This window comes from Chitinophaga skermanii, assembly GCF_003259335.1.
Taxonomy (GTDB): Bacteria; Bacteroidota; Bacteroidia; order Chitinophagales; family Chitinophagaceae; genus Chitinophaga; species Chitinophaga skermanii.
The window spans coordinates 361,718-477,060 of the sequence record NZ_QLLL01000004.1 but is presented as its reverse complement, the minus strand read 5'-3'; the positions used below and the strand labels follow the sequence as shown (position 1 = coordinate 477,060).

The window sequence follows — 115,343 nt, the reverse complement described above, 5'->3', positions numbered from 1 at the left end:
CCACGAGCGAAGGCGAAGGCTTTTTGTACGTCCTTCATTTTACCCATCACGGCGAATTCGTCGAGCATATAGGTAACACGCTTATTGGGCTTGGCATTACAAGCACTGAGGCATAAACCAATTACCATGCGCAACCAAGTGGAATGGGTTTCCAAGTATCGTTCTGGAATAACTATATACACCGTGGTTTTCCCATCCGTTAAATCAAAGGGGTTAAAATCCGATGTTTCTAACGATCGGCGCAATTGCGGGCTTTCAAATATAGAAGTAGCGGTTTGTGCCGTAGATCGAATGCTAGCCATCGTAGAGCCGCCCGCTTCTTCTAAACCTAAGAATTCTTGGGATGCAATGCTAATAATACCATCATCGGCAGGATTATCGCCCATCTCAAGCAGCAAAGCCGTCCAATCTTTAGCTGAATAACGGAGCATCTTGTACAATGTCCAGAAATTATGTTCATCGGGTGGTAACCATGTAATAATGTGCATCATCAATGTTTTAATCAATGTGCGGCTTCTATCATTCCAATATGGGTCTTTATCACCCGGGCGATCAGGCACGAGTAGGTTGGCCACTTGCTCGCAATTATCACGCAGTTCTTCCACATTCATTTTGATAAAATCAAAAGGATTAAAACCGGCGGCCTCAATACCATGACGCGCACCAATGCGTTGTTGTTCTCCCCAAGGATCGAGGATGTACACATTTTGCCCATATTGTACTTGTGAACGAGCGGTAATGCAAGCATTCTCTCCCTTCGGATCGGTTACTACAAACGAACCGGTGGGTTCATTCAATAAAGTAGGTATAATTAGGCAGGCACCTTTACCAGAACCTGTACCGGCCACTGTAATTAGATGCCCTTGTTTTGGTCGCACCAAACCTGCTACACCGAGTACTAACCCGGCTGAAGCCTTATTGGGGTTATTGGCTAAATAAAAATCGTCAAAACTGGCCCAATGTGCTGATCCATGATCGGTGTTTCTGCGGGTAGGTCCTTGTGTAGTTGTTCCTTTGAAAAGTTTACGCCCGAATCGAACGAGTAAAAATAAAAATACGCCCCAACCAATTAATCGATAAATGAGGCCACCTGAACCATTGTAATCATAACGTGTTAACCAACTTACGATTGTACTATAGAGATAAAAAGCAAGCACTAAAATGCCTATCCGTACGAGGTACTTCTTGTTCTGCATCATGAGGTATAAAGGATTTTATATAAGGGGATAATTTTGGCGTTACACAGTTAAGCTAATGTAAAAAACAATTTATTTCCATGCTATACCCATTTATCGTAATCAACTCATTTAAAGTTAGTTACAACTAATTCTCTCGTATAAATACAGTGGACAAAATGTATACATCATTCATCAGCACCACATGGTTAAATATTTCTTTCAATTGAATATTATGACAAACTATGATGTATAAATTTTTTATGCTAACCTTCCTTCATGCTGAATAGTTGATTACGTAATTACCCTTAACTTTGATATATCAATAAGCGGTACAAATAAAGCGTCACTCAAACGCTTGTATCATCATAAGAACGTCAACACTTATTCACTGTAAATAACGCCCCTATCTCCTTTAAATACCAACCCGGTATTTTGCCAGTGGTTTTACTGTAATTTCAAGCTACCTTCCTTGTGCCTTCCATGTAACTTCCATGTAGTTTTCAAGTAATTTCCATGTAATTCCATGTAGTTTCCAAGTAATGACCCTATCTCCACCCTATCCTTAGCCTATCTAAAGCCTATCCTAAGCCTATCTCGAGCCTATCTCCACCCTATCCCCCTATCATATAATTACTTATAAATCATACTGATACGTCTAAAAGTGCTACAACCAGTACTTACAACTTGTTATATCTTAAGCATTTAGGAGATATTGAGGCATTCATGAAGTAGTAATTACACGTGGAATGCCTAGTATTTACACGACTCTTTAAACGTACGCAATACGCTATACACGGATGGAATTACATGCTTACACTAGTACGCAAACCATGTACGAAGATATTATGAATTAAAAAGCCCCGCCATTACATAGAGTAATGTGCGGGGCGGAAATAACCTGGTTAGCTAATTATTTCTTTTGCCCGTATACAACGATAGAAGCTTGTTCAATTGTTGCAAAATGGAGATTATAACCTACAAAGGCCGGTGTTGCATTTTTATCCAAATCCAAACGCTTATTCAGTGCAAATACCGTAATTAAATACCTATGAGGCGCGCCTGCGGGAGGAGCAGCTCCTCCATAACCAGCAACACCGTAGTCAGTTACCGATTGAACAGTACCCGCCGGCATTAATTGCTTGGTTATATCGCCTGCGCCGGGTTTTAATTCACGGGTATCGGCCGGTAAGTTAAATACTACCCAATGCCAGAAGCCACTGCCTGTTGGGGCATCTAAATCGTACATGGTAACTGCGAAGCTTTGGGTATTTTTGGGGGCATTTTCCCAGTATAATTGCGGGGATTGGTTTTCGCCTTGGTAGCCGAAACTATTGTAATACTGTTTGTTGGTGAATTGCCCGCCTACTTCGTTGCTTTTTAAGGTAAATGTTTGCGCTTGTGCCGATGCTACGCTAGCCATGATGGCTACAAAGAAAAGAATGGATCTAAACATGATGATCGTTTTTTGTACTACAAAGCTACCTGTGTTATGGTCGAATGAGCTGTAGCTAGGTAGTCAAAAAATGTAGGTAATCGATCAATGATTGATTTGATATTGTTTGGGAGTAGTGCCGTAAAATTGTTTGAAGGTTTGTATGAAGCTAGAAAGATTTTCATACCCCAATTCATCGTAAATCTCGCTTGCTTTTCTACCACTATTCAACAACAAACCCGCAGCGCGTTCCATGCGTTGTTGTAAAAACCATTGTCGTGGTGCCACTCCATATAGCTTTATAAATTTCCTTTTGAAAGTCGACAAGCTCATGTTGCACAAAAAGGCTAACTCCTGCACGGAAATGGCCGTATCGATATTGGCCAATACAGCACGACGGATTTCATTGTCTTCTTCCCACTCCATAGAAAGGTGCTTAAAGTACGTCACAAGGGGCGGGTATTGCGTACACAAGTACAGCAATATCTCTTGTACCTTCAATGCTAACATATCAGCAGAACGCTTACCAGGCAAATGTTGCAGCGAAGTAACAAATGATTGTACATAGGTATCGTACATGATCGCCCTAGGAAAACGATCGACCATATCTGTTTCACGAACTTTCACCGTTGTAAAGTATTCGCTAAAGAAATTTGATAAAAGGGTATGATGAAAAAACAACAAGCAGCTATTATACCGGCCATCGTGTGCTACCTTCTCACTCATCAAACAATTCCCCGCAGGCATAAACAAAAACGCCGATGGTTCAATTTTCAATATACCTCCCGGGTGATGCACAATTTTCTCTCCTGCTTGTAGAAAACTAAATAAGTGCCCTTCTACAACAATGCGCGTTTTATGACTCGCTTTATCAGAAGCGTAGTTCAAACAACCAATCGTCTTATTTTCATACATCGTTCCCCGTGTTAAATCCCCGGGCAGCATAAACTCCATCATAATCAACCTTTTTCAAAGCTACCAATACGTACATCCCTGCTAACAGGGTAGTATAAGCGATAAATGTACAAGTAAATGTAGGCAATAATACCCGGTTAACCGTTCAAAAAGTGTGGCTAATCGTTCATAAAAGAACAAGGGCAGCCCACTCTTAGCTGCCCTGTTCATTTTTACAATCCTACCTACTCAAATCTATTTATCAAAATGTTCTTCGAACTCCATCGATTTACCAGCCTGGTCTACTACTTTAATAAATACGTGGTAATGACCGGCAGGTGCCTCGCCTACATGAATATGCTTGTGCAATTTGTAGCTTGTTTGTCCCACCATGGCTTCATCTTTGTATTCAGTAGCCTTCGTCCATGCTCCTTTCACTGTTACCGTAATGCTTGCAATTTTCTTTGGTGCTGCCACCTGCGCATCTACATGCAAATCATCTTTTGCATCATTTAAGCTCACGTGTATACCTGTTACATTCGGTAGATCTACATTCGCTTGGATATCTAGCTCACCATCAAACGTAGTTTGCTGCCCTTTTTGATCTTTTACAACCAGTTGGATGTGATATTTCCCTACAGCCGCCGTTGCTGGAATATCGATATGCTTGTGAAAATCTGCATTCTTTGTACCGGCAAAACCTTGTGTATACGTAGAATCATACTTCCAACCGGTATTGCTGCTTGCTTGGAAAATTCTTACTTGGATGCTCGCGATATTGTTGGCCGCTTCAATTTCTGCATCTAGGTGAAGGTCGGCTCCTACATAAGCGATTTTGCTGTTACTGTGCCCAATTTCAGTTACATTCAACGTGGGTTTACTTGGCACAGGATCATCGTCTTTGCTACATGCAAACAAGAAAACGGACATACCAATTGCCATGACGATTTTGCCAATGTTAAACTTCATACTTTTAAATTTTAATGATAAACTGGTGAAACAATATTGTTACTTGATTTTGATACTAATACCCCGCATCGTTTGCCAACCTTCTTGGTCGGTTAACCGAATCATAAAATGATAATCACCTGCATCTACATGTGCCGGTATATCAATTTCAGTAGTGGCTACAAATTCCCGCCTACCCGCCGGGATAGCATAATCCTTGATGTACAACATCGGCGTAACAGGCACTTTCACTGCATCTTCCTCGCAAGCCTTAACCTCCGTACTATGCGTGTGATGATCGAAATTGTGATGAATGTCTAGGCTGTATGAACCCAGCGCTTTGTTATCCGAAAACTTTGCTTTAAACACAAATGGTTTTCCCCTTTCCACCACGGCACATTGTACCGGGGAAGCCCCCGCAATACCGAGATCGATGGTTGGATAAGTTGTATCCGTTTCTACTTTGTCTTTGTTACAGGCAAATAGCATCCCTGTCGCAAATACCAGTACGCAGTACGACAGGTTTTTACGTGTCATTTTCATGTATAGCATTATTTTAATTACGAACCTTTTGCCTCTTCGCTTCTCTTGCGCCAAGTAAATGGCACTTGCAGTGACAGCACAATATTTCTTCCCATTTCCGGCAGCTCTATTAGTCGATAGAAACTTGTATGATCTAAGTAACGGGTGTTGAATAGGTTTTTTATTTGAAGATGAATATTGATAGTTTGTTCTTGGCAGCGAATAGCAGTACCGGCATTGAAGCCGAACAATTGGTAGGATGGTGTTTTCCTTTCTGGCGGTACAACCCGGTTTTGTGCAGCTACTGCCCGGTATTCTACACCAACATAAGTATCCTTCATGCCTTGTTTAAAAGGTATATTGTATTGTAATGACAATAGTGCAGAAGGTGGTGGTGTAAATGGAATAGTATAACCTTTCTTCGCACCTGATAATTGCTCGTTGTATAAATACTCTGCCGCAAGCGTTGCTTCAAACTGTTGACTGAATGAATACTGAGCTTGCATTTCTGCGCCGTAGCGTACTACTTCACTTTGTGCATAGTAGAAAACCTGGTTACCGGCGCCATACCTATAATCGTGTGCCGATGTTGGGTTTAGGTAGATGTAATTAGGAAAATAATTGAAAAAGGGGCTGACAGTTATATGCATTTTTTCATCTTTCCAACCCAAACTAATATCTGCTTGGTAAGAGCGTTCGGGTGATAAGGTAGCATCACCTTTCTCATACCGGAAGTAATGATAGTTCACCCCGTTAGCACCCAACTCCTTCGCTATTGGCATCCTGAAACTAGATCCTAGGTTAGCCTTCATGAAAACGCGCCCCGGTTCATAGCTTATACCTACCGACCAATTAAGGCTCGCGAAACGACGGGAGATAGCTGTTGAGCGGACTAAATACTGTTGCGATGTATCGCCGTTTTCTATTATTGCAGAAGGAAACCAATCGGCATATTCTTCAATCTTAATGCGCCCCAAGTCGTAACGCAAAGCACCATGCAGTATTACTTGGTTATTCACCCGCCACTTATCGTATACATATAAGCCCCCTTGCCATTGTGTGAAAGCCGGGATCAAGAAACTCCAACCATCAATTTGATTATGTTGCCATTCGGCATTCGCACCAATCGTGAATTGGTGTTGTCCAACCTTCCATTCGTCTTTAAGCGCAGTTGTGAATACACTCTTCTTATACGACCTTTCTAATGTGGCGGGCGTAGCGCGATTGGTAGGGTAAACAGGCGGCATATAACCATGATTAACATAGTGGTTAAACTCTTCCCGGAAATTATGCTGAAATCCATTTTGCCATTCTATATGATGTTGTTGTAGGTTGAAGGTGGTTTTGTTAATGATTTTGTGGTGGGTAACTTCTTGTGCAGGCATTTGAATATCCCGCGAAGAACGATCATGTAAATTGTGATTTACCCTACGGGGCTCTAAACCATGCGCATTGGCAAAAAAGCCGCTCTTATTGTACACCCGGCTGATGTAGAAAATGGATGCCAGTTTCTTGCCTAACCAACCTGTGCTGAGATGTATGTTCCGCTCTTTACCCGCCGTATTGCGCACATGCTGTTTATATAATGGAACGGCGTAACTGTATACATGTACAGTATCGGCAGGCACCCTAAAATCACCATACTCCGACAAGCTAAACCTACCTGTTAAGAACCAGCGGTTCGTTCTTACATAGAAGTAACCAGAAGCAGCCCACTGCCCGTTGTTACTTTTACCGGCCAAATCGATTGTGCCACCCATTGTATGTGCCAATGGCAGGGAAATAGGCTTAATATCAATCGCTCCACCAATGGCATCAGGTCCATACATGAAAGAAGCGGGCCCTTTAATAATTTCAACCTGTCCCGCAGCGAATTGATCAATCTCTAATCCATGGTCGGCTCCCCATTGTTGTCCTTCATGTTTCACACCATTTTCTACGACCATTACTTGGTTAAACCCTAACCCACGAATTAAGGGTTTCGAATTACCGGCACCAATCCCAATCGATTTAACACCGGGTAGTTTATCCAATGATTGCATTAAGCTACCGCCTAGGTTTTTACGTATAAAATCGCTTTGCACAATGGTAAGGTTCATGGCACTTTCTTGCACCTTTTTGGTACTTACACTTTCGTGTACAGCAATGCCATGTAATGTTGTTAATTGCCAAGCGAGCGTAATATCTTGCTCATAATGAATAGCCTTACATAGCTGCAATCGTTTTGAGAATAGCTGCAAGCCGGTATGGCGCACATACAATACATATTGGCCGTATGGGATCGCCTGGAATGTAAACACTCCATGCTGATCCGTAGTTGTATAAAAAGTACTATCTACGTGCACCATCGCATTCGGCACAGGCACACCTTGTAACAATACACGGCCACTCAATTGGCTCGATTGCGCATGCAGTATGGATGAAAAACCTATAAACAATAAGCAACAAACAAATAATCTTGACATAGTATTACCAGGCCATTCAATTATACTATCATCTACCTGGTAGATTATAGTAAAAGAATAGCTAATAGCAAGTCATACTATAGCATTACATTTCTTTCGAAAAGTATGCATACGGTACTTGCCGGTTAATGAAATAAAAAAGTAATAGAAAACGAGTGCACAATAGGCGATATCACCAATACAATGCACCAAGCAGAATTGACATGTAGCACTAAGCCTGTGGTGGGCCTTGAATAGAAAAGAAATACCGGGGAGAACTATGTTCTGCTACGCTTATATACGTATGAACGATAGTAGAAAAAACTGTTTCGTAATGATGTGCTGTATACGATTGCTGTACAATAAAAGGCGAATGATGTTGGTTTACCACGTGATGACAATGGCATTTCACTGTATCCTTGGTAATTTTAATTCCCTCTTGTAAATCGTGTGCAACGTAGGTATGGTCGTGATTCCCACACATCGCATGCAGCAATTGGTTCGGTACCTGGCTAACTGTAAACAGTAGCAAGATTAAGCCGGCTAATAGGCTACGATAGTAATGTGTATGTTTCACTAATTGCAACATCGATGCAAATTTAAGCATCTTGTTATATTATCCAAATGTTTTCATGAATTTGATGATTATTTTTTCCATACAGCTTATCGACTCAGAACAACAAAATAAAATGGACCATCACCTCCAACAGTAATGGCCTATTTTCTTAGGACACGATGATGGTTATTTTTCGGCACTTCCACAACCATCGCCTTTCAGTTGACCTTGACAATGAATTGAGAGATACACTTATCTTCCGTCCCTTCACATTCACTGTTCCAATTACACAACCATCACCTGTCAACATCGTTAGCACCCATTGTTCTCGGTTGGCTATTGGCTATTACTTTAAAGTAAGAGCGGTTAGCAGCTTAAGGCACCTCTTACTACTCCATCACATTCACAACTTTCTTCATCATCCAAACAATGGTTACCACAGCAGCTAAACTGTTAAGCATTCGGCACTGCCTCACCAAAGGGTGTTTTACATAGTACCACAAAGCGCTGACAGTAAGGACTGTTACCTAGCATTCCATCTATTGACAAGCAAGTTGCATTCCTATTCGCTACTCCTCCATCACATTCACTACTTTCTTCATCATCCATACAACCGCAGCTACAGCAGCTAGGCTAATAAGAATGGTGCCAAATACCACGGGCGGTAAATAGCTCCAGCCTAATTGACATAACACCACGATATTCAACCCCATCAATACCCATAGGGTGATCTTTCCCAATTTCCAATTCACAGGGGGGCCTGTACGCAATTGAGCTTCACGGGAGGCTATGATATTAGCAGAAAGTCTTTCTGCAAAGCCATTGGATGGCACTTCAGCGCCATGTGCTTGTAATATCTTTTTAAGATCATCATTATTCTTGCTCATAATAGATCTTTTGTTTCGTTCGGTAATATTAATTGAAAAGTAGTGGCTAATTGTTGCCGGCTTCTTAAGAGCCGCATTTTTACAGCCGATTTTTTAAACCCAGTAATCGTACATATTTCAGGAATAGTTTTATCCGCCATGTAAAACAACTGTACAACAAGCCGATCTTCTGCGCCTAGCCTACTTAATGCCTGCTGAACATATGCCTTTCGTTCGGTTGCCCGAATGGTATCCCAACTTTCCAGCTCACCGGGTATTTCATAAGCACCCGGGTCTAGCACATCACTTTGTATTCTCTTCTTTCCTTCCAAGGCATTCAAGGCCGTTCGGTATACAATACTGTACAACCAAGTGGAAAACTTCGACGATTGCTTGAAATCTTGTAAGGCCCCAAAGGCTTTTAGAAAAGCATCTTGTACAATCTCCTCCGCATCTTCCCGGCTACTTACAACATTCATCGCTAGCGTTAAGGCTAGTTCGCTGTAAGTAGTTACCAATGCTTTTATAGCCACCTGGTTCCCCATTTTGGCTTGGGCTAACAACTCGTCCTCATTCGTATGAAACTTTCGGTGCTGCATGTCTAAATTAGACAGGCAAATTGGTGAAATGGTCACATGAAATCAAAAAAAATAATAGTCAAAAGAAATTTAGTCAAAATTGTGACCATTCTCTATTATTCTTTGTCTAATGTATACATACTCTAAATTACATTATCATGCAAATCACTTCCGCTGCTGTTTTAATTGCTATGGCGCTTACCATTTTCAGCCTTTGCTACTACTATTTTACAACCCGTCACAAAGAACGCCTCACCTTGCTAGAAAAAGGTTTACCCGGCGATTTCTTTAGTAAATACTTCAATTTCCGTCCCTTTCTATTAGTATCCGGGATTGTATTAATCAGTATTGCCCTAGGCACTGTAGTGGGCCTCGTATTACAAGCATTACTACCTACGGTTAATTACCTAGCCTTGTCGTTCGCGTCTATCTTAGTGTTTACAGGCTTAGGATTAATCGTATCCTACTTTGTGCTACCTAAAAAACGATAACTATGCAGCACCTTTTTCGAACCCTGGGTTTTGCTTCCCTTGGCATCTATTGCTCAAATAACATAAGCTATAGATGACCTCATGCAATCGCTGTTTCCTGCAACAGCGCCTGGTTGTGTATTATTTTGATTGGGAAAGGGAGCAATATCTTATTTAAAGATTAATGACGCTATAAAGAAACGTGTCTAACAAATAGCGGTGTTTCTTCGTTGATTGGTTTTGATTTATTGTTTTTTTACCAGCCAAGTTATCTAACCCTATTTTTTCTTAGCAAACATGCAACATATTTTATATTTTAATAGCATGTCTACTCTTGTAAAAAATAGGGTGCTGTGGGTCGATCATCTTCGCTCTTTCATCACCATTTTAGTGATTGCCCACCATGCCTCTTTAGCGTATACCACGTTTGCGCATTTTGAACCGGCGGCTTATATTTCATCAACAGCGCCTATTGTAGATGCCCAACGCAGCAAAGTGCTCGATATTTTCGAAGATTTCAATGACGTGTTTTTTATGTCGTTGATGTTTTTAATTAGCGGGATATTTGTCACTCCTTCCTTGCTAAAGAAATCACAACGCAAATTCTTACACGACCGATGGAAAAGATTAATGATTCCATTTATCGTAGGTGTAACCCTCTTAATGCCCATTGCCTATATCCCATCTTACATAGTTGCTTATGGTAAATTTGATCCTATCCATTTTATCAAAGATTATGTTACTGTTGAAGGCTGGCCGGTTGGGCCACCATGGTTTATTTGGGTATTATTTGCATTCAACCTCGTGTTTGCTTGCATCTTCCCTTTTATTCGAACGACTTGGGAAAAGTTAGGAAATCGAATCGTCGCTTTACAAGGAAATACATTACTGTTTCTGCTGGTTTGGTTTGTTTTCACGTGGCTATTATACGTTCCAATGGTTATGCAAATAGATGCCGGGAAATGGGTAGGTATTGGACCATTGATGTTCCAGTATAGCCGAATTTTACTGTATGCAGGCTACTTTTTACTTGGCACCATAATAGGCACCAAACCTTTGCAAGAAGGCATTTTAGGTAACCACGCTACTTGGTTAAACAAACCCATTTTCTACGTTATACTAGGCATCGGTGCGTATGCATTCCTCAAATACAGCGAAGGACCATTAACACGAATGATGAAAGATGGCACAATCACTGAAACCGCTGCTTATTGGATATACCGTTCTTCCTGGACACTCTCATGTGTAGCCAGTTGTTGGATGTTCATTGTACTATTTAAATTTTTCAGTGCCCGTGAAAGTCTGTTTTGGCAAAAGATGTCGCCCAATGCTTTCGGTATGTACCTTGTACATTACATTTTTAATTGTTGGTTGCAGTTCAGCTTAATGAATATTGCACTTCATGCCATCATAAAATGGTTAATCGTGTTTGTGGGAGCTACTGTTTTAAGTTATGGTTTGATGGTGCTAGCGAGAAAGAATAAAGTGATTGAAAATATTATGTAGTTTTGAAACATGGAACCCAAGCTGCAAACAATACAACAAAAATTACTCGTCGGGAAAAGCATGGAAATGTCTTTAGCTACGAATCATACACGTACCTTATGGCAAAGCTTTATGCCTCTCCGTAACAGTATTCCCAATACCGCGGGTACTACACTATTCTCTCTACAAGAATACGATCCCGCTTACTTCACTCAATTCCATCCCAACCGCCTGTTCAAAAAATGGGCACTCATCGAAGTAACCGATTTCACAGCAGTACCTGGCGGTATGGAAGCGTATACTTTACCGGCAGGAGACTACGCTGTTTTCAGTTACAAAGGGAACGCTACAGCGGCAGCTGGTATTTTCAATTACATCTTCACGGAATGGTTGCCTGCATCGGGATATTTACTCGATAACCGCCCCCATTTCGAAATGCTCACCGAAAAATATAAGAACGACGATCCCAGCTCTGAAGAAGAAATTTGGATACCCATTCAACGACCATAAAAAACATCGGCTGCCTACAACAAAGGCAGCCAATGCATTGTTTTACATTATCAGCCTAGGCTATTCTACCAGCATTCATCATCAATTCAAACACCACAAGGTGACATTTACCCATCCAGTAAACGTAAATTGTTTTGATCATGAATCAATTACTGCAAAAGCCCCTACTCGCCTTATCATGCTTGGCTTTTTCTTCTACTGTTTTGATCTCTTGCCAAAATAACGGCACCACATCAAAACCTTCTTCCAACAATAACTCCGATACGGGCTACGCCTTCAATGGCGGCTACCCTTCGGAAGAAACCATTCAAAAAGTATACGACGATATCGACTTAGTACGTGCTATTAATGCGTATAAGTTCTTTTATCCAAGCGTATCGGGGTATGCCATCTTAAAAGGAAACTTGGACATTGGGGTTACACCCAACAAAGTATTTGGCAAAATGGACACCAAACCCAAACATGTTGGTTTCACATTGAATTCAGATACACCCTACGGCCCCATTCTCCTCGATTTGTCGATCGGCCCCATTGTTATCGAATTGCCCCCTGCGCCATTAATTGTTGCGGCCATGGATCTTAACCAACGCTGGGTGGCAGATATGGGTATCCCAGGTCCAGACGAAGGCAAAGGAGGCAAACACCTTATTCTTCCACCAGGTTACAAAGGTGATATTCCTACTGGTTATCACGTTTGGCATTCCTCTTCCAACAACCTCACAGTAGGGGCGCGTTCCTTGCCTATTAATGGAGATGTGGCAGGCGCTATGAATAGGCTAACGGAAATCAAGGTATACCCACTCGATCCTAAAACGCCATGGACAACGCCTACTTGGCCTGACTTAACCCCCAAACCTAATAATACAACCCCGCTTGCATGGGAAAACAATATTCAATACTGGGAAAAACTGGCTGAGCTCGTGAGAATGGAACCTGCTTATCCCGGCTACGCTAATAATTACGGCGATTTAGCGGCTTTGGGTATCACGAAAGATCAACCATTTAAACCTGGCGATCGTATGAAGCGCATTCTTGAGAAAGCAGCTAAAATTGCAAATGGTCAAATGCGCGTTACCTCCTTTGCCGATCGTCGCCCCGATGCTGTTGTATGGAAAGATCGTCAATGGCAATGGGTAGGTTTACGCCCAGAAAATGGCGACTTTGCCACACCTAATTATACCGACATTGAAGCCCGTGAAGTATGGTTCTACCAAGCAATTGGTGCATCTCCTGCTATGTTTCGACGCAAAGCCGGAACAGGCTCGCTTTACTGGCTAGGAATGAAAGATAATAAAGGCCAATATGTTGATGGTGCTAATACCTATAAACTGGTCATTCCTCAACCCGTTCCAGCCGGTTTATTCTGGTCGATTACGATCTATGATGCAGAAACTCGTAGCCAAATAGATACCGATCAAGGTTACGCCGCGTTAAGGTCATTATTCGAACTGAAAGACTTCTCGAAAGACAAAGAGGTAGACCTGTACTTCGGACCGAAAGCCCCTGCTGGGAAAGAGAAACAATGGATTAAAACCATTCCTGGCAAAGGCTGGTTTGCTTATATAAGAATTTATGGTCCTGGCGAAGCCGCCTTCAATGGTGCTTGGAAACCAGGCGATTTCGAACAAGTGACCAATTAAATACTTGCATTATTTCATCATCTGAAAAGGGAGCTGCTGTAATGGGAGCTCCCTTTTGTATTTTGGAGCAAGTTTTGTAGATGAATGGTAGATCAATCCCCAACGCTTTATGTCAAATTCCACCAGCCTATTAAAGCCTCGTTTAGTGGCAGGCATGATCGATTACGCCATCATTGTTATGTATATCATTGCTATCGCTATTATTTCTAACATATACCATTCCATCACCCAACAAACACCGCAACCGCTGCCACCTTTACAAGGTGAGTTAATGGGATTATTCTTACTCATCATTCCCGTATTTTGTTATTTCTTTTTCACAGAAAGCAGTAGCCGTAAAGCCAGTATCGGCAAACGCTTGCGGGGTTTACAAGTAATCTCTAAAACGGGCAAGAAAGGCATATTTTGGCGCAATGTATTGAAAGTACTTCCATGGGAAATAGCGCATAGCGGGGTACATTGGCTCTTTTATTACGATACACAAAGTAAAATCACACCTTTCTTTGTGTATATTCTGCTAATATTACCTATGGTGATTGTAATATTTTACGCCGTTAGTATTATTTTATCGAAAGGACATAGTAGTGTATACGATCAATTAACGAAAGTGCATTTGGAAGCACGCATATAAATATAGAAGCCCGGCTAACAGTTGTTAACCGGGCTTCTTTTTATCTAATCCTGTATTACCTGATCAATTGTATATAGCCTTTATAAATCTTAATTTCTCCCGTTTGTAATCGAAGTTTCAGCACATAATAATATGTACTTTCTAATAAGCCATCACCCGTCCAGCTGTTATCATAACTCTTATTCTCATACACTTGGTTACCCCAACGGTTATAAATAGATACATGCGAATTCGGGTATCTTTCAAGGCCTACAATTACCCAACGATCATTCTTACCATCGCCATTCGGTGAAATCACATTCGGAATGTATATATCGTCGTTGCCTAATACACGCACTTGCAATGAATCTGTTGTAACACAACCGCTCGGCATTTCCATCGTAATACGGTATAGCTGTGTTTGTGTAAGCGTAGCGGTAGGATTTTGAATCGCCGGGTTACTTAAGCCGGTAGTCGGTGTCCATGCCCAACTGGTATTGCCAATATTACGTGCATTTAGCAATGTTGGAACATTCGGTGTTGTATTCACGGTTGGTAATATCATACCGGCAACCGGTACATCAATTACTATATTCTTCGCTACAGAATCGGCTAATAATGGACAGCTCATAGGTGTTACTTTCAACTGTACCATGTACGAACCGCCATTGTTATACGTGAATGTTGGAGATTTTAATGTACTTGCATGTCCTGCATTATCTACCCAACTGTACAATACATCCATCGTATCTTGTACTTGCGATGTATTTGTAAAGGTTACCGGGATGCCTTCGCAATACCGATCGAATGTAAAGCTAGCCACAGGCTTCGCAACACTCGAAATTTTCACGTTGCCTACTTTATCTGCACTACATCCTGCCAAGGTGAAAATAGACACGCTGTAAGTTCCGCTATCAGTGGCTTCATATACCGCATTGGTGGCGCCGTTAATCAGTACATCATTTTTATACCATTGGTAAGCATTACCTCCAGAGGTAATTAATGGAAGACTAAAGCCTTCACAGATATAAGTACCCTTCGGTGTTAGTATCGTACCTGCAGGTGTTGGATTCACAGTAACATTATACCCCGCTGGTTCCAACAACCTACAACCTTCCGGTGTAGTCGCTGAAATGGATACCCTGCCATTCACAGCACGATCAAACCCTGTACTTGCCATAAAGCTTGGCACATCGCCGCTACCACTCGCGCCTAAACCTGTATTTTCATTACTGTTCGTCCATGTAAACATCGTACCTGGCACCGCTCCTCGCAATGGTACAGCTGGCGCCGTTGCTCCACCGCAAAGTACCTGGTCGGCCAATGTGCTTACTAAGCTAGCAGCCGGGTTTACCGTAATGCGTACTTGCTGCGTATCGGTACAATTTATGAAACTAACACTATATGTATATACAATTTCCACCGGTGCATTCGTAGTATTCATCAACGTTTCCATAATATTACCAGTACCACTTGATGCCGGGTTACTAATACCAGGTATCGCTTCTCTTCTCCATGTTAAGGTAGCACCTGGCGTCGCAGTTTTGCCTTCGTATGTTAAGCTTGTACCAGAACAGATAGGTGCCAGTTGTGTTTCACTGCTTAATCGTAAGCTTGGTGCAACAACTACTACCACATTCTGCGAACTAACACAACCATCAGCATTTACAGTGAAAGAATAAATAGCACGGGCAATATCCGTTGTTACATTCTCTAATATTTCATTTGGATTACCAGTACCGCTAGCTGCTGGATTCGCCAAAGATGAGAAGGCATTTCGTTGCCATGTAATTTGTGCGCCTGGAACATTTGCTGTTGGTGCATAATCAAATACCGTGTTATTACAAATACTTGGCGGTGTTGTGGTGCTACTTAATGTAGGTTGTGGTTTAACTACAACACTAACAGTGGCCGTAGTGGCACTACAACCAGTGGCACGTACTGTATAAATATAGTTCACCGTAACAGGTTGTGCAGTAGTATTGATTAAGGTTTCCGCGATATTGCCAGTTCCAGTTGCTGCTGGGTTACTTATACCGGGTACCGCTGCACGTGTCCAAGTAAACGTAGCACTTGGTTCGTTGCTTGTTGGAATATAATTCAACGGCGTAGCACTACAAATAGCACTTGGTGTTAAGGTGCTTGTTAAGCCTGGTGCTGGGTCAATCGTATATTGGAAAGAAATCGGCGCTCCTGTACAACCATTTGCAGTAGGTGTTACCGTTATGGTCGCAACTAGTAACGACTTGTTAAGTGGTGGTGTAGCGAAGGCCGGGATATTACCCGTACCCGATCCCGGCAAACCAATAGTTGGATTAGAATTAGTCCAACTGTAAGTAGTACCCGCTACTGGTCCACTAAAGTTAACAGCCGTTGTAGTAGCGCCTGCGCAAAGTGTTTGACTAGCTACAGGGTTTACCGCAGGAACAGGATTTACAGTAATCGTAAATGTACTTGGTGCACTACTACAATTATTTTCAGTTGCAATAACTGTTATAGTAGCAGTAATAGGAACATTACTTGTATTGGTGGCCGTGAAGATGGGAATATTACCTGTACCACCGGCACTTAAACCTATGGCTGGATTATCATTCGTCCACGTATATGTAGCCGCTGTAATAGTTCCTGCAAAGCTTGGGATGGTTACACTTTCATTTGCACACACCACCGTGTTGCTCGGCACTGTAATAGTAGGTACCGCAAAAACTTGCACGGTACGAGTTGCCTCGGAAATAAACCCGGTCGACGTTTCTACTGATAAAGTAACCGTATATACACCTGCCGCGGCGTACGTATGCGTTGGATTAGCATCTGTACTCGTAGTACCATCACCAAAATCCCATGTAGCACCAATTACCGTTACTCCTCCCGTAATAGTGGAGGTATTGGTGAACGCAAATAAATTACCTGGTAAACAAGCTGTAATTGGATTAATATCAAACTTCGCTACCACGTTCGGGTTCTTAGTTACAGTAATTGTATTACGTGCCACGCTTGTACAACCATTATCGGCCGTTACCATTAACGTAACGATATATAAGCCACTATTTTGGTAGGTATGCATTGGATTCTGTTCAAAGCTTTCTGTACCATCACCAAACATCCAATGATAGGTAGTTAATGTACCTTTCCGTATACGCGTAACTGTTGATATAAACTGGTATTCATCATTCGAGTTCGGTGCTATAATGCGGTAAGTAAATCCAGCTACCGGCGATGGCAATACCGTTATAGTTTCACGGTAGGCTTCACTCGCACAACCATCACTGCTGGTAGCAGTTAACACCACATTATACTGGCCATCGGCTTGGTAAGCATGCGTTGCATTCTGCGTAGTTAAAATAGTACCATCTCCCAAATCCCAAGTATACGTTAAGGTACCACTGCCAATGTTAGAAGTATTGGTAAACTCGTAGTTATTACCCGTAATACATTGCGGATCATTATTAATAGTAAATCCTACCGTTGGTAATGGAAGAACCGTTACCGTTACTTGCTGTGTATTTGTACAACCATTCGCTGCTAAAGTATATTGATACACAACATTAACCGGCAAACTAGTTGTATTGGTTAATATTTCATTCGGGTTACCCGTTCCGCTGGCTGCTCCATTACTAATGCCCGCTACTGCTGCACGCGACCAGCTAAATGTAACGCCACTTATCGCTGAAGTTGGTGAATAATTCAACATCGTACCAGAACAAATCGCCGTTGGGGTTACACTACTGCTTAATACTGGTGATGGCAATACACGCACCTTAACATTATAAGGTACTGTATTAGCACATCCATTTGCGGAAGCCGTATAGGCATAAACCACGTCGATTGGTGCCGTAGTTGTATTTACCAACACCTCGCTTACATTGCCCGTTCCTGTAGCAGCCGGGTTAGATATGCCTGGTATGGAAGCCCTCGTCCAATTAAAGGAGGCAACAGCAACAAGGCTACTTGGTGTATAAGTAAAGGTTTCTCCACTACAAATTACTCCTGCATCATTATTACTATTCATGATAGGTGTTGGATGAATTGTGATGGTGAATGTTGATGCTGTACCTACACAACCATTAATAACCGGGGTTATGGTAATATTAGCCACTTCCGTAGTATTACCTGTATTAATACCGGTAAATGATGCAATATTACCGGTACCGCTCGCATTCAGTCCAATTCTAGTATTATCATTCACCCAAGTATATGTTGTGCCAGCAACAGGACTTGTAAAATTAATGGCGGCTACTGTTTCACCGTTACATTTAACTTGGTTTGATACGGTATTCACTGTTGTTGTCGGATTCACCGTAATAAGGAATGATCGCGCTTCTCCTGGACATCCTTGTAAGGTAGGCGTAACATTAATAAATGAAGCAAGTGGCGCTTGCGTGGTATTTGTAGCAACAAATGACGGTATAAAGTCGGTTCCAGAAGTAGGCAACCCTATCGCCGCAAATGTATTACTCCATGTGAAAATTGTATTGGGTGTTCCTGAGAAATTAATTTGATTTACAGTACTGCCATTACAAACCGTTATATTTCGTAATCCTGTTACAACTGGTGTTGCATTTACAATTAATGACACAGTTGCTATATTCACATTACCCATATCGTCTATCACCGCTAACTCTACAGTATAATTACCCGCAGCTGCGTAGGTGTGTGTTGGATTCATACCAAGCGCAGTTGTTCCATCTCCAAAATCCCAGTTATAAACAACTATCGGGTTTGTAGCAGTAGAAGCAAATCCGCTGAAAACAAATATATTGTCTTTCAAACACTGTGATGTTGTATTGACATCTATCCTAGCAACCACGTTAGGATCATCTATAATTACCAATGTCTTCTGTATATATGCAGCACAAGATGTACCGTTCGATGTTTCAGTAACGGTTAAGCGCACATTGTAATTACCCTGTGCAGCATATGTATGTGTTGGATTTTCATCAGTGCTAGTTGTTCCATCACCAAAATTCCAAACATACGATAAGGTACCATTACTAATCGTTGAATTATTGGTAAATTCAAACGTTTTGGTTGAACCAAATGGATCAGACATAAATGTAAAGTTCGGTGATGGTACTGGGTCCACTCTCACTTGATTAACAACTGTTGAAGTTGCACATCCTTCATTCCCAGTCACTTTTAAGGTAACATCATAAGTACCCTCCGCAGTATAAGTATGGGTGGCATTTGCAGTAGTGGCTGTTTTACCATCACCAAAATCCCATGCATACGTTAATGTACCACTACCAGTAGTTGTGTTTGTAAAGACGAAACTATTGCCCTGTAAACACTGTACCGCGTTATTGATGGTAAATGCAGTGCCTGGTATTGGACTTACCACAACACTCACTTGCTGCACATTACTACAACCATTTGCAGTAATAGTATACTGATACACCACTGTAATAGGCGCATTCGTAGTATTGATCAATACCTCGTTCGGATTATTTACACCAGATGCTGCTGGATTACTGATACCAGCTATGGCAGCACGGCTCCAACTAAATGTAGCCCCATTCGTTACACTACTTGGGGAATAGTTAAATTCTGCTCCTGAACAAATACCTGCCGGTATTAAACTACTACTTAACACAGGCGTTGGATCTACATTCACTACCACATTATAAGTTGTAGGATTCACACAACCATTCGATGATAAAGTATATACATACGTCACGGCTATTCGTGCATTCGTTGTATTCACCAATGTTTCACTAATATTCCCTACTCCACTTCCACTAGCATTACTGATGCCACTTACAGCAGCTCTTGTCCAATTATATATAACACCGGTCGTATTACTACTTGGTGTATAATTAAAGGTTGCATTGCTACAAATAGTACCACCTTGCAAGCTACTTGTTAAAATAGGTGTAGGTTGAACGGTAATGGTGTATTGTTGTTCCGCTCCTGCACATGTACCGCCTCTTGGTGTTACTTTAATGGTAGCTATTTCTGGTGAAGCACTCGTATTCACTCCTGTAAAGGCTGTTATACTACCGCTACCAGATGCAGCTAAACCAATACGTGTATTATCATTCGTCCAACTAAATGTTATACCTGTCACGGTACTTGTAAAGTTAGTAGCTGGCACTTGCGCGCCGTTACAAACTGTTTGATCTGCAAAACCACTTACGGTTGGTGTTGGTAATACAGTAATAGTAAATGTTTCTGCTGTACCTGTACAACTAAAGAGGCGTGGTGTTAAAGTAATTGTAGCGATTACAGGTGTAGTACCTGTATTCACCACAGTAAAGGGCGAGATGTTATCATTACCTGAAGCCGGCAAACCGATACTTGGCGTATTATTTGTCCATGTAAAGGTAGCGGCGGTAGGACTAGCATTGAAGTTGATGTTGTTTGAAGTAGCCCCGTTACACAATGTTTGATTAGTTACCGGTGCAATAACAGGTGTTGGTAAAACAGTAACCGATTTCGAAACCGCATCCACAAATCCATTACTACCTGTTACCGTTAATATCACGGTGTAAGTTCCACTACTGGTATACGTGTGTGTTGGATTTGCTAAAGTACTAGATGTACCATCGCCAAATTCCCATAAGTAACTAGCCACAGACGCTCCACCGGCTGCTGTTGTGGTATTATTGAATACAAAATTATTGCCTGTTAAACATTGCGCATCTGGAGTTACGTCAAATCCTGCTACTACATTTTGGTATTTCGTTACGCGTATTTGACTAGTAACAGTAGCGGTACAACCTTGCTGGTTTGTTACCGTTAAACGCACTACATAAATGCCGCTATCTGCATACAAATGCGTAGGATCTTTCAAAGTGCTAGTAGCGCCATCTCCAAAATCCCAAGCATACGTTAATGTACCGGCACTACTACTAGAAGTATTGGTGAATTGGAATTCATCATTCGAATTAGGAGAAATTATATTGTATACAAATCCCGCTACCGGTGAATTATACACTACTACGGTACGACTTACCACTGCTGTACATCCAGCGGCTGTTATACCGCGCAAAGTAACCGTGTAAGTACCGGCCAATTTATAAGCATGCGTGGCATTCGCCGTGGTGGCTGTTTCACCATCGCCAAAATTCCATGTATACGTTGCGCCACTCACAGCACTAGTGTTCGTAAACACAAAATTATTGCCTTGCAAACATTGCGTGGTGTCGTTAATGGTTAATTGTAAAGCAGGTAATGGCTGTACCTGTGCAAATACAGTATCCGTATTACTACATGCATTAGCCGTTAAGGTGTATACATATGGTACTTGGTGACTAGCCTGGTCTGTAATTTGCAACGTTTCATTTATACCATTCACACCGCTCGCTGCGGGGTTACTAACACCTGCTATAGCTGCCCTGCTCCAAGCAAACGTAGTGCCTGGCAAACTCGCTGTAGGCGAATAAACAAATGGAGTTCCTGCACATACAGCAGCTGGCGTAGTTGTTGAAGTTAATACAGGCAATGGTTTCACGGTAACTGTCACATTTCCTGTTCCACCACAACCGTTTGCGTTCAATAAATAAGTATAAAACACATTTATAGGTCCATCGGTCGTATTCACTAATCGTTCATCAATTATACCTACTCCACTCGATGCAGGGTTTGCAATACCAGGCACAGCGTTACGCGTCCATGTGAAGGTAGTATTAGGCGTTCCAGAACCAGGTTCATAGTAGAATGGATTACCAGAACAAATAGCGGCTGGTGTTAAATTAGTACTGAGGGTTGGTGTAGGTCGTACCCCAAGTCGTACTAACTGCACGTTGCTACAGCCATTCGCAGTAATTGTAAATCTATAAGTTACGGTTACTACGGAATCCGTTGTATTATCTAGTAACTCACGTGGGTTACCTGTTCCACTTGCCGTTGCATTTGAAATACCCGGCACAGCATCGCGCTGCCATGTGAAAGTGGCACCAGGTGTACCGCTGGTAGGTTCATAACTAAATACAGAATTATCACAAATAGGGGTTGGTGTTAACGAGTTGTTTAATACAGGAATAGGATATACCGTAATATTAAAAGTATCACGCGTACCTGTACAACCCGCAGCTGCTGCTTGTACAATAACCGAAGATGTAATACTAGTGGCACCTGTATTAATAGCTGTAAATGCCGCGATATTACCGGTTCCTGAAGTCTGTAAACCAGTTGTCGTATTGCTATTCGTCCAGCTAAAGGTGGTATTTTGTACGGCACTAGTGAAGGCCACCGCTTGCGTAGTACCCCCGGCACAAAGCGCTTGGTCGGCTGTTGGATTTACACGAGGACTAGGTTTTACTGTGATGGTAAATGTTTGCGCAGCGCCAATACAACCATCAAAACTTGGTGTAACAGTAAAGGTTGCTACACTGTTGCTTTGTGTTGAATTGGTGGTAGTGAAGGAAGGAATGTTTCCACTTCCACTAGCAGCCACACCAATTGCAGGATTCGAATTCACCCAGTTGTACATGGTACCAGGAACACTACCCGTGAAATTAATCGCCGTTGTTGGTTGCCCTACACACAATATTTGATCCGCAGGTTTCACCACTGTTGGTACCGGTTTTACGACTACTGTTTGGGTAACAGTTTGCCTATAACCAGTTGTAGTAATCACCGTTAAAGTAACCACGTAAGTACCTGCTGTTGCGTATACATGAGAAGGACTAGTAACCGTAGAAATAGCCGTATTGTCACCAAAGTTCCATTCATACCCGGCAATTGTTGTGCCCGGTGTAACCGTGGTAGTATTGGTGAATACGAAGTTATTACCTGTTAGGCATTGCTCACTTTGGTTAATTGTAAACTTCCCATTTACATTCGGATCAATAGTCACTACAATGGTTTCCGAAGCACTAGCCGAACAGCCAGAGCGCGTTGTAACGGTTAAACGAACGGTATATGTACCATTGGTAGTATAAGTATGACTAGGATTTTCTAGCGTACTGCTTATACCATCACCAAAGTCCCAGAAGTATACTACACCCGTATCTTCTGGTGGAGTAATGACGGTTTTATTGGTGAACTGGAATACATTATTACTATTAGGAGAAATGATAGCGTACACAAAACTCACTTGCGGCGTAATATTTACCGTCACTGTTCTTGCGATAGAATCTTTACAACCATTGCCGTTCGTGCTAACTAACTTAACAATGAAATCGCCTGTAGTGGTGTAACTATGTGTAGGTGATGTAGCTGTTGAAGTTGTTCCATCGCCAAAATCCCAAACATAGGTAGCATTCGTACCAGCGGTTGTATTGGTAAATACAAACGAATTACCTGTTAAACATTGCGAAGCTTGGTTAACAGCAAAACTGGATTTCGGTAATGGATTAACAGTAATGGTTAATGTATCGGTTGTATTACATCCCGCGGCAGAAGTAGTAACAGCTATTTTCGCTATAACCGGGGCATTGCCATTATTAATGGCCACAAACCCAGGCACAGTAGCACCTGAACCACTGCCCGGTAAGCCAATGCTTGTATTATTATTAGTCCACGAGAAGGTAGTACCGGCAATAGGACTTGTAAATGTTCTAGGTGGAATAGAATCGCCCGAACATACTGTTACACCCGGTAAAGCCATTGGCTGATTTTGCGGTTGTACCGTATAAGTTACCCTTACCGGCTCACCATTCACCACCACGGAAGAACCATCATCCGGGGAAGTATAAGTATAAGAAGGCGTAAAAGTATACACCACGGTTCCTACAGTGGTGCCCGTATTCGTTAAAGTAGGTGCAAATGTATAGGTGCCTGTACTAGATGCTACTGCGCTACCATTTGCCACACCTCCTACCGTTCCGGCGGTAACACTGGCTGTCCAGCTAATCGTAGCATTATGTAACGTTTGTAAATTGATGGGGGTAGGCGTACCACTACATATATTTACAGTTGTACTAGGTACTTGTAAAACCGGTTTACGGTAAGCGTAAGTAACCGAAGTATCGTTGCTGGCATCGGGATCACTGAAGCCTGTAGGCGATTTACTATAGGCAAGGTTTTTAATAATACGAGGAATACTATCAGTAAACACCATTCTGCCTGCAAACCGGAACGTACCTCTACTATAGGCTTGCAAATTCACCGTTCCTCCTCTAAAAACATTTCCCACAATGGAGCCATTACCATCGTAGGTGTTACTTATATAACCGTTGTTGTTGAAGCTTACATTTTGTGCAGTAAACCAAGTAGGCAAAGTATCGGTTACCGGGATATTAGGAATAGGACTAGGGCTATCATTAAATACCCCTACATTATATACAACCGAATCCCGGTTAGTAATTACCACCGGGCCACTCTTTTCTGTATGAATAGCACCAGGCGTGGTAACATATAAATTCTTAATCTCGTGGTTGTTAGTATATAACCCCGTGGATGCAGCAAACCCCACTTTCAAATTCGCCGGTGGAGGATCACTTAATAGAATGGGGCCAAATACTTTATTCATACTACCCGATTGCGAGAATTGCATGCTAACGGTGAGCTGGTAATTAGCACCTACCTTCTCAATTAGTACTTGCACCTTCCGGTAAAAGTTATCGGAACTGGGTCGCGTAGCGATAGGCGTACCATAACTAATCTTCTGACCAGCATACACAGTTCCTCCTAAATTTGCACCTGTTCCCGCTAAATAAGGTGTATGATTAGCTGTTGTACCCCTTACAGCAATTGTATGGGGTAAAAAACCTTTAGAAAGATTATCATTCACGGTTTGTTTAACAGAGTAGTTACCAAATTCATCTAACCCTACACCAATATAACCACCCGTAAGCCCCGGGCCTAATGACCAGCCTGTAGGATGTGTTGCTTTATCTACCTCACCATACCCTAAAGCGCCTCCATCCTGTCCAATCTGAAACGTTCCCGGGCCATATGCGGCATCAAATAAGTAAACGGCAAAACCATCTGCCTCTGGCCGCGTAGAAGGTGCCCATGCAGTATATTCAAACTCCACGAACAAACCTAGGTTCGATGGGAAGCTTTCATTTACATAACAATAGCCTACTTGGTTGGTGGAATCCCCTGTTAGTCGTAGCCATCCTGCCCCCAAAGGGTCAATACCAGCAGCAGCCGTTAATTGCGCACTACCACCTAGTATAATCCTTGGAGAGGTTAAGGTATTATCACCAAAACTCTCCCGTAACGTGAACTGGGCACGTACTGCTTGTTGGGTGAATAATAAAATAAATAAACAGAGTAAAGTTTTACGCCATAGTGATAAGGTGCTTTTGCACATAGCCATATTTTTAGTCAACAGAAAATCATACATGCACACCATTTGCCTGGTGCGAAAAAAGGGTCTTACCATGCCTGCTTGTAACTTTCAAATAGGTACAAAAACACTTTCCAGGTCGTCGATTTTGGTAAGTAGGTGTAATTTTATTGCTGGATTGTATGCTTAGGGTTGGGTACAATTGTATTAGATAACACGATTTAAGGTGGAGGGTTCACAAGACGAAAAGAATTTTTTCTTTTGAAACAGCTTGATAATCATTGTAAATAATAAGTGTATAAAAATAATGAGCCTGTTTTTTGCCTATTTTTAGTCAACCGCAAGGCAACGCATGTATCGATTATTACGTATTACTAACATTCACCAACTTCAGTACCATGATCAAAAAATGGCTTATCTCCAGCGCATTTCTTACAGCATTTCTATGCACTGCTTGTAGCAAAAGCGACGACAATAGCACGCCACCCGTAAACACGGCGGCCCCAACTAGCGGCACATGGCGTGTAACACTCTTCTCCGAAAGAGGCGAAAACAACACGAGCAAATTCAATGGCTACACCTTTACTTTCAATAGAGGCGGTACAGCCACCGCCATGAAAGACGCTATCACTAAAAACGGCACTTGGAGCTTCGGCAATAGCAATCGCCGTTACAACATCGATTTTGGTGTAAAAACCGACAGTAACAAACCACTGGGTGAATTAACCGACGATTGGGTAATTGTAGAAGTATCCACCACGAAGATTACGCTAAAGGACGATAATGAAAGCAGTAACGAACAACTCGTTTTCACGAAGAACTAATAAAACAACAACCGCCAGAAAGAAATTTCCGGCGGTGTTTTTTATGCATGTTTGAAAAAATGGATACACTAATTATTGACACATCAACAGTATCATTATAAGGTGGTCGACGTTCTACCTTCTATATATCATCATTGCAACTTACCCATCTTCTGCATCGTACTAGCAGCCTTTAGAAGTAACTTGTACCCCTAGTTCCCAATGCTGCCAGTAACACCGGTTGAAGAAGTTCACCTACAACAATGCTAGATAGTAGAAACATCGACCACCTTCACAAATTCCATCCTTCACAACTGGTTGACATGTTAGTTTTGCTTCTGCAGTATTTCCTACTATCTATTACATGATGCAATATTTTCCAGCTTTGCATAATACAACGCACAATATTTTGATAATTTTTCTAACCATACACAACTGCAATAAATAGCCTAGTAAGTTGATGGTAGATTATATCTCCATGCTTATCCCATGTTTTCCCAATAAGTACCTTATACTAATAGTATATTCAACCTTACCTTCCCTATAACTTGTTCGTAAGTAGTACAATCCTTCTAAGTAATTTCTAAGGTGCCGCCAAGCTCCTTCCATGTACCAACCATGTAGCTACCATGTAATTTCTAAGCTAATTCCATGTAGTTTTCATGTAACTACCATGTAATTCCATGTAGTTTGATCGTATTTAGATCGTATGTACATCGTATTTACATCGTATTTACATCGGCTTTCCCCTAGTAATCACTTGATGATCACTTATATAACTGTATTATCATGCTTGGCTATTAGCTAACTTGTCGCAATCATAATACTCAATAGGCCAAATGCGCAATTCACTGGAAATAAGAAAGGCTGCCTCTACCTGGTAGAAACAGCCTTTCCTGTTATATTCACTACGTTAATATTACATCAATTTCAACTGTAAAGCCCGCTTTTTCTCTTGTTCCCGGTGATGACGGAATACGCTCTTTGTTACGAAGTGACCCAACGACATTCCAATTAACACATCACTACTCCAATGGCGATTGTCGTACAACCGGGAAATCCCCGTTAAGCCGGCAATACCATAACATACCCAAGGTACCCATTTATGATCCTTCCCATACGATTCCGCGATAGCGGTAGCTACCGTCATAATGGTATTACTATGACCCGATGGGAACGAGGTAAAGCGTTTATCATTGCTACCCGGCGCATTGAAGTTAAACGGTGAATCGAAGTAACTGGGGCGCCCTCTGCGTACCACGCTCTTAATCGTAGCGTAAATGGCCGTAGAAATGACCAAGGATTTAGCTGCCATTAAGCCCGCGCTTTCTAAACGACGATCTTTTGCAATAACCCCAGCAAGGTACATACCCCCCACTAAATAGGGGCCATAAGCATTGCCGAAAGGCTCTACTTGCCTTACTACACTCGTATAAGCATTGGCGCGGTGCGTAATAAAAAATTGCTTGATTTCGTAATCGCTGGCCGCTAAGGCGGTGGTTAAGCCAAGAATAACGGTAAATTTCGTTACATCCTTTTTATCCCAGTGCAGCGGGCGGGTAACCGTGTATTTCGCATCATCCCAAATACTCACAAAAAACTTCTTATTCAGGCGGTAATAGATCGCCGAATCTTGGGGATGGGAAATAGCTTGTTGCACCGGCACAATGGAATCTTGTGCAGGAACAATTGTAGAAGTAACTACGCTCGTGTCTTGCCCTGGTAATGTATCTACCACGGGTTGTTGTGCATAGGCCTTACTGCCGAATAGTATAAAACTAGCGATCGCCACCATGGTAATGGGAGATCGTAGCGTGCTAAAAATGTGATTCATCATGACATACTCCCGTAAACCTACGACGGCACAGGTGCTTACGGATTTTAAACTAGAGCTGCAAAATTAGGCAAAAATAGGTTTCATATGGAATACGTGCTAAGTATGACAGTTTTTGTACACTATCGTACATCATGAGAGCACAAAAAAGCCCCAGCTAAGCATACAGCTTGCTGGGGCCTAGTGAATATTGTATATAAATAATTACTTATTTACTGCCGGTGTTAATACAATCTTGCGGAACTCGATCGGACCGTGATCGCCTTGGATATAGATTGGGCCTGGTTCACCTTCGTTAGCATCCAATGCACCACCTGTAATACCCGGTATTTCTTGGTTACTAATCACGGTTTTACCATTCACCACCACGGTTACCATTCTACCCACCAAGGTAATATCGTATGATTGCCATTGGTCGGGTCCCAGTGAATTGATTTCGCTCGGTGTTAAGAAACCGTAAATACCACTATACAAAACATTCGAAGGATGCGCATCTTTCGGGCTATCTTCGATTTGTACTTCGTAACGACCTCTTAAGTAAACACCACTATTGCTACCTTTTTTATAACGGAACTCTACATGCAGTTTAAAATCGGTGAACTTCTCTTCAGAAACAAGGTTCACACCAGATTTAGCACTGGTAAGAATACCATCCTTTACCTCCCATTGGTTCTTAGGGGCAATTTTCCAACCGGTTAAATCTTTCCCATTGAATAAGTTGATGGCTTTACCCCATTTCGGAGCAACAACGCGTTTCAAATAAGGTGCTTTTACCCCTTTCCAAGTGTAGGTTTTGCCTTCGCTGGTAACAAGGGTACCTTGGATGCCAGTACTGGTTAATTCACCTTCTACAACCACATCATTCTTCCCGTTTTCCCATTGTGGCGGGATGCTGAACTTGAACTTCCCGTTATCGAATTCAACCTTCGATACAGGGCGCGCACTGCCTGAAGAACCTACGAAATATCCCACCAACGTACGGTAGCCAGATAATTTTACTTCTAACCAAGAAGGCGCTTCTTTGCCATCTTCGTTCACTGTAATATCCCATCTACCAATTAAATCTTTCGCTTCTTTCACACCGGTTACGGCAAATGCGGTATTTGTGTTTGCAGCAACTGCCGGTGTAACACCACCCATCGCTAGCATGCAACCCAAACCTAAAACGAGGAATTTTTTCTGCATATCAATCTGTTTTAAAATATAGTTGTGTACAACAACTACGAATGAACAAGATAAATCTAATTTCATAAAAACGCAACCCCCGCTTTGATGGACGGCATTTTTTACATTATCTTGCAAGGCTAACATTTAACCTAATCCCATGATACAAGAAAGTATACAACAACACCTGGATCAACTCGTACACGACCATCACATTACGCTCTTATATGTTTGCGAATCGGGTAGCCGCGCTTGGGGCTTCGCATCGGAAGATAGTGATTATGATGTACGGTTCATTTACAAACAACCGTATGAAACATACGTAAGCATTCTCGATAGAAAAGATGTACTAGAACTCCCCGTTAACGAAGTACTCGATATCAGCGGTTGGGACCTTCGCAAAGCATTGCAACTCTTTTTAAAATCGAATGCTCCTTTGTATGAATGGTTACAGTCGCCCATTATATATCGCCAATCAACCAGCCTCGTAGAAGATTTACGCAGCTTGATGTCCAAGTACTTTTCCGAACGGGCAGGGCTACATCATTATATTTCCATGGCCAACAATACTTTTGAACAACACCTGCAAGGCGAACAGGTGCGTATTAAGAAGTACTATTACGCATTACGTCCTTTGCTGGCCGCCCTATGGATAGCCGACAAGGGGGGTGTACCACCGATGGAATTCGGGGAGTTGATCACCCAAATCAGCGATCAAACTTGGTTACATGAAGCCGCTTCGCTCACCGCGCAAAAAGTAGCGGCCAACGAAAAAAGCACCATTGCCCCCATCGCCTTTTGGCAAAATTGGATCAGAGAAACCATCCACTATTGCAACGAAAAATCCAAATCTATTCCTCCTAAGTACAATACAGCGGAAGAATTGGATGCATTATTCAGACAATACATTACAGCATGACCTACGAATCGCTTCAAGCTTCCCCCCAATACCTTTTGCTAAAGTGTATCAGCGGAAGCAATGCATATAACTTACAAGTACCTAACTCCGACACAGATTACAAAGGTATTTACATACTACCGCAACCCGAATTTTTCGGTTTGCATTACACGCCGCAAGTATCTAATAGCACGAACGACGAAACCTACTTCGAAATAGGCCGCTTTATGGAACTATTAGTAACCAACAATCCTAATATTTTAGAATTGCTGGCCACACCTGCACATACTACGATATTCAAACATCCTTTGATGCACCGTATACAAGCGAGCGATTTTCTATCGATGCGCTGCTTAGATACTTTTGCCGGCTATGCGAAAATGCAAATCAAGAAAGCTTATGGTTTGAATAAACAAATTCATAACCCGCAACCCGTTGATAGGAAAACACCTTTGCAATTTTGTTTCGTTGTAGAAGGGCACCGTAGCATGCCTGTAGAAGAATGGTTGCAAGTAAGAAATTTGAAGCAAGAAGATTGTGGCCTGTCGACCCTTCCCAACTTCCGCGAAACGTACAACCTATTTCATAAAAGTCAATTCGAAGAACCGGTACACTTCTCCGGCATAATCGCGAAAGACAATTCCAACGCGGTGAGCCTCAGCTCTATTCCAAAAGGAGCAACACCCCTCACCTATTTACAATTTAATAAAGACGCTTATACGATACATTGTAAGCAATATTTACAATATTGGGAATGGGTAGATAAACGCAACGAAGCGCGCTTCGAAAATACTTTGCAACACGGGAAAAACTACGATAGTAAAAACATGATGCACACCTTCCGCTTGTTGCAGATGGCGGAAGAAATTGCACTAGAAAAGAAGATACAGGTATATAGGCACGATCGTGACTTCTTTCTAAGCATTCGCAGTGGTGCATTTGAATATGATACGCTGTTGCAGATGGCAGAAGAAAAACTAGCGCGTTTACCGGCACTGTACGAACAATCTGGGTTGCCCGATGCGCCGAATGAGGCTGTGGCAGAAGCTTTGCTACAAGAGATTAGAACTTCTTTCTATCAAACATTATCTCAATAATAAACGAATGATATAGCCCTCTTTGTTTTCAAACTGCAACGGGGTTGCTATATTCCTTTTATAAATTTGTATTCGTTTACATACATTTGCAATAATGAAATTTGTCGCTTACATATTCGCTTGCCTCATTCTCCTGCTCAGCATATTGCCGTGCATGGATAATGCTGTTGCAAAAACGAATGTAGCGGCTACCAACATTGTGAAAGTAACCGATACAACTGATCATGCGCATGAAGATGCTTGCTCGCCGTTTTGTATTTGTACTTGTTGCACGAACTCGCCTACTTGCTTGTTGTACACGAAGTGTATGATGCAAGCAGTAGCGCCGAAAGAACGTGAACATAATTATACTGCCTACTACATTGGCGATATCACCGAAATCGCTCTTCCCATTTGGCAACCGCCCCAGTTAGCCGCTTAATGTCACATTTACTTATTTACTGCTTGGAATAGCCCATTTGGCTACTTTCCGAAGGAATTACACGCATACTTGTATGGCTTCGCTTACGCGTTGTTGTGCGTGCATGCTGTGAATGCTATGCTCCTATTACAGATTTAATTATGCTGAATAAAATTATTCAATTCTCGATACGATATAAACTCGTTATCGCGCTTATGACCGTTGCTCTTATTATTTGGGGCCTATGGAGCGCGAGCCGTTTACCTGTAGATGCCGTACCCGACATCACTAATAACCAAGTACAAATTATTACCGTTACACCTACGCTTGCCGCGCAAGAAACGGAACAATTGGTCACGTATCCTATTGAACAAAGTCTTGCCAACCTGCCCGACCTCGAAGAAATGCGCTCGATTAGTAGATTCGGCTTATCGGTGATTACTGTTGTATTCGATGATAAAGTAGATATCTATTTCGCTAGGCAACTTATCAACGAAAAGTTGAAAGAAGCCGAAGAGAAAATACCGGCAGGTATTGGTAAACCCGAGCTGGCACCTGTAAGTACGGGCTTAGGCGAGGTATACCAATACGTGATTCACCCGAAGAAAGGTGCCGAAAATAAATACTCCGCGATGGACCTACGTACCATGCAAGATTGGATCGTAGCGCGGCAATTATACGGTACGAAAGGAGTAGCGGAAGTAAACAGCTTCGGCGGCCTTTTAAAACAATATGAAGTAGCCTTAAACCCGGCCCGTTTGAATGCCTTGAACGTAACCATCCCCGAGATATTTACCGCCTTGGAGAAGAACAATAGCAACACAGGCGGCGCTTACATCGATAAAAAACCGAATGCCTATTTCATTAGGGGTATTGGTTTAGTGGGCAACATGAACGACATCAATAAAATCGTGATCAAAAACATCAATGGTATTCCAGTACTAATAAGAGATGTTGCTGAAGTTCGATTAGGCAATGCCGTACGCTACGGTGCTGTTACGTACAACGGCGAAAAAGAAGTAGTGGGAGGTATTGTAATGATGTTGAAAGGATCGAATAGCGCGGCGGTGGTGAAACGTGTAAAGGAAAAAATGGAAACCATTAAGCGCTCGCTCCCGGAAGATGTTATAATTGAACCCTTCTTAGATCGTACCAGCCTCGTAGATCGTGCTGTAAATACCGTTAAAACAAACTTGGTGGAAGGTGCGTTGATTGTCATTTTCGTACTGGTGGTTTTCTTGGGTAATTTGCGCGCAGGCTTAATTGTAGCCTCCGCCATTCCCTTGGCCATGTTATTTGCACTAGGCATGATGCACACCTTTGGTGTAAGTGCAAATTTGATGAGTTTAGGCGCAATTGATTTCGGGTTGATTGTAGACGGAGCTGTGATTATTGTTGAAGCTACCTTGCATCACTTGGGATTACGTAAATCGACCCACCGGTTAACCCAAGCGGAAATGGATGAAGAAGTGTTCTTATCGGCTTCTAAAATTAGGAATAGTGCAGCCTTTGGTGAAATCATTATCCTCATCGTGTACATTCCAATCCTTACCTTGGTGGGTATTGAAGGCAAGATGTTCCGCCCGATGGCGCAAACAGTAGGCTTTGCTATTTTGGGAGCATTGATATTATCGCTAACATACATCCCCATGATGTCGGCCCTGTTCTTACCCAAACAACTCAAACAAACCCCTACTTTCTCCGACCGCATGATGCACTTCCTTCACAGGAAATATGCACCGGTATTAAACTGGGCTATCCGCACCCGTAAAGCAATAATAATTGCAACGGTGGCCGTGTTTGGTGTAACCATTATCCTATTCAAAAACATGGGTGGTGAATTCATTCCCCAGTTAGAAGAAGGCGATTTTGCCTTTCACTGTATATTACCACAAGGTACTTCCCTCAGTCAAAGTATCGAAACCTCTATGCAAGCGAGCCGGCTCATACGCGAGTTCCCAGAGGTAAAAATGGTAGTGGGTAAAACCGGTAGCGCCGAAGTGCCCACCGATCCCATGCCGCCGGAAGCTTCCGACTTAATCATTGTACTGAAACCGAAAAAAGAATGGACCACCACTAAAAGCTACGATGAACTTGCCAATAAAATTTTAGATAGGCTGTCTACAATACCCGGTGTTTTCTTCGAAGCCAACCAACCCATTCAAATGCGTTTTAATGAGCTTATGACAGGTGTTCGCCAAGACGTAGCCATTAAAGTATTCGGCGAAAACATTGATACACTAGCCGCTATTGCACCAAAGATTTCTACCATTATTCAATCTGTAAAAGGCGCCACAGCACCGCAAATAGAACGTACAACAGGCTTACCGCAAATTACCATTACGTACGATCGTGATCGTATTGCAGGGTATGGTATGAACATCGATGATATTAACCGTACCATTAGCACGGCCTTCGCCGGTGAGGCTGCGGGTGTAGTGTTTGAGAACGAGAGGAAATTTGATTTAGTGGTTCGCCTAGATAGTGCACACCGTGCCTCTATCGACGATGTAAATAACCTATTCGTTACCACTCCCAGCGGCTTACAAGTACCTTTATCGCAAGTAGCTACCGTTAGCTTCAAAGAAGGTCCTTCGCAAATTTCCCGCGAAGAGGGAAAACGAAGAATTGTGGTAGGCTTCAATGTAAAAGATCGCGATGTACAAAGCGTAGTGAAAGACATTCAAGAGAAATTAAGTACAGCTAACATATTACCCGGTGGGTATTATTACACCGTAGGCGGTACGTTCGAGAACCTGCAAGAAGCCAGTACACGGTTACAAATTGCTGTGCCGGTGGCCTTGGGGTTGATTTTCGTACTGCTTTATTTCACCTTCAATTCCTTAAAAGAATCACTCCTTATTTTCACCGCCATACCCATGAGTGCCATTGGTGGTGTGCTGGCTTTATTGCTGCGCGGTATGCCTTTTAGTATATCGGCAGGTGTAGGTTTTATTGCTTTGTTTGGCGTAGCGGTATTGAATGGTATTGTGTTAATTAGTACGTTTAACCAATTACAAAAAGAAGGCATCCAAGATGTAATTGAAAGGGTGAAAGAAGGTACACGTATTCGTTTGCGCCCCGTGTTAATGACGGCCACCGTTGCTTCCTTCGGGTTTATACCCATGGCCTTATCTACAGGTGCCGGTGCCGAGGTGCAAAAGCCTTTAGCAACGGTCGTAATCGGGGGACTATTCACGGCTACCTTCCTTACTTTAATTGTATTGCCATTACTCTATATCATGTTCCAAAAAAAATCATCTGCGCCATTAAAACCCATTACAGCGATTATTACATTATTGATCTTGGTGGGCAGTGCTGGTACAAGCCAAGCACAAAGCAAGCGGTTACCGCTGGATGAAGTACTACAAATGGCGAAACAGAATTTGCAATACGGTATTAACCAACAAGCACAAGCGCAAAACAAGGCGCAAACCCGGGCTGCCGGCATGCTTCCTAAAACGGGCATATTCGCAGAGAACGAGGATTATCGCCCTACAGATTCACGCGGTATTTTGAAGATCGGGTTATCGCAAAGCGTAGCTTGGCCAGGTTTGTATAAAGCACAGAAGAACGTGTTCAAAGCACAAGCTACGTACTTACAAATGAACCAATCGTTGATCGATGCCGATGTGAAACGCGATGTGCGGGCGGCTTATTACGAGCTGTGGTATTTGCAAGATAAACAACTACTATTCAGCAAGCTCGATAGTATTTATAAATCTATGAGTAACGCCGCTAGGTTAAAAGTTAAAACCGGCGATAGCCCCGGGTTAGATAGTATTTCCGCCATTGCACGCATGCGGGAAATGGAAGCGTTTATCGAGCAAACAAAAAACGATATCCAAGTTCAACAACAAAGCTTAGCGCAATTGCTGAATACACAAGAGGCTATTCTACCCTTGCAACAACCATTGGAAAAAATGTTATTCAATCTTTCTTCTGCCGATAGCCTCCACCCCGCCCTTGCTATGCAACAGCAAACGGTGAATGTAGCACAAGCAGGTATCGTGGTAGCGAAGAATGAGAACTTACCAGAGTTTTCGGGGAGGTTTTTTAGTCAACGTTTATACGGCATGAAAGATCCATTCAGTGGATTCTCGGTAACAACGTCCATTCCATTGGCCAGCATGGGTGCCTCGAAACACAAGGTGAAAGCTGCGGAATTGGAAATGGCGGTAGAGCAGAAAAAGTTTGATTATGGTATGCAGCAGTTTAATACGGCAAAATTGCAAGCTGTACAAAACGTGATGAAGAACGAGCAGTTGCTACGTTTCTACGAATCTACGGGCTTAGAACAAGCGGCAGCGATTATTAAAGCGTCTAGCTTGGCGTATAGGTCGGGGGAAATTAGCTTCGCGGAGTTATCGCAATTCCTTTCACAAGCTATTACCATGCAACGCAACCATCTCGATCAACTCAATGCTTATAACCAAGCCATTATTCAATACAATTATTTCATCAATCAATAATGACTAATCTACTTACGATGAAACGTAACGCTATTATATACTTCGTACTCCCGGCTTTCTTGTTATTCGGTGCTTGTCAATCTACTCCTTCAAAGGAAATGAAAGAAGAAGAAGCACAACACGAAGAACATGAAAACCCTAATACTACTACGCTTACTGCCGAGCAAATTAAAAGTATTGGGATTGAAACAGGGCATATCGAAGAAAAACAATTAACAGCCTCCTTAAAGGCTACCGGTGTGCTGCAAGTACCCAACCAGAATAAAGCCCATATTAATTCATTGTATAGCGGCGTTGTACAAACCTTGCTCATACAACCGGGGAATATCGTTAAAAAAGGACAAGTAATTGCCACTTTGGCGAACCCCAGTTTCCTCCAAACACAGGAAGAATATATCAGCCTTGCTTCAAGAATAAACCTAGCGGAATTGGAATTCAACCGCCAAAAGGAACTGAATGAAGGCAATGCCGGGGCATTGAAGAACTTACAAGCCGCGGAAACTGAGTTAAAGAACTTGCGTACGAGGAGGAATGCCCTTACACAATCGTTACAATTAATGGGTATTAACCCAGCCCAGCTCACCAACGGCAAATTACAAACTGTATTGGCCGTACGCAGTCCTATTGGTGGCGTAGTAAGTAGTGTTACGGTGAAGTTGGGAACCTATGTAGATGTAACTACACCCATTGCAGAAGTGGTAGATAATAGTCAACTTCATCTCGACTTATTTGTATATGAAAAGGATTTGCCGAAGTTGAAGAATAACCAAATCATTCACTTCACCTTAACCAATAACCCGGGCAAGGAATACGATGCAGAAATCTATTCACTGGGCTCGTCGTTTGAAGGCGAAAGCAAGGCGATTAACGTACACTCGCGCGTAAAAGGTGATAAAACAGGCTTAATAGATGGTATGAACGTAACAGCCGTTGTAAGCTTGAACCAAGTAACCGTGCCTGCTGTACCTTCCGATGCAATTGTTACCTTCCAAGGACAAGATTACATTTTCGTGGTAACCGATCCACATAAAGAAGACGAGCACCACGATGCGAAAAAGGAAGATCATGATCATAGTGCCGAACCACACGATCACGATCATGCACCAACTGCACCTGCCGCCGGTACTTCTGTTACATTTGAAAAGATTCCCGTAGCGAAAGGAACGAGCGATGTAGGCTATACGGAAATCACTTTGTTGAAGAACATCCCTGCAGATGCAAAAATCGTAGTCAAAGGCGCCTTCTTCGTGCTGGCAAAAATGAATAATACCGGCGAAGAAGGACATCCTCACTAATGCTCATTTTTATACAAACCGTATGGAAAAGCTTACAATTAATATCGACCTCGTTTTACCCGGGGTGCCCAGCGAAAAGGATGCTTGCGTAGAAAGAATTATTCATGCGCTTACGGGCAGGCAAGGTATTGAGAAAGTACATATTGTACCCGGTTCCGGGGAGAATAAAGCGCAATTGTGTTTCCACTACAACCCGGCTATTATTACCGTAGATCGTGTAGAGAAAATGGCCCAACAAGCGGGTGCCGAAATACTCGACCGTTACCATCATTTACTCATCCCCGTGAAAGGAATCCGTCATCAACGCCAAACGCGTTTATTGGAAGCGGCTATTCGTAAACTGCGCGGTGTATTGTCGGTATCTGTTTCGGCGGCCGGGATGGTATTTGTTGAAACCGACGCTACGGAATTACACGATGAAACGGTATACGATCTCTTACGCAAAGAAGGTTTAACCATCACTGCTGTACCTACAAAAGCACACGATCATGCACATGATCACGACCACGAACATGGGGAAGAACATCACCATGAAGGGCACGATCACAATCACCAGCATGGAGGCATTTTTGGGGAACGAACAGAATTAATTTTCAGCTTACTGTGTGGTGCCATGCTGGGCATAGGATTTGGGTTATCTTTCCTGCCAGGCATACCTACAATTGTTCCATTCATTCTATATATCGCCGCTTATTTCTTTGGTGGTTTCTTTACAGCTACCGAAGCAGTACAAACCATACGCAAAGGCGGGTTTGAAATTGATTTCTTAATGCTCGTTGCGGCTATTGGTGCTGCCATTTTGGGGAATTGGGTGGAAGGTGCGTTGCTCTTGTTCTTATTTAGCTTAGGGCATGCGTTGGAACATTTCGCCATGGAGAAAGCGAGAAAATCTATCGCCGCGCTAACCGCATTAGCGCCTAAAACAGCGTTCTTGAAAACGGGCGATGGTATGAAAGAAGTCGATATTACCTCGCTGAATAAAGGAGATGTAATTATCATCAAACCCAATACTAAAATTGCTGCCGATGGCATTATCATCAAAGGTAGCAGCAGCATAAACCAAGCACCTATTACAGGCGAAAGCATCCCGGTAGATAAACATGCTTACGAGCAAGTTGATTTCAATATAGAAACGGCCGCACAACTCGACGATCAGTATAAAGTGTATGCAGGTACTATTAATGGGAATGATTCCATTGAAGTACGCGTAATAAAAGAGGCAAAGGATTCTACCTTATCGCGCTTAGTACAAATGGTGAATGAAGCGCAAACACAGAAGTCGCCCACGCAACAGTTTACGGATAAGTTTGAGCGCATTTTTGTGCCGTTTGTATTAGTATTAGTCACGTTGTTGTGCTTTGTATTCTTGGTACGCGATGAAACGTTTAACGAAAGCTTTTACCGAGCCATGTCGGTATTGGTGGCTGCGAGTCCTTGTGCTTTGGCCATCTCTACACCTAGTGCCGTATTAAGTGGTGTTGCGCGTGCCGCGAGGATGGGTGTATTGATTAAAGGTGGGCGCCCGTTGGAAGACCTCGGTAGCTTAAAAGCCTTGGCTTTCGACAAAACCGGTACCCTTACAGAAGGCAAACCTAAGTTAACACAGATCGTTCCCTTGATAAATTTAACGGAAGAAGAATTATTGAAAATTGTTGTTGCCGTAGAAGCCTTGAGTGATCACCCTATTGCGAAAGCCATTGTGCGCGATGGTCGTACCCGTTTAGCAGGCACTAACATTCCCGTTGCACACAACATGGAAGCCGTATTGGGCAAAGGTATCAAAGCCACGCTTAACAACGATACGATCATGATTGGCAACCTTGCCTTGTTCAATCAAACAGCGCCTGGCGATGTACAAACACAAGTAAAAGCATTGGAAAAAAGTGGCAACACCACGATGGTGGTTTTGCGAAATGAAGAATATATTGGTATCATTGCAGTGATGGACACCCCGCGAAAAGAAGCGAAAGCTGCTATAGCGGCCCTGCAACAAGTAGGTATACAAAAGATGGTGATGCTTACGGGCGACAATCAACAAGTAGCCGAAGCCGTTGCAGCAGAAACAGGAATCCAAGTAGCCATGGGCGGTTTATTACCGGCAGACAAGGTAAGCGCCATTCAACAACTCATGAAAGAAGAGCAGAAAGTGGCTATGGTAGGTGATGGAGTGAATGATGCGCCCGCGATGGCGAATAGTACTGTAGGCATAGCCATGGGAGCAGCCGGTAGTGATGTAGCACTAGAAACTGCCGACATAGCACTAATGGGAGATAATCTCTCGTTGTTACCATTTGCCATCGGGTTAAGTCGACAAGCAAAAAAGATTATCAAGCAAAACTTAGTGATCAGCCTAGGTGTTGTGGCCTTGCTGATACCATGTACCATTTTTGGTATCGCTACAATCGGCCCCGCGGTAATTGCACATGAAGGATCTACCCTTATTGTTGTATTTAACGCACTAAGATTGTTAGCATATAAACGTTAGCATGTATTCTATACTGCCTAAGTATCTACTTGGGCAGTTTTACTTTTCGTTCTTTGCTATTTCATCAATAATTTCATAATCGCCATTATCGGGTGTTAGCGTTAACTGCATACCGAAGATATCGCGTTCGATCGTTAGTTCGAAAGTAGGACTTAGTTCGCCTTGCATTTCGATGAGTAAGGCGTGTTGCGGCGGTAATTCGTAGAGCAAGGAGGTAGGTGCCAGCACAATGGGTAACTCTTGCTTTAATTCGTTGTGGATGGTGAACTGTGGATTTTTCATACTGGTTATTTTAAAATTCATCTTCGTCATCATCATCTTCATCGATGATCTTTTCTAATTCGTACTCTCCTTTTTCCGGGTAAATATGAATTACATAGTGGCTGTCTTTTTCGGTGACTTTAAAGTTGACGGTAGGATTGTCTTCACCATACAATGTAACGAGAATGGTTTCATGTTCTTGGAGATAATACACTTCGCCTTCTGGTTCCATAGCAATGGTAACAACCTCTCCGAAATGGTTCGTGAGCTTGAATTGCAGTTTTCTGACCTTTCCCATTAAATGATGTTCACTTTCTATAAATATAACAATAAAATATATCCCATGCAGCCGTTACGTGTAAAGAAATCGTGCATTTCGGCACATCAAGATTTGTTCCCTTGCTACAATTACCGGGCCTGTTCTCATAAACCCTAAAAAAAGAGCACCCCGGGAGGTGCTCAGTATCTTTTTTACTCTAGGCCGGCCAGTAAATGATCCCATATGAGATTTATTTCTTCCTGCATGTTCTGTACGTTTGCTGTAGTTACAATCACCGCGTCTTTCTCCGGGATGATAATAATAAATTGACCATCCTTTCCATCGGCGCGGAATGCATTATGCCTACAACGCCACATTTGGTAGCCATAACCTTGCGACCAATCACTTACCGTAATATCGGCATTCGGTTGTACCCATTGTGGTGATTGTACAATGTGTGCACGGGTAGCCTCATCGAACCATTTAGCAGCTAGCAATTGCTTGCCGTTCCACGTACCTTTTTGCAAAATAAACTGGCCCATTTTGGCCATATCTTCCGTTTTAATGTGCAACCCCCAGCCGCCATAACTTACTCCTGCAGGATTGCTATCCCATACTGCACCTTCAATGCCCAATGGTTGAAACAACCTAGGCGTAAGGTACTCCAACACAGTTTTGCCGGTTACCTTTTGTAAGATTGACGAGAGCATATACGTTGCGTAACTGTTGTAATAGAACTTTGTACCAGGTTCATTTACAATCGATAGCGCGAAGAATGTTTTCTCCCAGCTTTGATTGGGAAAGTCGGCAGGACGGGGTTCGGTGGGCTGGCCATTCGTCATGGTAAGTAAATGGCGAATCTCTAATTGTTGCAAGTTTTTAGATACTTCCGGCGGTAAATCGTTAGGGAAATACTTAATAACCTTGTCGTTCACTGTCAACAATTTCTCCTGCACCGCAAAGCCAATAGCGGTAGCCGTAAATGTTTTACTTACCGACCACATTACGTGGGGCTTCGTAGCACTGTTATCGCCGAAATACTGTTCTGCTACTACTTTCCCATGGCGCAACACCATAAAGCTATGGATGTCTTCCCCTTTTTGTTTGAAAGCAGCAACATAATCTTCAATGCCTTTTTCGGATACTTTTTCAGCAGCGGGTGTACTTCTTGGCAGCGATTGTGCTTGTGCAAATTGGCACAAACCCGCGAAGGCGAGTACGGATAATAATTTTTTCATAAAGCGAATAGTTTGGAGTAAGATGGCTTCACGTGGATAATACGTGTCCGTCGCTGATCAAAATACAAAATATTTAATAGGATTGCTGCTGGATTCAATTTTTAGACCAATAAAAAGCCCCGCCACTTTCGTAGCGGGGCGAATATATTAGGATAATACGATGATTAATCTTCTTGATCTACAACAGTATACTTGTAAATCGCGGCATATGGACGAGGTTTAATGATTTCGTTATTATTGAAGGCCCAAGCCTTCGTAAAAGCAGCGCCATAATAGAATATCATGGCCGTGTAGAATACAAACAACAGCAATAATACCGACGATGCCGATGCCCCATAGATGTTACTGATATTACTGTAATTCAACGCAACACGGAGTACTAATTTACCGATATTGAATAGAATGCTGGTTACAAATGCACCCATAAAAAGTACACGCCTGGTTGGTCTTCCATCGGGTAAAAAATAAAACACCATAGCAAACCATAAGGTAACCGACAATACCGACACAACGTAGTTTAAGGCACCATTGAAATAACCCGATAATGTAGGTACGTACAAATCAACATACTTAATTACAAACGCTTGTGCAGCACCAATCATTAAATCCAATACAAATACTACCCCGAGGAAGCACATCACTAACACCCCTTTTAAGCGTGAGATCATAATGCTCCAAAAGCCTTCTTTACGGATAACGCGGAGATCCCAGAGTTGATTGACGGAGCTGCGGATCACTTTAAATAAAGTAGTAGCAACGAACAATAGGAATACGAAGCCTAAGAAGGTAATAATCTCGTTTTGAGCGAGTCCGCGAATACCTTGCAAGGTTTCGAATACCATATCGGTGGTTTCTTTGCCAATTACGCCTTCCAATTGTTGCAAGAGGCGGCGGCCGCTTTGGGGAATGCGAAAGATGAGGCGAAGCAATTGAATGAGGATCACTAAGATAGCCGGGAGGGCAAAGGTGGTAAAAAACGCAGTGGCCCCGGCCAGTCGTAACGGGTCGTTCGCGGTTAATGTCCTAAAGGCATCTCTAAAACTCAATATAAAAGGCTTCCAACGCATGCGCGAAGTTACAAAACCAATGCATTCGCCGTACGGCGAATCGCAACAAAGTCTGTATTCACTTGTTATTACGGGTGTTGAAGATTCTTTACACCAAAAAATGAATCATGGGAAACTTACAAGGCAAATCTATCATTATTACTGGTGCCGCTATGGGTTTGGGCTATGCTGCTTCCTTGGAATGTGTGAAACAAGGAGCGCAAATTCTAATGGTCGATTACAATGAAGAAGCATTAAAGCAAGCAAAAGCCGGCATAGAACAAGCACATAAAGGTGCCAAAATAGTGACCACCCTCGCCAATGTAGCGGAAGAAAAAGAAGTAAAGCAATATGTAGAACTTGCCGTAAAAGAGTTTTCACGGGTAGATGGCTTGTACAACAACGCCGGTATTGAAGGAAGGCAAGCACCTATTACTACGTACGATATCGACGTGTTTAAGAAAGTAATCGATATCAACCTATTAGGTGTATACTATGGTTTACGCTATGTGTTACCCGTGATGCAGCAACAACAATACGGTAGAATTGTAAACGTAGCCAGCGTGGGTGGTATACGCGGTGTAATGCACCAAATGCCCTATGTGGCCAGTAAACATGCCGTAGCGGGCATGACGAAGAACGTAGCCTTAGAATATGCGCAATACAACATCAACGCCAATGCAATCGCTCCCGGCGCTATTTTAACGCCCATGGTAGCCGAGGCTTTCAAACAAGTAAACCCGAAAGACCCCAAAGCCGCCGAAACTGAATATTCAAGGGCCAACCCTACTAAGCGCTTAGGATTACCGGAAGAAGTAGCCAGCGTAGTAGCGTTTTTACTGAGTGATGGATGTAGTTATGTGAACGGGCAAATACTCGCCATCGATGGTGGGCAATCAAATAGTTATGGCAATGTGTAACATTTCCTTGGGGATCAACGATATATAGGCGGTAGTTAATGAGCGAACACAGCCACAAAGTGTGTGACACAACGATGTTGATGGCACAAACGACGTTGGTCACCAAAACAATCACAGTGAACAATTCCTTTTTGGAACAAGGTTTGTAAATAAACAATATTAGCCACGCATTCAAAAAAATCGACCTTATGATACGCAAACAAATTATGTACATAGCAGCATTAGGCCTAACTGCCATAGTAGGCATGACTGCATGTAAATCGAGCGCTAAAACCCAAAACAGCGGTAATAATGCGGGTACTAGCTTAACCATATACGATAAGAAGTGGACCTTGGTAGAAGTGAACGGGAAACCTGTAGAAAAAGATCCAGAAGCAAGGGTACAACCATATGTAATCTTCTCAGAAACCGACAAAAGAGTATCGGGCAACGGGGGCTGTAATGGTTTTGGTGGTTCTTTCGTATTGAAAGGAGATAATAGGATTAAAATGTCGCAATTAATTTCCACGATGATGGCTTGTAAGAATTTGGATACAGAACACCAATTTATGCGCGCCTTGGAAAATGCCGACAGTTACTTCATTGTGAACGATACGTTGATTTTAAATAGAGCTAGGATGGCGCCATTAGCCCGCTTTGTGGGTGATGCGAAGTAAATCGATCTTATTGCTTAATTTTTCACAGTAGTCCTTCGCCTTCGGCGAGGGACTTTTTTTATACTATCCATACCCACCAAATTGCTTATGGGTATGGATAGTTACTTGTTATACTAACCCGGCATCTTTGAGTAGTTCGTATATGATTGTGCCTTTGCTTTTCTCTATTGCTTTTTTCTCGATATACTTCACAATCCAAGGCGCCTTCATGTCGAGCAACTTCTTGCCATCCATCATGCGGGCAGAAGAACTGAGCAATACGCGCACATCGAAGGCGGAAGCAAATACTTCGGGCACGCCACGGTCGACATTGAGTAATTGGTATACGGCCTCCATCGCTGTTCTTACAGAATATTCTGTTGTGAATACGGTATCCCGTTCCGTTTCAGCAAAGTTCCCGATAAAGGCGAGGTTAACGGAGTTTTCGGGTACTACTTTCGGGCGATCACCGGCAGCGCGGGGCATAAAGTACGACATTACGAATGGCATCATACAAGGTATGGTATTGGCAGAATTGGTGGCCATATCTTGGATATCTGTTACAGGAACGCCCAAATGGTATAACCATTCTTCGCAAATTTCTATACCACTACATTCTTTCATAGGCTTCTTCACGAAATCGCCGGGTTTATCGCTAAATAGGCCATATATCCACCCTACGAGTTGTTCCTTGCCTTGTGCTTTAAAGTGAGGCTGACGGTTGAATGTCCAGCTTAACAGCCAACTGGAATCTTTAACAGAAACAATACCACCCGTAACTACTTTACCGGCGAAAGGATCACGTTGGCAGATTTTTTCTATATAAGGTGGAATGCGACCATCGAGCGTGGTAACCGTGGCCGACACGAAATTGCTAAGCGGGATGTTACCGCAGAACTTCTGCGGGTTACCAAAGGCTTTATCTTGCGCCGCTATATTCTTCCATAAACTCCATGAACCACCGGGAGAAGGATTCAGTACGGCAGGCGTATGTTGATCGCCATAGGTAGAACTTTCGGTAATGCTACCGTTGGTAACAAATACCAAGTCGTTCGTTGTGAGCTTTAGTTCTTCTACTTTCCCACCCGATTCATACACAATTGATTTAGCTATTTTTCGGCCATTACTTGTATCGATCACTACATTTTGCACTTGTGTTCCGTACATAAATTGTACACCTTGTGATTTTAGATATTCTACCAAGGGCAATACAAGCGATTCGTATTGGTTATACTTCGTGAATTTGAGTGCCGACAAATCGGGTAAGCCACCGATATGGTGTATAAAGCGGGCAATATACCTGCGCATTTCGATGGCGCTGTGCCATTCTTCAAAGGCAAACATAGTGCGCCAGTATAGCCAGAAATTGGAAGCGAAGAATTCTTGGGAGAATACGTCGTTAATCCGTTTATCGTCGAGTTGATCTTCAGCGGTAAGAAATAGTTTTACAAGTTCTTCCGTGGCTTTATCGCTAAGGGTAAATCGGCCTTCTGTTTTAGCACTTTGGCCTTTATTCTTTGTTGCGCGCATGTGCGAAAAATTGGGATCGCGCTTATTCAACCAATAAAATTCATCTAACACAGAAGCTCCTTCTACCTCTAATGACGGTACGGATCTAAAACAATCCCATAGGCATTCGAAATGGTTTTCCATTTCGCGACCACCACGGATAATAAAGCCATTTGTAGGCTGTAGAATACCATCTAAACTACCACCGGGTAGCTTTAATTCTTCGAATATATGAATACGCTCCCCTTTCATTTGTCCATCCCGGATCAAGAACACAGCAGCCGCCATCGAAGCCAAGCCACTGCCTACTAAATAGGCCGACTTTTGATCAACATTATCCGGTTTTACCGGCTTTGCAAATGCTTCGTAGTTACCATTACTATAATACATCTCTGCGGTTTTAGGTGTGAAGAAATAAACCTTTTTGGTTTGTATATAGGGCTAACAATTGGTACCCTTGAAAGTTTAAAATAAAAAAGGGCGTAACACAGTGGTTGTGTTACGCCCTTGTAAGTTATGTGCAGTTTATCGCACCAATTCAATCCAACCTTTCACGATCTTCACTTCGCCTGTTGAAGAACGTAATTGAAGTACATAATAGTAAGTGCTTTCATTTAAGCCATTACCATCCCAAGAGTTATCGTAGTTTTTGTTTTGATATACTTGGTTACCCCAGCGGTTATAAATCGTTAATGCAGAGCCAGGATACCTATCGAGTCCAGGAATAACAAACTTATCATTCTTACCATCACCATTAGGTGTAATAATATTCGGGATGAAGAAATCGTCGCTAATATCTGCGGTAATGGTAGACGTATTATCTGTAAGATCTACATCTATTTCTTTACCTGCAATGGTAGCAGTGTTACTTACATTGCCGCCACTATTCAACTTGGCACTGTACACCAAGGTAGCACTTACACCATTGTTCAATCGTGGAATCGACCAAGTAAACCTGCGTGTAGTAGCATCAAAGCTTGTTTGACCAACACTGACTGTGATGTTACTTGGGTTACCAATATTATTGGCGAAGATATCCGACACAATAATATTCGTAGCGGTATCTGGCCCTTGGTTCGTTGCCGTAATGGTGAATTGCATGATTTGATTTACTTTCAGCGGTGTTGGAGTATTTAGTACTTTCACCACTTTCAAGTTTGCATACCGCACAGTGTTGATCGTTACAATAGATGTATCTGGCGTAGATACACCTGGAGGACCAGTTACCAGCGCTGTGTTTTTCACCTCGCCTTCTGCTAACAACACCATGTTATATTGCCAATCTAACGATTCGCCGGCGTTTAGCAAACCAACATTCCACGTTAACGTACGAGCGCCCGCATTATAACTGGCTGTACCACGTGGTGGTGTATTATAGGTTGGATCGCTCACCAAGTTTGCTGCCGGTAATTTGTCGACTACAACGACCGGGTTGATTGCCCTTACACCATTGTTGGTGATATGTATTTTATAAGTAAGCGTACTACCAATGTTATATGGTCCACCCGCTGGTTCTATCGATTTATCGATCGACAAGGCACTCTTCGGTAAGATGAGCGTGGTTGCTGAAGCGATATTATTCGAAGAATCGGTATCATTCATACCAGTTGGAGTATTGATGGTAGCTACGTTTACGAGGTTACCTTGAGTATTGGCTACTGCTGTGATGGTAAACACAACACTTGCATTAGCAGGGAATGTACCGAGCGTAGCGGTAATACTATTGTTTTGAATACTAGTTGTAATATTCGCTGCACCGCCTGTTGTATTCGTTACTTGTACAGTAGCTTGTGTTAAACCATTTGGTAATACATCCTTCATCATCGCTCCATTCGCATCGCTTGGACCATTATTGGTAACAGTTACTTGGTAGCTAATGGTATTTGTGATGAATGCTTCAACTGGTGCTGTTTTGGTAATAGCCAAATCGGTAGCACCTCTAATTAAACTCACAACTTCTCTTGAAGCTTTTAATTCACCATTATTTGTTACATAACCAACGTTAATTACAGAACCGTCCGGCGCATCTTGTCGTACCGTACCTGCAATTACAAGCAATACGGCACTTGAATCGGATGCCGGTAAATTTGCTGTGAGATTTATTAAGTTGCCGCTACCCGTCGCACCTGTTGTAACACTTGCACTACGGAATAACAAGGTTGACCATGTTACATTCGTAAGCACATTCGGCACGGTATCCGTAACAACAGCACCCACCGCATCACTCGGACCAACATTTCTAACGGCAACAATGTAAGTCACCTGTGTACCCCTTATCATAGTAGTAGGACCCGTTTTAGCAATTTGCAGGTTAGCTTTAGCAGCTACATTGGTAGTTACCTGTGCAAATTTCTCAGCCACTCCTATTTCTGCAGGTTTAGCCGATGCTTTATTCACTATTGTACCAACAAACGTAGGCGACACAGTACCATTTACCTGGATCACAATCTTGTTATTGTTGCCTGCCGGGATGTTGGCCGTGGTTGAAATATTATTACCTGTACCACTGGTAGCTCCTGTAATAGTTGCCACACCATTCGTTTGGGCAGTCCAAGTTATATTTGTAATATCAGCAGGAATGGAATCGGTAATAATTGTACCAACAGCATTGCTCAGGCCTACGTTACCGACCGTGATGGTGTATTGAATACCTTGACCCGCAATAGCTGTATTAGGTCCATCTTTACTAATAATAATATTGGGTTGCGGTACAATAACGGTTACCACTGTCCCAGAAGTATCGGCTACTACGCCGGTATCTGCAGGTGTGATAATAGCCCTATTATACAACGTATCCCTGAATGCAGCATCTACAGTACCATTTACTGTTACGCGAATACTATTACCTGTACCAGGTGCTATGTTACCATTCAAGCTTACCACGTTACCAGTACCGCTAGCAGCACCAATAATGCTTGCCATACCTTGCGTGGTAGCTGTCCATGTTACATTCTTAATAGCCGTTGGAACAGCATCGTGGATACTTGCATTTAATGCGGCACTGGGGCCTATGTTTGTCGCATTAATCACGTAAGTAATAGCTGCACCGGAGCTTAGTCGTGCAGGACCACTTTTCGTAATACGTACGCCTGGACGCCTGCTTACACTAGTTACAACTTGACTAGAATCGCTGTTACTACCCGGTTCTGCCGGACGTACATAAGCGCTGTTAAGCAATGTACCAACATACGTAGAATCCACCTTACCGTCAATCGCAATTTGTACTGTTCCTTTCGGAGGAATAGTAGCTATTACTGATATGTTATTTCCATTACCAGCAGCACCAGCCGTAATAGTTGCATTTTGATTAGCCGTAGCTGTCCAACTTACTTGCGAAATAGTACTTGGTACGAGATCTGAAATTGTTGCACCAACAGCATCACTTAACCCATCATTCGTAACCAACAATACATAATGAATTGTACCACCAGCTGCTACAGCCGTAGGACCAGTTTTCGAGATAGACAATTCAGGTAGCCTATCAATTGGTGTAATAATCGGTGGTGTAATAATTGGAGGGTTAACAATACCTGGCGGTGTAATAGTAGCTGTATTAGTAATTACACCCGATGCATCGGAAGGCACCACACCCGTTACCACAATGCGCACAACCGCTGTATCTGTTGGCGGAATATCCGCATTCACCAATACTTGGTGACCAGTACCTACAGCACCACTATTAATAACGGCTCCATTTGTACCTGTAGCTACCCAAGCAACATTCGTAATTCTACTATCAATTGTATCTGTAATGTTTACATTTCGAGCAAATGCCGGGCCACCATTCGATACCGTAATAACATAAGTAATCCGGTCACCGGCTGTAATTTCATTTGGCCCGCTCTTCGCTGCTACTAAACCGGTTTTGCGTGTAACAACTGTTCTTGCTGTATCGGCAATTGTTGGGATAACAGCATTTCCGGCAGTTGCAATATTGGTAATGGTACCATCGAAATCGTTGTTAACAGTACCTGTAACTGTTACCACAATTACATTCCCTGCACCGGCTGGAATGTTACCTGTTGTGTTAACTGTATTACCCGTTCCATTAAATGGTCCTGTTACTTGCGCTCCACCTTGTACGGCTACTTGCCATTGGGTATTGATGATATCAGTCGGAACCAAATCATTAATATTTACACCTATGGCATCGGAAGGGCCGTCGTTTGTGACTTTAATTTGATAAGAAACATTCGTACCCGATTGGGCTGTTAATGGTCCTGTTTTATCAATTGCCAGTCCAAATTGACGCGTAATTGTGGTCGTAACACTACTTGTATTATTCGATAAGTTATAATCGCTTACATCATTTACAGTAACGTTTGCAGTATTGGTAACAGTTGTTGCTGTTGTAGTACCACTTACAGTGCCTGAAATATAAATGGTGATGTAATTTGCTGCCCCAGCCGCAATTTTACCAGGAATATTGATAGTGTTACCTGTACTATCTATATGCACGCTATCCATAATGCTAGCATTGCCGGTCGCAATAGCCTGCCAAGATACATTGGTAATAACTGCAGGAATGATATCCGTTATTTGTAAGTCATTTACATTGCGCGGGCCGTTATTAAATATTTGTAACCGGTAAGAAATCGCTTCCCCAGCTATGGCTGTTTGTGGGCCGCTCTTCACGATGCGTACATCTGTTGCTGTATTTTGAGCACTGGTAGTAGAAGATACTGTTGTTCCACCAGCTACTACGGTGGCTGTGTTTGTGATGATATTACCGGCAGTGTTTGTTACAATACCGCGAATAGTTACTACAACGGTGTTCAATGGCCCAACAGGGATATCGGCTGTAGTACTAACCGTGTTCGTATTACCTGAAGCAGCACCAGTAATTGATGCAACACCGGTGGCAAGTGCATTCCAACTTACTACTTGTATAGTGTTAGGTACATTGTCGGTGATAACTGCATTCGTAATGTTCCCGCTACCACCGTTCGTTACTACAATTCTGTATACAATTGTATCGTTCACGATAACACTGGCAGGCCCCGTTTTCGATATTCTAACAACTGGGTTGTTATCTACTATTGTTGTAATAGTGCTGGTATTATCAGCAGGATTTGGATCTGTAATGATGGTACCAGTTGGTAAGTTTACAGTAGCTGTATTAATGATGGAAGAACCGTTCACTACAGCAGGCGACATGATCCCAGATACAACAATCGTTAATGTACTACCATCGGCAGGAATATCCGCTGTTAGGTTCACATTACCCGAACCGCTGGCAGGTGATATATTCGCAATATTACCGTTGCCAACTGCCATCCATGATCCATTTAATATAGCGGCCGGTAGTATATCCGAAATAACCGCCCCTTTCACATTAGTAGGACCATCATTTTCTACAGTAATAACGTATTCAATAGCCTCGCCTGCAGCATGGTTAGCAGGACCGGCTTTATTGATACGTAAATTCGCTACGTATGCAATATTGGTGGTTACAGAAGAAGTATCACCTGGCGTATTTGTCCATGCTGGATCGTTTCTTAAGATAGCTGTATTAGTAATACTAGTAACAGTAGTATTCGGATCTACTGTGCCTGTTACTACAATGGATATTTTACCTGTTGTAGGAATATTACCATTCAAGGAAACATTACCAGTACCACTTGCGGCCGAACTAATTACCGCTCCACCTTGCACGGTTGCTACCCAACTAGCGTTGATAACAGCCGCTGGAATTGCATCTGTAATAGTAATATTATTGGCGTAAGAAGGACCGGAATTGGTCGCTTCAATTGTATATTGAATTTGTTCACCTGCAGCAATGTTGGCTGGACCAACTTTTGAGATGCTTACATTCGCTTTTCTTGCTACTACAGTCGATACTTGCGAGTGCAGTGTATTAAAGCCCGGCACATTTGGATTCGCATATGCATCATTCACAATGGTACCGGCGAAAGTAGGATCTATTTTGCCTTCTATTGCCACTATTACAATATTCGTTTCCCCTGCTGGAATATCTGCTACTATACGAAGGATATTGCCTGTTCCTTTCGCACCTGTAATAATGCTGGCATTACCTGCGGTTACAGTAGCCCAAGCTACGTTCGATATATTTGCAGGGATGGTATCTGTAATCACCACTCCTTTCGCATCGCTTGGTCCGAAATTCACCACTCTTATACCATATAAAATAGTTTCACCAGCAGAAGCGTCGGAAGGTCCCACTTTTATGATCGAAATATCTGGACGTTGTGCTACAATCGTAACAATTGTATCTGAAGCAACAGTAGCACTGCCCGCCTCTGCAGGATCGGCTGTGGCCACATTATATAATGTATCGCTAGTGACAGATGCCGGTACAATACCTCCCGCCTCAATATTGATATAACCACCAACAGGGATGTTAGCAGTGATACTAATTGTATGACTATCACCCGTTGAATCTGAAGTAATATTAGCACCATTAGTACCGTGTGCTCGCCAATATATATCTTGCAATTGCGCAGGTATAACATCTGTAATTACAGTATTTACAGCTGCAGATGGACCAGTGTTAGTTACTACAATAGCATAAGGTACTTCCACTCCAGCATTTACAGAACTTGGACCTGCCTTCCTAATGCGTAAATTCACCGCTTTATTTACAACCGTAATTACTGGTTCCGCATTTGCCGGTGTAGCACCAGGTTCAGATGGTAATGCCGCAGCCGTATTTACAATGTTACCAGTAAAGGTAGGATCGATAGTACCTGTAATGGTAATCACAATTTGACTATTTCCACCACCACCAATATGCGCACTTAATCCAACATTATTTCCGCTGCCAGTGGCACCTGTTGATATTACCACATCCCCTTTTGTTGAGGTTGTCCAAGTAACATTTTGTACCATAGCCGGTACATCATCTTGGATCACTAAGTTATCTGCGTCGGAAAGACTGGTATTATCTACTACAACGGTATATACAATTTTTTCTCCCGCATTCGCTATAGCCGGTCCTGATTTGGTGATATTGATCGTTGGGATTTTACGGACTAACGATATTGCAGTATCTAAGATTTGAACACCCGTTTCTGCTGTTAAAGCATATCCAGTATTTACAATCCGGCCGTCAAATGCTGGACTTGTAATGCCGCTGATGATCAGCACAATCCTGTTGTTTTGTCCACTTGGGATATTGCCATTCACACCAATTATATTGCCCGATCCGCTTGTAGCCCCAATGATGCTGGCATTTCCTTCTGCTACTGCCGACCACCGTACGCCTGCTATACTGCCCGGTACCGTATCGGAGATGAAGGCATTTAATGCATCAGATGTACTAATGTTAATCACATTTATCCTATAATGAATACTGTCGCCAGCTGCTACTAAGCGAGTAGTGGCTTTGCTGATACGTAGCTCAGGAGTTCTACTCACTACCGTTACTTGTGAAGCTGTATCGCCTGTACTATTCGGTTCTGTAGGAACAACAGTAGCCGTGTTAGTAATGGTACCTTGGAAAGACGGGTTGATGGTACCTGTTACAACTATTTCTACATAATTATTTGCACCAGGCGCTAAGCTAGTTGTGACTTGAATATTATTACCTATTCCTTTTAAACTATTTACACTAGCATTGCCAGCCGAATTAACTACCCACGACACATCGGTAATACTGCTTGGTACCACGTCATTAATTACAAAGTCTCTTGCGAAGCTAGGACCATTATTAGTTGCCCTCAGTATGTATGTAATCGTATTACCGGCAGAAGCTGTTGCTGGCCCGGATTTAGTAATACTTAATACAGCGGCGCTTTCTAAGGTAGTTACGACCTCGTTAGAATTAACACTGCTTACATTGGCTTCTGATGGTGTAACACTTGCCGTATTTTTAATGGTTGCTGTTGTTTGTGGTAGAATGGTGCCACTTACAATAATGCGAATAACTGCATTCGCATTCATATTCGCCGTAACGGCTACATTGTTAGTTGAACCAGTTGCACCGGCTGTAATAGTGGCTGTACCGCTTAGCACGGACGCTGTCCAAGTTACGTTGTATATCGCTGCTGGAATATTATCGCGGATAACAGTGGCTGTTGAATTAGAAGGGCCACCATTTGTAACATCAATTGTATACGATATTTGTTCTCCTGCAATTGCAGTAGCCGGTCCACTTTTTTGCGCCGTAAATGCCATTTGTTTCCGAACAGTGAGCATATCAATATCCGATACTGTTTCGGCACCTACTTCGGCAGGAATAGCGTAGGCTGTATTCGTAATATTGCCTGCAAAGCTTGGATTAACGGTGGCGGTGATGGTTACTGCTACTATGTTTGAATTACCGGCTGGAATGTTCGCTCTTACATCTACAATATTGCCACTACCCGTTGCGCCGGCAGTTACAGCCGCTGCACCTACTACCTGGGTGCTCCAAGTAACATTGGTAAAGTTGGCAGGAATGGTATCCAAAATACGCGTGTTCACCGCGTTACTCGGTCCATTATTAAACACCTTCAACACATACGTTACCGGCAACCCAGCCGTTCCAATTATGTTTCCAACATGACTCTTATCAATCACCAATCCCAAAGAGCTGGTAATCACAGTATGCGTTGTGTTCGACGTTGTTTCTCCTACAGTTACCTCCGCAGGATTGGCCACAGCCACGTTTTCAATTGTACCTGTTGCATCTGCACGCACGGTACCATTAATCGTGATGTACACCTTACCTGTATCTCCTGCAGGCATGTTCGCCATAATGCTGATAGTATTGCCGCTACCGGTTGCACCGGATACAATGCTTTGGCGACCTGTTGCAGTGGCCGACCAAGTTACATTCGTCAATTTATTCGATACAGCATCCGTAATTACCGTTCCAATCGCATCCCCTAAACCATCATTCTCTACTGCTATAGTAAACTGCATGCTTTCGCCTGCTGCTACAGAAGCCGGTGCGTTTTTCTCTAAGGTCATAAATGGCCTCCTTACAACAGGTATTGTAACGGTAGCTGTTGCACCATCGGGATCTGGTACATCAGTTGATACAGCTGTAATGGTATTCGTTAAATCGCCCTCAAAGGCAGGGTTAATCTTCCCTTCAACCACCACCACAATACGCGATGCTCCCGTAGGTATATTTGCAATAACAGATACGTTGGTATTCGTAGAATTATTCTGTACAATCGTCGCAGCTCCTACAGCGCCTACACTTACATTCGATACGATCACATTTGCCGGTATGGCATCCGTAATTTGTACATTCGTGGCGTTAGATGGCCCGGCATTCAAAATCACCATATCATACTGGATATCCTGACCAGCTAAATAGGGCCCATTTTCGCGCACCACTTTTGTTACCTGTATGTCGGCCCGGCTAGTATAGGTAATGACCACTGTATCGCTGGATGGTGGGCAAATACCATTTGTTATCGTCCATACTAATGTGGCACTCGTATTAACGCCTATTGTTGCAGTTGTGCGTGGATTAGTTGTAGAACCCAATGTTGCAGATCCACTAATAACCGACCAAGCTCCCGTGCCATTTACAGGTGTATTCGCCATTAAGTTAAATACACCGGAGTTGTATTGGGTTATATCAGCCCCTGCATTCGCGATGGTAGTAGCAGGTGTGATGTTAATCGTTACGTTATCAAATGTTGATATACATACACCATTTGCTATTCTCCATTGGAAAACATAGCTGCCAGGCACTAAGCCTGTCATGGTGGTGGTTGGGCTATTAGGTGTTGTAATGATAGCTGTATTAGGACCACTTATTTGTAACCAAACACCTGCACCTACAGTGGCTACATTCGCTGCCATGGTAGCAGTGGTGGTAGCACATAATGTTTGATCAGGACCGGCAGCGGCTACTGTTGGCGCACCATCCACATGTAATATCAATGGAATGGCCGGGGAATTACACCCTGTTGCGCTATTACTAAACTGGATGGTGAAATTGTATATCCCTGCAGGCAAACCATTCGGTACCGTAGCTCGAATCGGCGATCCCGTTAATGTAGCATTTACAATATCTGTAAACCCAGGCACTCCTTGCCCCCTAATCGTATACCGATCGGGTGTACCCGAGGTGGCTGTATACGGTATTTGCACAATAGGCGTTCCCTCGCAAATCGTTGTTTCCGTTGGCATGGTTACACTTACTGCCGGGTTAACGGTTACCAAATAAGCTGCACTCGCCCCCGAACCACTACAACCATTCACCACAGCGGATACCCTGTAATAACGGTTGGCTGTTAATACCCCGGTATTCAATGTGGCCCCCGTTTGACCACTTACTACTGTCCAGCCACCTGTACCCGTTGTGCTTGTTTCCCAAGTATACGTAAAGCCTGTAGTAGGTGTACCTGTACCTGGTGTAGGTGTTACAACAGCATTTAAGGTAGTAGATGTACCTGAACAAATAGCTGGTGTGCCGGTAATCGACATACTGAAATCAATAATCTTTAGTTCCAGTGGGTCCGATACAACTCTACAGTTTACATTCCCCATTTCAGATCTTCCTCCAGCAGCCACAACCCTATATTCAAAACCACCTTGCGCGTTATTTATAGTAAAAGTATATGCATTGTTTGTTCCATTATTGATTACGCCACCTTCGTCCGACCAAGCTTCCGTACCGATGGCTCTTTTTTGAAGTTGAAAGAAATATTGAGAATAACTGCCGGCGGGTAAACTTACGTTCATTAATGCAGTACCACCCGCACACACAATGCCGGCTTGTTGGGTAAATACAAATGGAGGACCACATGCCGCGAAGGCTATATCGTCCAACGCCAGGTCATTCCCTTGGCTACTAGGGGTATTACTGAATATTCTGAGTATAACTGTACTGGTAGTGGAAGGCATTTGAAACATACCTGCCAAACGCACCCAAGTACCGGGCGATTGATAGGCAACTTCACCCGTAGATACAGTGGCGATAGGTGTCCCATTCGGGTTATTCGCATCATATATATCAAATCGAAGGCTGGGTTTCGAGCTACTTGTGTTGGGGTTAATATTCATGATCCAAGCGGAAAACTCGAACGTTGTACCGGCACATAACCCGGTAATCGTACGTTCATAGAATTGACCCGGCGTTGCTTGGGCATCTACCACCATACAATACCCGGTACCATCTCCCGATGTATGATCTGGACGATCCACGAAGTAATGGTTGCGGTACCCGTATGTAGAATTACTAATCGTATACTGCCCAGGATAAGGCCCTTCCGACATGTTCGGTTGCGTTTGAGGGCTGAAATAAGTATAGTTGGTTACCCCGTTAGGCAATGGACCACCTAAAGTTGGTTTCACCGTGGTGCCTGCATTGCCGAAGGTTTCTTTAAAAACAGGGTCACCTAACGAACCTGTACATTGCTGGGCAAATAACGAAGATGGCCATGCCATTAACAGCAGCCCAACAACCATCAGCGGGAGCAAAACTTTAGCGGTAGGTGTAGCATTACGCAATAAGTGGCTAGTAATTACGTGCCGTAAGCGCTTAACGATCATGGATCCAGAATTTGGAGGTGATTGGATATGGATATCCTATAAACAAAGCAGCCTGCACCTAAAGTAATTAGGAGGCAGGCATAAGTACAATTGAATAGTAAAGTGGCCGGTAATGTCGATATCAATACCATCGGCCCACAGGGTATATACTTGTTAATGAGGTATCCGGGGAATTCACTACATACACGCGTTGTTCACTAACACTATGATAAACAACCCTTAGCAGGAAAAGTTTAAAGAGGAATATAACTATATCCATAAAAAAACCCGCTTCCACCAAGTAGAAACGGGTTTATCTAGTATTTTAATTATCAATTACTTATAACCATCGTTATTGATCTCGATCCAATGCCCGTCGGGATCTTGGAAATAAATCTGTTTTACACCATCTACCCTATGGGTAATTGCCTTCGGCTTACCACCCCAATCGCTGTAATCTACCTTAAACTTCTCGAGGCGCTTTATAAAGTCTTCAATAGATGCCACGCTAAAGCACAAGTGATCATTTTTATCACGCTTGATTTCTGTTGGCGCTCCTTCTATCAAATGTAAGCGGCTAGTGGGCGACAAGTCGAACCAAGTATGTTTCCCATCTTTAAATGGCTCGTCGGCCACGGGGAATTGTAAAATATTGATGTAGAAATCTGTTGCCTTCTTCAAATCATGTACGTACATGGCGATATGATTCAGCATAATGGGCGGCTTCTTCTCTTGGGCCTTTGCACCCATTACACCCCATAACAGCAAGCCTGTAATGAAAACCTTTTTCATGTGTGTGGAATTTTGCTGTACAAAGTAGTGGAATAATTTGATGTGTACAATACAAATACATCGTTAAATCATTCTTAAAACTTTTTATATTTCGGCTATGAATAAAAGAGCTTTTGTACTATCCGGTGGAGGCGCTAGGGGCTATGCCCATGTAGGGGTATTGAAGGCCTTTGAAGAAGTGGGTATTGTACCTAGTGCTATTGCTGCTACCAGCGCAGGATCAATAGTGGCCGCTTTTATTTGTGATGGGTATTCACCGGAAGAAATTGGGGCCATTTTTAAAGGACATAAGTTAGGACTAGCCTTTGAATGGAAAAATTGGCGGAATGGGTTTGTGTCATTGAAGAAGTTAGAAGATGTGCTGCACAAAACGCTACGACATCGACATTTCGAGGAATTACCAACGCCCCTATTCATTACCGCCACAAATTTCATCAACGGCAACCAACATATATTTCATAGCGGCGCCATTATCCCTGCTGTGCTAGCTGCTTCAAGTATCCCCATTCTCTTTCAACCAAGGGTAATAGATAACGTGCAATTCGTCGATGGTGGCCTCTCCAGTAATTTACCCATCGAGCCATTATTACAAGATTACACGAACATTATCGGTGTGCATGTCAACCCGCTCACGCCTTACAATAGCAATATCAGCTTCCTATCAAACGTAGAAAGAACATTACATTTGGCCATCCGCGAATCGGTACTCAAAAACCAACAGCTTTGCCAAGAATTCCTAGAACCCACCGGGCTGGGTAATTTCGGTATGTTCGACTTTAACAAGTTCGACGAAATCTACCACCTAGGGCTCTCATTCACACGGAAGTATTTACAAGAAAAATCAAATAGAAAGGTTTAGTCGGTATAGGTGCAATGGAAGTATAAGGATACAGTATTCGTACTACAAGTTTGGTAAGAAGGGCCTTATAAAATGGGTTAACAAAACAATGGAAATACATCGTTCTGTTACCGACCCACTAGTCGCGTATATAACGCAATGAATCTTTCACCGACCAATCAATAAATCCTTTCACCATCGTTTCCATGGCTAAAAAGTATGATTGAATTTGGGCGTCAACAGCCTCGCCATAACTAGGCAGCTCTTGCTTTAATTGCATGAATTGTGCAATCTCTGCATCATGCAATTCGGCAGCTTTGTCGATGGCTTTTTCGATGGAAATGTCGTACTCATTAGCAAGTACACATACGAGGTTGTGCGAATCGCCATGCGCCAATTCCTTCTCTAACGAGAAGATATCATTCGCCCAGCAAATTACCCTGCGTATCAACTCCACGCATTGCATAAATGTACGTTCTTGCTGCACATAATACGGCAGTTGGATGCCTGTAGCAGGTTCAACCATGTCGGTACCCAAGTTTGCACCACTAAAGAATTGGCGCATTAATTTGTACGACGACAATGAAATATTACGATGCTTCACCGCGTTCTCCGCTTCCCAGAAGGCAGCTTGGAAGGTAGCCGTAAAACTAATCGTAAACTGGCTTTGCCATGTAGGCGATGTAAGCGGGATAAACCGCTGCCAGATGTCTTCCAAAGAAGCCAAGATGTTGTAAGTTTCTGGGCTCTTGTTCGGCAACTTGTTGTAACGGAAAATCGTTACGAAGTCACCTACCAATTTCTTCAAAAACTTCTCATCACGAATCTTCTCAGTTTGCTCGTTGATATGATCCAACATATCGTCGAGCACAAACAACCAGGTGTTCAAACACGATGCAGCATTGATAAATGCCAGGCTGGCTGTTGGGTAAGTACGCGCAGTCATCTTCGCAAATTTATAGCTCTTAAAGGCTATGTAATGCTCTTCGCTTGTCAACAAATCAAACGACCGTATCCAGTCGTTCGTGTGTTGTTCTATAAGCGGTAACTGCGGGTGAATCTTTGCCTCGAATGGGCAATAAAGGGACGGAATTGTAACGAGCATAGTATGCTATTTTATGGTTCATATTAAAGTTCCAACAAAAACTAGAACTTATCAGAATCCATATAGCAAAGACTTCCACGCGATACTATGACACTAAAGGAGTACTAAACCCTACTTGAAGTTCTCCAGTACCTCCTTCGCAAAAATGATTTTCTTGCACTTCACCAAGGCTTTTTCTAAGAGGTGCGTGCTATCAGGTTTTACAATATATTCATTCACACCCAATCCTTTAATAGCCTCAATCTCTTCGTGGAAGGCGTTAGACGACATTACAATAATAGGTATCGAAGCGAATCTTGGGTTACGTTTAAAGTCTTTGATAATATCTGGCCCTTTCTTACCCGGCAAGGTTAAATCTAACACGATAATACCAGGTGTAACCTGTAATGCATGGGCATGGGCATCTTCAAAATTCGAACAAATTGTAAAATCGCACCCCAATTTACTGAGTACAATCTCTACATATTTCTGGGCCATCAATTCATCTTCGATCACCAATACTTTCGTACCTTCTAAATTACACGTGATAATTTCTTCATCGGGCTTCACTTTAATATCTTGCTTGTCGCCCTGTTTCATGGGTACGCGTACGGTAAAAACAGTGCCTTTGGAAGAACTTTGTACTGTAATAGTACCGTTGAAGAGTTCTACAATTCGTTTTACCAAGTTCAAGCCTAGCCCATTCCCTTCAATAAATCGGTTCGTGCCTTTATTAACGCGGTTAAAGATATGGGGCAATATATCTTCCGGGATGCCCTTACCTTGATCGGCAACACTAAGTACCAACTGGTTATGCTCTACCGTTGCATCTAGGTAAATGGTTGATTTGGATTCTGTAAACTTAATAGCATTCAATAATAAGTTATTCAGCACCTTATCCAAATTCAGTGGGTCCGACACGATCGCTTCGGGGATATTACGGGTGCGCAATTGTATGGTAACTTGCCGCTCGTTGGCAATAATTTGCGCCGCCTGCTGGCTTTCCAATAAAAACTCTTGCAATAGGAAACACTCATTGGAAATAGCGAGGTAATCACCTTTCGATAGCTTTTCGATTGTTAAGATATTGTTGATGATTCGCAAGGCTAGTAAACTACGGGAAAGCACAATATCGTTCACATGCTGCACTTCATGGGTAATTCCCTCTTTCACCATCTTAGAGGCGTAATAGATAGAATTTAAAGGCGTACGAATCTCGTGCGATATTTCGCGGAGATAGAGAATAATCGAGTTATTGGCATTTTCGAGTTCTTGGGTCCGTTGTTTTACTACGCCTTCCAAGTTCTCGTTTTGCTGCTTGATTTCTTCGAGAAGGTTCGATTTATCGGAGGTAAGGCGTTCTGTGATACGTTGATAGCGGGCAATGATGAAGATCGTTAACACGATAATTACCACACCACCGGCTATATGCACCCACAAATAGCTGGTATGATCGAAATGCAACGGCTCTACAAGGTTGAATTGCTTCACCACTTCCAATATTACATACGACAAACCCGCTATGGCTAAACAAAATGTTCTTAAGCGGCCTTCCTTTTCTAGTGGGAACAACAAGAATGCCTGCCCTGCTAAAAATGCCACGAGCAAGCTGGCATCTACCGCCTCAGTTAAAATAATCCCGAAATACACGGTGGCTGCCGTATGGGTTAATTGGGCATTGATTTTGGCCCCCGTATAATAACCTTTATGGTGAAGTGGTAAAATGCATAGGAATGATAATCCCTCTAAAACAGTAGGAATGAGGATTCTATATTCTCCCGTAAAGTGAAAAAACACGCAACCTAGGGCAATAGAAAATACAGCCGTTAAGATTGCAATGAAGTTTAACGTAATTACTTGGTATGAATAACTTGGGTTAGCGTCAGTTCCTATATATAGCAACTTCGTAAACAGTTTTTTCATAAAAAAACAGGGGTGTAGGTTCTAGCTGGACAAAACAGTGTAACTGGGAGAAAGATAATATATTTTAACGTGATTCCACCGCAGCAGGCAGTTGCACTAAAATATTCATGCGTAGGCACATGACATCATTATCCATTCTACAAGTCGCTTTCCTTGCACAGTGTATAAAAGTTGGCCTCAAGTCAAAATGGTTGGGAAACGTATTTCTAAAAAATCGGCGTTGGCAACGTTGTAATTTTTTAAAGCGTTGTTATCGAATCTTGCGTATACAAATATACTGGTTTCTACTGATCGATGTTATAATTCACTGATTTCCTTCACTTTTTGTAAGGCTTGTGGCCATGTTTTATCAAAATAGTCTTTGTATTCAGGATCAAAATCGATCGAAACAGTCAGCGTGGTGATACCATGGAATTCTTCCAATGTATAGGCTTCTAAGGAACCGGCTACCTTTTTGGCAATGTCGGTTGTATAGTCTTCTACCCCGTTCATTACTTCACCGAGGTGACGGAAGGATATAGAGTTTTCTTTCCGAATATCGACGATTTCGGCCACCATGCCATCATTGTTACCGTTGACAAACAGGATTTTACTGCCCTTTTCCCAACTATTGGTTTCAATGTGGTTATTTTGGCTGAAAACGGTCGTCCACTCCGGGTAAGAATCTTCATCCCATAATACGTCCCAAACGATGTGTTTTGATGCCTTGATATCGATGCTATACGTTGAATTTCTCATACTGGTAGGTTTTTCCGAGGTTCCTTCCTTGAAAACAACCCAAACAGCCGAATGTTCAATCTATAACGATCATCCTCCCTTAATTATTACCCAATATACAAGCCGCCAACTTCTCCATGGCCGGTAATAATTCCGGCGACTGCCACTCTGTACCCAAGGCTACCCGCATATAGTTCTCCTGCCCATTAACGGCAAAATCGACCCCATCGGGAATATCCATACCCTCGGTACGTAAATAACTCGTAATAGTCGACGAAGAATTCCCTTGTGGTAACATGATCCAAAAATGGAAGCTATTCGGGTGCGTTGCGTATGGTACTCTTTTCATCACCTTCCGGATTTGATCTTGCCAATCTTTCGCCACGGCTTGCTTTTCGGCCATAATCTTTTGGAGACGGCCGCCCTGTAAAAGGTGAATACCAAAATCGATGAACAGGCTACAAGGACTACTAGATGTAAGCCTAATGTAGTTTTCCAAACCTTGCAATAGCTTGGTAGGATATATAATGTAAGCCGCTTTGAGGAACGGGTTGTAGGCTTTTGACAAACTCAAAATATGCACCGTGCGCGACGGGATAATGGATAAAAAAGTAGGTGGAGGTGAAGGATGTAAGAAACGGTATGCATCATCCTCCAAAATGTATACATCTTCAAATGAAGCCACTACTTCCGCAATAGCTTGACGCCTTTCTAACGACATCACCGCGCATGTTGGGTTGTGGATAGTAGGTTGAAGATAAACTAACTTACAAGTACCCGCTTCTAAAAAAGCAGCTAAAGCGGAAGGAATCATCCCTTCCTCGTCGCAAGCAACAGTTGCTAATGGCACGTTGTAATGGTTTGCAATCATTTTGAACCCCGGGAAAGTAAACTCCTCCGTGGCCACTACTTGCAATCCTTTATGCAATACCGCCATTACACAATATAAGGCGGAGTTCGCCGATGGAATGGTAGTAATAACAGATGTTGCTTTCACGGCGTCCATATCCACCCCTAAGAATTGCAACAAAGTTGCTTCATCTCTTTCTTGTAGGCTGTAAGCCGGTGGATGTAATAGGTCGAACTCGCTACGGCGGGGAAATTCGGCAGTATAAGCGTGGAACAATTCCAATTCGCTAGGCACAGATGGATAGTTAACTCGGAGATTCAACATTGCTTCGTAATTATGAACACGAATATACTAAAGGCAATTGGTGAATCTACATTTTATTCCCAACTGTTATTGATTTGCCTGCTCGTTCCACACATATCCCGGCACTACCCTGTTACCAAATATAGCTGTGCCAACACGTACCATCGTAGCACCTTCTGCAATGGCCATTTCAAGATCGCCACTCATACCCATCGATAAACCCAATGCTGTATAAATGCCCGTTTGCAACAGCTCGTTTCTTAAACGACGTAATAAACGCAAGGAAGGTTTCATTTTCAAAGGATCGGCATCTAATAACCCGATCGTCATTAAGCCTTTTACACGCAAAGTATCGAATGATTGTAGCTGTTTCGCAAAGGTAAAAATATCGGCAGGTGCAATACCGAATTTGCTTTCTTCGGCGGATGTGTTTACTTGGATGTATACATCTAGTGGTTTGCCCATGGCTTGCAAACGTTTCTCTAATTCCCTAGCAATTTCAACACGATCCAATGATTGAATGCAAGTAGCATATTTCAATACATCTTTTACTTTGTTGCTTTGTAAATGCCCGATGAAATGTTTCTCGATCGTTAAATCAGCTAGTCCAGGTGCTTTATCGCGGAGTTCCTGTACTTTGTTTTCGCCCATGAGTGTTTCACCTGCTTCGATGGCTACGCGGATACGTTCTGCCGGCACTGTTTTCGTAGCCAATAATAAGCGTACTTCTTGCGGATCGCGGTTACACTGTAGGCATGCTTGGTGGATACGTTCTTTAACGGTGTGAAGATGGGTGATAATAGTGGAAGGCTCGTTGATGATATGCATGGTGTTCGTTCATTGAAACCACGAAACTCCTACATCTTTCAATGATGTAACTGATCCAGTTTTAAGAAAAAGAGGGAACCAGTAGCTGCTCCACCCCGCGCAATGCAAGCAGTGGCACTCGCCTACTACTTGCATAAAAACACAACTGGTTAGAAAATATTGGCTCGCTTCTCTCTACACGCTAGCGTGTGTAGCCATTAAATACATACGCATGGTTTGCGCTTCATTTATACAATACTCGTTGTAATCCTTAATTGCTTGTAATCGCTCCTGTTCCGAAATATAGCCGTCGGCCACTAATTGTTGACCGCGTGTTTCTGCCACTTTCGTCCATATAGATATATGGGTTTGAAAATCGGGATCTTCTCTTTTCGTGCTTTCCGGGAATGCTGCGTGCAATTGTAATTGCATGTGCAATCCCGTTACTAATTGAGGTAGAGCATCGCCAATGGCATTGTTCATACCCACATCGGCACGCCATTTTAAAAACTGGTTGTAGAAATATTGCATACTGGCTGGTGGAGCAGGTTGCCATTCGATTTTTGTATGGTTGTAATCCAATACGCAAATCATTCCACCTGGTACGAGTATACTAATCATTTTCTTCATCACTTCTTGTGGCGTTTCGATCCATTGCAAGGTGCGACTAGTTGTAATTACATCGAATGGCAATGTTGGCTTAAATGCCATTACATCATCGCTCACAAATTCCAAGTTCGCATAGTCCTTAAAATTACGTTGCGCTATATCAATCAACTCTTTACTACGATCAATACCACAAACGTATCCATTCGGGCCTACGATATCAGCAATTCCTTTTGTAATGGTACCCGATCCGCAGCCTACGTCGAGTACACGCATGCCGGGTTTCAATACCAATAATAAATTTGCGTTCGCATTGTCTACCGTCCTCACATCCAAAACCGCGTTCGTGCCTCTTGGCATAGCGGCGCGTTGATAAGCGTTAGTTGCCATGGAATTTGTTGTTTCGATACAGCAAACCTAACGTATCGTGCTAGGTGTACCAATCACATTTTATCAGATTCTACAAGCTTCAACTTTCATAATAAACAGCTAAAATCGCTACTACAAAGGATTTACATCTTCTCGTTTTCAGTCATCCAAGCCTCAAATGCACCAAAATAAAAACACCACGAAGTAAAAACCTCGTGGTGTGTTCATGATTAACCTGTAAAGAAAAAAACTATGAAAATGCGTTACGACTACAAATGCAAATCGCGCGCACCTTTTATCTCTGTTGAAATCTCGCCTAACATGGGTCCTGCTGCACAGTTTTGTGCTGTATATACTTTCACAAAATCGATGTGAGTAAGACTTACACTCGTACCTGCGCTATTTACAGCCCAGCTAATATCGAATGTGTTGTAACCATACGTTGTGTGATCCGTAGCATAGTTATCGGCGTACCCCCAAGCATAACCGGGGTTCGTAATAATAGTGCCTGTTACCAAAGTGTTGGCCACTTTGGTACCGGTGAAACTGATAGAATCTAAGTTCGGCGCAAACGTTGGGTAATAGTTATTGCTGGTATGGTATGCATTCGCATATACATAACCCGTAGCCCCTTGGTTATCGCGCCACAAAACGTTGGTAGCAATTGTACCGGGATTGTAATACGTGATCTTGTAATTTTTAATAGTGCTGGCAGCGCTGTATTGACTACCTGCTAGTTCATACCAAGTATCGTCTGGAATACCGTTGTTGTTCGTATCCTGGCTAACCATTACGATGCCCGGCTCCGACCATTGGTAAGTGGGCCCTAACGGGTTGCCGTAAATACCGATATCGGCACCTGTACCATTGGTAACAGAATGATCGAAACCAAATACTACGTAACCACCATAGCCACCTAAAGACACAATGTTTGAAGTACTTCCCACCAAACCTGCGGCGGCGGTAGGTGTACCAAAAGAAGCTTCGTTGATAAACTGTCCAGGTGCTGGCAAATAGCTATACACTGTGCTAATTAATGGGCTACTTAACAAAGTAGCTGCACGCACAGTACCTACTTTACTAGGTACAATGGCTTTTTGTTGTGCGAGGTCGTTCGTTGTTTGCAATGATTCTTTCTGACAAGCGGAGAAGGCAATAGTTCCGCAAAGAACCAGGGTGTTAAAAATGGACTTTTTCATATCGATTTTGATTTAGGGTGAACTGGGTTAAGAAAAAAGCCCGGTCATGCAAGTAACCGGGCGAAGGCCAGCACTAGTAATAAATAGATAATGCTGGGAAGTAATATCCTGTATATTGAACGGTGCTTAACAAAGTACCTGCATGGGCATCATAAAACTGCCACTTGTTATCGTTACTGGAACCCCATTCGTCGGCCAATGTATACACGAGTAATTGTTGTTTTCTTTCGTTATAACGCACAGCAGATCCGTAGAAATACTGGCCTGGTGGTAACGTGATAAAAGGTGTACTTAACGACGACAAATCACCGTCTTTATAACGGAAAATTTTATTGCCGCTGTACTCCAATGTGCCACCAATACCGGGAGCCTCTTTGCGTTGTGCAATGTATACTTCGTTACCGTTTGGATTGGCCGTTATAGACGCCGAACGCCACGACCATAGTGCCCATGGGTTGGTAATACCAAACGACAATGGTACACGTGCTACATCCATGCTATTAGGAGAAATTCTAAATAATGACGAGTCGCCCGCTGCCCAGATAGCATCTTTTGTTTTCGCGAAACCTAGGGTGGCCTTTGGAATCTTCTTCAATACGCTATAATCTGTAGCCGACAAAATCACGATACCTTCTGTTTCCGACATCACGTAGATTTTATCGCCCACTAACAACATATCGCCTGCTGCCCCGCTGAACGCTGGGATTTTAGTTCCCAGTGTTAAAGGATTTAATTGCACTTGGTATAAGCCGTCGGCAGAACTAAGCAAACCTTTATTGGCAGAAATACCTAGGAAAGCATGCCCAATGTCGGCCGGCAGTTTAGGAATACGGGCTTTTTCTTTGAATGTATAGGCGTCGACAACAACGAGTGGCCCACCAACTTTTACCACCATGTACAAATCGCCATTAAAAATGGTAGCGTATTGTAAAGTAGCATCGGTAGGACCTAATTGCAGTGTTGGGTTTTCTTTCTTGTAGATATTCATCGTTACTTTGCTACTATCGTAACTGTAGTAAGCAAAATCGCCGTTCGCTACGCCGTACTGGCCTTCCTGTAACACCAAGAAACCATTTTCATACTTGCCATTCACTTTAATGTTGAACACAAGTGAATCGGTGCCTACACTATTAGTAGCGAAGAAAACAACGCGGTAATCGCCGCGGTCGGATGGATTGAAATTGAAAGCAGAATCGGTGCTTTTGGTAACATTGTTTACGCGCCAAGCGTATGTTAAACCTTGTTCGTATGTAACGTGCGGGTGAAGGGCAATTGAATGACCCATCAATAAAGTGTCGGAAGTACCGGTTGCTTTAATTTGCGGGGTACTTAACTGCGGTTCGTCTTTTGCACAACTGAAAATAAGTGTACTAGATAATAGCAGCAGCGCGAGCTTGTTTTGTTTCATGCTGATGTTTGGTTTAGATAAAATCGTTTACAATACAGTTGGCAACACTTTTCACAAAAACATACGTTAACAAATATTCCATAAGCGTGGTAATAGCAAAGCAATGCCAGGTTGATGTGTTGGTTGAAAACATCAACGAGTCGAATACATACGTTAAACCATCATGCGCCAAATACACAGCATCTCTACGGCGTAGAGTACATCCCAAAAGGTGAAATCACAAATTAAATAGTGTATAAAGCCCGATTGGGCCTACATCTTAGCCTTTCACCCGAAAGCGCTGATTGATACATACTATTGGCAGGTCTTCTGGCTCGTCTACTTCCTCTAAGGCCTTCCCGCTTCTACATTGTAGAGGCAGTGGCGTGGAGATTAGAGAAAACTTGCGTAGACTCACAGCTACGGGGATAGCTTCGGTTTCACACCGAATTCCCTTTTAATACTACCGCGCGACGCGCAGCAATAACCAATTGCGGGGCAAACTTACAGTAAGTAATTGTAAATGCAAAATGTGTTTTTATCATTCGATATCCTAACAAAACAAAAATGCCGATCTCCTTATCGAGATCGGCATTTAGTTGATATATCAAGTATTTATAACGTTTATTGTATGGTCCAATGACCACTTTCAAAGAAGTTCGGCACATTTGTACATTGTGCGTTACCACTTTGGTTCTCTAAGTTGATAAATGTGTTTTGCCATTCATTCCGTAAACGCTTATAACCACTGTACGTTTCTACCGCCCAATAGCTACTCCAGAATGTATTCGGTACATTCGAGCATTCTACATAGCTGTATAAATGCTCGATATTGAGGTAGTTATTGCTGGCCACATTTTTAAAACGGGTATGGCCATTCACCGTTTCTTGCACCCATTTGTACTTATCGCCCGTGTTACCTGTACTGTATTTCACCGTTCCGTTATCGTCGTACAGGTAAGTGTTCAGCCAACGATTCTTAATGTATACACCGGTAGAAGGATTACCTGGGTTGCCTGGGTTACCGCTAATGGTGTTCAAGAGCGATTCGGCGTTGCTTACTTGAAGGTTCACAAGGTAGGTAAACACTTGGTTTAATTGCGATTGTACCCCGCTGTTGCCCGCGTATTGCTTGCGGTATTGGTAGAGGCGGAAGATGACTTCTAAATCGTGTTGACCAAATGATACACCAAGTTTCTGCTGCATGGTGGTTAAGAAGCTGTATCCAAATTCTTCTGTCGGTTCAATCATTGTTCCCTCCCCGTAATCGTTCCAAGTAGCAAACTGGATAATGCCTACAGACGAATTCAAAGCTTTGTCGAGCATTGTCGAGAAAGTGCTGGTACCATTATGGGCAATTTGCCATGTAGGGCCGGCGGCGCCACCTGCGGCGTAGAATGAATTAAAGCCTGGGTACACCACGCCCATTGGCCATGCAAAGCTAGCAGCTTGTGCATAATAAGCATCTACTACGTTTGGATGTTGCTGGTAAATCCACGGGAATTCACCGCCTACATTACTGGCCCCTACTTCATTAGTAAAGCCATACAATGGCCAAATTTTCGGGCGCGGGTTAATGCCGTTCAACATCGTGTTCCATTCGCTGGGTTGATGGAAGGTAATAGGACCAAAGTTAAGTACCACGGGTGCGTTGTTCCAGCGGAGATAGTTCGATTGGTTAAAATAATTGTTCTGCATGTACACAAAGTCGCCGTTTGCATTAGATGCCATACCAGGATCCCAGTTACGGTCTTCGTGTACGATAGAGAATTGTAAGCCAACAGCGTTCAACTTGGCAATCAGCGCATTGGAATTCGCGAGGTTATCGGGGTAATCGTAACGCACGCGGGTACCTGGCCAATCGATAAATACACCATCGGCGCCTGCGTATTTCATGAGTAGTAATTGGTACTCAATAATATCGGCATCGGCACTGGCATATGGGCCTGTTTTGGGATAGTAATACGCAGCGATTTGTCGTTTCCCGTTCACGATAACATCTGGGTTTTGCGTGTTCATTTTCCAGTGATACCCCCAAGCACCACGGGAAGCCGGGGTTTCGAACCATGGCATCCAATGGATAAAGATTTTCTTGCTGGTAGTTTTGGTAACTGCCGGGGGCGGCGCGGGTAACAATTGCGTGCTTTGTACCGGCTCTTGCACATTTTTCGTGCATGCCAGTAGCACAATGGCACAAAGGAGTGTCCACAGTTTTTTCATAACGAAGATCATTTGAAGTGAAATAATTGGAATGCTGAATGCGAGAATGGCGATATGGGTTTTAAACGGGGATAAATTTACTGGAGCTGAAAGAGGCTACCTAAAAATACCAGGAAAATATAATAAAAATCGACCCCTACAATTGTGCAAATACGCCATGGAACGGAGGTATATACGTTGGGGATATTGTAAAAATATAACGAAAAAGGACCGGCCTCACACCGATCCTTTAATAAACAACGCGATATTCCTGTTGTATGTGTATTATTAAGATGAAAATAGTTTGCATTCCTGCTTACTGTGTTTCCAACACAGTAAGCAGGATATCTTAAAATGCACGCAATGCTTGCGCAATGATCTGCATCTCTTCATTCGTAATGGTAACATTCATCGCACCCGCATTTTCTACGGCTTGTTGTGCATTCCTGGCACCTGCCAACACAATGGTAATACCTGGCTGCAAGGTGGTCCAACGTAGTACAAGTTGCGAAACGCTTACTTGTTTGTTCGCTGCGATGGGTTGTAGTGTAGCAATCAACGCTTTTACTTTCTCTGCATCAAACTGACCAAAGTAGCCGTTGCGGTGATCGTTGTTGGCTAAAGTAGCGCCGTTGAAATATTTGCCGGTGAGTAGGCCACGTTCTAGCGGGCTGTAGGCAATAATGCCCATGTTATGTTGTTGTGCGTAGGGAACGATTGCTTGTTCAATACCACGGTTCAGCATACTATACGGTACTTGGTTGGAAGCCAAGGCGATTGTTTTTTCTGCTGTTTGTAGTTGTTGGAGATCGTAGTTGCACACGCCTGCGGCGCGGATTTTCCCTTGGGCAATTAAGGAAGCCATCGCTTCCATGGTTTCGTCGATCGGGGTGCTCTCGTCGGGCCAGTGCACTTGAAGTAGGTCGATATAATCGGTGCGTAAGCGGGTAAGACTTTCCTCTACTTCCTTGATAATGTTGGCTTTTGATGTGTATTTATACACGGGAATGGCTTTGCCATTTTCTTCTGCATCGAAGAAATAGGTGCCTTTACCGGCATTGCTACCGTCCCACACCAAACCGAATTTAGTGAGGATTTGTACTTTGCTCCTATCCTTTCCTACTAATGCCTTTCCTACCAATTCTTCACTTAAACCAAAGCCATAAAAAGGTGCTGTGTCGATGGTGGTAACACCTTGTTCGATAGAGGCGTGAATGGCGTTGATGGAATCGTTCTGTTCGTTACCGCCCCACATATTACCGCCAATGGCGAAGGCGCCGTAGGTAATAGTAGAGAGTGCTAAACCTGTATTGCCTAATTGTCTGTATTCCATGATTATTTTGTTACTAAATGTCCTTTGATGATTTGCACGGGCGCACCCAATAAGTTCGGTGCTTCCGCGGCAAATGCTTTGATGTGTGGTGTACTATTATGTGCTGTTAAACCTTCTTCACTCTCCCATAATTCGTGGAAGATGAAGCTACCGGGCTGCCCTACTTCTTCTTGTAGATCGTAGCGTAAGCAAGCGGCTTCTTTCTTTGATTCGGATACCATGTTCAGTAAAAAGTCTTTTAACGCGGCTTCTTTACCGGGGGCTGCTTTAATGAAAGCTGTTAAATAGATGTGCATGATGTGCGTGTTTAATTATTACGGAATGTAGCGGCTAAATGCTCGTGGTAATTCTTGATATCGCGGTTGAAATCAGCATTCTTTTCCACGTCGTGGAAGTGTATGCCTTTCAGTGGTTTCATCCCGATAAAAGCATTCATCCTATGAAAACCAAATAACACACCTTCATCTACACTTGTTTGATTGAAAAACTCGCCCGGCAAGGTAAAAGCCTCTTTCGGGGCATTCCATGAAGTGGTTACCATGTACTGTTTGCCTTGCAACATACCACCTGTACCGTAGTTAATAGCAGGATTATCGGCAGAACGACCGTCGCTGTGGTAGATACCGGCAGCATGACCAGCCGTAAATACAACGTCGATATACTGTTTTAAGCCATGTGGCACTTGGAACCACCAAATGGGGGTATGATAGATAACAACATCGGCCCATACGTACTTTTGTACTTCTTCGTCCGGGTTGTAGGTATCGTTAATATTTGTTGTTTTAACTTCGTAGCCGTTTTCTTCAAAATATGCCACGGTGGCTTCGGCTAAAGAGGCGTTAAAGTAACCGCCAGAGTGGCCGAACTTTTGGCCACCATTGATGATAAATATCTTTTTCATCGTTGTCCATTTAAATAATACAATGCAAAGGTAGCCCCGGTACTTGTATCAGTAAAACAATATAATTCATACCTTTGTATCAGAATTATAATAGCACATATATGGTAAATCTTGAATGGTACCGTACTTTTAAGGCAATTTATAAGACGGGCACGCTAACCGGCGCCGCGGAATCGCTTTTCATTTCACAGCCCGGCGTTAGTTTACATCTTAGTTCTTTGGAGAACTACGTGGGGTATAAGTTGTTCGACCGTACGGGTAGGAAGATGGTTCCGACGGAGAAAGGGAAAGTATTTTATAACGTGGTGATTGAGCCGCTTACAAAATTGGAGGAGGCGGAGAAAAACTTCCAGAAAAGCACGGAGCAACATACCCCTACGATTAGCATAGGGATGTGTTTTGAAACGTTTCAATATACCTTGGAACAATATATATCCAGTTTAGACTTTAACGTGATTATTCGTTTCGGCGAATACCCCGAGATGCTGGATAACCTCGATAAAGGCATACTCGACCTGATTATTACCCCGCAAAAAGGCACTTCGCCCAATATCGAGCATGAAGCGTTTTCTTCTGAAACAATTGTATTGGTGGGTGGGAAAGATACTGACGAGGAAGAATTTAAAAAAGTATTGAAAAAGAAGGACCCGGTAGCCTTAGAACGTTGGCTAAAATCCCAGAAATGGTATGGTACAACAGGTGATATGGAACATTTATTCCGCTTCTGGGAGCTGAACTTCCACCAGCGGCCCGATTTTCGGCCGAACTACATAGTGCCGAATCTCAATTCTATTATTCGTTGTCTTTCCAGTGGCAAAGGTTTAGCCGTTGTGCCCGATTTCCTCTGTAAACACGAAATAGAAAGCGGGAAAGTAAAACTACTTTGGGAAGGTAGTCCTAAGTTAAAGAACACGCTACACTTCGCCACCAGGAAGAAAACGATGTATCCCAAGGAAATTGCGTTGATTAAATCCTTGTTTAAAAAAGTGATGTAATTACTTCTGGTTAATGACTGTTTCGATGATAATGAACTCGCAGGTTTCTTTGCACTCGATCTTCACTTCGTTCGTTTCCCAAATACCCAAGGCATCGCGCTCGGTGAGTACGGTGCCATTTACGTTGGCACTGCCGGAGATTATGAATACAAACGCGCATTTATTAACGGCAGGGTATGTATGGGTAACAACTTCCCCTTGATCGAAATACCCGAGTTTCAACACGGCATTTTGGTTAATCCAAACATGCCCTAAGCCTTCTTCGCCCGACACAATGGTAACTAGTTTATTCTTCCTTTGTTCGCGGGGGAAGCTACGGGCTTGGTAGCGCGGTGGAATGTTTTGCAACTTCGGTTCAATCCAAATTTGGAGGAAATGTACTTCTTCTTCACCGATGTTATATTCTTCATGGCGCAAGCCGGTACCGGCACTCATAATTTGCACACCACCTTCTTCAATAACGGTGCTGTACCCCATCGAGTCTTTGTGGTTCATTTTACCGGCTAATAGCACGGAAATGATTTCCATGTTAACGTGTGGGTGTGTACCAAAACCTTTTCCCACGGCTAACAAATCATCATTAAATGCCGCCAAAGTACCGAAAGCACTTTTCATAGGGTCGGCATAATCACTAAAGCTGAAATTGAACTTGCTTTTTAACCAGCCGATATCTTTTGTACCACGCTCATGCGCGGGAAAATACTTCGTTTTCATATGCTACTATTTTGCTTACACGTTTTAAGAAACAGGCATCCTTGCCAAATGTTTAATCCGTAGCAATGTAATAAAAGTATGCTTTCCACGCGCACAAGTGTTGGTACGAGCGATGTAATTTTGCAATTGTTTGATGTATAAGTGGGTAATACTTATACTAGTTTCTCCTTCTCTTTTGCATTCATGGGATAAATTTGATGATACGGATCATACAGCATTATGTAAAAAATTCCCAAATGGCCGAGAAAGAAATGAATACGAGGTGCCTTTTTCTCACGATTATCTTTAGGTGTGTACAGGTGGAATTGACCAACCAACGGCATTTCGTTTTCCCAATTCTTCATGTTAGGAAAAACCCTTTTCAACATGCTTTCCATGATTCCCTTTGGATAATTAACATGAAAATGAAATGTACGCCCATGTAAGATTAAATCCTTAAGCGGGATTTTTGAAAGCTTCTTCACTTGACTAAAATACACCTGGTAATCTTCTTGGGTAAAGTCAGGATGATGAAAACTATATGCTGCATTATCAAAATTTAAATAGTCGTAAGCAAACAAGGGCGTTAAATTAGTATACGCATTCACTTGTTTATGTTTACCTATTTTGAATTTTATACTATCATTATCTTCATCTAACTCTCTATGAAAGGCTTGTAAATGATCATGCATCTTTCTTGTATTTTGCTAGATTACATTCATACATTCTTTCAAATGAAATCTTTCTTATACAAGAATCCAATACCCCTATCCCTTCCCTTGTTTCATTCCATGGCTTATCAACATGTGAAAGATAAATAATCATTCCATTTGTCATTGTCCCATATTCTTGCAACAATTCATTAATAAAGGCTTCTTGTTCTGTACTTATTCCAAGACCCATCATTAACTCTTTACAAGTATCTGCATAATCTTTCCCTTCTTCTAATGGAGGAATAATGTCCTTATTCCTTGTCCAATATTTTTTGTAGATATTATAAATGGAGCGATAATTGGGTCCATTCATCCATGCTTCTGGCTGTTCTTCAAATAAGGGATGTTGGTTAAAATTTACTAAATGCCACGCTTGCGTGAAATATAGAATTTTCTGTAGCTTGTGGGGGCCAATAAAAAGACCATTTGCATTCATGTAATAAATAACAAATTTGGCGTAATCTTCTATTCGAATCATTTTAATCATACGAAACAATGGTTGGTTATTTCGCCAAATATAACGAAGACATCCATTGTAGCATCATAAATAACCAATAGTTATCCACACGAAAATTGAACACCATTCAAACACAGTATAGCAAACAGTTTCAGCTAATATGAAATTCCTGGATTTTGAAAAATGTATTGTGTACTAGATAGTTGTTGCAGCATAAAATCGGCTACATCTGCACGCGATATTTTTACTTTTATTGTTTGATCGTTTGCTGGAAATCCATGTTTATATTTTCCTGTAAATGCATCGTTCGTGAGGTTGCCAGGGCGTACGATTGTCCAATCCAATTGGCTTGCTTTTACATACGATTCTTGCAAGGCATGATCTGCAAATCCTTTCTTCAAAATGAAGGGTACAATAATGTATTTAAATATAAACGGTGTGCGGTCTAATGTTTTCACACTATCACCGTAACCTAACGATGTTTGACATATCAATCTTTTCACGCCTTTCTTCTCCATCGCCTTAATAATATTATACGTGCCTTGTGAACGGATGGTACCGATTTTATTGGCAGGAGAACCGATGGCATTTAGCACAGCATCTTGTCCTTCTACGGCTTTTTCAATACTGTTCGTATCGAAAATATCGCCTTTTACAATACGTAAATGTGGATGCTTAATTTCGATTTTTGAAGGATCGCGGGCGAAGGCTGTAACGGTATGACCTTTTGCTAATGCTTGCGATACGATTTCTTTTCCTGTTGCGCCTGTTGCGCCGAAAACAACGAGTTTCATAGTGTAATATTTTATACCACAAAACTACCCTCGTACCGGCCAGGGAAATAGAACAAAACCGTCATTCTTACGAAGCCACCTTCGACAAGTTTTCCATCACTTCGGAAGTTACTTTCTGGAATTGAAAAGGAGAAAAGCCCGCGAACTCTTTAAAAGCGCGGATAAAATGAGATTGATCGGCATACTCGTACCCAAATGCCACATCCGATAATTTAGCATACCCTTGCGTACGCATTTGCTGCAAGGCCGCCTGGAAGCGAATGATACGAATAAACAACTTCGGCGTAATACCCACGCTTTGTTTGAACCGGCGTTCAAATGTGCGCTCCGATAAGAACAATTGCGCACGCAATTCCGGGATGGTAACCATACCTTGTGCTGCTACGATTGTTTTCACGGCATACGTAATGGCTTCATCGGCGTATTGTTGATGCGATGCTATTTGCTTGTATAAATATTGCGCCAAGTGTAACACCAAATCGTTGATACTGGTAAAACCACTCAACTCTGCCGACAACGTACTATGCTTACTAAGCGTATCTACATCAATGCAGGTATCGGTTAACTCGTGTGCATCGAGACCAAAAATAGTTTGTAAAGCGTTCGGATAGAAGAATACACCTACGGCGCGGAATCTTCCTTTTACGCGGAGGTCGGCATGCGTGGTAGCTTGGCCGTATAAGAATACACTGGGCAATGCTTTATCGTTTTGATAGAGCACGCCTTCGCCGGGTTGTTGAAATATTAATCCCGGGCAGCCATCTGCCAACGTACGAAACGATTTTGTAAGATCGTCGACCTCATCCGTTTCCAATGTCCAGAAACAACGGGCATAGCCTTGAAGAAAAGCGGGAACTTTTAATTGTTTACTGTGCATGGTAGAGGAGCTTTCTATCCTAAAATTACGAATTGCTATAATAATAGCGGTGCATTTTTCGCAGCATGATCAATTGCATGCGAAACGGGCACTGTTTGTTTTCTTTGTTGACGCGATGAACGGTATTGTTGTAAGAAACTAGGTATACGACGATTACCTTTCTTAGCTGTTGTTTTTACCGTAGGCAATGGTGTAGTATCAGCTACTACTTCTACATTGGGTACTACAGCCTCGATTGCACTAGCAGCCTGCTTGGGGAACACATGGGTAATACACATCGCATTTTGATGACCACCTGCTACTTTGTAAGGGCGCCCATGTAGTACTTCAATGAACACAACGCCCACCGATACAAATAGGTGCCTTTTTTCGTGCGCATCAAATTGTAAATCTAATGTAACACCTTGTGTTAAAGGTTGATGCAATGAAAACATATCGCCTTTTACGCATTGCGTGCGTACATCGTTTTCATCAAAGTTGATGGCATGTACCGCCGCTACGAATTGTACATGCGTAGCATTTTTGGGTATACGTAATTCGTGTGCCGGTGTGAAAGCTGGAAAAGATACTTGTGCTGTGCCTAATTGCCTATCCAGCATTACTTTCGGTGGCATATTGCACACCCGGTAGAAATTGGCTTGTTGGTTAAATTGGAAGCCCGCTAATTCGGTAATTTGCCCCTCTTCCACCGTGCGCTCGCCGCGTATATGGGTGGTATCTTGCTTAATAATATCTAATAGTTTCGACGACATTCTCCGGTACATGGTTGTATCGGGTACTAAGTCGATAATTTGTTTGAAACCCAAGCGAATACCTGCTGCCGTAGAAGCAGCCCTACCGAATTCTTTCCTGTGCGAGCGAATTTTTTCGTAACTCTCGCTATTCCAATTGGTGGCTTTGCGCTGGCGGGCTGAAGTAATAAAGCCATTAGCGGTGGGGTATACCGATAGCTTTTCTAAGTGTTGGGGGTTGAGGTAAATAATCTTACTCATACATGCTTTTTTTTAGGTTAATAAAACAGTGAATACTGGTTTATACCTGTCAAATCCCGGGCCTAAGCATGTATTTTCTGCCACGCAGAAAGCATATTTGTTCTTCCCATATATAGCGCATTCATCTCATCGAGCGGTACGCAATAAGGGTAATTAATACAACAATGCCATTAAGCCATGACAAGCTAACTGCCAAGAGAAGGTAAAGAAATAACAAAGGAAATGTAAGGGGAAAATGCGATCAATTACAGTGTAAATACAGCGCAATTACATGGGATTTACATGGAAAAACCGGCCCATTTACATGGCAGCTACATGAAAACTACTTTTCAACCACTATCAAATTACGGAAAACACCCGGGTTACAATCCTGCCTTTAATTGGTGTAACAGTTCCGACACACTACCCTTCGCCATACATACCACATCATCCGCCGCACCATAATACATCGTTATCTCATCGTCCTTCACAATATGGCCATTTGTAAATATAACATGGCCGAAGAAACCGGTTAGTTCATAAGGGGCAGTAGGTTGCATGATTGGTGCTACCGAACGGGCGATTACTTTGGTTGGATCGAGTAAGTCTAATAGTATGGTACCCAGGCAATATTGGTGTTGATCATTTGCGCCGTGGTAGATAACGAGCCAACCTTCACTTGTTTTGATGGGGGCGCATCCGGCGCCTAAACGTATGCTATCCCATAACTGCGGGCGTGTACGAGCAATGCATATATGCTTACCCCAATGAATTCCATCGGGCGATTCGGCTAACCAAATGTAGTTACCGCCTAATGCTACACTGCTCGGGCGATGAAGACAGTAGTATTTTCCATTCACCAGTTCTTCGAAGATGGCGCAATCTTTATTATGTGGAGGAATAATAATGCCTTCTTTCGTAAAGGTTTTCCAATCTTTCGTGGTGCGTAAGCCCACGCCTACACCATTCGGGGAAACGGCAGTATATGTAAGATAATACGTGTTACCTAACTTGCTAACGCGGCAGTCTTCAATCCCAAAAGTTTCGTAAGGGCCTTCTCCGTATAAGGGTGGGTACCCTTCCGGCTCAGTGAAAGTTACGCCATCGGTACTACACACAAGGCGTAAATGCGAGAGCGTAGTAAGGTAATCGTCGCCATTGTAGTTGATCACACGGGGATCGGTAGCAACCAGCGAAGGGCTATCATGTAGAATGTTCATGATATCGATTTTATTATCGACGAGAATGGGAAATGAAATTCTCCCGGCCAGTTGTTGCGGCCGTTCTGCCACGCGTAAAATGAGCCATATTTTACCATCGAATTCAAAAGCACCGGGGTTTAGCAAGCAAGCTATTTCCAAACCGGGGTGACTAGGTTTAATACTGGCGGGTGTGAGAATGGGATTTCCTGTATACCGCTGCATAGCAACAATTTTAGATGTTGAGTAGGTAACAGGAATAATTAGGGGAGTAATATTTCAACTGCTAGGTTCACTACAATAATTTGACCAAAACATTGAATGGTATTATTTAACAACAATAATTTCAGCCTGGATATCCATTCTAAAGCCCGTTTTTTGAAAAAAGGCTTTGTTTTCTGCATTATCAATAACAGCAAACCCGGCACGCCTTTTATTGCAGGCGAATACCTTTTTATGCTTAAATGTATCGATGTTATGATTTGCTTTTAAGAAATCAATGGTGGATTCCAGCTGCTCTATGGCGCCAGTTTGCCAATGGGAGGATGCATCTTTTAGTTCCACTAAAAACAGCGATGCTGTTGTTGTAAGCATGCCATCACAGCGCCCCCTTCCTACATGCTCATTATCTTTGATTACACATTTATCAATAGCCGTAAAAGTAATGGGTAACGCACCGTCGTTTTTAACAGTAGCTATCCATTTCGATTTATCGGTCATATCGGTATATGCTATTGTGCTGTTTTGATCGTCACACAATCCAAATTCTACGTGTGTTAATGTTGGTTCTTGACAAGCTACATCAAAAAAATTCATTCCTTACAGTTCTTCTTCAATGGACAATAGGGTATCAAACAAGTTGTTGCCTTCACGGAGCATATTATTTAGGTAGTTTTTATCGGAAGGGATACCACCAGGCGCTGCCAACTTTTTCACACATCCATTTGCTTCATTGAGTTCATATACAACTACATCGCTGGCGGCAGTTAATGCAGATGTAGGTATGATGTCAAATAATTTCGGCAATAAAGTATCTTCCTTTTTTGCCTCCACTATTTTATGAAATAGCTCTTCAGCTTGAATAGATATGTTTAGATAATTAATAACATAAGGGCTATGCGAAGTAACGATCAACTTATTATTAGCATTCATATTGTTATACCCGAGCAAACTTTTTAGCATTTGCCATTGAGAAGCTGGAAACAAATTTTGTTCTGGTTCTTCAATAATATTGATGAAGGCTGTTTTGTTAAACCTTGCAGAGAGTGCTGAAACGGCGATACGCTTCTGTTCATCTGTAAGTGTATTATTATTCCATATTTGCTCAAAACCTTTTTTAAATTGTTGCCGTTCCTCATCATTCATTTTCTCACTGTTTTCACTTTTCTCTTTAACAGAGCGAGCAAGATAATCAGACACTACATACAATGGCACTAATGATTGGAAGCCACTGGAAGCTTCATTCAACCTTATTCTATAATCACTTCCCTTTAGACTAAGTATATCAAGCTGATGATCGTATACAACCGACACATTATTGATGGGTAAATGTAAAGGCTCCTTCATATCAGCCTTTGCATTTTCAAATTCAGTTAAGAATTCTTGCAAAGAATCTGACGACAACCTAAGTTCTTTGGGTGTTTTAACGTAAGCAATAAAGTTTCGCTCTGCTGGAACATACATGATTTGCGGGAGCGAATAGTTCGTATTATCATTCAACAAAAGAGCCGACAGGTAATACTTTTCATACCTGATGGAATATGCTGCACCTTCGTATTCAATCACAGTTTCCTCACTTAGGTAACTTTCAATATTATGATACTTTAAAAAGAAATCCTGCAACCTATTTTTCTTTCCTAACCATTTAGCATCCACATCTCCTATATCGCGCATTAAAGCTTTCTCCATCCACATGAAACTGGAAATGAGTTTAGCTAGCGTGCTTTTCCCGCTGCCTTGGTTACCTATGAACACGGTTACTTTTTTGATGTCTATCCAGCCACCATTTTCAGCATTCTCTTGTTTTATAGGACCAAAGTTTATAACTCTTATTCTGCTCATTGGGTAATTTCTATGCTATGAAAATTAGATACTAATCATCTAAATTAAAAATATTAATTGTTATTAGTCATTTACACATAGAATCTTTTACGCCATGCGGAAAGCCGATGGTGTGATGGCGACTTGTTTTTTGAAGAAATTATTAAAATGGGAAGGATCTTCGAAGCCTAATGTATATCCAATTTCGCTCACGTTCCAATTTGTATGTTTTAATAAAGCTTTTGCTTCGCTTGTAAGGCGTTCGGCAATATGCTGTGTAGTGGTTTTACCTGTTACTGTTTTTATGGCTTTATTGAGGTGATTTACGTGCACGGCTAATTGATTGGCAAAGTCTTTCGGCGAGCGCATGGAAAACTGTTGTTGTTGGTTTTCGATGGGGAACTGGCGTTCTAGTAATTCTTTAAATACGTTGGTGATACGCAGGTTCGCATCTTGGTTTTGGACCAAGGTGGTGGAAGGTTCCATTTTGAGGGCGTTATGGATTAACTCCATCACGTAATTGCGTAATAAGTCGGACTTATAGGCGTAATCGGAGTTGACTTCATGTACCATCTTCTCGAAAATATGCGCTACTTGTGCTTCTTGTGCTTCATTCAACACGTAAGAAGGCTTTCCACCCAACGCGAACATAGGCAGCTCGGATAAGCCACCCCGCATTTTTTCGGTGAAGAACTCGTCTTTAAAGATGCAGAAATAACCGGTATTGTCGCCACCAATGTGATCGAAAGTATACGGTACTTGGGGGTTGAAGAAGATGAGCGTGGGGCCGTTCACTTCCATGGTTTTATCGGCATAATGGTAGCGGTTATGCCCGCGGAGAAGCGAGATTTTATAGTAATCGCGGCGAGAGTACTGCACAGGTCGTTTGCCGGGACCAGTGCAGCTCTCCATATTAAAAACATTAAAGTGCGCACTTTGTCTTGCCAAGGCGGGCATGTCTTGGTTGAACTTTTGCCTGTAGAAATCTTCCAATGTTTCCATGTGTGTGCTATTTTGATGTTCAAAATTACCATCACACCCGCTTCCTACGTTTGCAGCATTCAAACCGATCATTGCAAAATTCAATCAATGAGAGGCTAGAAAGTCATGCCGCGAACAATCGACCGGATTTTCAGCGATGTATATACGGTAGCTTGGTGACCATTTGCTACAAAGGTAAAGAGGAATCCTGTAACGCGCTTACTTCTGTTTATCCAGGGGTGTGATCCAAAGGCGCCGGGGCTGCTATTTTCAATCAATAGGCCGTCGCTCCCTTGTATATCTCGCCAGTTGCCTACGCCGTAGATCCCGGTGGTACCAATAAGGGCAATTGGATACGGGGTATAATAGATGGAGGCGTTGGCGGTTTGGGATAGTTCCATTTGCGTAACGGCGGCTTCGCTGAGTACGCGGTTACCTGTGGTGGATACACCTTTGTTCATCAACATCAGCAGGAATAATGTATAATCATGCGGTGTACTCCTGGCACCTCCGGCAATAATGGGGTTCTGGGTTTGTCCAAAATCGGTGTTAGCCATGCCGCAAGGGGTGTATATCTTCTCTTTTATAAAGGTATTCCAGTCTTTCCCACTTACTACTTCACAAATGCGACCGGCCACGTGCATACCTACCCCGCCATAATCGAAGCGGGTACCGGGTACGGCGGCCAGGGGAACGTTTTTAGCGATTAAATCTACAGCACTGGAGAGGGTGAGTAATTGATTATCCTCGTAGCCTTGTTCTGAATTACCGGGGAAGCCACTGGTATGCGAGAAAAGCTGGCCGATGGTGATGTGCCCTTTTTTATTCGCTGTGAAAATAGGAAGGAACTTACCCACGGTATCGGTGAGTTTTAGTTTCCCTTCATCGACTAAAGTCATCAATGCTGCGCCCGACAACCACTTTGTACAAGAAGCAATTAACTGCTTGGTATCGGCTGTATAGCCACCCATGCCCCGCTCGTAGGCAACCTTGTTATTGACGGTAATAATAGCATACACCTTACCCCCGAACTTGGAGGGTACAGAATCGTTGAGCACCTTATCGACGGCACTAAAATCGTACTGGTGGGTTTTTCCGGGAAGTGGTTCAGACTTACGGCACGAAAAAAGTGCCATCGTAGCGGCCATACAAATGGGGAATAGTTTAGGAATAGTATACATGCTTAATTGGATTATGGTTTAGACAAAAAGCATATATGAACGTTTAATGCGGTAGCAAAAAAACCTGTTTCCAAAAATGAACGAACAATAGCCCCACCCTTTTGTTTGGTTAAAGTGAAGCTGGTTAAGGCTTTCAACATTCACCTATAAAACAATACACGCTTGTATGATTTGGATTGAATTTGCCATTCTATTGGTTGCTATTTTAATCGGTTCGCGGATCAAAGGGGTTGGATTAGGCGTTATGGGGATGATTGGGATGATGATTTTCACACTAGGGTTCCACATGCAACCGGCCGATCCACCGGTTGAAGTATTGCTCATAATTCTTTGCGTGGTAAGTACAGCCGCCGGGCTGCAAGCTGCAGGGGGTATGGATTACTTAGTAACCGTGGCAGAAAAGATTCTCCGCCGCAAGCCTTCGCAAATTATCTTTTTAGGCCCGTTGGCTACGTATAGCTTTACCTTGTTTGCCGGTACTTCACATATTAATTACAGCATATTACCCATTATTGCCGAGGTGGCTACGAAAAGTCGTATTAGACCGGAGCGACCGTTGAGTATTTCGGTGATTGCTTCTCACTTGGCATTAACGGCCAGCCCGGTTTCGGCGGCTACTGCTACCATGGTATTGCTGATGCGCGATTATGCAGGATTGGAATTAATTGATGTGTTGAAAATATGTATACCCGCCACTTTGGTAGGTATATTCGCCGGGATGTTAAGTGTATTGAAGATGGGGAAAGATTTGGATAAAGACCCGGTATTTCTCGAGAAAATGAAAGACCCGGCTTTTGCAGCGCAACTTGATGCTGATACATCGGGGGTAAAAAAGGAATTGAAACCGGGTGCAAAATTGGCGGTATTGCTATTTGGGTTAGGTGTGCTAACCATTATACTCATAGGTTCCTTCCCTAACCTATTGCCCAACTTCGCGGATGTGGATGGTTTTCAACCGAATTTAGTAGTGGGTGGTGATGGTAGAATACGGATGGCGGCGATGATTCAAATGGTGATGTTGAGTGTTTTGGCTTGCATTATCATCTTTTGTAAAACCTCGGCCATGGAAGTGGCGAAAGCATCGTTGTTTAGTGCAGGTGCGCAGGCAGCCATTTCGGTGCTAGGGGTGGTATGGATGAGTGCTACATTTATGAATACAAACGAAGCCGTTATAGAACGTAGTATGAGCGTAATTGTGCAAGATCATCCATGGATGTTTGCCTTTGCCTTGTTTTTCTTGTGTACCTTGTTATTTAGCCAAGCGGCTACTACTCGGGCATTGATGCCATTGGGGATTAGCTTGGGGATTGCGGCGCCGCATTTAGTGGCCATGTTTCCTGCGGCCAATGGCGATTTTGTGTTACCCGGCTACCCTACTTTGTTGGCGGCGATAGAGTTTGACAGAACAGGCTCTACGCGGGTGGGTAAGTATTTAATTAACCATAGTTTTATGCTGCCCGGGTTGGTATCGGTTAGTGTGGCGGTTGCCACAGGCTTTTTATTAGCAGCTATTCTGCTATAGCATCCTTGTTACGATAATTATTGACACATCAATAATTCTTTCTAAAAAAACGTCTTACTGCGCTAGAATAGCCGGTAAGACGTTTTAACTTTAATGCCAGTATAATGAGCAATCTATTTTTGGTATAGCACGAGGTCCTAATTTGTTGAGCCCAGTAACCCTGTATAATACGTTATGTTGCAAAGTAACCCGCTCCTCTCCTCGTAGTGACGTGATTGATTTTCAGCAAGTATATGATGGAATTGAAGTAACCCAAAAGTATCGTTATGCCTATCACCGTTGGCGATCGTAAGGGCAATCCGAAAACCTTTAAAAAAGAGTAGGAACAATTTCTATTTACACACCATCCAAAAACTGCGTCATGAAAAAGTTTGTCTTTGGCATCTTAGCAATCATTATTGCATTTTCTGCTGCTGCATTTACGAAAGTAGCTGCGCCACCTGAGTGCGAACAACCACTCATCTGGATTCAATTTAAACCTAATACTGGTCAAAAGTGGAGATGTGATCCATCGGTTTCTCAGTACATCTATCAACAATTGTCTGTTCCTCCAACCAGTACGGTGGTGGCATTAAACTGTCAGCCTATACCTTATAGCCAATTGGGTATTGTATGTGCAGAGCCTACACCATACAACTGCTTGGTGGGTTACCGTATTACTGATATGATTGGTACTTGTCCTAACTGGAGGCCTCGTCCTACCGCGGTACCGGTTTGTTGTATTTACAGGGTTACCCCGTAAGATATTCTTCGTGTTATAGTTTGTTTGGAATTTTACGTCCCCGGTGTACGCCGGGGATGTTTCTTATTTACCCGTCGATCACGATTTCAGCTGGTTCGTCATCTTTGAATAGCACCGTTACATCGTGTCCACCGGCGTGGTAGGTATGGAATGTAAGGTCCCATTCCATCGGGCGAACCGATGTACGGGGAATATGCGCGTAAATGATTTGAAACTCGTCGTTAAAGTTGCCGATTTTGAAACCTGGTTTCCATTCATCGAATTCCTTTTCGATTTTATCGAATGCTTTCTCGATGGAGCCGGGAAAATCTTGTTGGATGCGTTGGTAGAAAGCACGTTGTTCAGCCGTTGGCAGGTCGCCTTCAGCGTCGATCATGCATTTGATTAATTGCTGCGTGGGTTCGAATAAGATCTTGCCTTCGAAGTAATTATTTTCTGCCTGTTTGAAGGTCATAACGCGCAAAGTACCGAAAAACGGGTCGTCTACTAACGGTTGTTGTTGCTTGAATAAATTAAAAAATCCCATGCCGCCTTAATTTTCTGTTTACAAACTTACATCAAATTCCTCGCCATGCCCAACAAAAAATCCCATGGCAGCTAAGCACCATGGGATCGAGATACTATTCACTTTTTTAATATACTTAGATTTTCAGCGATTTGGTAGGGTTAATACGGGCGGCTTTCCAGGATTGGAAGCCTACCGTTAACCAGGTAATGATAATGGCCAATACACCGGCGATTAGGAAATAGATAGGTGACAAACTGATTTGGTAAGCAAACTCGTTTAACCAGTTCTTCACGAACCAATAACTGAGTGGAAGGGCAATACAAACGGCGATGAGCACCAGCTTTGTAAACTCGGACGATAATAACAAGATAATACTGCTGCTATTAGCGCCAAGGATTTTACGAATACCAATTTCCTTCATTCTTCTTTCGGCGGTAAAGGCGCTAAGGCCGAATAGGCCGAGGCAACTGATAAATACAGCCAAGGCTGCGAAGTAGCGTGATAGCATACCTACTTGCGTTTCGCTGGTATATTGCGCGGCGAAATCGCTATCTAAGAAGCGGTAATCGAAAGAGAAGCCGGGATTATAGGTTTTATAGAACTGTTCGAGGCGGGCGATCGTAGCTTTTTCTTGGCCGGCTTGGATTTTGAATAATACAATACCGGGGCGTTGATCGTCGTACCTAAAAATCCAGGGTTGCACATCTTGGTGCAAGGTTTCGTAGTTGAAGTTTTTCACCACGCCGATGACCGTTTTTTCTTCACCCCAGAAAGTAATTTTTGTACCTAATGGCTGTTGCAAGCGCATTGCTTTCACGGCTGTTTCATTTAGTACTACGCCGGTTGTATCGGTAGCGAATGCACGGGAGAAAGTGCGGCCTTCAATGATCTTCATTTCCAACGCTTCGGTAACATCGTAGGTAACGCCTTGCTGTGCGAACTTAATGGTTTCATCGGCGCCTTTACCGGGCCAGCTGATACCGATAGTGGAACCATATTGCCCGATTAAGCTACCGGAAGAGCCCCCGGCGTAAGTGATGCCCGGGATGCGTCGTACTTGTTCCAAGAAAGGATTGATATCTTTCTTTACGCGGCCTTCGGCCTTCACATACAGTACATTATCGCGGTTATAGCCGAGGTGTTTATGTTGAATGAATTCTATTTGCTTATATACCACCATCACCGCTACAATCAAAATCACCGACAACGTAAATTGGAACACCACCAACCCTTTCCTTGCCCACATTTCGCCGAAGCCGCTGATAAACTTACCCTTCAATACAATAACTGGATTGAAATTAGAAAGATATAAAGCAGGGTAACTACCGGCTAGTAGGCCCGTGATACAGGTAATGCCCAATAAAACACCGACCAATTGCCAAGAGAACGCAAAAGTCAATGATTTACCCGTGATGTTATTGAAAGTGGGTAAGCAGCAATAAACGATTACTAATGCAAACAGCAACGATAAGAATGCCATGAACATTGATTCGCCCAGGTATTGAAACACCAAAGATTGTTTGCTGGCCCCTACTGCCTTTTTCACCCCAATTTCTTTCATCCTGCGGGATGCTTTAGCCGTGGTGAGGTTCATGAAATTGATACAAGCAATTACCACGATAAAAATGGCGATAATGCTGAACAAACGTACATATTCAATTCTTCCACCTACTACTACACCGTTTTCATAATGGTCGTAGAGGTAGCGTTCGGCATAGGGCACGAGTCGTAATGTAACCAAAGAAGAAGGCAACTTGGTTTTGATATAGTCTTTTATTTTCACCTGGAAAGCGGCAGGATCTACACCTTTTTCTAATTCTAGGTAAGTACGGCCGTTGTGGTTATCCCAGTTAATATAGGAGCTTGGTAAGGAATAATATACTTCGGTGGGAATAATGAATTCGTAATGATCGGTAGCATTGCTGGGCATATCTTCAAAAACACCGGCTACTATAAATGGCCTTTCATGTTCCCAGCTTAAAGTTTTACCGATTGCTGCTGCGGGATCTTTGAAGAAGCGTTTCGCGATGCTTTCGCTGATCACCATTTTATTGATATCGCTCAGCGCCGTAGTAGGATCGCCATAGAGCATTTTGTAGGGGAATACGCGGAAGAAGTGCTTGTCGGCATACCCCATTTCACCTTTAATCGATTCATTTTCATAACCGAAAGTGTACGGTGGTAGTACTTGCGGGGGAATTACCGTGGTATAAGCTGCAATCCCGGGTACATCTTTCACGATAGATTCGCCTAGTAAAGCGGGCGTATTTTCCGTGGTGGTGATGTTATTGGATTGTTGATGGATGCCCCTTAGTGCGTACAATTGCGATTGGTTGCTGAAATACTTATCAACGTGTAGTTCATCATTCACCCACATAAAAATCAAAATCGCGCAGGCTAAGCCGGCGGACAAGCCTAACAGGTTGATAATAAAGGTGCTTTTAAAACGCAAGATATTGCGGTATAAAATCCTAAGTTGATGTAACCACATAGTTTGATAGATTTCGTTCTGGGAGTATGCCAACAAGGGATGTGCCGATAATACAACTCGCCATAGTAGCGGGTTTAATACAAGATAAAAATAGATAAATGTTCGTTGCCGAACAAGAAATGTCCGGAATCGGACAGTAGGTATTGTTTTAAAAGGAATTAACAATACTTTATAAATTTTCTACGTGTACTCGTTTCCGTTAGTGGCAATAATAGTAGTAGATTTGAGTAATTCCTTCTTACAATGCGGCTCCTATTTTTGTTTTGCGGGTTAACCTGCATGATGCTGTTTGGTTGTACGCTACAACCCAAGCGGCCTTTTACTTATGTGAGACGAAGTGGGTGCACAAGCCGTATTAATGTTAGCGAGGTGCGAAGAAGATAGTTTTGCTTATTGGGATGTGATGAAAAACTTCAAAAACGACATTTACTACAAAGGGAATACAGTGAACGATAGGCAAGCCGATGCCAAGCACCCCTACTTACCCTTGCTGAAAAACGGGTATAGTAAAACGAACAGCTTTGACAGTGCTTATACACATTGCCCGATGGTGTACAACTTCATCGACGGGAAATAAAAAGAAAATTTAACATTTTATAAAAACATACCATATAAATAAGCCGCATCTTTGGTTTCGCGAAATGCGGCTTATTTATCAATCGTTTATGGGCTTTGCTGTATAGCGGTTTGGTACTGCGTTATAATTGCCAATCGTGATATACAAAGTATTCGGTGTGAAGGCTTTACCATTTTGGGAAAGGCTTCGTGTTTTCCCGGTTTTATACTACATTTGCGGTCGATTGGTTCTGAAAGTAAAGATCATTATCCTGCAATGCAAATACTTCTTAAAAGCGCAACAATAATCTCGGCGAACAGCTCTTTCAATGGGCAAACAAAAGACATTCTTATTTCCAATGGTACCATCCAACAAATTGGCGATCAGCTTTCTGCTGATGGTGCAACGGTGGTGGATGCCAAGGGCCTACACGTTTCGGCGGGTTGGGTAGATGTATTTTCCCATTTTAACGATCCCGGGACGGAATACAAAGAAGACTTACAATCAGGTAGCTTGGCAGCGGCGAAAGGCGGCTACACCACTGTGATGATTGTACCGAATACGCAGCCCGGCATTACCAGTAAGCCGCAAGTGGAATACGTATTAAGCAAAACCCGCCACGGCGTGGTGAACGTATTACCAATGGGTGCTGTATCGAAGAATCTCGAAGGCAGCAACTTGGCGGAAATGTACGAGATGCAACAAACCGGGGCCGTAGCGTTTACCGATGGTTTGAAACCGATACAATCGCCCGGCATTATGCTGAAAGCCTTGCAATATGTGAAGGCATTCGATGGCGTGATTGTACAAATCCCAGAAGATACCAGCATTTCTGGTCATGGTTTGATGAACGAAGGCGTGCAATCGACCCTTCTTGGAATGCCCGGTAAGCCGGCCATCGCGGAAGAAATGATGATCAAACGTGACTTAGAATTAGCAGATTATACGAACTCGCGCATTCACTTTACAGGGGTAAGCACCGCCAACAGCATCGCGTTAATCGCGGCTGCCAAGGCGAAAGGTATCCAAGTTACTTGCTCGGTTACACCTTACCACTTGTGCCTGAACGACGAAAGTTTACGCCAATACAATACGAACTTGAAAGTGAACCCTCCATTGCGCACAGCAGCAGACGTAGCGGCGCTACAGGCAGCCGTGGCGGATGGTACCGTGGATTGCTTCGCTACGCATCACTTACCACAAGATTGGGATGCGAAAGAAGTGGAGTTTGAATATGCAAAAGGTGGCATGATTGGGTTAGAAAGTGCTTTCGGTGTAATTCGTAAAGCCTTACCGAACGTACCGGTAGAGAAAATTGTGCATATGCTAACGGTGGCGCCCCGCGAAATATTCGGGTTGCCGGCGGTAAATATCGAGGAAGGTGCGAAAGCGAACCTTACCTTCTTCTTGCCAAATGAGCCATATACTTTTACGAAAGAGCATATCGGTTCTTTATCTAAAAACTCTTACTTCATCGGCGACACCTTAGTGGGTAAAGTATTGGGCATCTGCAACAATCAACAAATCTCGCGTAACTAAGCCATGAAAAGTAAAGTACATATAAAATTTGGGCTGGGTGCGGCATTAGTGGCTGCTATCTTGTTTTCTATTTTTTACTTCTTGGAGTCCCAAGAAAATGCAGGCGCCTTTAAATGGGCCTTCATCCTTGTAATGGCCGGCGGTATTTTCATGTCGTGCATGCAATATGTAAAAGTGAATGGGAAAGCCACCTTCGGCGAATTGTTCTCCAATGGTTTCCGTACTACAGCCGTGATCATTGTTATATTCTTGGCCTTCGTGATGGCGTGTGTAACGCTTTCCCCTACCTTGAAAACAAAGATCATGAACGAGGCGGCGCAAGCAAATGCGAGTACGCCTGCTACCACGGAAATGTCGGACGACGCTTTGAAGGAACAACAAGAACACGTATCGGCACAATTTATACCGTTTTTGTTAGCGGGTGCGTTATTGCCCATGCTTATCATTGGTGGTGTATCATCGGCCTTGGCTGCTATGGTAACCAAGAACAGTAACATTTCATCTTCTAAAAAATAATTAACCAGCTTTAGCAATGAGCATCAACATATCCGTTATCGTTCCCTTAAAAAACGAAGAAGAATCACTACCGGAACTCGCCGCTTGGATCAAGCGGGTGATGGACGACAATAAATACACCTACGAAGTATGGATGGTTGACGATGGCAGTACCGACGAATCTTGGGCTGTGATCGAACGCTTGGCTGCTGAAAATCATTGCATCAAAGGAATTAGGTTCCAACGCAACTATGGTAAGTCGGCCGCTTTAAGCGAAGGCTTCCGTGCTGCACAGGGCGACGTGGTGATTACCATGGATGCCGATTTGCAGGATAGTCCTGATGAAATCCCGGGCTTATACAACATGATTGTAGTGGATGGCTACGATTTAGTGAGTGGTTGGAAGAAGAAGCGCTACGACCCGATCATGAAAACCATTCCGTCGAAGTTCTTTAACTGGGCTACGACGAAAATGAGCGGCATTTACTTGCATGACTTTAACTGTGGATTGAAATCGTATAAGAAGAAAGTGGTGAAATCCATTGAAGTATACGGCGAGATGCACCGTTATATTCCCGTGATTGCTAAGTGGGCAGGCTTTAGAAAGATTGGTGAGAAAGTAGTAGAGCACCGTGCCCGCAAGTATGGCGTAACGAAATTTGGCTTGGAGAGATTTATTAACGGGTTCTTGGATTTAGCATCGATCATGTTCGTTGGTAAATTCGGGAAGCGCCCGATGCACTTCTTTGGAGCTTTGGGATCGTTATTCTTCTTTGTAGGATTCGGTATTGCATTTTACTTAGCATTTGAGAAGATCTTCCACGACCAGTATAAAATGACGGAGCGCCCGATATTCTATTTGGCCTTGTTGATCATGATTATTGGTTCGCAGTTATTCTTGACAGGCTTTATAGCCGAGTTAGTAACGAGAAACGCGGCGGATCGGAATACTTACTTAATAGAAGAAAAATTAGACAACGCGAACAAGGCATAACCCCCTTCGTTCCTACTATATTTACAGCCCATCTTTCAGTAGGTGGGCTTTTTTATACAATACCCACCACTATTTTACGTTAAAGCCTTATCCCTATTGTTCGAAAATCTTTATTTTACACGTATGATGTGTTCCAAGAAAATATTGCTATTAGTATTCATTTTATTTGTTTCTACCTATCCACTGCAAGCACAACGGATAACAGCCGCCAACCGTGCAGCCCTTAGGCAACACCAAGATACCTTGCAAGCCCTCAGCTATACATTGGTAAACGGGGTAAATATGGAAGACCGTATCGATGCGAATGACGCCTTCATCCCGGCCCTCGTACGTACCCTTAAAATTAAAAACTCTTTCTACTTCCAGCTCGATAGCGTAAAAACTGTATCGATCTTATACCCTAGCGATAGTACTTTCCGCATCTTTTCGTGGGCATTAGCGAAAGACAATGGCACGTACAGGCATTTTGGCGCTGTACAGATGAATACGAAAGACGGGGAATTGAAACTGTTCCCGTTGATTGATATGTCGGATTTTATCGTGAACAAAGACACCGTTACCAGCAACAAAGCATGGTACGGCTGTTTGTACTACAAAATTGTGCAACAACAATACTTCAATAAGCAATATTATACCCTCTTTGGCTGGGACGGTAACAACATCCGTTCACAAAAGAAACTGGTTGAAATGATTAGTTTCGACGGAGCCAACGGCGAACCTATCTTTGGTGCCCCCATGTTTAGTTTCGCGGAAGATACCGTGCGCAAACCAACCCGTAACCGCTTTATTATCGAGTACAAGAAAGAAGCAAACGTGGGCTTAAACTACAATACGGAGTTAGGCATGATTGTATACGACCACCTTATCCCGGAAGACAATGAGAAGGAAAAGCTGTATACCTACGTGCCCGATTTGGATTACGAAGGGTTTAAATGGAAAGCGGGCAAATGGGTGCATATAGAAAAGCCTTTCGATACGAAAGTAAAGCTGGGCGAAGTACCGTATGAAAAACCGGTTGACTTTAAAAAGAAACAAATCAAGAACATACAAGCGGAGGATGATTTTATGGAAACGCCGGGCAACAAGAAACCTGCACCCAAGAAAACGACGACGCCGAATAAGAAAAACAAGTAGCCAGGTAGCACAACAGCATGATCAAAGGAACAGTTACAGTCAATTACACGCTATTACCACAAGCCAAACATGTAGTAGCATCTCCCGCGTGCGCTGCACGCGTTGAATATGAATTAATTCCCAAAGCGGGCGAAGCCACCTTAGTGTGCGACGTTTTCTTCGATGAAGCCACGCTAAGCGGTAACAATGGATTTATGAACAAGCGCTTTTTCATTCATCACAAGCATGCATCACCTGGGCAGCCTATATTATGGCGTGGGTTTGAAAATGTAGCACATGATGATGAATACCAGTTGCTTTGCTTAATTGAAATAGAGATTAACAAGTCGCTCGTTTCTAGATAAAACTTCTTAAAGGCCTCTCTCCCAGGGGCCTTTTTTATGCCCTCTTACATTCATAAAAAAAATTAGCTGTGAAAGATTGAAAACTATATATTTGTCTACTAAACAGATAGACTAAATATATTGTTATGCCACCACTCAACCTAATTGCATTCTCTATTTTTGGTTTTCTCTTCTTTATAGGCGGAGAATATTTATTATCACGGTTCAAGGGCAAGAACTACTTTACGTTTGCCGAATCGATAGCCAACATGAACGCAGGTATTGCAGAGCGCTTGCTCGACATTTTTACAACAGGCTTATTTTTCTTTGTATTTAAGTACATCTACGAACATTGGGCATTTTTTCACATCCCGAATAACGTGGTTACCTGGTTTGCTTTGTTTCTTTTCACGGATTTTATTTGGTATTGGTATCACCGTTTTGGTCATGAAGTGAACATATTATGGGCAGCCCACGTGGTACATCACCAGAGCGAGGATTTTAACTACACGGTAGCAGCGCGGATTACGGTATTCCAGGCATTTGCGCGTTCTATTTTCTGGGCCTTTTTGCCTTTGATGGGATTTTCGCCGTATATGATTTCCGTGATGTTGCTTATACACGGGGTGTACCCTTTCTTCATTCATACGCGTACCATTGGGAAATTAGGCTGGTTGGAGTATATATTTGTTACGCCTTCGCACCACCGTGTGCATCACTCGAGTAACGAGCAGTATTTGGATAAAAACTATGGTGATGTTTTCATTATTTGGGATAAACTTTTCGGCACGTTTGCCAAGGAAGATGAACCTTGCCGCTATGGTTTAACAAAGCCGATTAATAGTTATAGCTTCTTGTGGCAGCACTTCCATTTCATTTTAGAACTGTATGTATCTTGCAAACGTACCAAGGGTTTCGGCGAAAAACTAAAGGTCGTATTCGGCAAACCGGATAAGGTGGATGAGAACATTCGACCTATTTTGGAGAAGCGCTGGTTGACCGGACCGCTTACTTCTGCGCCATATACGAAACTACAAAGGGTGTACATTTTTGCGCAAACGGGGTTAAGTATTGCCCTCTTGTTTTTCGCCACTTTATTCAGCGAGGAAATGCCGGTGTTATTGAATTGGTTGGTAGTCGTTTTCATTCTCACCAGCTTGGTAAATACAGGTGCCATGTTAGAGCAACGGGTTTGGGTGTTTTACTTGGAATATGTGCGGGTTGTGCTGATTCTTATTACGATCATTATTTACTTCCCGAATTTATACGTATTCGCTTCGGTATTATTCATCGCCGGGCTCATTACCTTTTACTTCAAATCGATCCAAGATTATTACGAGCGTTGGTTAATTAGTTGATAGCCGGCGTTTGTATTTTTTATGTAGCCATAGTTGCGTCGCACGCTTGTGCATGTGAGCGTTATTGGGGCGAAGCTCAATATAGCCACTACAGCAAAAGCGTGCGACGCAACTTCTTTTGCTAGTACTACAAAGGCCGGTTACATGATAAAACTAATAACAGGGCTGCTTTTTCAGTAGTATATGCTGGTTATAAAAACAGCACAAGCACTCATATTTGCAGCGTCTAAAAGTGGCATATAATTTTACGGGGTCGCACTGTTTCACGCACTTAACAGGGGAAGAATTCGAGGAATTTTTTGCTATTATTGACGTAAATAAGCTTGTTATTAGCTGTTGAATTTAAATTACTGAAACCCTCTATAAAAGAAGGTTCCAGCGTTTTTTACAAGAAAAATCGTGGCTATTGTAAACCACGAAGTATTTAGCCTTTCTTCTTTTTACCGGGCGCTGCCATTTCGTGAGGCAATGCTTTTTGTTTAGGTGTGGAAGAGGTAGGTGTAGTATCTTGGATGTTGGGCATGCCTTCAGGTGCTAGCTCGCCTCTTTTGTAATATTCGCGGATAGGGTTTTTACCTTCGTCGTCGTACACGGTCCAGAGTCCATTTTTCACACTTTCTACTTGTACGGGTACTGGTTGCCAGGACACTACGCCGGTTTGGGGATCTACCATGCGCACGGAATCCGTTGTGCTGGCTTGCGTAATGGCGAGGTAAGAACCTTCTGTAACAACTTTCCCATCGTGGTTATAATATTTTGCAGGACCATCTAGCATGTCGTTCTTGAATGTTTCGGAACATTTTAAGTCGCCGGAGTTGGTATACTTCTTCCACACCCCGTTCTTCTTACCATCTCTATAGCGCCCTTCCCAACTAAAACTTTTCTCTCCACGTACGCCGGGCATCTGCTCGATCCAAAAGCCATATTTCAAGCCTTTGCCATCTACTTGGTTTAATGGTTCGCCTTCTATTTGAGCGTAAAGGTGTTGTACCATGATGCATGTTAAAAATAGCAACAGGATTTTCTTCATCTGGGATAGGATTTAAATTTCGGTCGAATTTACTATAAAATTATTGCTTCCTATAACGAAAGAAGCCACTCATTAGTATGAGTGGCTGTACCTTTCTTTGTTTATATATCTACTTTTTGAGGGTAATGGTGGGCACTTTTGTTTCTTTACCGGCTTCTACTTTAATACCTGTTAAAGTAGTATCGTTATACCCGTTCGATGGGTTCACGAAAATGTTATAATCACCGGCTCTTAAACCACGTACTTTATAATATCCATCCCATCCCGGTAAAGCGTACATGGTATCGTTACCGTTGTAAACCGATAATATAGAATAAGCATCGCGTGGACTCACTTTACCAGATAAGCTACCGGTTTGTTTCATCGTCCATACTAAGATGTAAGGTTTCAATACAAACGTTCCGCGTTTAACTTCAACAATAGAACGTTTCACGTCAAAGTCTAACCATAAACGCATTTGATCAGTAGTATACTCTTCCCATTCGCTATGACGAACTTTTACAATCAATTTAGATTGACCGGTAATAGTTTTCACTGGGTAAGTAACATCATTTTTCACAAGTGAATTGTTGTTACCTATGGTGATCCTAATTTTGATGATGTAACCTTTGTGTGCAGGTCCATTTGCAAATAAAGTATCTACCCCGTTTCTCAATGTCAACAAATCATATACGCCCGGCCTAATTGCTAAAGTATCCCATACTTTACATTCATCTTCACGGCGACCATCATCCCAACCACAGCGATCATCATTGCCCCAACGGTCGTTATCACCATTGTCTTTCATACAAGTATCTACCAATACTTCCACGGCTTTAATATCGACATTCACTTTGTCGAACAAGCCTGGGTCGTCGGTTAAATAAATGCTGATTTTCTGTTTGTTTGCCGGGATGGTTTCATCTCTTCCACCAACGGAGTTGTCTTTACTACAAGCGTAGAAAACAACGGATAGTAAGCCCACAGCTAATACGGGCAGGCCGAACTTGCGGAACATGTTTTTCATGATAAAGAAGGTTTTAAAAAATAAAGATGATGGTGTTATGGTTTTTATAGATATCTACAACGTTGTGATAACAATCCTTATTGCAATACACAGCGAATTTAGATATGCCTACTGCAACAAGGTTTAACGACATGAAAAATAATTATTCAAGCTGGTGGAAACATCGTACATGGCAGGATTACGACGAAATTCTTCTAACTACTTTAATAACAAGCGAAATGATAGCGATAACAAGTAAAACATGTACAATTGCTCCCGTATTCCCAAACACATGAAAAAAGTACCCGGCGATCCATAATACAATGAATACAACGGCAATAAAATACAAGAGGTTACTCATACCAAGCTATATTTATCTTGATACGGCAATCATTGTACCACTTTTTCAAAGTTTTAACACCTAATTAGGTTTTTATTAACCTGCTACCGGTTTTAAGATCGATACCCCCAACGGCGGAATGGTGATGGCAATGGTATAATCTACCCCGTTGGCAGCTCCTTTGGAAGGTTGTATTACTTGCTTATTGATTACGCCACCACCGAAATAAGCTGTATCGTCGCTGTTGAGAATCTCTGTCCAGTCGCAACCCAATGGTACGGTAACGTGGTAATTATGACGAGCTATAGGCGTCATATTCAAAGCAATTAGCAGCGTATCTTTTTTATGTTTGCTTTTGCGGATGTAAATAATGATGCTGTGTTCATGATCGGTAATGCTGAGCCATTGGAATCCTAAAGGGTCGAACTGGGAAGTGTGCAGGCTGGGTTCTGCTTTGTATAAGTTATTCAATGCCTTTACATAACGCTGTAATCCCTGGTGAGATTCATACTGCAACAAGGTCCAGTTCAACTGCGTAGCATCGTTCCACTCGTGGGTTACGCCAAACTCGTTCCCCATAAACAATAGCTTCGTACCCGGGTGGGTAAACATATAGCCGTATAATAACCGCACGTTGGCAAATTTCTGCCAATCGTCGCCCGGCATTTTATAAAGAATAGGCGATTTGCCATGTACCACTTCATCATGGCTCAATGGTAACATGAAGTTTTCTTTAAAAGCATACATAATGCTGAAAGTCAACTCCGATTGGTGCCATTTCCTGAAGAACGCATCCCGTTTAAAATACTTCAGCGTATCGTTCATCCAGCCCATCATCCACTTCATACCAAAGCCCACGCCGCCTAAATGTACAGGCCTTGTAATGCCATCGTAGGTCGACGATTCCTCTGCAATTGTTTGTACCCCGGGAAAATACTGGTACACCGCTGTATTCAATTCTTTTAGGAACTGGATCGCTTCTAGGTGATCGTTACCACCGTATTGGTTGGGTTCCCACTGCCCTTCTCCCCGCGAATAATCCAATTGTATCATCGAGGCTACAGCATCTACGCGTAAGCCATCGATATGGTATTTATCGAGCCAATACAGGGCGTTGCTAATTAAGAATGACTTCACCTCGCTACGACCGTAATTGAATATATAACTGTTCCAATCGGGATGAAACCCACGGCGCATGTCGGCATATTCGTAGGTATGTTCCCCATCGAATTTGTAGAGACCGTGATCGTCGTACGGGAAATGCGACGGTACCCAGTCGAGCAATACGCCGATGTTATGTTGGTGGCAATAATCTACGAAGTACATAAAGTCTTGCGGCGACCCGTAGCGGGAAGTGGGCGCAAAATACCCCGTGATTTGGTAGCCCCAAGATGCATCGAGCGGGTGCTCCATTATGGGTAATAATTCGATATGTGTGAACCCCATTTCTTGTACATAAGGTACAAGCATGTGGGCAATTTCGCGGTAATTATAGAAAGTTTCGCGGTCGAAAGCATCGGGTCTGCGCCAGGAGGCGAGGTGTACTTCGTAAACGCTAAACGGGCTTTGAAGCGAGTTGTGTTTGGGGCGGTGTTTCATCCAGCTACCATCGTGCCAGGTATAGTCGAGGCCGGTGGTAATGCTGGCGGTATGGGGCCTTTTTTCGGCATGGAAGGCGTATGGGTCGGCTTTACGGAGTTCTTGGCCGTTATTGCTGCGGATATAGAACTTATAAAGCTGGTGTTCTAGCATGCCCGGGATAAAACCTTCCCAGATACCCGATTCGTCCCAACGAACGAAGAGTGTATGTTGATGAGGATCCCATTCGTTAAAGTCGCCAATAACCGATACGAAAGCTGCATTGGGAGCCCAAACAGCGAAATAAGTGCCTTGCACCCCTTCGTAGGTGATGGCATGGGCGCCAAATTTCTCGTAGAGCCGGAAATGTCGACCTTCTTTGAAAAGGTAGATATCGTGCGGGGTAAATAAACTGAATTGTTCCACGGCGGCTAATGGCCTAAAGGGTTCGTCGTGGATGGCCTGTTGTTGTAGCAAATCGGGTTTTACTTGGGGTGATGTTGTGTCTTTTTTTTTCGAAGCGGCCATAAGTTATTGATTGTTGGATGTTAATGCAATCCAAAATAAACAATTTCTTACAACGAACCTATAAAAAACAACAATGGAACCTTGTTGTATGCCTACAACGCGGTTCCATTGTTAAATATGATCTCGAACGGTTTATATTATTTTTTGTTCCTGAAAGAAGGACGGCGATCACCACCAAACTCTCTTCTTTCTCTGAAACCGCCTTTCGATTCGCCACCTTCAGATGAACCAGACCAAGAACGTTTGCGACCACCATCTTCACGACGGCCACCGCCACCACTTCTACGTTTGTCACCATCTTGCGACATTTCGATACGAACAGCTCTACCGTTACGTTCTACTTTCTTGAAGCTTTGTACTACTTTATCAACTGCATCGCTTTCAACTTCGAAGAATGAGTAAACACCTTTCAAGTCGATACGACCCACTTTGTTACCACGTAAGCCAGTGCTATCGCAGATGAAACGCAACATATCGCCACGTGTGAAATCATCTACAGAACCGAGGTTGATGAACAAGCGGGTGAACTTACCGTCGCTACGACGAGCACTACCACGTTCGCCACCTTCGCCTCTTACACGGCTATCTTCTTTCACGTTCAAATCAGCTGCATCTTGGTAGTATTCCAAGAATTGGTTGAATTCGAGAGAAGCGAAACGTTTGATCAACTCTTCTTTAGAAAGGTCAGCAAACTCTTCGTAGATGCGTGTTAAATATGGATCGATTTGTTCTTCGTTCACTACTACGTTGTGTACTTTGTGAACCATTGCGAACAATTGTTTTTCGCATACTGCGAAACCATCTGGCACTTCCGCTTTGATGAATTTCTTACCGATTACTCTTTCGATCTGGCGAATCTTACCGATATCGCGACCAGAGATGATGGCAATAGAAACACCAGAACGACCTGCACGGGCAGTACGACCAGAACGGTGTGTGTAGTTTTCAACGTCATCAGGCAATTCGTAGTTGATTACGTGCGTGATGTTATCTACGTCGATACCACGCGCTGCCACGTCGGTAGCCACCAATACTTGGATGGATCTTTCGCGGAAGCGTTTCATTACTTTATCACGTTGTTGCTGGGTGAGGTCACCATGTAAAGCATCAGCGTTGTAACCATCGCGGATCAAAGATTCTGCGATTTCTTGAGATTCGATTTTAGTTCTTGTGAAGATGATACCGAAGATTTCAGGGTTGAAGTCAACGATTCTCTTCAAAGCAGCGTATTTATCGCGTGGGCGAACAACGTAGTATTCGTGTTCGATGTTAGCGTTACCACTGTTTTTTGTACCTACTGTTAATTCGAAAGGATCTTCCATGTAGTTTTTCGCGATACGGCGAACTTCTTGTGGCATGGTAGCAGAGAACAACCATGTTGTTTTGCCTTCCGGGGTATTAGATAAAATGCTGTTGATGTCTTCTTGGAAACCCATGTTCAACATTTCATCCGCTTCATCCAATACAGCGTAACGTACATTGTCGAAATTAACGGCACCGCGATCGATGATATCGAGCAAACGGCCCGGTGTTGCCACTACAATTTGAGCACCTCTTTTCAACTCACGCAATTGCATACCAATGTTCGCACCACCATATACGGCAACGATGTTCACATCACCCAAAAACTTCGAGAAGTTTTTCAAGTCGTTTGCAATTTGCAGGCAAAGCTCACGTGTAGGACATAATATCAAACCTTGCGGCTTGTTGTTTTTAATATCTATCTGTTGTAATAACGGTAAACCAAAGGCAGCGGTTTTACCTGTGCCCGTCTGGGCCAAACCCACAAAATCTCTATCGCCTCCCAATAATACAGGAATAGCTTGTTCCTGGATCGGAGTTGGAGCAACGAATCCGAGCTCTTGGATTCCTTTTAAAATGGATTCATTTAATCCTAATGATTCAAATGTAGTCATTGATGTGTTTTGAAACAGGTTCCGTCGAGAACCTGTGATTATATACTAACTGCCGAATGCAGTGAGCTTTTCTTAAATATTCACCGAACACCTATACCAGTTCCCCTTCTAGGTCGTAGTCGAATGCTTTTGTAATACGCACCTCAACAAAATCGCCTGGTTTCAACTTCTTAGAAGTATTAATGATAACCTCGTTATCTACTTCCACCGAGTCAAATTCCGTACGAGCAAGGTAGCGGCCTGATTCTTTTTTATCTACAATTACCTTGAATACTTTACCTACCTTCTCCTGGTTCTTCTCAAGAGAAATTTCTTGTTGAACCTCCATGATTTCTTGGGCACGGCGTTCTTTTTCTTCGGCAGGTATATCATCTACAAGGTCGTATGCGCTTGTTCCTTCTTCATGACTGTAAGTAAATACACCTACCCTATCGAAACGCACTTCTTCAAGGAATGCTTTCACATCTTCTACGTCTTCCAGTGTTTCACCAGGGAAACCCGTGATCAATGTCGTACGTAAGCAGATGCCTGGCACTTCCGCGCGGATGGCATTTACAAGGTCGAGTATTTCTTTACGTGTAATTTGCCTTTTCATGGCCTTCAACATCGGGTCAGCGATGTGCTGTAACGGCATATCCAGGTAATTACAGATGTTGCTTCTATTCTTCATCACCTCCAAAATCTCCATCGGGAATTTCGTAGGATAAGCATAGTGCAAACGAATCCATTCAATACCTTTCACGTCTGCTAAAGCATTCATGAGGTCGGCCAAACGGCGTTTCTTGTAGAGGTCTAAACCATAATATGTTAACTCTTGTGCAATGAGCATAATCTCTTTTACACCCATTTTAACGAGGCGCTCTGCTTCTGCTACCAATTCTTCAATTGGCTTCGAAACGTGCTGACCACGCATTAACGGAATGGCACAAAAAGCGCATGTACGGTTGCAACCTTCTGCAATTTTCATATAAGCGTAGTGAGATGGCGTACTTAACATACGTTCACCTACTAATTCCGCTTTATAGTCGGCATCAAATTTCTTTAAGATCAATGGTAACTCCATGGTGCCGAACCATGCATCTACTTCCGGGATTTCTTTCTCAAGGTCGCCACGGTAGCGTTCACTTAAACAACCCGTTACGTAAACTTTATCCAGTTTACCTTGGCGTTTAAGATCTACTTGATCGAGGATCGTATTCACAGACTCCTCTTTGGCTTTGTCAATAAAACCACAAGTATTTACAACTACAACGTTATGGTCGCTCTTGCCACTCTCGTGTACAACATCGACATCATTAGCTTTAAGCTGTCCGCTTAAAACTTCAGAATCAACCATGTTCTTTGAACATCCTAGTGTAATGATATTTACTTTGTCTTTCTTTAAAGTTCTCGTCTTCAATAGCGTTGATTTATATGTAACCGGCCGATGAAGGTCCAGCATTGCTACCGCCACGAAGACACCCAGGCACGATTGGAAAAACAGCAGACTTACTGTTAGAAGTGTGACTTGAAGCCTTCTTGGGCTGTGTAAGGAAGGTGCAAAGTTAGGAAAAAATTGAATGCAACCCGCAATTATTTAAAGGATTATGAAAAATAACTGTATTTATGTTGTTTACAGTTTGTTAAAACCCTTACTGGACAACGTTTTCCGCCGACTAAGAAACTTGTCGTTGATGCATAGCTCTTTCGGCCCGCTTATGGGCCATCTTACGTTTATAATGATACCACCACTCCGGTGCTAACTTAATCATGATGTTGTTCATATTTCGTAGTCCTAATATATGGTATAACCCGTTCAGCTTCCCTCCCAGCGTATGATCCAAGGCCCGCAAGCTCATGGCAAAGCCACCATCCAAATACTCCATATGATGCCAATATCCACCCGGCATAAACATCGTATCACCATGTTCTAAGATCGCCGTATATCCTTTCGCATAATTGAGCGCCGGAAATCGTTCGGTTTCCAAACTATCTGCCCAATTCACAAAATTAGCAGCACTTTCTACCGTATATGGCATCCGGTAGATAAACTCGCTTTGGCTATTTTCTAATAGTAATACCCGCTTACGGCCAATGAACTGGGTATGGATGATGTGCGACATATCAATGTCGTAATGCATATGTGCCACCGAACCAGCCCCACCTACAAACAGCATGGGGTATTTTTTGAGAAAGCCTTTCATTAAGCCATCGGGCCAATTAAAGTCTTCCACCAATTGCGGGGCATGTTGGAATATATTGAAGAGGAAAATGCGTAATTCTACCGGCCCCGCCTGGATCATATCCAGGTAATCGCCGAAGGCGATGTAATCGTCGGCACCGTTTACCAAGGTTTTTGCGCCTGCGCGGGTATTATTATATACGCCCACGGTTTTATCTCCTACAATCGACTTGAAATAATCCCAAGTCCATTTATCTAAGGCTGGCCATTGTTTCGATAATCCACTGATGATCAAAGGCTTCCTAGGTTCAAAGTAGTTTTTTCTAAAATCAATCGCACTTATATCTTCAACGCGGTCTATTGGCTGAATATGCATATCTGCAAAGTGTATTAAAAGATGAGATAAAAAACTTAACTTTTTCAGAGGGGTTGTTAGCAATAGGCGGCATTTATCGTGCCAACAACACTAATATAATTCAAAAAGCCGTCTCTACATGATAGAGACGGCTTTTTTCAAAAGTTAAATTTTCAAACAACTCCATATATTACAATTGGGTTTCTGAATTGTTTAACCTGGTATATAATTATATACTGTTAGTTTTTTAAGCTGAAGAGTGAATCCACAAACTCCACCTTGTCAAAGATTTGGAGGTCTTCCATTTTCTCACCCACCCCAATGTATTTCACAGGGATTTTGAAGTTATTGGCAATGGCCAGTACAACACCGCCTTTAGCCGTACCATCTAACTTCGTGATAGCCAATGCACTTACTTCGGTAGCTGCAGTAAATTGTTTAGCTTGTTCGAGAGCGTTCTGGCCGGTTGAGCCATCCAAAACCAGCAACACTTCATGTGGCGCATCAGGAATAATTTTATTCATCACGCGCTTGATTTTGCTGAGTTCGTCCATTAGGTGGATTTTGTTATGTAAACGACCGGCAGTATCGATAATGATCACATCGGCACCTTTGGCTACCCCGCTTTGCACGGTATCGAAAGCAACCGAAGCTGGATCGGAACCCATGGGTTGTTTTACGATAGGCACACCAACACGTTCGCTCCAAATGGTAAGCTGGTCAACCGCGGCTGCGCGGAAGGTATCGGCAGCACCTAGGAGTACTGATTTACCGGCTTTTTTGAAATTATAGGCAAGTTTACCGATGGTGGTAGTTTTACCTACCCCGTTTACGCCCACCACCATAATTACATAAGGCTTTTTACCGGGTGGGATTTCGAAATCGCGGTATTCAGTTTGGGGAGCATCTACGAGGATATTGGCAATTTCTTCTTGCAATAACCTGTTCAACTCGCTCGTACCCAAGAATTTATCACGTTTAACGCGGTCTTCAATACGTTCAATGATCCTGACGGTGGTATCAACCCCTACGTCGGCACTCACGAGCGCTTCTTCCAGGTTATCTAATACTTCTGCATCGACGGTTGATTTACCGGCAATCGCTCTACCAATTTTAGAAAGGAAACTTTCTTTTGTTTTTTGTAGCCCCTGGTCCAGGCTTTCTTTCTTTTCCCGGGAAAACAGTTTATTAAAGAAACTCATACTATCGAATTTAAGCCGTATACTTTAAGCCATCGCTAACAAACAGCGGCTAAATGAGCGTCTAAATTAGTGAATAAAAATGTAAAGGTCTTAAAAACCTTTATAGGCTTATGCGAGGAGGATATATAAAACACAAAAAGCCGTTCACCTCTGGCGAACAGCTTTTATGCAGTATGATTAGTAAAGCCGAATTACTTTTGATTAATATACTCTTGCACTTTATCCTTGTGGATAATTGCTTCTTTAAAAGTATAAGCACCGGTTTTAGGTGAACGAACTGCTCTAACTACTTTAGTCCAGTTTTTCGCGTCCGCTGCTGCTTTCGCATCTTTTACTTTCGAGTTCTTTGAAGCTGCTTTTGCCATTGTTCTTAATTGAAATGGTTTTTTACTTAGTTAATGTTGAATGTGCTACCGGTACATTGCCGGTATTTCTTCGTTAAACGATTAACCTATTTAATTTCCTTGTGAACAGTAACTTTCCTTAAAATAGGATTGTACTTTTTCAACTCCAAACGCTCTGGAGTGTTTTTCTTGTTCTTAGTGCTGATGTAACGAGAAGTACCGGGTTGGCCAGAAGTTTTATGTTCTGTACATTCCAGTATCACTTGCACCCTGTTACCTTTTTTTGCCATTGTATATACAAATTATAATTTGATATCAAATATTAAATCGCTTGACCTGCTTCGCGCAATTCTTTAACAACTGCGTATAAACCACGCTTGTTGATTGTTCTGATAGCATCTGAAGATACTTTCAAAGTAATCCAACGATCTTCTTCAGCCAAAAAGAATCGTTTAGTCTGCAAGTTGGGCAGAAATCTTCTCTTAGTTTTAATATTCGAGAAGGAAATATGGTGACCTGTGATCGGCTTCTTTCCTGTCACCTGACATACTCTTGCCATTTTCAAAAAAATTTTGGAATGCAAATGTGAGATTTTTTTAGACAATAATCAAATAATGTGAGAAATATTTATCCACATCTTGAAAATATTACCTAAAAAACCCCGCTTTTGCTAGGTTAGAAAATAGAGGGCTTAATCAATTTTAAGTTACATCAACCAGTATAAGACAATAATAACCAAGGAATTAAATCGACTCTCCCCTTACAATAACACCGCAAAGCTACGTAAAACTGCGGTTAAACGAACAGCATCTAAAATTCTTTGTTGCTCGGTACCATGTTTTAATAAGGCTTCTTCATGACTAGTAACGCACATCTCGCAACCATTTACCGCCGAAACCGCCAAGCTCAACAACTCGAAAAATTCTTTGCCCAATACAGGGTTCGCCATAATGCTCATACGAATACCCGCCGGTGCCGCCGAATAAAACTCTTTATTCACGAAGTGACGGAAACGGTAATAAATATTATTCGCATTCATCAACGATGTAGCGCTAATTACTTCCGCAATTTCTTTCGCATTCGCGCCTTCTTGGGTAGCCAACGTAGTGAAAGCTGCTTCTAAAGCCTCGTTCTTCTCGTTCACTGCCACCGCCAAAGCCAATAAATAGGCTTCCTTCTTTGTCAACGTAGCTGCATCTAACGAATTGCTAACATTGATTTTCAAATCTTTCAAATATTTAGCGTCGGCATCTGCCAATGCTTGAAGTTTCGTAGAAACGTGTTCGTTGCTCAAACCAACTAGCGCAAGCAATTGGTGAACAGTATCTAAAGTACTTGTTGCAAACATTTCTTATTTCTTTAATATAATTAGTAGAAAAAAGGCGGTACGCCATTACCCGCTAAGCGTGGAACGTACCGCCAATAAATTAAGCTACAACCAAAGTAGCTTCACCTTTTTGCCAGTTGCAAGGGCAAAGCTCGTCAGTTTGTAATGCATCTAATACACGTAAAACTTCTTTCACGTTACGACCTACTGAAAGATCATATACAGATGTCCAACGAACGATACCTTGTGGATCAACTACGAATGTTGCACGGTAAGCAACTTTCTCCTCTGCTTCCAAAATACCTAATTCGTCGGCCAAAGATTTAGAAGTATCCGCCAACATCGGGAATTTCAAACCTCTTAAATCTTCGTGATCTCTTCTCCATGCAGCGTGAACGAATTCGCTATCAGTTGAAGCACCGATCAAAATCGCGTCGCGGTCAGAAAAATCTTCAGCGTGTTTGTTAAATTCAGCGATTTCTGTAGGACAAACGAATGTGAAATCCTTTGGCCACCAGAACATAACCATCCATTTACCAGTAGCTTTTACCTTCTCTAATGTAATGTCTTCAAATTCTTTGCCTTTTTCGATAGATACAACTGCCTTTTTGTTGAATTCCGGGAAGCTAGCACCTACTGATAATACTGCGTTTTTCATTCTATATCGATTTATTGATTTTCAATCCTTTCTCGTCTTTTTTCGACAGCGCAAAGGTGATACTCAATCACATAAAAATCAAATAGATTTTTTGAATTCAACATATCGACTTTATCTATACTAATTTAATTTTCAATAGATTAAATTAAGAAGGCAGGCTCTACCATGGCCAGTTTCGGAGGATTACTCTAGTCAACATATAGACTTATAACAAAAAACAAGCATACAAACTGCAACCTTTTGGCACAGTATTTAGTTATAAATAGTAGAGAAAAAAATTGATAGGATATGAAACTCAGACATGTACTTTTAGCTATTGTAACGATTGGCCTCGCTTTGATCCCGTTCATCAAAAACAGCATCAATAAAGAAGATGAATTCGACGCTACGCAAGATCTATTCATCTAGTTTATTGACATATGAAAAATGAGATCGGTAAGCATCTAACCGCAAGGTTGAACCCATTTGAAGACAAATTTTCAAACACGGTGTGTCATCATGCCCTTTTCATGCTAACCAGCTTGGACCATCACGATTAGTATTGTTCCGCTAAGGAACCAACCCCTTGTTGCCCTTTGGGTTCATAGTATTTCCAAAGCAAGGCGGCTACTTGACGCATCAATACCCACGCTTCGTTATTCCGCTCCCAACGTTGATCTGTATTGTTTTTTGTTTGTAAACAATACACGTAATCGCCATGCGGGGCATTGACGAGTATAACTTCCGACCTAGACGCATCTACCATCCCATTTTTCGTTGCCGTACGCACATTCGCAGGCACCATTACTGCCCCCTCGGTATCCCAGAAATTTCTTGTCAAATTCCGGTACATCCGCTCGCTGGCAGTTTTATTAATCACTTTTCCTTGGTAAATACTCTTCATTAAGGTAGCCATTTCGCGGGGTGTTGTTTGCCCCCAACCATACAACTCGCGGTTTGCTTGGCGACCGGGCGTCCTGGAGTTTACCCGGGTATAGGTATATCCATGTTCCCCCAACCAGTTATTGATCGATTGCCCACCACCGGCAAGGGATTGTAACCACAAACTCGCCGTATTATCACTCATTGTCAACATCAACATCATTACTTTACTCAATTGAATCTGCTCACTATCTTTAAACGAACCCAGTATATCCTCACCTTCGTATAACAACGAATCGCGGTATACCAATGCTTGGTGGTAGGTAAGGCTGTCGTGCGCTATTTTCTGGAAGATACCCACCATAATAGGTATTTTAACCATGCTGGCCGTTGGAAACACCGTATCGGCATTTATCTGCACAATTTTGCCCGTGGAAAGGTTTTCTACATAAATTCCCGCCCTTCCTTGGAACGAGCGAAGCAAGGGTTGCAATTGCTCCGTTAATTTACGGTCGATTTGCTGGGCTTGGGCGCTCGAAACGGCTACCCAACTAAGCAATAATAACAATAGGCTGCGCGTATTCATATAACTATGAATATAATGGATTTTCCATAAATCAAAAACGGCCGCTCACAAATGGAGCGACCGCCTTTTATCTCATATAAGCAATTGTCTTATTCTTTCTTCACCAACACTACGCGTGCTGCATCTGCATCCGTGATAGCATTGATAAAATTAACATAAGCCGGGTAATCTTCCGCCGGGAAATTCCCGCTCTTTCGTTGCTCGGATCTTACAAGCACCAATTTCATGTCTTTCACTTCCACATGTGCCTTGTACTCGCCAAACTTGGTAGAAAGTGCTACAGGGCTTGGTAACGATTCTAATACATACCCCGCCGGCAAGTCAATTTGAACAGAGTCCATATCATGGAAGTTAAGACGCAAAACCAGTTCTTCTGTACGTGGCTTCGTAGGTGTTTTTAAATAGTTCCGGTTCTTACTGATCATATTCGGCACAATAAACAAACGCTTGCCACTCGCCGATACATAATTCAAGGCTTTTAATTCCAACAACTCTTGTAGCTCAGGAATTGATGTGCCATTGATGATGTTGTATTTGAACTTCGTCACTTCATAAGAAGGCAAATCAATGTCTTCTTTCAAACGGTTCAACTGTTGCTCTTCGGACCTACTGTGAATATACTCGTATAAGCCTTCTTGCTGCAATCCAATATATCTCGTATTTACATTCAGCTCTACATCGCTATTATTGATAATCTTTGCAGATACGGAACGCACAAGGGCATTCTCCTTCGCTGTATATGCAGGCGTATTCACTAGTACACCGCCATTCGGAGTAACTAACAAGGCCGGGCGATTGGCCGTAAAACTACCCAAAAAGCCGAATTGCTTCGTTTGACTCGTACATTCTAACCAAGTAGTATCTTTCGCAGAAAACGGGATACATAAAATCATATGGTTGAATGATGAGCTGGGGAAGTCGGCCTTCGTACCCACGTAATACTGATCGGCATATATAGCTGCACAATAAGAAGGAATATTCACTTCCTTCAACATCGCCATCATATAGTTAGATAAAGCCTTACAATCGCCGTAATTATTCTTGGCTACCGATAAAGCATCGAAGGTTTGTAAACCACCAATACCTAGTTGAATACTGATATAGCGGGTATTATTCTGCATAAAACGATATAATATCGCCGCCTTTTCTTTCGGGTCGCTTATTCCATCTGTTAACTCGTGTACTTTTTGCTTAATATTGGGTGGCAATACATCGCGACCGGCATTCAATTCATATAGAAATTTACCGAAACCCAACCAATCATTTAAGTTGCCGGTATAATTACCCATTTCGAAATCGGATGGCGACACCATGATAGAAGGCACCCTATCTTTTAAAGGCTTAGCATACGATTCTTCTGGCACTGCTTCGAACTGCTCTAAGCTGTAGGCGTAGGTTTTAGTACCCTTTTCCTCCCAAGTTTTCAAATCCCCTTTAAGCGCTTGCTTGCGGAAGTTAAGCTGATAACCGGCAGGTACTGTAATTTCGTAACTAGACGATTGCACCGAACGGCGGGCATCACTTACCGCGCGCCATCCAGGTATAAATAAGCTAGTATTGATTTTATATTCAGATTCTACAACTATGGTATATGGGTAAACATTGTAATAAAAATTAAATGTTTTAATACGCTCATCACTAATTAATGAACTCCCATCTACCCCGCTAACATCACTTAGTTCACTTTGTTTTAGCTTCCGTACCAATTTACCATTAGCATCGTATAAAGCTGCCCTTACATTGCGTAACTCCGCGTTTTTAGAATACCTGTACACAATTTGTGCATCATCCTTCGCCGATTCATTTAAGATCGTGAAAGCCATGCGGGTTACTTCCCTTACATCACGTAAGTTATTCATTACTACCGAAGTGTAATCGTATCGAATAACAGCATCGGCATTCTTTAATAAGCCGGGCGGTATTTCACTAACGGCTAAATTCACTTTACCCGGATCTTGCCCCAATAAAGTTGTACTACAAAAAGTGGCTATGAGGAGAGATAATAGTCTTTTAAATTTCATTAGGCTTTCTTTTTCAGTACCAATTGTTCCGCTTGCTTCTTCACGATTTCATCGAAAAATGCACGCAAAGTAACATAGTCTTCCTTCGCGAAATTGGCCTTGTTAAGTTTAATACGGGAACGCAATTGAATAACGCCATTGTCTTCCGCTACGAAATACTGGAATACGCCCGCATTATCTTCTAAGCGAATCATCGACGATGTTGGCATTTCTTCTACTTCATAGCCTGCTGGTACTGTAAACGTAAGGCTATAAGTATTATCGATGGTACCATTCATTTCTACAGGATAAAAACGGTCGAGACTTTTGAATGGGTTCGATTCATTTGCTTCGAATAACATAGGGTTGAAGTATAAAACCGGTGCATTTTTATCTTGCTTCCATTTTACATCGAAGCTTAACATCAACGACTCTTCATATGTTTTCAAGCGATCGACCCTTACATTACTTACTTCCGTTCCTCCTTTTGCGCTTACAAGATCATTCGCTAGAAAATCTTCTCCTTTTTCTTTGATTAATTCACGGTAACGGTACGATTCTGGGTAACTGGGTACTTGTTGAATAGAACCTACCATGCCACTGCCATCTTCTGCGGGGATCAAAATAACACTGGTAAGCTTTTGTAAGCGTAACGAATCTGGATCGAAACTAACAGGGTCGGCCTCCTTGTTCATTACCCTTGCATGACCATTATATACTTCTGGATTCAATTTATTGAAGCCCAAATAAGGGTAGCTACCGTCGATATAATAAATTTGATCGTTGGCAATTACTTCTACCACCGTGCAATTGAATTTCTCCATTAATGGATATACTTCGTAGGTTTTACCATGGCTACGGGTACTTAACAAAACTGGGTTGGCCTCAATTTTGGCAGCACGAAGCATGGCTACTAACAAGAGGTTAATTTCAGTAGAAGAACCTTTTTTCGACTTGAAGGTTTCGCGGAAAGTGTGCTGTTTGAATAAATACCCACGATCACTACATACAAAGTTGTCGCGTACGTAAGCATGTATTTTCATCGCTTTTTCAAGCGGCGTTTTAGCACCTGCAGTTACTTGTTCTACTGTTTCATCTAAGAAACCATTACCTTTCTCTAATTCAGCACCATACATTTCTCTTTTCAACATGTTTTCGCTAAAGCTGGCCCAAGTAGATAATACAGGCCTATACGGCTGGTTCGGGTAACGTGTAGCGGATAATTGAAAAGAGATTTTCGATATGTGGTTCTTAGTGGTAGTGGTATACATTTCTTCCTTCAACATGGGCACATCTTTCATCACGAAACGGTGATTGGTAACACCGGCGTCAACACTGGCTGTTGAACCTGCAGCGGCCCCGCCACTTGAACGAATATTGTAGTTTTTACGGGTATTCTCCTTATCCTTTAAGTGGAAAGGGATATAGCCTTGTGTTAAGAAGATGAATTCGTAGAATTCTGGGATGGCCACGGTATACTCGCTCCATAAAGTGGGCGCTTCCAAGCTCTGGAACTCCCAATTCGGGATGTCGAAGCTGAATGGAGAACGGATGGTGTAAGTGAATTCAATAATAGAACCTTCCTTTACCGCGGGCATGGTAAATTTCTTTAGGCTAATTTTATCGTCGTACTTATCGGTAAAAACAGTGTTACTGTTTAATTCCGTTTTCACGATTTTGTCGCCTTCCAGGTTGTAGGTAGTACCTGCAATTTTAGAAGCACGCTCTTCTTCCCCATCGGATTTAAAGATGTTAAATACAACATTCGCCAGGTCGAAACCATTCTTGTTAAGGATATGAATCCTACATTGACGTTTGAATACAATGGAAAGTCCGTCGACCCCTCCTTCATACTCGGAGCTGGCAACGTTGAGAATAATGACAGCATTCGCACTACTGTCGATCGAATACACGCGTTTTTTAAGATCATCAACGGTTACTTTACCGAATTTTACGTTGGGCTTGTCCTGAGCTTTCGCTAGGTAAGGGAACAACGACAAAAGGAGGCAGCAACAAACAAGTTGAATTTTTTGCTGAAACATAGTAGGTTGTTTGAAAATGGGATAATTTTGCCGAAAATTAAATGATTTTATCAAGATAAAGTAGCGTTTTGCTACATATCACACAAAAACGTTATTGTTGTTACAAATCGAAAAAAATACCGTATACATTAAGCAGCGTACCAAGGAGCTAGGCTTTGATTACTGTGGCATTTCGAAAGCAGAGGAGCTAACGGAAGATGCTTTTCGCCTAGAAGCATGGCTGAATAAGGGTATGCATGGTAACATGCAGTACATGGAAAATTATTTCGATAAACGTATAGATCCACGAAAATTGGTGGAGGGCGCACAGTCTGTAATAACTTTATTGTTGAATTATTTTCCATCACAAGTACAACAACCAAATGCACCCAAAGTGGCTAAATATGCCTACGGAAAAGATTACCACGAAGTCATCAAAGCCAGGTTGAATACGCTGTTGGAAGATATAAGAAAAGTAACAGGCAATATTTCGGGCCGGGGATTTGTTGATTCGGCCCCCGTATTAGAAAGAAGCTGGGCCAAACGCAGTGGCCTAGGCTGGATTGGTAAAAATGGCAATATTATACATAAACAAGCCGGCTCTTTCTTCTTTATTGCCACCCTTATTGTAGATATTCCCTTATTATACGACGGCCCCGTGGCCGATTTTTGTGGAAGTTGTACCCGCTGCCTCGACGCATGCCCTACAGGTGCCATTGTATCTCCTTCCGTAGTAGACGGTAGTAAGTGTATTTCTTACTTCACTATTGAACTAAAAGAGCAACTCATCCCCAACGAGATGCAAGGCAAGTTCAAAGATTGGATGTTCGGTTGCGATGTTTGCCAAGATGTATGCCCTTGGAACCGCTTTGCGAAACCCCATTCCGATGTCGACTTCACCCCCATTCCCGAAATACTCAATTTCAGCACCAAAGAATGGGAAGCCCTCACCGAAGATGAGTTTAAGAACATATTCCGCAAATCGCCCATGAAGCGTAGTAAATACGCCGGTATTAGAAGGAATTTAAAGTTTATACAAACTTAATGGGTTTGACCGTGCTGCATCTTCCATTCACCCAAATGCACTAATTTGCTCATACTGATAGTATTAAGCCATTTCCCTGCTATGATACCCATTCTCCAATATAATTATTACAGGCATCCTGTAAAGCTACCCACGTATTTCCCAGTTTACATGTAAAGCTGTTCAAAACTGGGTTTTCATACCCCGAGCCTTTGAATACCCTTTGACTTCCCTTTAACGAGCCTTTGAATACCCTTTGAAATGCCTTTGACCACCCTTTGAAAGTAGTCAACGACCCTTTAACTTCCCTTTGAAAGACTTATACCTGCCTATACCCATTAGCTACCTTCCAAGTGTTTCCCAAGTAAGTTCCATGTAATTTCAAGGTGTTTCAAGGTGATTTCCATGTAAGTTCCATGTAATTTCTATGTAATTCCATGTAGTTTGATCGTATTTACCTCGTATTACCATCGGTATGCGGTCGATATTACCCTTATGTTTACCTTATTCCCAGTCGGTAATTACCCAATCCTCCCCCATCCCAAACCTATTCCTTCCCCCCTAAAACCCAAAAAGGCCCCCTCTACAGGGGTAGAGGCGACCTTTTCTATGTATTATTTCATGTACTGTTTACACTTCTACACGGTCCATCTTCGGAGCCAGCAAGTGCATTAACAGCCAAGCCAACAGGTAGGCCGAGCCGCACAGGATAAAGATTAAGTTGTAACCGGCGGTTTTATTACCTAATTGATTAAAATAATCCAAGATGCCACCTACCAACATCGGGAACAAAATTCCCCCTACTGCACCTGCCATTCCACCAATCCCAACAATCGAACTCACTGCTTTCTTCGGGAACATATCGCTGGCTGTTGTAAAAATGTTGGCACTCCATGCTTGGTGTGCTGCGGCGGCTAAAGAAATTAAGCCTACAATCACCCACATATTACCGGCATATTTCGCGAAAATGATCGGTACTACGCTAATGGCAAATACCAACATGGCCACTTTGCGCGCTTTGAATACCGACCAACCCTTTTTAATTAAATACGAGGATAAATACCCCCCGCCAATGCTACCGATGGTAGTTGAGGTATAAATAATCACCAAGGGCCATCCCGGTTCTTTTAAGTTCAAATGGAAAGCGCTGCTAAAGTAATCGGGCAACCATAACAAGAAAAACCACCAAATAGGGTCTGTTAAGAACTTCCCAAATACAAAAGCCCAAGTTTGCCTGTATTGCAGCATTTTACCCCACGACACTTTTCCCTCCTCCGTTTCCGGGGCTGTTTGATCATCGGAATGTATATAAGCATATTCTGCTGCGCCAAGTTTCTTCGATTTAGCCGGGATTTGGTAAAAAATCATCCAACAAGCTAACCACACAAACCCCACGGCTCCCGTTACTATAAACGCTTCTTGCCAACCATAGGCCGCCAATAACCAGGGAATTAATAACGGCGCCGCCACGGCACCAATGTTGGCGCCAGAA

At 42.6% G+C, this 115,343-nt stretch carries 88 protein-coding genes and 1 riboswitch (2 of these 89 running past the window's edge); of the genes, 26 read left to right on the top strand and 62 right to left on the bottom strand.

What is annotated here, in order from left to right; all coding sequences use genetic code 11:
- The 9 genes from LX64_RS12610 to LX64_RS12570 all read right to left on the bottom strand — a co-directional run.
- Positions 1–1,199 carry the 5' portion of a type IV secretory system conjugative DNA transfer family protein gene (locus LX64_RS12610; RefSeq protein ID WP_111598005.1) on the bottom strand. 505 nt of this gene lie to the left of the window's left edge, so 1,199 of the gene's 1,704 nt are visible here — the first part of the coding sequence; the start codon lies at positions 1,197–1,199; its stop codon lies beyond the left edge, outside the window.
- Positions 1,200–2,088: 889 nt separating this feature from the next.
- Complete coding sequence (locus LX64_RS12605; protein ID WP_111598004.1) at positions 2,089–2,631, bottom strand: YbhB/YbcL family Raf kinase inhibitor-like protein; 543 nt, start codon at positions 2,629–2,631, stop codon at positions 2,089–2,091.
- 84 nt (positions 2,632–2,715) lie between these two features.
- Positions 2,716–3,567: a helix-turn-helix domain-containing protein gene (locus tag LX64_RS12600; RefSeq protein WP_111598003.1), complete on the bottom strand. Its 852-nt coding sequence runs from the start codon at positions 3,565–3,567 to the stop codon at positions 2,716–2,718.
- A 192-nt stretch (positions 3,568–3,759) separates the two neighbouring features.
- The gene (locus tag LX64_RS12595) at positions 3,760–4,473 is read right to left on the bottom strand and encodes a DUF4625 domain-containing protein (RefSeq protein WP_111598002.1); all 714 of its coding nucleotides are present in this window, start codon (positions 4,471–4,473) and stop codon (positions 3,760–3,762) included.
- Positions 4,474–4,512: 39 nt separating this feature from the next.
- Positions 4,513–4,995 (bottom strand): DUF4625 domain-containing protein, encoded by a 483-nt coding sequence (locus LX64_RS12590; protein ID WP_211324800.1) that lies wholly within the window; start codon positions 4,993–4,995, stop codon positions 4,513–4,515.
- A 17-nt stretch (positions 4,996–5,012) separates the two neighbouring features.
- Complete coding sequence (locus LX64_RS12585) at positions 5,013–7,439, bottom strand: TonB-dependent receptor (protein ID WP_111598000.1); 2,427 nt, start codon at positions 7,437–7,439, stop codon at positions 5,013–5,015.
- A gap of 211 nt (positions 7,440–7,650) precedes the next feature.
- A complete protein-coding gene (locus tag LX64_RS12580; RefSeq protein ID WP_148707298.1) occupies positions 7,651–8,025 on the bottom strand; it encodes a hypothetical protein in 375 nt (124 codons plus the stop codon).
- A 518-nt stretch (positions 8,026–8,543) separates the two neighbouring features.
- Positions 8,544–8,861: a hypothetical protein gene (locus LX64_RS12575; protein WP_111597998.1), complete on the bottom strand. Its 318-nt coding sequence runs from the start codon at positions 8,859–8,861 to the stop codon at positions 8,544–8,546.
- A complete protein-coding gene (locus LX64_RS12570) occupies positions 8,858–9,439 on the bottom strand; it encodes an RNA polymerase sigma factor (protein ID WP_111597997.1) in 582 nt (193 codons plus the stop codon). Before LX64_RS12570 ends, LX64_RS12575 begins: the two co-directional genes overlap by 4 nt.
- A 137-nt stretch (positions 9,440–9,576) precedes the next feature.
- Between LX64_RS12570 and LX64_RS12565 the strand changes: the two genes are divergently transcribed.
- The 5 genes from LX64_RS12565 to LX64_RS12545 all read left to right on the top strand — a co-directional run bounded on the left by LX64_RS12565 (position 9,577) and on the right by LX64_RS12545 (position 14,154).
- Positions 9,577–9,909 carry a DUF6249 domain-containing protein gene (locus LX64_RS12565; RefSeq protein ID WP_111597996.1) on the top strand — a complete coding sequence of 111 codons (333 nt, stop codon included), beginning with the start codon at positions 9,577–9,579 and terminating at the stop codon, positions 9,907–9,909.
- A gap of 303 nt (positions 9,910–10,212) precedes the next feature.
- A complete protein-coding gene (locus tag LX64_RS12560; protein WP_158538606.1) occupies positions 10,213–11,394 on the top strand; it encodes an acyltransferase family protein in 1,182 nt (393 codons plus the stop codon).
- A 9-nt stretch (positions 11,395–11,403) separates the two neighbouring features.
- Complete coding sequence (locus tag LX64_RS12555) at positions 11,404–11,883, top strand: GyrI-like domain-containing protein (protein ID WP_111597994.1); 480 nt, start codon at positions 11,404–11,406, stop codon at positions 11,881–11,883.
- A 140-nt stretch (positions 11,884–12,023) separates the two neighbouring features.
- Positions 12,024–13,523, top strand: coding sequence for a DUF1254 domain-containing protein (locus tag LX64_RS12550; RefSeq protein ID WP_111597993.1), 1,500 nt, complete (start codon positions 12,024–12,026; stop codon positions 13,521–13,523).
- Between the two features lie 109 nt (positions 13,524–13,632).
- Positions 13,633–14,154 (top strand): RDD family protein, encoded by a 522-nt coding sequence (locus LX64_RS12545; RefSeq protein ID WP_111597992.1) that lies wholly within the window; start codon positions 13,633–13,635, stop codon positions 14,152–14,154.
- A gap of 55 nt (positions 14,155–14,209) precedes the next feature.
- Here LX64_RS12545 and LX64_RS26265 read toward each other — a convergent pair whose 3' ends face one another.
- Positions 14,210–25,336, bottom strand: a complete 11,127-nt coding sequence (locus tag LX64_RS26265; protein ID WP_158538605.1) for a PKD domain-containing protein — start codon at positions 25,334–25,336, stop codon at positions 14,210–14,212.
- A gap of 296 nt (positions 25,337–25,632) precedes the next feature.
- Between LX64_RS26265 and LX64_RS12535 the strand changes: the two genes are divergently transcribed.
- A complete protein-coding gene (locus LX64_RS12535; RefSeq protein WP_111597990.1) occupies positions 25,633–26,136 on the top strand; it encodes a hypothetical protein in 504 nt (167 codons plus the stop codon).
- Between the two features lie 898 nt (positions 26,137–27,034).
- On the opposite strand, the gene LX64_RS12530 is transcribed toward LX64_RS12535, so the two are convergent.
- Both LX64_RS12530 and LX64_RS12525 read right to left on the bottom strand, forming a co-directional pair.
- Positions 27,035–27,952: a phosphatase PAP2 family protein gene (locus LX64_RS12530; protein ID WP_111597989.1), complete on the bottom strand. Its 918-nt coding sequence runs from the start codon at positions 27,950–27,952 to the stop codon at positions 27,035–27,037.
- A 201-nt stretch (positions 27,953–28,153) separates the two neighbouring features.
- Positions 28,154–29,134 carry a 3-keto-disaccharide hydrolase gene (locus tag LX64_RS12525; RefSeq protein ID WP_111598157.1) on the bottom strand — a complete coding sequence of 327 codons (981 nt, stop codon included), beginning with the start codon at positions 29,132–29,134 and terminating at the stop codon, positions 28,154–28,156.
- Between the two features lie 139 nt (positions 29,135–29,273).
- Here LX64_RS12525 and LX64_RS12520 point away from each other — a divergent pair, with 139 nt between their 5' ends.
- The 6 genes from LX64_RS12520 (at position 29,274) to LX64_RS12495 (ending at position 39,760) form a co-directional block, all read left to right on the top strand.
- On the top strand, positions 29,274–30,032 hold the full coding sequence (locus LX64_RS12520; RefSeq protein ID WP_111597988.1) for a nucleotidyltransferase domain-containing protein: 759 nt from the start codon (positions 29,274–29,276) through the stop codon (positions 30,030–30,032).
- Positions 30,029–31,108, top strand: coding sequence for a DNA polymerase beta superfamily protein (locus LX64_RS12515; RefSeq protein WP_111597987.1), 1,080 nt, complete (start codon positions 30,029–30,031; stop codon positions 31,106–31,108). The genes LX64_RS12520 and LX64_RS12515 overlap by 4 nt, the downstream gene beginning before the upstream one ends.
- Positions 31,109–31,202: 94 nt before the next feature.
- Positions 31,203–31,529, top strand: coding sequence for a DUF6660 family protein (locus LX64_RS12510; RefSeq protein ID WP_148707297.1), 327 nt, complete (start codon positions 31,203–31,205; stop codon positions 31,527–31,529).
- A 140-nt stretch (positions 31,530–31,669) separates the two neighbouring features.
- Positions 31,670–35,980: a CusA/CzcA family heavy metal efflux RND transporter gene (locus tag LX64_RS12505; protein WP_111597985.1), complete on the top strand. Its 4,311-nt coding sequence runs from the start codon at positions 31,670–31,672 to the stop codon at positions 35,978–35,980.
- Between the two features lie 17 nt (positions 35,981–35,997).
- Positions 35,998–37,275: an efflux RND transporter periplasmic adaptor subunit gene (locus LX64_RS12500; protein ID WP_111597984.1), complete on the top strand. Its 1,278-nt coding sequence runs from the start codon at positions 35,998–36,000 to the stop codon at positions 37,273–37,275.
- Between the two features lie 22 nt (positions 37,276–37,297).
- Complete coding sequence (locus tag LX64_RS12495) at positions 37,298–39,760, top strand: heavy metal translocating P-type ATPase (RefSeq protein WP_111597983.1); 2,463 nt, start codon at positions 37,298–37,300, stop codon at positions 39,758–39,760.
- A gap of 39 nt (positions 39,761–39,799) precedes the next feature.
- Here the strand turns inward: LX64_RS12495 and LX64_RS12490 are convergent, their stop codons facing one another.
- The 4 genes from LX64_RS12490 to LX64_RS12475 form a co-directional block, all read right to left on the bottom strand.
- Positions 39,800–40,042: a hypothetical protein gene (locus tag LX64_RS12490; protein ID WP_111597982.1), complete on the bottom strand. Its 243-nt coding sequence runs from the start codon at positions 40,040–40,042 to the stop codon at positions 39,800–39,802.
- A 10-nt stretch (positions 40,043–40,052) separates the two neighbouring features.
- Positions 40,053–40,319, bottom strand: coding sequence for a hypothetical protein (locus tag LX64_RS12485; protein ID WP_111597981.1), 267 nt, complete (start codon positions 40,317–40,319; stop codon positions 40,053–40,055).
- 173 nt (positions 40,320–40,492) lie between these two features.
- A complete protein-coding gene (locus LX64_RS12480; protein WP_111597980.1) occupies positions 40,493–41,518 on the bottom strand; it encodes a serine hydrolase domain-containing protein in 1,026 nt (341 codons plus the stop codon).
- Positions 41,519–41,682: 164 nt separating this feature from the next.
- A complete protein-coding gene (locus LX64_RS12475) occupies positions 41,683–42,585 on the bottom strand; it encodes a YihY/virulence factor BrkB family protein (protein WP_111597979.1) in 903 nt (300 codons plus the stop codon).
- Between the two features lie 107 nt (positions 42,586–42,692).
- Here LX64_RS12475 and LX64_RS12470 point away from each other — a divergent pair, with 107 nt between their 5' ends.
- Positions 42,693–43,484 carry an SDR family oxidoreductase gene (locus LX64_RS12470; protein WP_111597978.1) on the top strand — a complete coding sequence of 264 codons (792 nt, stop codon included), beginning with the start codon at positions 42,693–42,695 and terminating at the stop codon, positions 43,482–43,484.
- 188 nt (positions 43,485–43,672) lie between these two features.
- Entirely contained in the window at positions 43,673–44,140 is a 468-nt protein-coding gene (locus LX64_RS12465; RefSeq protein ID WP_111597977.1) for an META domain-containing protein, read from the top strand.
- Between the two features lie 108 nt (positions 44,141–44,248).
- Here the strand turns inward: LX64_RS12465 and LX64_RS12460 are convergent, their stop codons facing one another.
- The 3 genes from LX64_RS12460 to LX64_RS12450 all read right to left on the bottom strand — a co-directional run bounded on the left by LX64_RS12460 (position 44,249) and on the right by LX64_RS12450 (position 57,856).
- A complete protein-coding gene (locus tag LX64_RS12460) occupies positions 44,249–46,018 on the bottom strand; it encodes an oleate hydratase (protein WP_111597976.1) in 1,770 nt (589 codons plus the stop codon).
- 135 nt (positions 46,019–46,153) lie between these two features.
- A complete protein-coding gene (locus LX64_RS12455; protein ID WP_111597975.1) occupies positions 46,154–57,085 on the bottom strand; it encodes a T9SS type B sorting domain-containing protein in 10,932 nt (3,643 codons plus the stop codon).
- A gap of 315 nt (positions 57,086–57,400) precedes the next feature.
- Positions 57,401–57,856 (bottom strand): VOC family protein, encoded by a 456-nt coding sequence (locus tag LX64_RS12450; protein WP_111597974.1) that lies wholly within the window; start codon positions 57,854–57,856, stop codon positions 57,401–57,403.
- A 97-nt stretch (positions 57,857–57,953) separates the two neighbouring features.
- On the opposite strand from LX64_RS12450, the gene LX64_RS12445 reads away from it, so the two are divergent.
- Complete coding sequence (locus LX64_RS12445; protein WP_111597973.1) at positions 57,954–58,715, top strand: patatin-like phospholipase family protein; 762 nt, start codon at positions 57,954–57,956, stop codon at positions 58,713–58,715.
- 118 nt (positions 58,716–58,833) lie between these two features.
- Here the strand turns inward: LX64_RS12445 and LX64_RS12440 are convergent, their stop codons facing one another.
- The 13 genes from LX64_RS12440 to LX64_RS12380 all read right to left on the bottom strand — a co-directional run bounded on the left by LX64_RS12440 (position 58,834) and on the right by LX64_RS12380 (position 72,372).
- Entirely contained in the window at positions 58,834–59,799 is a 966-nt protein-coding gene (locus tag LX64_RS12440; RefSeq protein WP_148707296.1) for a terpene synthase family protein, read from the bottom strand.
- A gap of 111 nt (positions 59,800–59,910) precedes the next feature.
- Entirely contained in the window at positions 59,911–61,701 is a 1,791-nt protein-coding gene (locus LX64_RS12435) for an ATP-binding response regulator (RefSeq protein WP_111597971.1), read from the bottom strand.
- Positions 61,702–61,998: 297 nt separating this feature from the next.
- Positions 61,999–62,439, bottom strand: coding sequence for an SRPBCC family protein (locus LX64_RS12430; RefSeq protein WP_111597970.1), 441 nt, complete (start codon positions 62,437–62,439; stop codon positions 61,999–62,001).
- A gap of 79 nt (positions 62,440–62,518) precedes the next feature.
- The gene (locus LX64_RS12425) at positions 62,519–63,592 is read right to left on the bottom strand and encodes an aminotransferase class I/II-fold pyridoxal phosphate-dependent enzyme (RefSeq protein ID WP_111597969.1); all 1,074 of its coding nucleotides are present in this window, start codon (positions 63,590–63,592) and stop codon (positions 62,519–62,521) included.
- Positions 63,593–63,658: 66 nt separating this feature from the next.
- Positions 63,659–64,399, bottom strand: a complete 741-nt coding sequence (locus LX64_RS12420; protein WP_111597968.1) for a YggS family pyridoxal phosphate-dependent enzyme — start codon at positions 64,397–64,399, stop codon at positions 63,659–63,661.
- 174 nt (positions 64,400–64,573) lie between these two features.
- Positions 64,574–65,374, bottom strand: coding sequence for a class I SAM-dependent methyltransferase (locus LX64_RS12415; RefSeq protein WP_111597967.1), 801 nt, complete (start codon positions 65,372–65,374; stop codon positions 64,574–64,576).
- A 248-nt stretch (positions 65,375–65,622) separates the two neighbouring features.
- Positions 65,623–66,552 carry a PKD domain-containing protein gene (locus LX64_RS12410; protein WP_111597966.1) on the bottom strand — a complete coding sequence of 310 codons (930 nt, stop codon included), beginning with the start codon at positions 66,550–66,552 and terminating at the stop codon, positions 65,623–65,625.
- Between the two features lie 73 nt (positions 66,553–66,625).
- Positions 66,626–67,960 carry a DUF5074 domain-containing protein gene (locus LX64_RS12405; protein WP_111597965.1) on the bottom strand — a complete coding sequence of 445 codons (1,335 nt, stop codon included), beginning with the start codon at positions 67,958–67,960 and terminating at the stop codon, positions 66,626–66,628.
- A gap of 13 nt (positions 67,961–67,973) precedes the next feature.
- Positions 67,974–68,168, bottom strand: coding sequence for a hypothetical protein (locus LX64_RS25845; RefSeq protein ID WP_148707295.1), 195 nt, complete (start codon positions 68,166–68,168; stop codon positions 67,974–67,976).
- Between the two features lie 74 nt (positions 68,169–68,242).
- Positions 68,243–68,446, bottom strand: a riboswitch (cobalamin riboswitch).
- A gap of 117 nt (positions 68,447–68,563) precedes the next feature.
- On the bottom strand, positions 68,564–70,159 hold the full coding sequence (locus LX64_RS12400) for a glycoside hydrolase family 71/99-like protein (RefSeq protein ID WP_148707294.1): 1,596 nt from the start codon (positions 70,157–70,159) through the stop codon (positions 68,564–68,566).
- A 328-nt stretch (positions 70,160–70,487) separates the two neighbouring features.
- Positions 70,488–71,471 (bottom strand): aldo/keto reductase, encoded by a 984-nt coding sequence (locus LX64_RS12390; protein ID WP_111597962.1) that lies wholly within the window; start codon positions 71,469–71,471, stop codon positions 70,488–70,490.
- 2 nt (positions 71,472–71,473) lie between these two features.
- A complete protein-coding gene (locus tag LX64_RS12385) occupies positions 71,474–71,767 on the bottom strand; it encodes a putative quinol monooxygenase (RefSeq protein ID WP_111597961.1) in 294 nt (97 codons plus the stop codon).
- 11 nt (positions 71,768–71,778) lie between these two features.
- Positions 71,779–72,372, bottom strand: a complete 594-nt coding sequence (locus tag LX64_RS12380; protein WP_111597960.1) for an NAD(P)H-dependent oxidoreductase — start codon at positions 72,370–72,372, stop codon at positions 71,779–71,781.
- A 101-nt stretch (positions 72,373–72,473) separates the two neighbouring features.
- Here LX64_RS12380 and LX64_RS12375 point away from each other — a divergent pair, with 101 nt between their 5' ends.
- Positions 72,474–73,367: a LysR family transcriptional regulator gene (locus LX64_RS12375; protein ID WP_111597959.1), complete on the top strand. Its 894-nt coding sequence runs from the start codon at positions 72,474–72,476 to the stop codon at positions 73,365–73,367.
- On the opposite strand, the gene LX64_RS12370 is transcribed toward LX64_RS12375, so the two are convergent.
- From LX64_RS12370 to LX64_RS12320, 11 genes are all read right to left on the bottom strand, one after another.
- Complete coding sequence (locus tag LX64_RS12370) at positions 73,368–74,081, bottom strand: pirin family protein (protein WP_111597958.1); 714 nt, start codon at positions 74,079–74,081, stop codon at positions 73,368–73,370.
- A gap of 152 nt (positions 74,082–74,233) precedes the next feature.
- Complete coding sequence (locus LX64_RS12365; protein ID WP_111597957.1) at positions 74,234–74,752, bottom strand: hypothetical protein; 519 nt, start codon at positions 74,750–74,752, stop codon at positions 74,234–74,236.
- Positions 74,745–75,260, bottom strand: a complete 516-nt coding sequence (locus LX64_RS12360) for a Panacea domain-containing protein (RefSeq protein WP_111597956.1) — start codon at positions 75,258–75,260, stop codon at positions 74,745–74,747. Before LX64_RS12360 ends, LX64_RS12365 begins: the two co-directional genes overlap by 8 nt.
- A 125-nt stretch (positions 75,261–75,385) precedes the next feature.
- On the bottom strand, positions 75,386–76,024 hold the full coding sequence (locus LX64_RS12355) for an NAD(P)-dependent oxidoreductase (protein ID WP_111597955.1): 639 nt from the start codon (positions 76,022–76,024) through the stop codon (positions 75,386–75,388).
- A 67-nt stretch (positions 76,025–76,091) separates the two neighbouring features.
- The gene (locus LX64_RS12350) at positions 76,092–76,901 is read right to left on the bottom strand and encodes a helix-turn-helix transcriptional regulator (RefSeq protein WP_111597954.1); all 810 of its coding nucleotides are present in this window, start codon (positions 76,899–76,901) and stop codon (positions 76,092–76,094) included.
- 35 nt (positions 76,902–76,936) lie between these two features.
- Positions 76,937–77,893, bottom strand: coding sequence for a hypothetical protein (locus LX64_RS12345; RefSeq protein ID WP_111597953.1), 957 nt, complete (start codon positions 77,891–77,893; stop codon positions 76,937–76,939).
- 362 nt (positions 77,894–78,255) lie between these two features.
- Positions 78,256–79,296, bottom strand: coding sequence for a glycoside hydrolase family 130 protein (locus LX64_RS12340; protein WP_111597952.1), 1,041 nt, complete (start codon positions 79,294–79,296; stop codon positions 78,256–78,258).
- A gap of 102 nt (positions 79,297–79,398) precedes the next feature.
- A complete protein-coding gene (locus LX64_RS12335) occupies positions 79,399–79,791 on the bottom strand; it encodes a hypothetical protein (RefSeq protein ID WP_148707293.1) in 393 nt (130 codons plus the stop codon).
- Between the two features lie 99 nt (positions 79,792–79,890).
- On the bottom strand, positions 79,891–81,132 hold the full coding sequence (locus LX64_RS12330; protein ID WP_111597950.1) for an AAA family ATPase: 1,242 nt from the start codon (positions 81,130–81,132) through the stop codon (positions 79,891–79,893).
- Between the two features lie 87 nt (positions 81,133–81,219).
- Positions 81,220–82,113 (bottom strand): helix-turn-helix domain-containing protein, encoded by an 894-nt coding sequence (locus tag LX64_RS12325; protein WP_111598156.1) that lies wholly within the window; start codon positions 82,111–82,113, stop codon positions 81,220–81,222.
- A gap of 95 nt (positions 82,114–82,208) precedes the next feature.
- Positions 82,209–83,273, bottom strand: coding sequence for a serine hydrolase domain-containing protein (locus tag LX64_RS12320; RefSeq protein ID WP_111597949.1), 1,065 nt, complete (start codon positions 83,271–83,273; stop codon positions 82,209–82,211).
- 166 nt (positions 83,274–83,439) lie between these two features.
- Here LX64_RS12320 and LX64_RS12315 point away from each other — a divergent pair, with 166 nt between their 5' ends.
- Both LX64_RS12315 and LX64_RS12310 read left to right on the top strand, forming a co-directional pair.
- Positions 83,440–84,795, top strand: coding sequence for an anaerobic C4-dicarboxylate transporter family protein (locus LX64_RS12315; RefSeq protein ID WP_111597948.1), 1,356 nt, complete (start codon positions 83,440–83,442; stop codon positions 84,793–84,795).
- 361 nt (positions 84,796–85,156) lie between these two features.
- Complete coding sequence (locus tag LX64_RS12310) at positions 85,157–85,537, top strand: hypothetical protein (protein ID WP_111597947.1); 381 nt, start codon at positions 85,157–85,159, stop codon at positions 85,535–85,537.
- 67 nt (positions 85,538–85,604) lie between these two features.
- Here LX64_RS12310 and LX64_RS12305 read toward each other — a convergent pair whose 3' ends face one another.
- Together LX64_RS12305 and LX64_RS12300 are read right to left on the bottom strand one after the other, a co-directional pair.
- Complete coding sequence (locus LX64_RS12305; RefSeq protein WP_111597946.1) at positions 85,605–86,063, bottom strand: hypothetical protein; 459 nt, start codon at positions 86,061–86,063, stop codon at positions 85,605–85,607.
- A 115-nt stretch (positions 86,064–86,178) separates the two neighbouring features.
- Complete coding sequence (locus tag LX64_RS12300; RefSeq protein ID WP_111597945.1) at positions 86,179–88,536, bottom strand: ABC transporter permease; 2,358 nt, start codon at positions 88,534–88,536, stop codon at positions 86,179–86,181.
- A 358-nt stretch (positions 88,537–88,894) separates the two neighbouring features.
- Here LX64_RS12300 and LX64_RS12295 point away from each other — a divergent pair, with 358 nt between their 5' ends.
- The 7 genes from LX64_RS12295 to LX64_RS12265 all read left to right on the top strand — a co-directional run bounded on the left by LX64_RS12295 (position 88,895) and on the right by LX64_RS12265 (position 94,935).
- On the top strand, positions 88,895–89,113 hold the full coding sequence (locus LX64_RS12295; RefSeq protein WP_148707292.1) for a hypothetical protein: 219 nt from the start codon (positions 88,895–88,897) through the stop codon (positions 89,111–89,113).
- Between the two features lie 255 nt (positions 89,114–89,368).
- Positions 89,369–90,631 (top strand): dihydroorotase, encoded by a 1,263-nt coding sequence (locus tag LX64_RS12290; protein WP_111598155.1) that lies wholly within the window; start codon positions 89,369–89,371, stop codon positions 90,629–90,631.
- A gap of 3 nt (positions 90,632–90,634) precedes the next feature.
- Positions 90,635–91,147, top strand: a complete 513-nt coding sequence (locus tag LX64_RS12285) for a DUF4199 family protein (protein WP_111597943.1) — start codon at positions 90,635–90,637, stop codon at positions 91,145–91,147.
- Positions 91,148–91,163: 16 nt separating this feature from the next.
- Complete coding sequence (locus LX64_RS12280) at positions 91,164–92,120, top strand: glycosyltransferase family 2 protein (RefSeq protein ID WP_245952639.1); 957 nt, start codon at positions 91,164–91,166, stop codon at positions 92,118–92,120.
- 123 nt (positions 92,121–92,243) lie between these two features.
- Positions 92,244–93,254 (top strand): hypothetical protein, encoded by a 1,011-nt coding sequence (locus LX64_RS12275; RefSeq protein WP_111597942.1) that lies wholly within the window; start codon positions 92,244–92,246, stop codon positions 93,252–93,254.
- A gap of 17 nt (positions 93,255–93,271) precedes the next feature.
- Entirely contained in the window at positions 93,272–93,598 is a 327-nt protein-coding gene (locus LX64_RS12270; protein ID WP_111597941.1) for a hypothetical protein, read from the top strand.
- A 125-nt stretch (positions 93,599–93,723) separates the two neighbouring features.
- Positions 93,724–94,935: a sterol desaturase family protein gene (locus LX64_RS12265; RefSeq protein ID WP_111597940.1), complete on the top strand. Its 1,212-nt coding sequence runs from the start codon at positions 93,724–93,726 to the stop codon at positions 94,933–94,935.
- Positions 94,936–95,359: 424 nt separating this feature from the next.
- Here the strand turns inward: LX64_RS12265 and LX64_RS12260 are convergent, their stop codons facing one another.
- From LX64_RS12260 to LX64_RS12185, 16 genes are all read right to left on the bottom strand, one after another.
- Positions 95,360–95,965 carry a toxin-antitoxin system YwqK family antitoxin gene (locus tag LX64_RS12260; RefSeq protein WP_111597939.1) on the bottom strand — a complete coding sequence of 202 codons (606 nt, stop codon included), beginning with the start codon at positions 95,963–95,965 and terminating at the stop codon, positions 95,360–95,362.
- Between the two features lie 109 nt (positions 95,966–96,074).
- Entirely contained in the window at positions 96,075–96,971 is an 897-nt protein-coding gene (locus LX64_RS12255; RefSeq protein WP_111597938.1) for a DUF4382 domain-containing protein, read from the bottom strand.
- A gap of 178 nt (positions 96,972–97,149) precedes the next feature.
- Positions 97,150–97,311, bottom strand: coding sequence for a lmo0937 family membrane protein (locus LX64_RS12250; RefSeq protein WP_111597937.1), 162 nt, complete (start codon positions 97,309–97,311; stop codon positions 97,150–97,152).
- A 75-nt stretch (positions 97,312–97,386) separates the two neighbouring features.
- Complete coding sequence (glgB, locus tag LX64_RS12245) at positions 97,387–99,396, bottom strand: 1,4-alpha-glucan branching protein GlgB (protein WP_111597936.1); 2,010 nt, start codon at positions 99,394–99,396, stop codon at positions 97,387–97,389.
- Between the two features lie 137 nt (positions 99,397–99,533).
- Complete coding sequence (locus tag LX64_RS12240; protein WP_111597935.1) at positions 99,534–101,312, bottom strand: DEAD/DEAH box helicase; 1,779 nt, start codon at positions 101,310–101,312, stop codon at positions 99,534–99,536.
- Between the two features lie 91 nt (positions 101,313–101,403).
- On the bottom strand, positions 101,404–102,711 hold the full coding sequence (gene rimO / locus LX64_RS12235) for a 30S ribosomal protein S12 methylthiotransferase RimO (protein WP_111598153.1): 1,308 nt from the start codon (positions 102,709–102,711) through the stop codon (positions 101,404–101,406).
- Between the two features lie 256 nt (positions 102,712–102,967).
- Positions 102,968–103,849 (bottom strand): cupin-like domain-containing protein, encoded by an 882-nt coding sequence (locus LX64_RS12230; protein ID WP_111597934.1) that lies wholly within the window; start codon positions 103,847–103,849, stop codon positions 102,968–102,970.
- Between the two features lie 218 nt (positions 103,850–104,067).
- The gene (gene ftsY / locus LX64_RS12225) at positions 104,068–105,030 is read right to left on the bottom strand and encodes a signal recognition particle-docking protein FtsY (RefSeq protein ID WP_111597933.1); all 963 of its coding nucleotides are present in this window, start codon (positions 105,028–105,030) and stop codon (positions 104,068–104,070) included.
- A gap of 191 nt (positions 105,031–105,221) precedes the next feature.
- Positions 105,222–105,395, bottom strand: a complete 174-nt coding sequence (locus LX64_RS12220; protein WP_111597932.1) for a DUF4295 family protein — start codon at positions 105,393–105,395, stop codon at positions 105,222–105,224.
- A gap of 86 nt (positions 105,396–105,481) precedes the next feature.
- Complete coding sequence (gene rpmG, locus LX64_RS12215; protein WP_012790733.1) at positions 105,482–105,664, bottom strand: 50S ribosomal protein L33; 183 nt, start codon at positions 105,662–105,664, stop codon at positions 105,482–105,484.
- Positions 105,665–105,696: 32 nt separating this feature from the next.
- Positions 105,697–105,933 (bottom strand): 50S ribosomal protein L28, encoded by a 237-nt coding sequence (gene rpmB / locus LX64_RS12210; protein ID WP_111597931.1) that lies wholly within the window; start codon positions 105,931–105,933, stop codon positions 105,697–105,699.
- Between the two features lie 201 nt (positions 105,934–106,134).
- Positions 106,135–106,722, bottom strand: coding sequence for a carboxymuconolactone decarboxylase family protein (locus LX64_RS12205; RefSeq protein WP_111597930.1), 588 nt, complete (start codon positions 106,720–106,722; stop codon positions 106,135–106,137).
- A 79-nt stretch (positions 106,723–106,801) separates the two neighbouring features.
- Positions 106,802–107,359, bottom strand: a complete 558-nt coding sequence (locus LX64_RS12200; protein WP_111597929.1) for a peroxiredoxin — start codon at positions 107,357–107,359, stop codon at positions 106,802–106,804.
- A 535-nt stretch (positions 107,360–107,894) separates the two neighbouring features.
- Positions 107,895–108,806: a serine hydrolase gene (locus tag LX64_RS12195; protein ID WP_111597928.1), complete on the bottom strand. Its 912-nt coding sequence runs from the start codon at positions 108,804–108,806 to the stop codon at positions 107,895–107,897.
- Between the two features lie 89 nt (positions 108,807–108,895).
- A complete protein-coding gene (locus tag LX64_RS12190; RefSeq protein WP_111597927.1) occupies positions 108,896–110,827 on the bottom strand; it encodes a DUF3857 domain-containing transglutaminase family protein in 1,932 nt (643 codons plus the stop codon).
- Positions 110,827–112,848: a DUF3857 domain-containing protein gene (locus LX64_RS12185; RefSeq protein ID WP_111597926.1), complete on the bottom strand. Its 2,022-nt coding sequence runs from the start codon at positions 112,846–112,848 to the stop codon at positions 110,827–110,829. The genes LX64_RS12190 and LX64_RS12185 overlap by 1 nt, the downstream gene beginning before the upstream one ends.
- Positions 112,849–112,945: 97 nt before the next feature.
- Here LX64_RS12185 and queG point away from each other — a divergent pair, with 97 nt between their 5' ends.
- Entirely contained in the window at positions 112,946–113,872 is a 927-nt protein-coding gene (gene queG / locus LX64_RS12180) for a tRNA epoxyqueuosine(34) reductase QueG (RefSeq protein WP_111598152.1), read from the top strand.
- Between the two features lie 609 nt (positions 113,873–114,481).
- Here the strand turns inward: queG and LX64_RS12175 are convergent.
- A protein-coding gene (locus LX64_RS12175) for an MFS transporter (protein WP_111597925.1) crosses the window boundary here: on the bottom strand, positions 114,482–115,343 show its 3' portion. 467 nt of this gene lie beyond the right edge of the window; the window shows 862 of its 1,329 coding nt (coding positions 468–1,329); its start codon lies beyond the right edge, outside the window; the stop codon is at positions 114,482–114,484.

Bases quoted from the DNA above. Each gene is read 5' to 3' on its own strand.
- LX64_RS12425 (WP_111597969.1), bottom strand. From the start codon at position 63,592: ATGTTGAATCTCCGAGTTAACTATCCATCTGTGCCTAGCGAATTGGAA.
- LX64_RS12505 (WP_111597985.1), top strand. From the start codon at position 31,670: ATGCTGAATAAAATTATTCAATTCTCGATACGATATAAACTCGTTATC.
- LX64_RS12315 (WP_111597948.1), top strand. From the start codon at position 83,440: ATGATTTGGATTGAATTTGCCATTCTATTGGTTGCTATTTTAATCGGT.
- LX64_RS12570 (WP_111597997.1), bottom strand. From the start codon at position 9,439: ATGCAGCACCGAAAGTTTCATACGAATGAGGACGAGTTGTTAGCCCAA.
- LX64_RS12205 (WP_111597930.1), bottom strand. From the start codon at position 106,722: ATGTTTGCAACAAGTACTTTAGATACTGTTCACCAATTGCTTGCGCTA.
- LX64_RS12400 (WP_148707294.1), bottom strand. From the start codon at position 70,159: ATGAAAAAACTGTGGACACTCCTTTGTGCCATTGTGCTACTGGCATGC.
- LX64_RS12380 (WP_111597960.1), bottom strand. From the start codon at position 72,372: ATGAAAAAGATATTTATCATCAATGGTGGCCAAAAGTTCGGCCACTCT.
- LX64_RS12200 (WP_111597929.1), bottom strand. From the start codon at position 107,359: ATGAAAAACGCAGTATTATCAGTAGGTGCTAGCTTCCCGGAATTCAAC.
- ftsY (WP_111597933.1), bottom strand. From the start codon at position 105,030: ATGAGTTTCTTTAATAAACTGTTTTCCCGGGAAAAGAAAGAAAGCCTG.
- LX64_RS12270 (WP_111597941.1), top strand. From the start codon at position 93,272: ATGATCAAAGGAACAGTTACAGTCAATTACACGCTATTACCACAAGCC.
- LX64_RS12325 (WP_111598156.1), bottom strand. From the start codon at position 82,113: ATGGAAACATTGGAAGATTTCTACAGGCAAAAGTTCAACCAAGACATG.
- LX64_RS12230 (WP_111597934.1), bottom strand. From the start codon at position 103,849: ATGCATATTCAGCCAATAGACCGCGTTGAAGATATAAGTGCGATTGAT.
- LX64_RS12285 (WP_111597943.1), top strand. From the start codon at position 90,635: ATGAAAAGTAAAGTACATATAAAATTTGGGCTGGGTGCGGCATTAGTG.
- LX64_RS12410 (WP_111597966.1), bottom strand. From the start codon at position 66,552: ATGAAAAAGTCCATTTTTAACACCCTGGTTCTTTGCGGAACTATTGCC.
- LX64_RS12330 (WP_111597950.1), bottom strand. From the start codon at position 81,132: ATGAGCAGAATAAGAGTTATAAACTTTGGTCCTATAAAACAAGAGAAT.
- LX64_RS12360 (WP_111597956.1), bottom strand. From the start codon at position 75,260: ATGATTAAAATGATTCGAATAGAAGATTACGCCAAATTTGTTATTTAT.
- LX64_RS12455 (WP_111597975.1), bottom strand. From the start codon at position 57,085: ATGATCGTTAAGCGCTTACGGCACGTAATTACTAGCCACTTATTGCGT.
- LX64_RS12575 (WP_111597998.1), bottom strand. From the start codon at position 8,861: ATGAGCAAGAATAATGATGATCTTAAAAAGATATTACAAGCACATGGC.
- LX64_RS12260 (WP_111597939.1), bottom strand. From the start codon at position 95,965: ATGAAGAAAATCCTGTTGCTATTTTTAACATGCATCATGGTACAACAC.
- LX64_RS12195 (WP_111597928.1), bottom strand. From the start codon at position 108,806: ATGAATACGCGCAGCCTATTGTTATTATTGCTTAGTTGGGTAGCCGTT.
- LX64_RS12300 (WP_111597945.1), bottom strand. From the start codon at position 88,536: ATGTGGTTACATCAACTTAGGATTTTATACCGCAATATCTTGCGTTTT.
- LX64_RS12495 (WP_111597983.1), top strand. From the start codon at position 37,298: ATGGAAAAGCTTACAATTAATATCGACCTCGTTTTACCCGGGGTGCCC.
- LX64_RS12560 (WP_158538606.1), top strand. From the start codon at position 10,213: ATGTCTACTCTTGTAAAAAATAGGGTGCTGTGGGTCGATCATCTTCGC.
- LX64_RS12585 (WP_111598000.1), bottom strand. From the start codon at position 7,439: ATGTCAAGATTATTTGTTTGTTGCTTATTGTTTATAGGTTTTTCATCC.
- LX64_RS12485 (WP_111597981.1), bottom strand. From the start codon at position 40,319: ATGGGAAAGGTCAGAAAACTGCAATTCAAGCTCACGAACCATTTCGGA.
- LX64_RS12415 (WP_111597967.1), bottom strand. From the start codon at position 65,374: ATGGCAACTAACGCTTATCAACGCGCCGCTATGCCAAGAGGCACGAAC.
- LX64_RS12565 (WP_111597996.1), top strand. From the start codon at position 9,577: ATGCAAATCACTTCCGCTGCTGTTTTAATTGCTATGGCGCTTACCATT.
- LX64_RS12295 (WP_148707292.1), top strand. From the start codon at position 88,895: ATGTTAGCGAGGTGCGAAGAAGATAGTTTTGCTTATTGGGATGTGATG.
- LX64_RS12595 (WP_111598002.1), bottom strand. From the start codon at position 4,473: ATGAAGTTTAACATTGGCAAAATCGTCATGGCAATTGGTATGTCCGTT.
- LX64_RS12390 (WP_111597962.1), bottom strand. From the start codon at position 71,471: ATGGAATACAGACAATTAGGCAATACAGGTTTAGCACTCTCTACTATT.
- LX64_RS12545 (WP_111597992.1), top strand. From the start codon at position 13,633: ATGTCAAATTCCACCAGCCTATTAAAGCCTCGTTTAGTGGCAGGCATG.
- LX64_RS12580 (WP_148707298.1), bottom strand. From the start codon at position 8,025: ATGCTTAAATTTGCATCGATGTTGCAATTAGTGAAACATACACATTAC.
- LX64_RS12475 (WP_111597979.1), bottom strand. From the start codon at position 42,585: ATGCGTTGGAAGCCTTTTATATTGAGTTTTAGAGATGCCTTTAGGACA.
- LX64_RS12600 (WP_111598003.1), bottom strand. From the start codon at position 3,567: ATGATGGAGTTTATGCTGCCCGGGGATTTAACACGGGGAACGATGTAT.
- LX64_RS12500 (WP_111597984.1), top strand. From the start codon at position 35,998: ATGAAACGTAACGCTATTATATACTTCGTACTCCCGGCTTTCTTGTTA.
- LX64_RS12280 (WP_245952639.1), top strand. From the start codon at position 91,164: ATGAGCATCAACATATCCGTTATCGTTCCCTTAAAAAACGAAGAAGAA.
- LX64_RS12525 (WP_111598157.1), bottom strand. From the start codon at position 29,134: ATGCAGAAAAAATTCCTCGTTTTAGGTTTGGGTTGCATGCTAGCGATG.
- LX64_RS12220 (WP_111597932.1), bottom strand. From the start codon at position 105,395: ATGGCAAAAGCAGCTTCAAAGAACTCGAAAGTAAAAGATGCGAAAGCA.
- LX64_RS12320 (WP_111597949.1), bottom strand. From the start codon at position 83,273: ATGTATACTATTCCTAAACTATTCCCCATTTGTATGGCCGCTACGATG.
- rpmB (WP_111597931.1), bottom strand. From the start codon at position 105,933: ATGGCAAGAGTATGTCAGGTGACAGGAAAGAAGCCGATCACAGGTCAC.
- LX64_RS12555 (WP_111597994.1), top strand. From the start codon at position 11,404: ATGGAACCCAAGCTGCAAACAATACAACAAAAATTACTCGTCGGGAAA.
- LX64_RS12430 (WP_111597970.1), bottom strand. From the start codon at position 62,439: ATGAGAAATTCAACGTATAGCATCGATATCAAGGCATCAAAACACATC.
- LX64_RS12465 (WP_111597977.1), top strand. From the start codon at position 43,673: ATGATACGCAAACAAATTATGTACATAGCAGCATTAGGCCTAACTGCC.
- LX64_RS12240 (WP_111597935.1), bottom strand. From the start codon at position 101,312: ATGACTACATTTGAATCATTAGGATTAAATGAATCCATTTTAAAAGGA.
- LX64_RS12185 (WP_111597926.1), bottom strand. From the start codon at position 112,848: ATGTTTCAGCAAAAAATTCAACTTGTTTGTTGCTGCCTCCTTTTGTCG.
- LX64_RS12590 (WP_211324800.1), bottom strand. From the start codon at position 4,995: ATGAAAATGACACGTAAAAACCTGTCGTACTGCGTACTGGTATTTGCG.
- glgB (WP_111597936.1), bottom strand. From the start codon at position 99,396: ATGGCCGCTTCGAAAAAAAAAGACACAACATCACCCCAAGTAAAACCC.
- LX64_RS12530 (WP_111597989.1), bottom strand. From the start codon at position 27,952: ATGATGAATCACATTTTTAGCACGCTACGATCTCCCATTACCATGGTG.
- LX64_RS12350 (WP_111597954.1), bottom strand. From the start codon at position 76,901: ATGCACAGTAAACAATTAAAAGTTCCCGCTTTTCTTCAAGGCTATGCC.
- LX64_RS12370 (WP_111597958.1), bottom strand. From the start codon at position 74,081: ATGAAAACGAAGTATTTTCCCGCGCATGAGCGTGGTACAAAAGATATC.
- LX64_RS12490 (WP_111597982.1), bottom strand. From the start codon at position 40,042: ATGAAAAATCCACAGTTCACCATCCACAACGAATTAAAGCAAGAGTTA.
- LX64_RS12365 (WP_111597957.1), bottom strand. From the start codon at position 74,752: ATGCATGATCATTTACAAGCCTTTCATAGAGAGTTAGATGAAGATAAT.
- LX64_RS12520 (WP_111597988.1), top strand. From the start codon at position 29,274: ATGATACAAGAAAGTATACAACAACACCTGGATCAACTCGTACACGAC.
- LX64_RS12515 (WP_111597987.1), top strand. From the start codon at position 30,029: ATGACCTACGAATCGCTTCAAGCTTCCCCCCAATACCTTTTGCTAAAG.
- LX64_RS12375 (WP_111597959.1), top strand. From the start codon at position 72,474: ATGGTAAATCTTGAATGGTACCGTACTTTTAAGGCAATTTATAAGACG.
- LX64_RS12450 (WP_111597974.1), bottom strand. From the start codon at position 57,856: ATGAAAAAGGTTTTCATTACAGGCTTGCTGTTATGGGGTGTAATGGGT.
- rpmG (WP_012790733.1), bottom strand. From the start codon at position 105,664: ATGGCAAAAAAAGGTAACAGGGTGCAAGTGATACTGGAATGTACAGAA.
- LX64_RS12250 (WP_111597937.1), bottom strand. From the start codon at position 97,311: ATGAGTAACCTCTTGTATTTTATTGCCGTTGTATTCATTGTATTATGG.
- LX64_RS12510 (WP_148707297.1), top strand. From the start codon at position 31,203: ATGAAATTTGTCGCTTACATATTCGCTTGCCTCATTCTCCTGCTCAGC.
- LX64_RS12305 (WP_111597946.1), bottom strand. From the start codon at position 86,063: ATGGGATTTTTTAATTTATTCAAGCAACAACAACCGTTAGTAGACGAC.
- LX64_RS12275 (WP_111597942.1), top strand. From the start codon at position 92,244: ATGATGTGTTCCAAGAAAATATTGCTATTAGTATTCATTTTATTTGTT.
- LX64_RS12420 (WP_111597968.1), bottom strand. From the start codon at position 64,399: ATGCATATCATCAACGAGCCTTCCACTATTATCACCCATCTTCACACC.
- LX64_RS12265 (WP_111597940.1), top strand. From the start codon at position 93,724: ATGCCACCACTCAACCTAATTGCATTCTCTATTTTTGGTTTTCTCTTC.
- LX64_RS12355 (WP_111597955.1), bottom strand. From the start codon at position 76,024: ATGAAACTCGTTGTTTTCGGCGCAACAGGCGCAACAGGAAAAGAAATC.
- LX64_RS12445 (WP_111597973.1), top strand. From the start codon at position 57,954: ATGAATAAAAGAGCTTTTGTACTATCCGGTGGAGGCGCTAGGGGCTAT.
- LX64_RS12340 (WP_111597952.1), bottom strand. From the start codon at position 79,296: ATGCAGCGGTATACAGGAAATCCCATTCTCACACCCGCCAGTATTAAA.
- LX64_RS12190 (WP_111597927.1), bottom strand. From the start codon at position 110,827: ATGAAATTTAAAAGACTATTATCTCTCCTCATAGCCACTTTTTGTAGT.
- LX64_RS12605 (WP_111598004.1), bottom strand. From the start codon at position 2,631: ATGTTTAGATCCATTCTTTTCTTTGTAGCCATCATGGCTAGCGTAGCA.
- LX64_RS12385 (WP_111597961.1), bottom strand. From the start codon at position 71,767: ATGCACATCTATTTAACAGCTTTCATTAAAGCAGCCCCCGGTAAAGAA.
- LX64_RS12440 (WP_148707296.1), bottom strand. From the start codon at position 59,799: ATGCTCGTTACAATTCCGTCCCTTTATTGCCCATTCGAGGCAAAGATT.
- LX64_RS12345 (WP_111597953.1), bottom strand. From the start codon at position 77,893: ATGAGTAAGATTATTTACCTCAACCCCCAACACTTAGAAAAGCTATCG.
- LX64_RS12550 (WP_111597993.1), top strand. From the start codon at position 12,024: ATGAATCAATTACTGCAAAAGCCCCTACTCGCCTTATCATGCTTGGCT.
- LX64_RS12290 (WP_111598155.1), top strand. From the start codon at position 89,369: ATGCAAATACTTCTTAAAAGCGCAACAATAATCTCGGCGAACAGCTCT.
- LX64_RS12435 (WP_111597971.1), bottom strand. From the start codon at position 61,701: ATGAAAAAACTGTTTACGAAGTTGCTATATATAGGAACTGACGCTAAC.
- LX64_RS12460 (WP_111597976.1), bottom strand. From the start codon at position 46,018: ATGTATTATAGTAATGGTAACTACGAAGCATTTGCAAAGCCGGTAAAA.
- LX64_RS12470 (WP_111597978.1), top strand. From the start codon at position 42,693: ATGGGAAACTTACAAGGCAAATCTATCATTATTACTGGTGCCGCTATG.
- LX64_RS12335 (WP_148707293.1), bottom strand. From the start codon at position 79,791: ATGACCGATAAATCGAAATGGATAGCTACTGTTAAAAACGACGGTGCG.
- LX64_RS12405 (WP_111597965.1), bottom strand. From the start codon at position 67,960: ATGAAACAAAACAAGCTCGCGCTGCTGCTATTATCTAGTACACTTATT.
- LX64_RS12310 (WP_111597947.1), top strand. From the start codon at position 85,157: ATGAAAAAGTTTGTCTTTGGCATCTTAGCAATCATTATTGCATTTTCT.
- LX64_RS12480 (WP_111597980.1), bottom strand. From the start codon at position 41,518: ATGAAAAAATTATTATCCGTACTCGCCTTCGCGGGTTTGTGCCAATTT.
- LX64_RS12255 (WP_111597938.1), bottom strand. From the start codon at position 96,971: ATGAAAAACATGTTCCGCAAGTTCGGCCTGCCCGTATTAGCTGTGGGC.
- LX64_RS26265 (WP_158538605.1), bottom strand. From the start codon at position 25,336: ATGTGCAAAAGCACCTTATCACTATGGCGTAAAACTTTACTCTGTTTA.